This window comes from Magnetospirillum moscoviense (assembly GCF_001650635.1).
Lineage (GTDB): Bacteria > Pseudomonadota > Alphaproteobacteria > Rhodospirillales > Magnetospirillaceae > Magnetospirillum > Magnetospirillum moscoviense.
Genome location: NZ_LWQU01000141.1, coordinates 54,276 through 163,406, shown reverse-complemented (window position 1 = coordinate 163,406; position 109,131 = coordinate 54,276). Strand labels below are relative to the sequence as shown.

At 65.7% G+C, this 109,131-nt stretch carries 104 protein-coding genes, 1 tRNA gene and 1 pseudogene (1 of these 106 cut by a window edge); 48 read left to right on the top strand and 58 right to left on the bottom strand.

Features of this window, described 5'->3' with window-relative positions; translation table 11 throughout:
- A partial coding sequence (locus A6A05_RS22195) for an IS1/IS1595 family N-terminal zinc-binding domain-containing protein (protein WP_172822271.1) occupies positions 1 to 432 on the bottom strand: 432 nt, incomplete at its 3' end.
- A 311-nt stretch (positions 433 to 743) separates the two neighbouring features.
- Between A6A05_RS22195 and A6A05_RS11635 the strand changes: the two genes are divergently transcribed.
- Genes A6A05_RS11635 through A6A05_RS11615 form a run of 5 tightly spaced genes read left to right on the top strand, consistent with a single transcriptional unit; the run spans position 744 to position 3,845 of the window.
- Positions 744 to 1,535, top strand: coding sequence for a response regulator transcription factor (locus A6A05_RS11635; RefSeq protein ID WP_172822270.1), 792 nt, complete (start codon positions 744 to 746; stop codon positions 1,533 to 1,535).
- A gap of 20 nt (positions 1,536 to 1,555) precedes the next feature.
- A complete protein-coding gene (locus A6A05_RS11630) occupies positions 1,556 to 1,999 on the top strand; it encodes a nucleotidyltransferase family protein (RefSeq protein ID WP_082910889.1) in 444 nt (147 codons plus the stop codon).
- Complete coding sequence (locus A6A05_RS11625) at positions 1,996 to 2,340, top strand: HepT-like ribonuclease domain-containing protein (RefSeq protein ID WP_068500944.1); 345 nt, start codon at positions 1,996 to 1,998, stop codon at positions 2,338 to 2,340. The genes A6A05_RS11630 and A6A05_RS11625 overlap by 4 nt, the downstream gene beginning before the upstream one ends.
- Positions 2,341 to 3,096, top strand: coding sequence for an SDR family NAD(P)-dependent oxidoreductase (locus tag A6A05_RS11620; protein WP_068500940.1), 756 nt, complete (start codon positions 2,341 to 2,343; stop codon positions 3,094 to 3,096).
- A gap of 20 nt (positions 3,097 to 3,116) precedes the next feature.
- On the top strand, positions 3,117 to 3,845 hold the full coding sequence (locus A6A05_RS11615; protein WP_068500938.1) for a substrate-binding periplasmic protein: 729 nt from the start codon (positions 3,117 to 3,119) through the stop codon (positions 3,843 to 3,845).
- Here A6A05_RS11615 and A6A05_RS11610 read toward each other — a convergent pair.
- Genes A6A05_RS11610 through A6A05_RS11595 form a run of 4 tightly spaced genes read right to left on the bottom strand, consistent with a single transcriptional unit; the run spans position 3,838 to position 9,614 of the window.
- Entirely contained in the window at positions 3,838 to 5,217 is a 1,380-nt protein-coding gene (locus A6A05_RS11610; RefSeq protein ID WP_068500934.1) for a hypothetical protein, read from the bottom strand. The genes A6A05_RS11615 and A6A05_RS11610 overlap by 8 nt on opposite strands.
- Positions 5,218 to 5,221: 4 nt before the next feature.
- Positions 5,222 to 6,601 (bottom strand): cysteine--tRNA ligase, encoded by a 1,380-nt coding sequence (gene cysS, locus A6A05_RS11605; RefSeq protein ID WP_068500931.1) that lies wholly within the window; start codon positions 6,599 to 6,601, stop codon positions 5,222 to 5,224.
- A gap of 10 nt (positions 6,602 to 6,611) precedes the next feature.
- Positions 6,612 to 7,955, bottom strand: coding sequence for a glutamate--tRNA ligase (gltX, locus tag A6A05_RS11600; protein WP_216635790.1), 1,344 nt, complete (start codon positions 7,953 to 7,955; stop codon positions 6,612 to 6,614).
- Positions 7,956 to 9,614, bottom strand: coding sequence for an NAD+ synthase (locus tag A6A05_RS11595; protein WP_068500925.1), 1,659 nt, complete (start codon positions 9,612 to 9,614; stop codon positions 7,956 to 7,958). It abuts the gene before it with no gap.
- A gap of 92 nt (positions 9,615 to 9,706) precedes the next feature.
- On the opposite strand from A6A05_RS11595, the gene A6A05_RS11590 reads away from it, so the two are divergent.
- The 3 genes from A6A05_RS11590 to A6A05_RS11580 are packed head-to-tail and all read left to right on the top strand — an operon-like array spanning position 9,707 to position 12,805.
- A complete protein-coding gene (locus A6A05_RS11590) occupies positions 9,707 to 10,501 on the top strand; it encodes a hypothetical protein (protein ID WP_068500922.1) in 795 nt (264 codons plus the stop codon).
- Entirely contained in the window at positions 10,498 to 12,219 is a 1,722-nt protein-coding gene (locus A6A05_RS11585; RefSeq protein ID WP_068500918.1) for a glycosyltransferase, read from the top strand. The genes A6A05_RS11590 and A6A05_RS11585 overlap by 4 nt, the downstream gene beginning before the upstream one ends.
- A gap of 58 nt (positions 12,220 to 12,277) precedes the next feature.
- On the top strand, positions 12,278 to 12,805 hold the full coding sequence (locus tag A6A05_RS11580) for a M15 family metallopeptidase (protein WP_068500915.1): 528 nt from the start codon (positions 12,278 to 12,280) through the stop codon (positions 12,803 to 12,805).
- Positions 12,806 to 12,812: 7 nt separating this feature from the next.
- Here A6A05_RS11580 and A6A05_RS11575 read toward each other — a convergent pair whose 3' ends face one another.
- The 5 genes from A6A05_RS11575 to A6A05_RS11555 all read right to left on the bottom strand — a co-directional run bounded on the left by A6A05_RS11575 (position 12,813) and on the right by A6A05_RS11555 (position 18,208).
- Complete coding sequence (locus tag A6A05_RS11575) at positions 12,813 to 14,738, bottom strand: nitric oxide reductase activation protein NorD (RefSeq protein WP_068500911.1); 1,926 nt, start codon at positions 14,736 to 14,738, stop codon at positions 12,813 to 12,815.
- A 5-nt stretch (positions 14,739 to 14,743) separates the two neighbouring features.
- A complete protein-coding gene (locus A6A05_RS11570; protein WP_068500908.1) occupies positions 14,744 to 15,535 on the bottom strand; it encodes a CbbQ/NirQ/NorQ/GpvN family protein in 792 nt (263 codons plus the stop codon).
- 236 nt (positions 15,536 to 15,771) lie between these two features.
- Positions 15,772 to 17,115, bottom strand: coding sequence for a cbb3-type cytochrome c oxidase subunit I (locus A6A05_RS11565; protein WP_068500905.1), 1,344 nt, complete (start codon positions 17,113 to 17,115; stop codon positions 15,772 to 15,774).
- A 17-nt stretch (positions 17,116 to 17,132) separates the two neighbouring features.
- Positions 17,133 to 17,582, bottom strand: coding sequence for a c-type cytochrome (locus A6A05_RS11560; protein WP_068500901.1), 450 nt, complete (start codon positions 17,580 to 17,582; stop codon positions 17,133 to 17,135).
- Between the two features lie 197 nt (positions 17,583 to 17,779).
- Positions 17,780 to 18,208 carry a bacteriohemerythrin gene (locus A6A05_RS11555; protein ID WP_068500897.1) on the bottom strand — a complete coding sequence of 143 codons (429 nt, stop codon included), beginning with the start codon at positions 18,206 to 18,208 and terminating at the stop codon, positions 17,780 to 17,782.
- Between the two features lie 189 nt (positions 18,209 to 18,397).
- Here A6A05_RS11555 and A6A05_RS11550 point away from each other — a divergent pair, with 189 nt between their 5' ends.
- Positions 18,398 to 18,973, top strand: a complete 576-nt coding sequence (locus A6A05_RS11550) for a hypothetical protein (RefSeq protein ID WP_172822269.1) — start codon at positions 18,398 to 18,400, stop codon at positions 18,971 to 18,973.
- A 106-nt stretch (positions 18,974 to 19,079) separates the two neighbouring features.
- The gene (gene irrA, locus A6A05_RS11545) at positions 19,080 to 19,481 is read left to right on the top strand and encodes an iron response transcriptional regulator IrrA (protein WP_216635788.1); all 402 of its coding nucleotides are present in this window, start codon (positions 19,080 to 19,082) and stop codon (positions 19,479 to 19,481) included.
- 50 nt (positions 19,482 to 19,531) lie between these two features.
- Here the strand turns inward: irrA and A6A05_RS11540 are convergent, their stop codons facing one another.
- Together A6A05_RS11540 and amrS are read right to left on the bottom strand one after the other, a co-directional pair.
- Positions 19,532 to 19,936 carry a response regulator transcription factor gene (locus A6A05_RS11540; protein ID WP_068500890.1) on the bottom strand — a complete coding sequence of 135 codons (405 nt, stop codon included), beginning with the start codon at positions 19,934 to 19,936 and terminating at the stop codon, positions 19,532 to 19,534.
- A gap of 117 nt (positions 19,937 to 20,053) precedes the next feature.
- Positions 20,054 to 21,142: an AmmeMemoRadiSam system radical SAM enzyme gene (gene amrS / locus A6A05_RS11535; protein WP_068500887.1), complete on the bottom strand. Its 1,089-nt coding sequence runs from the start codon at positions 21,140 to 21,142 to the stop codon at positions 20,054 to 20,056.
- 53 nt (positions 21,143 to 21,195) lie between these two features.
- On the opposite strand from amrS, the gene amrB reads away from it, so the two are divergent.
- On the top strand, positions 21,196 to 22,569 hold the full coding sequence (gene amrB / locus A6A05_RS11530) for an AmmeMemoRadiSam system protein B (protein WP_068500884.1): 1,374 nt from the start codon (positions 21,196 to 21,198) through the stop codon (positions 22,567 to 22,569).
- On the opposite strand, the gene A6A05_RS22125 is transcribed toward amrB, so the two are convergent.
- Genes A6A05_RS22125 through A6A05_RS11515 form a run of 3 tightly spaced genes read right to left on the bottom strand, consistent with a single transcriptional unit; the run spans position 22,570 to position 26,715 of the window.
- Positions 22,570 to 24,507 (bottom strand): methyl-accepting chemotaxis protein, encoded by a 1,938-nt coding sequence (locus tag A6A05_RS22125; protein ID WP_156521019.1) that lies wholly within the window; start codon positions 24,505 to 24,507, stop codon positions 22,570 to 22,572. It lies immediately after the preceding gene.
- Positions 24,482 to 25,051: a PAS domain-containing protein gene (locus tag A6A05_RS11520; RefSeq protein WP_082910886.1), complete on the bottom strand. Its 570-nt coding sequence runs from the start codon at positions 25,049 to 25,051 to the stop codon at positions 24,482 to 24,484. The genes A6A05_RS22125 and A6A05_RS11520 overlap by 26 nt, the downstream gene beginning before the upstream one ends.
- Positions 25,052 to 25,101: 50 nt before the next feature.
- Positions 25,102 to 26,715 carry an FAD-binding oxidoreductase gene (locus A6A05_RS11515; protein ID WP_068500879.1) on the bottom strand — a complete coding sequence of 538 codons (1,614 nt, stop codon included), beginning with the start codon at positions 26,713 to 26,715 and terminating at the stop codon, positions 25,102 to 25,104.
- Between the two features lie 117 nt (positions 26,716 to 26,832).
- On the opposite strand from A6A05_RS11515, the gene A6A05_RS11510 reads away from it, so the two are divergent.
- Positions 26,833 to 27,984, top strand: a complete 1,152-nt coding sequence (locus A6A05_RS11510; protein ID WP_068500876.1) for a GNAT family N-acetyltransferase — start codon at positions 26,833 to 26,835, stop codon at positions 27,982 to 27,984.
- A gap of 304 nt (positions 27,985 to 28,288) precedes the next feature.
- Positions 28,289 to 28,750, top strand: coding sequence for a Holliday junction resolvase RuvX (ruvX, locus tag A6A05_RS11505; protein ID WP_068500873.1), 462 nt, complete (start codon positions 28,289 to 28,291; stop codon positions 28,748 to 28,750).
- Here ruvX and A6A05_RS20210 read toward each other — a convergent pair.
- A complete protein-coding gene (locus tag A6A05_RS20210) occupies positions 28,740 to 29,408 on the bottom strand; it encodes a hydrogenase maturation protease (protein WP_172822268.1) in 669 nt (222 codons plus the stop codon). The two genes, ruvX and A6A05_RS20210, sit on opposite strands and share 11 nt — an antisense overlap.
- An 18-nt stretch (positions 29,409 to 29,426) precedes the next feature.
- On the opposite strand from A6A05_RS20210, the gene A6A05_RS11495 reads away from it, so the two are divergent.
- The 4 genes from A6A05_RS11495 to A6A05_RS20205 all read left to right on the top strand — a co-directional run bounded on the left by A6A05_RS11495 (position 29,427) and on the right by A6A05_RS20205 (position 32,987).
- The gene (locus A6A05_RS11495; RefSeq protein WP_068500870.1) at positions 29,427 to 29,834 is read left to right on the top strand and encodes a bacteriohemerythrin; all 408 of its coding nucleotides are present in this window, start codon (positions 29,427 to 29,429) and stop codon (positions 29,832 to 29,834) included.
- Positions 29,835 to 29,861: 27 nt separating this feature from the next.
- Positions 29,862 to 31,034 carry an EAL domain-containing protein gene (locus tag A6A05_RS11490; RefSeq protein WP_068500867.1) on the top strand — a complete coding sequence of 391 codons (1,173 nt, stop codon included), beginning with the start codon at positions 29,862 to 29,864 and terminating at the stop codon, positions 31,032 to 31,034.
- 70 nt (positions 31,035 to 31,104) lie between these two features.
- On the top strand, positions 31,105 to 31,959 hold the full coding sequence (locus A6A05_RS11485; RefSeq protein ID WP_068500864.1) for a hypothetical protein: 855 nt from the start codon (positions 31,105 to 31,107) through the stop codon (positions 31,957 to 31,959).
- A gap of 68 nt (positions 31,960 to 32,027) precedes the next feature.
- Positions 32,028 to 32,987: a redoxin family protein gene (locus A6A05_RS20205; RefSeq protein WP_172822267.1), complete on the top strand. Its 960-nt coding sequence runs from the start codon at positions 32,028 to 32,030 to the stop codon at positions 32,985 to 32,987.
- A gap of 256 nt (positions 32,988 to 33,243) precedes the next feature.
- Here A6A05_RS20205 and A6A05_RS11475 read toward each other — a convergent pair whose 3' ends face one another.
- Genes A6A05_RS11475 through A6A05_RS11465 form a run of 3 tightly spaced genes read right to left on the bottom strand, consistent with a single transcriptional unit; the run spans position 33,244 to position 35,555 of the window.
- Positions 33,244 to 34,002: a class I SAM-dependent methyltransferase gene (locus A6A05_RS11475; RefSeq protein ID WP_245644275.1), complete on the bottom strand. Its 759-nt coding sequence runs from the start codon at positions 34,000 to 34,002 to the stop codon at positions 33,244 to 33,246.
- Positions 34,003 to 34,005: 3 nt separating this feature from the next.
- Entirely contained in the window at positions 34,006 to 34,806 is an 801-nt protein-coding gene (locus tag A6A05_RS11470; protein ID WP_068500857.1) for an ABC transporter permease, read from the bottom strand.
- Positions 34,803 to 35,555, bottom strand: a complete 753-nt coding sequence (locus tag A6A05_RS11465) for an ABC transporter ATP-binding protein (protein ID WP_068500987.1) — start codon at positions 35,553 to 35,555, stop codon at positions 34,803 to 34,805. Before A6A05_RS11465 ends, A6A05_RS11470 begins: the two co-directional genes overlap by 4 nt.
- A gap of 98 nt (positions 35,556 to 35,653) precedes the next feature.
- Between A6A05_RS11465 and A6A05_RS11460 the strand changes: the two genes are divergently transcribed.
- Positions 35,654 to 36,028 carry a hypothetical protein gene (locus A6A05_RS11460; RefSeq protein WP_068500851.1) on the top strand — a complete coding sequence of 125 codons (375 nt, stop codon included), beginning with the start codon at positions 35,654 to 35,656 and terminating at the stop codon, positions 36,026 to 36,028.
- A gap of 23 nt (positions 36,029 to 36,051) precedes the next feature.
- Here the strand turns inward: A6A05_RS11460 and A6A05_RS11455 are convergent, their stop codons facing one another.
- On the bottom strand, positions 36,052 to 37,305 hold the full coding sequence (locus A6A05_RS11455; protein ID WP_068500849.1) for an EAL domain-containing protein: 1,254 nt from the start codon (positions 37,303 to 37,305) through the stop codon (positions 36,052 to 36,054).
- Positions 37,306 to 37,314: 9 nt separating this feature from the next.
- The gene (locus A6A05_RS11450) at positions 37,315 to 38,646 is read right to left on the bottom strand and encodes a hypothetical protein (RefSeq protein WP_068500984.1); all 1,332 of its coding nucleotides are present in this window, start codon (positions 38,644 to 38,646) and stop codon (positions 37,315 to 37,317) included.
- Positions 38,647 to 38,766: 120 nt separating this feature from the next.
- On the opposite strand from A6A05_RS11450, the gene A6A05_RS11445 reads away from it, so the two are divergent.
- The 4 genes from A6A05_RS11445 to queG all read left to right on the top strand — a co-directional run bounded on the left by A6A05_RS11445 (position 38,767) and on the right by queG (position 42,481).
- Positions 38,767 to 39,516: a metallophosphoesterase family protein gene (locus tag A6A05_RS11445; RefSeq protein WP_068500846.1), complete on the top strand. Its 750-nt coding sequence runs from the start codon at positions 38,767 to 38,769 to the stop codon at positions 39,514 to 39,516.
- Positions 39,517 to 39,583: 67 nt separating this feature from the next.
- Complete coding sequence (gene rfaE1, locus A6A05_RS11440; protein ID WP_068500843.1) at positions 39,584 to 41,050, top strand: D-glycero-beta-D-manno-heptose-7-phosphate kinase; 1,467 nt, start codon at positions 39,584 to 39,586, stop codon at positions 41,048 to 41,050.
- Positions 41,047 to 41,505, top strand: a complete 459-nt coding sequence (gene queF, locus A6A05_RS11435) for a preQ(1) synthase (protein WP_068500839.1) — start codon at positions 41,047 to 41,049, stop codon at positions 41,503 to 41,505. Before rfaE1 ends, queF begins: the two co-directional genes overlap by 4 nt.
- On the top strand, positions 41,492 to 42,481 hold the full coding sequence (gene queG / locus A6A05_RS11430) for a tRNA epoxyqueuosine(34) reductase QueG (RefSeq protein WP_068500836.1): 990 nt from the start codon (positions 41,492 to 41,494) through the stop codon (positions 42,479 to 42,481). Before queF ends, queG begins: the two co-directional genes overlap by 14 nt.
- Here queG and A6A05_RS11425 read toward each other — a convergent pair.
- The 5 genes from A6A05_RS11425 to A6A05_RS11405 form a co-directional block, all read right to left on the bottom strand.
- Positions 42,422 to 42,694, bottom strand: a complete 273-nt coding sequence (locus tag A6A05_RS11425; RefSeq protein WP_068500833.1) for a hypothetical protein — start codon at positions 42,692 to 42,694, stop codon at positions 42,422 to 42,424. The two genes, queG and A6A05_RS11425, sit on opposite strands and share 60 nt — an antisense overlap.
- 3 nt (positions 42,695 to 42,697) lie before the next feature.
- Positions 42,698 to 43,210, bottom strand: coding sequence for a TIGR00645 family protein (locus A6A05_RS11420; RefSeq protein ID WP_082910884.1), 513 nt, complete (start codon positions 43,208 to 43,210; stop codon positions 42,698 to 42,700).
- Positions 43,211 to 43,267: 57 nt separating this feature from the next.
- Positions 43,268 to 44,938, bottom strand: coding sequence for a methyl-accepting chemotaxis protein (locus A6A05_RS11415; RefSeq protein ID WP_068500830.1), 1,671 nt, complete (start codon positions 44,936 to 44,938; stop codon positions 43,268 to 43,270).
- A gap of 122 nt (positions 44,939 to 45,060) precedes the next feature.
- Positions 45,061 to 46,581: a polyphosphate:AMP phosphotransferase gene (gene pap, locus A6A05_RS11410; protein ID WP_068500825.1), complete on the bottom strand. Its 1,521-nt coding sequence runs from the start codon at positions 46,579 to 46,581 to the stop codon at positions 45,061 to 45,063.
- Positions 46,582 to 46,788: 207 nt separating this feature from the next.
- Positions 46,789 to 47,415, bottom strand: a complete 627-nt coding sequence (locus A6A05_RS11405) for a hypothetical protein (RefSeq protein ID WP_156521017.1) — start codon at positions 47,413 to 47,415, stop codon at positions 46,789 to 46,791.
- 244 nt (positions 47,416 to 47,659) lie between these two features.
- Here A6A05_RS11405 and A6A05_RS11400 point away from each other — a divergent pair, with 244 nt between their 5' ends.
- Genes A6A05_RS11400 through A6A05_RS11390 form a run of 3 tightly spaced genes read left to right on the top strand, consistent with a single transcriptional unit; the run spans position 47,660 to position 50,757 of the window.
- Positions 47,660 to 49,717 (top strand): methyl-accepting chemotaxis protein, encoded by a 2,058-nt coding sequence (locus A6A05_RS11400; protein ID WP_068500978.1) that lies wholly within the window; start codon positions 47,660 to 47,662, stop codon positions 49,715 to 49,717.
- A gap of 34 nt (positions 49,718 to 49,751) precedes the next feature.
- Positions 49,752 to 50,051 carry an STAS domain-containing protein gene (locus A6A05_RS11395; protein WP_068500820.1) on the top strand — a complete coding sequence of 100 codons (300 nt, stop codon included), beginning with the start codon at positions 49,752 to 49,754 and terminating at the stop codon, positions 50,049 to 50,051.
- Positions 50,052 to 50,055: 4 nt separating this feature from the next.
- Positions 50,056 to 50,757 carry an ATP-binding protein gene (locus tag A6A05_RS11390; protein ID WP_068500815.1) on the top strand — a complete coding sequence of 234 codons (702 nt, stop codon included), beginning with the start codon at positions 50,056 to 50,058 and terminating at the stop codon, positions 50,755 to 50,757.
- 307 nt (positions 50,758 to 51,064) lie between these two features.
- Here A6A05_RS11390 and A6A05_RS11385 read toward each other — a convergent pair whose 3' ends face one another.
- Entirely contained in the window at positions 51,065 to 51,964 is a 900-nt protein-coding gene (locus tag A6A05_RS11385) for an LOG family protein (RefSeq protein ID WP_068500812.1), read from the bottom strand.
- Positions 51,965 to 52,077: 113 nt separating this feature from the next.
- Here A6A05_RS11385 and A6A05_RS11380 point away from each other — a divergent pair, with 113 nt between their 5' ends.
- The gene (locus A6A05_RS11380; RefSeq protein ID WP_068500808.1) at positions 52,078 to 52,734 is read left to right on the top strand and encodes an MBL fold metallo-hydrolase; all 657 of its coding nucleotides are present in this window, start codon (positions 52,078 to 52,080) and stop codon (positions 52,732 to 52,734) included.
- A gap of 4 nt (positions 52,735 to 52,738) precedes the next feature.
- Here A6A05_RS11380 and murI read toward each other — a convergent pair whose 3' ends face one another.
- On the bottom strand, positions 52,739 to 53,569 hold the full coding sequence (murI, locus tag A6A05_RS11375) for a glutamate racemase (RefSeq protein ID WP_068500805.1): 831 nt from the start codon (positions 53,567 to 53,569) through the stop codon (positions 52,739 to 52,741).
- 272 nt (positions 53,570 to 53,841) lie between these two features.
- On the opposite strand from murI, the gene A6A05_RS11370 reads away from it, so the two are divergent.
- The 7 genes from A6A05_RS11370 to A6A05_RS11340 all read left to right on the top strand — a co-directional run bounded on the left by A6A05_RS11370 (position 53,842) and on the right by A6A05_RS11340 (position 62,210).
- A complete protein-coding gene (locus A6A05_RS11370) occupies positions 53,842 to 54,624 on the top strand; it encodes a hypothetical protein (RefSeq protein ID WP_156521016.1) in 783 nt (260 codons plus the stop codon).
- Between the two features lie 7 nt (positions 54,625 to 54,631).
- Positions 54,632 to 56,728: an MFS transporter gene (locus tag A6A05_RS11365; protein WP_068500799.1), complete on the top strand. Its 2,097-nt coding sequence runs from the start codon at positions 54,632 to 54,634 to the stop codon at positions 56,726 to 56,728.
- The gene (locus A6A05_RS11360) at positions 56,725 to 57,756 is read left to right on the top strand and encodes an ABC transporter substrate-binding protein (RefSeq protein WP_082910883.1); all 1,032 of its coding nucleotides are present in this window, start codon (positions 56,725 to 56,727) and stop codon (positions 57,754 to 57,756) included. Before A6A05_RS11365 ends, A6A05_RS11360 begins: the two co-directional genes overlap by 4 nt.
- Positions 57,753 to 58,658, top strand: a complete 906-nt coding sequence (locus A6A05_RS11355) for a formyl transferase (protein ID WP_068500796.1) — start codon at positions 57,753 to 57,755, stop codon at positions 58,656 to 58,658. The genes A6A05_RS11360 and A6A05_RS11355 overlap by 4 nt, the downstream gene beginning before the upstream one ends.
- Positions 58,637 to 61,564, top strand: a complete 2,928-nt coding sequence (locus tag A6A05_RS11350) for a SpoIIE family protein phosphatase (RefSeq protein WP_068500793.1) — start codon at positions 58,637 to 58,639, stop codon at positions 61,562 to 61,564. Before A6A05_RS11355 ends, A6A05_RS11350 begins: the two co-directional genes overlap by 22 nt.
- A gap of 4 nt (positions 61,565 to 61,568) precedes the next feature.
- On the top strand, positions 61,569 to 61,907 hold the full coding sequence (locus A6A05_RS11345; RefSeq protein WP_068500790.1) for an STAS domain-containing protein: 339 nt from the start codon (positions 61,569 to 61,571) through the stop codon (positions 61,905 to 61,907).
- A 69-nt stretch (positions 61,908 to 61,976) separates the two neighbouring features.
- The gene (locus A6A05_RS11340) at positions 61,977 to 62,210 is read left to right on the top strand and encodes a hypothetical protein (protein WP_068500788.1); all 234 of its coding nucleotides are present in this window, start codon (positions 61,977 to 61,979) and stop codon (positions 62,208 to 62,210) included.
- 75 nt (positions 62,211 to 62,285) lie between these two features.
- Here A6A05_RS11340 and A6A05_RS11335 read toward each other — a convergent pair whose 3' ends face one another.
- Positions 62,286 to 62,717 carry a hypothetical protein gene (locus tag A6A05_RS11335; RefSeq protein ID WP_068500783.1) on the bottom strand — a complete coding sequence of 144 codons (432 nt, stop codon included), beginning with the start codon at positions 62,715 to 62,717 and terminating at the stop codon, positions 62,286 to 62,288.
- Between the two features lie 194 nt (positions 62,718 to 62,911).
- On the opposite strand from A6A05_RS11335, the gene A6A05_RS11330 reads away from it, so the two are divergent.
- Entirely contained in the window at positions 62,912 to 63,127 is a 216-nt protein-coding gene (locus tag A6A05_RS11330) for a ribbon-helix-helix domain-containing protein (protein ID WP_068500780.1), read from the top strand.
- Positions 63,128 to 63,453: 326 nt separating this feature from the next.
- Here A6A05_RS11330 and A6A05_RS11325 read toward each other — a convergent pair whose 3' ends face one another.
- The 8 genes from A6A05_RS11325 to A6A05_RS11290 form a co-directional block, all read right to left on the bottom strand.
- On the bottom strand, positions 63,454 to 64,986 hold the full coding sequence (locus A6A05_RS11325; protein ID WP_172822266.1) for a sensor domain-containing diguanylate cyclase: 1,533 nt from the start codon (positions 64,984 to 64,986) through the stop codon (positions 63,454 to 63,456).
- Positions 64,987 to 65,090: 104 nt separating this feature from the next.
- Positions 65,091 to 67,691: a nitrate reductase gene (locus A6A05_RS11320; RefSeq protein ID WP_068500775.1), complete on the bottom strand. Its 2,601-nt coding sequence runs from the start codon at positions 67,689 to 67,691 to the stop codon at positions 65,091 to 65,093.
- Positions 67,684 to 68,016, bottom strand: a complete 333-nt coding sequence (gene nirD, locus A6A05_RS11315; RefSeq protein WP_068500773.1) for a nitrite reductase small subunit NirD — start codon at positions 68,014 to 68,016, stop codon at positions 67,684 to 67,686. The genes A6A05_RS11320 and nirD overlap by 8 nt, the downstream gene beginning before the upstream one ends.
- Before the next feature lie 5 nt (positions 68,017 to 68,021).
- Positions 68,022 to 70,472 (bottom strand): nitrite reductase large subunit NirB, encoded by a 2,451-nt coding sequence (gene nirB, locus A6A05_RS11310; RefSeq protein ID WP_068500770.1) that lies wholly within the window; start codon positions 70,470 to 70,472, stop codon positions 68,022 to 68,024.
- The gene (locus A6A05_RS11305; protein WP_068500769.1) at positions 70,472 to 71,644 is read right to left on the bottom strand and encodes a CmpA/NrtA family ABC transporter substrate-binding protein; all 1,173 of its coding nucleotides are present in this window, start codon (positions 71,642 to 71,644) and stop codon (positions 70,472 to 70,474) included. The genes nirB and A6A05_RS11305 overlap by 1 nt, the downstream gene beginning before the upstream one ends.
- A 16-nt stretch (positions 71,645 to 71,660) precedes the next feature.
- Positions 71,661 to 73,319, bottom strand: coding sequence for an ABC transporter ATP-binding protein (locus A6A05_RS11300; RefSeq protein ID WP_068500766.1), 1,659 nt, complete (start codon positions 73,317 to 73,319; stop codon positions 71,661 to 71,663).
- A gap of 16 nt (positions 73,320 to 73,335) precedes the next feature.
- Positions 73,336 to 74,421 carry an ABC transporter permease gene (locus tag A6A05_RS11295; RefSeq protein ID WP_082910893.1) on the bottom strand — a complete coding sequence of 362 codons (1,086 nt, stop codon included), beginning with the start codon at positions 74,419 to 74,421 and terminating at the stop codon, positions 73,336 to 73,338.
- Between the two features lie 75 nt (positions 74,422 to 74,496).
- Positions 74,497 to 75,891, bottom strand: coding sequence for a CmpA/NrtA family ABC transporter substrate-binding protein (locus tag A6A05_RS11290; RefSeq protein WP_068500764.1), 1,395 nt, complete (start codon positions 75,889 to 75,891; stop codon positions 74,497 to 74,499).
- A gap of 376 nt (positions 75,892 to 76,267) precedes the next feature.
- Here A6A05_RS11290 and A6A05_RS11285 point away from each other — a divergent pair, with 376 nt between their 5' ends.
- Positions 76,268 to 76,861, top strand: coding sequence for a hypothetical protein (locus A6A05_RS11285; protein WP_068500761.1), 594 nt, complete (start codon positions 76,268 to 76,270; stop codon positions 76,859 to 76,861).
- On the opposite strand, the gene A6A05_RS11280 is transcribed toward A6A05_RS11285, so the two are convergent.
- Complete coding sequence (locus A6A05_RS11280) at positions 76,858 to 77,436, bottom strand: ANTAR domain-containing response regulator (RefSeq protein ID WP_068500758.1); 579 nt, start codon at positions 77,434 to 77,436, stop codon at positions 76,858 to 76,860. The two genes, A6A05_RS11285 and A6A05_RS11280, sit on opposite strands and share 4 nt — an antisense overlap.
- A 57-nt stretch (positions 77,437 to 77,493) precedes the next feature.
- The gene (gene serB / locus A6A05_RS11275) at positions 77,494 to 78,387 is read right to left on the bottom strand and encodes a phosphoserine phosphatase SerB (protein WP_068500755.1); all 894 of its coding nucleotides are present in this window, start codon (positions 78,385 to 78,387) and stop codon (positions 77,494 to 77,496) included.
- A 264-nt stretch (positions 78,388 to 78,651) separates the two neighbouring features.
- Here serB and A6A05_RS11270 point away from each other — a divergent pair, with 264 nt between their 5' ends.
- From A6A05_RS11270 to A6A05_RS11255, 4 genes and pseudogenes are all read left to right on the top strand, one after another.
- Complete coding sequence (locus A6A05_RS11270) at positions 78,652 to 80,031, top strand: M23 family metallopeptidase (RefSeq protein WP_068500751.1); 1,380 nt, start codon at positions 78,652 to 78,654, stop codon at positions 80,029 to 80,031.
- Positions 80,032 to 80,200: 169 nt separating this feature from the next.
- A pseudogene (locus tag A6A05_RS22255) lies at positions 80,201 to 80,413 on the top strand (hypothetical protein); the annotation flags it as partial.
- A gap of 379 nt (positions 80,414 to 80,792) precedes the next feature.
- Positions 80,793 to 81,680, top strand: coding sequence for a BPSL0067 family protein (locus A6A05_RS21830; protein ID WP_082910882.1), 888 nt, complete (start codon positions 80,793 to 80,795; stop codon positions 81,678 to 81,680).
- A gap of 52 nt (positions 81,681 to 81,732) precedes the next feature.
- Positions 81,733 to 82,608 (top strand): hypothetical protein, encoded by an 876-nt coding sequence (locus tag A6A05_RS11255; protein WP_068500741.1) that lies wholly within the window; start codon positions 81,733 to 81,735, stop codon positions 82,606 to 82,608.
- A gap of 22 nt (positions 82,609 to 82,630) precedes the next feature.
- Here the strand turns inward: A6A05_RS11255 and rlmN are convergent, their stop codons facing one another.
- From rlmN to A6A05_RS11235, 4 genes are read right to left on the bottom strand one after another with little or no spacing between them, the layout of a single operon-like run.
- Positions 82,631 to 83,788, bottom strand: coding sequence for a dual-specificity RNA methyltransferase RlmN (gene rlmN, locus A6A05_RS11250; RefSeq protein WP_068500738.1), 1,158 nt, complete (start codon positions 83,786 to 83,788; stop codon positions 82,631 to 82,633).
- Positions 83,789 to 83,835: 47 nt separating this feature from the next.
- Positions 83,836 to 84,339, bottom strand: coding sequence for an invasion associated locus B family protein (locus tag A6A05_RS11245; RefSeq protein ID WP_068500735.1), 504 nt, complete (start codon positions 84,337 to 84,339; stop codon positions 83,836 to 83,838).
- Between the two features lie 25 nt (positions 84,340 to 84,364).
- A complete protein-coding gene (locus A6A05_RS11240) occupies positions 84,365 to 84,934 on the bottom strand; it encodes an NUDIX hydrolase (RefSeq protein WP_068500732.1) in 570 nt (189 codons plus the stop codon).
- A 47-nt stretch (positions 84,935 to 84,981) separates the two neighbouring features.
- Positions 84,982 to 85,242, bottom strand: a complete 261-nt coding sequence (locus A6A05_RS11235) for a hypothetical protein (protein ID WP_068500730.1) — start codon at positions 85,240 to 85,242, stop codon at positions 84,982 to 84,984.
- Positions 85,243 to 85,321: 79 nt separating this feature from the next.
- On the opposite strand from A6A05_RS11235, the gene A6A05_RS11230 reads away from it, so the two are divergent.
- The 4 genes from A6A05_RS11230 to A6A05_RS11215 are packed head-to-tail and all read left to right on the top strand — an operon-like array spanning position 85,322 to position 87,517.
- Positions 85,322 to 85,717: a dienelactone hydrolase family protein gene (locus A6A05_RS11230; RefSeq protein WP_156521012.1), complete on the top strand. Its 396-nt coding sequence runs from the start codon at positions 85,322 to 85,324 to the stop codon at positions 85,715 to 85,717.
- A gap of 45 nt (positions 85,718 to 85,762) precedes the next feature.
- On the top strand, positions 85,763 to 86,344 hold the full coding sequence (locus A6A05_RS11225; protein WP_068500725.1) for a TMEM165/GDT1 family protein: 582 nt from the start codon (positions 85,763 to 85,765) through the stop codon (positions 86,342 to 86,344).
- Between the two features lie 11 nt (positions 86,345 to 86,355).
- Complete coding sequence (locus A6A05_RS11220; RefSeq protein WP_068500721.1) at positions 86,356 to 86,970, top strand: cation efflux transmembrane domain-containing protein; 615 nt, start codon at positions 86,356 to 86,358, stop codon at positions 86,968 to 86,970.
- A 58-nt stretch (positions 86,971 to 87,028) separates the two neighbouring features.
- The gene (locus A6A05_RS11215; protein ID WP_068500719.1) at positions 87,029 to 87,517 is read left to right on the top strand and encodes a YajQ family cyclic di-GMP-binding protein; all 489 of its coding nucleotides are present in this window, start codon (positions 87,029 to 87,031) and stop codon (positions 87,515 to 87,517) included.
- Between the two features lie 9 nt (positions 87,518 to 87,526).
- Here A6A05_RS11215 and A6A05_RS11210 read toward each other — a convergent pair whose 3' ends face one another.
- From A6A05_RS11210 to A6A05_RS11190, 5 genes are all read right to left on the bottom strand, one after another.
- Positions 87,527 to 87,919: a type II toxin-antitoxin system HicB family antitoxin gene (locus A6A05_RS11210; protein ID WP_068500715.1), complete on the bottom strand. Its 393-nt coding sequence runs from the start codon at positions 87,917 to 87,919 to the stop codon at positions 87,527 to 87,529.
- Complete coding sequence (locus tag A6A05_RS11205; protein WP_068500712.1) at positions 87,919 to 88,098, bottom strand: type II toxin-antitoxin system HicA family toxin; 180 nt, start codon at positions 88,096 to 88,098, stop codon at positions 87,919 to 87,921. Before A6A05_RS11205 ends, A6A05_RS11210 begins: the two co-directional genes overlap by 1 nt.
- Positions 88,099 to 88,204: 106 nt before the next feature.
- Positions 88,205 to 90,892, bottom strand: a complete 2,688-nt coding sequence (gene ppdK / locus A6A05_RS11200) for a pyruvate, phosphate dikinase (RefSeq protein ID WP_068500707.1) — start codon at positions 90,890 to 90,892, stop codon at positions 88,205 to 88,207.
- A 77-nt stretch (positions 90,893 to 90,969) separates the two neighbouring features.
- A complete protein-coding gene (gene glyS, locus A6A05_RS11195; RefSeq protein WP_068500704.1) occupies positions 90,970 to 93,042 on the bottom strand; it encodes a glycine--tRNA ligase subunit beta in 2,073 nt (690 codons plus the stop codon).
- A 3-nt stretch (positions 93,043 to 93,045) separates the two neighbouring features.
- On the bottom strand, positions 93,046 to 93,924 hold the full coding sequence (locus A6A05_RS11190; RefSeq protein WP_068500701.1) for a glycine--tRNA ligase subunit alpha: 879 nt from the start codon (positions 93,922 to 93,924) through the stop codon (positions 93,046 to 93,048).
- Positions 93,925 to 94,074: 150 nt separating this feature from the next.
- Here A6A05_RS11190 and A6A05_RS11185 point away from each other — a divergent pair, with 150 nt between their 5' ends.
- The 4 genes from A6A05_RS11185 to A6A05_RS11170 all read left to right on the top strand — a co-directional run bounded on the left by A6A05_RS11185 (position 94,075) and on the right by A6A05_RS11170 (position 99,951).
- The gene (locus A6A05_RS11185; protein ID WP_068500698.1) at positions 94,075 to 94,794 is read left to right on the top strand and encodes an ImuA family protein; all 720 of its coding nucleotides are present in this window, start codon (positions 94,075 to 94,077) and stop codon (positions 94,792 to 94,794) included.
- A complete protein-coding gene (locus tag A6A05_RS11180) occupies positions 94,715 to 96,220 on the top strand; it encodes a Y-family DNA polymerase (RefSeq protein ID WP_082910881.1) in 1,506 nt (501 codons plus the stop codon). Before A6A05_RS11185 ends, A6A05_RS11180 begins: the two co-directional genes overlap by 80 nt.
- Before the next feature lie 205 nt (positions 96,221 to 96,425).
- The gene (locus tag A6A05_RS11175; RefSeq protein WP_068500969.1) at positions 96,426 to 99,512 is read left to right on the top strand and encodes an error-prone DNA polymerase; all 3,087 of its coding nucleotides are present in this window, start codon (positions 96,426 to 96,428) and stop codon (positions 99,510 to 99,512) included.
- Between the two features lie 82 nt (positions 99,513 to 99,594).
- On the top strand, positions 99,595 to 99,951 hold the full coding sequence (locus tag A6A05_RS11170) for a hypothetical protein (protein ID WP_068500695.1): 357 nt from the start codon (positions 99,595 to 99,597) through the stop codon (positions 99,949 to 99,951).
- A 191-nt stretch (positions 99,952 to 100,142) separates the two neighbouring features.
- Here A6A05_RS11170 and pgi read toward each other — a convergent pair whose 3' ends face one another.
- The 10 genes from pgi to A6A05_RS11120 form a co-directional block, all read right to left on the bottom strand.
- Complete coding sequence (pgi, locus tag A6A05_RS11165) at positions 100,143 to 101,765, bottom strand: glucose-6-phosphate isomerase (protein ID WP_068500693.1); 1,623 nt, start codon at positions 101,763 to 101,765, stop codon at positions 100,143 to 100,145.
- Between the two features lie 60 nt (positions 101,766 to 101,825).
- Positions 101,826 to 102,656 carry a c-type cytochrome biogenesis protein CcmI gene (gene ccmI / locus A6A05_RS11160; protein ID WP_068500688.1) on the bottom strand — a complete coding sequence of 277 codons (831 nt, stop codon included), beginning with the start codon at positions 102,654 to 102,656 and terminating at the stop codon, positions 101,826 to 101,828.
- Positions 102,653 to 103,120 (bottom strand): cytochrome c-type biogenesis protein, encoded by a 468-nt coding sequence (locus A6A05_RS11155; RefSeq protein ID WP_068500684.1) that lies wholly within the window; start codon positions 103,118 to 103,120, stop codon positions 102,653 to 102,655. The genes ccmI and A6A05_RS11155 overlap by 4 nt, the downstream gene beginning before the upstream one ends.
- Positions 103,117 to 103,656 (bottom strand): DsbE family thiol:disulfide interchange protein, encoded by a 540-nt coding sequence (locus A6A05_RS11150; RefSeq protein ID WP_068500681.1) that lies wholly within the window; start codon positions 103,654 to 103,656, stop codon positions 103,117 to 103,119. The genes A6A05_RS11155 and A6A05_RS11150 overlap by 4 nt, the downstream gene beginning before the upstream one ends.
- A 9-nt stretch (positions 103,657 to 103,665) precedes the next feature.
- Positions 103,666 to 105,651: a heme lyase CcmF/NrfE family subunit gene (locus tag A6A05_RS11145; protein WP_068500678.1), complete on the bottom strand. Its 1,986-nt coding sequence runs from the start codon at positions 105,649 to 105,651 to the stop codon at positions 103,666 to 103,668.
- Positions 105,648 to 106,100 carry a cytochrome c maturation protein CcmE gene (gene ccmE / locus A6A05_RS11140; RefSeq protein ID WP_068500675.1) on the bottom strand — a complete coding sequence of 151 codons (453 nt, stop codon included), beginning with the start codon at positions 106,098 to 106,100 and terminating at the stop codon, positions 105,648 to 105,650. The genes A6A05_RS11145 and ccmE overlap by 4 nt, the downstream gene beginning before the upstream one ends.
- Positions 106,097 to 106,315: a heme exporter protein CcmD gene (gene ccmD, locus A6A05_RS11135; protein ID WP_068500673.1), complete on the bottom strand. Its 219-nt coding sequence runs from the start codon at positions 106,313 to 106,315 to the stop codon at positions 106,097 to 106,099. The genes ccmE and ccmD overlap by 4 nt, the downstream gene beginning before the upstream one ends.
- A gap of 2 nt (positions 106,316 to 106,317) precedes the next feature.
- Positions 106,318 to 107,058 carry a heme ABC transporter permease gene (locus A6A05_RS11130; RefSeq protein WP_068500671.1) on the bottom strand — a complete coding sequence of 247 codons (741 nt, stop codon included), beginning with the start codon at positions 107,056 to 107,058 and terminating at the stop codon, positions 106,318 to 106,320.
- 110 nt (positions 107,059 to 107,168) lie between these two features.
- Entirely contained in the window at positions 107,169 to 107,891 is a 723-nt protein-coding gene (locus A6A05_RS11125) for a YkgJ family cysteine cluster protein (protein WP_068500667.1), read from the bottom strand.
- Positions 107,892 to 107,969: 78 nt separating this feature from the next.
- Positions 107,970 to 108,046: transfer RNA gene (locus tag A6A05_RS11120), tRNA-Arg, on the bottom strand.
- Between the two features lie 271 nt (positions 108,047 to 108,317).
- Between A6A05_RS11120 and A6A05_RS11115 the strand changes: the two genes are divergently transcribed.
- Positions 108,318 to 109,131 carry the 5' portion of a hypothetical protein gene (locus A6A05_RS11115; RefSeq protein WP_068500665.1) on the top strand. The gene runs 287 nt beyond the window's last position, so the window shows 814 of its 1,101 coding nt (coding positions 1-814); the start codon lies at positions 108,318 to 108,320; its stop codon lies off the right edge, out of view.

The window sequence follows — 109,131 nt, the reverse complement described above, 5'->3', positions numbered from 1 at the left end:
GCCCCGCAGCTTTCCGACGCGGGTCTTGATCGCCTCAAGGAAGCGATGCCGCCAGCGGAAGGCGGTGCTCACGGCAACGCCACACCGTTCCGCCGACGCCTTCACCGTGTCGCCGTCGGCCAGACATTCGCCGAACGTCATCCACGCCTCTTTACGGTGCAGGCCGGATAACCGCGTCCCGGTCAACGCGCCGAAGGTCCGCTTGCAAGCCCGGCAAAGGTAGCGCTGCATCCCCCGGGCCTTGCCGTTGGCCACTGCCCCGGGAGTCCCGCAGTGGGGGCAGCACCGATCATCGCCGACGCCCAACTCAATGGCCGCCAACGAGGCTTCGCCAGCCGGACGACCGGAAAGGATCTCCCCGGCCTCCGCCTTCTGCGCCTCGCTCAGCGTGTCCACTGCCGACAGCCACGCCTGAAATTCCTTCCGATCCATCGCGCAAAACCTCCCGCGTTTCCGCCATTCTACACGATATCAATACGAATTGCGAATAGAGCCTAAATAAAACAATTGCTTCAGCAGAAGCCCTAAATTTCTTGTAAATATCGCAGCAAGTTTGATAACTTTTGTAAGGACATTGCCATTGTAAATGGCATTTAAACAGGTTGCGAATGGCCAGCGCTTCATCAGTAATATCCCAAGCTTCTAACAGGAATACGTCAATCACCGGTGCAAATTCACTGGCGAAAGTTCGCGTTCTTGTGTGCGAGCCCAATAGCATGATTAAACAAGGCATCAGAATTGGCTTGAATAATCTTGGCATTCGCGACATTTCCGAGGCCAATACCTTCGTCAACGCCCACAATGCGTTCGCCACCGAGCGATTCGATATGGTGGTAATGAACTCCGAGATCGACGGGACCGACACCACCTATCTGCTGCGCGAGACCCGGCTGGGTCGCCTGGGCACCGACCCCTTCATCGTCGGCGCCATGTTGCTGGCCACCACCGACGAATCGCGGGTCCATAATTGCGTCAATTCCGGCGCCGACGATTTGCTGCTGATTCCGTTCTCGCCCGACCAGATCGCCACCCGGCTGGGCGCCTTCGCCAACCGGCGCAAGCCCTTCGTGGTGACCCATGATTACATCGGCCCGGACCGGCGCAAGCAGGCGCGGCCGGGGGCGACCTCGGCGGCGGCGTTCACCGTGCCCAATCCGGTGCAGGCCCGCGCCGCCGGCGCGGCCCCCGAACGGTACGATTCCCAGAAGTCTCAGATTTTCGGGGCGCTGTCGCTGGAACGGATCAAGCGACTGGCCGCCGGCTGCGAATGGGAGTGCAAGACCTTGCTGGACAAGGCCCGCGAAGGGACTCATTCCCCCGAAATGGTCCTGCGCGGCGCCTTCAACCTGGAAAACCTGATCAGCGAGTTGATGGAGCGGGTTGCCCGCGACCTGCGCCACGGCACCGAGAACCTGGAAGCCTTGCTGGCCAAGAGCGCCGAAATCAAGAACCGACCCAGCGCCGCCACCATCGGCGAATTCGACTCGTTGCACGCCGCCGCCCGGCGCATCGCCACGACCTATACCGGCGGCTGATTTCGCTTTATCATCGGGGCATGAGCGAACGCCGCCGCCCCGCCCGGGGCCGTCCCAACGTCGTCGAGGTCATGGTCCGCGTCCCGGCCGACAAGGTCGAGGCGGTCAAGGCCTATGCCACCCGCATCGGGCGCCAGCGCGCCCCCATCACCCGCGACGAAGTGATCGAGACCTTGCGCGTCCACGCCGACCTGTTCGAACGGTTCGGCGTCAAGTCGGTGTCCCTGTTCGGATCGGTGGTCAGGGACGAGGCCAGGCCGATGTCCGACGTCGATCTGATGGTCGAGTTCAACCCCGGCCAGCCGGGCGGGCTGTTTCGCTATGTCGAATTGAAACACGCCCTGGAAGGGGTGTTGGGTCGCCCGGTCGACCTGATCACCAAGGGCAACATCAAACCCCGGCTGCAGGCGCATATCCTGGCGGAATGCGTGCCGGTGCTGGGCGAGGAGGCCTGTGAACTGTGAGCCACAAGGATTGGCGGGTCCGCATCGAGGACATGCTGGAAGCCATCGAACGGATCACCCGCTATGTCGATGGCATGAACACCGCCGCTTTCGTCGCCGACCCGCGCACCCAGGACGCAGTTTTACGCAACCTTGAAGTTCTGGGTGAGGCGGCCAAGCGCATCCCGTCGCCGATTCAGCACCGCCATCCCGACGTGCCGTGGTCGCGTATCACCGACATGCGCAACATCCTGGTCCACGAGTACCATTCGGTCGATCCCGCTATCATTCTGGACGCCGCGCGGGGCGACCTTCCGCCGCTGGTCGGCGCCTTGAAGGCCATCTTGACGGAGCACGATTAGGTGTCCCCCACGTCGATTCTGATCACCGGTGCGTCGTCGGGCATAGGGGAAGCCCTGGCCCTGGCCTATGCCAAGCCCGGCATCGCCCTGTTCCTGTCCGGACGAGACCGCGAACGCCTGTCCGACGTCACCAATCGCTGCCGGACCTTGGGCGCCGAGGCCCATTCGCGCCGTCTCGACGTGACCGACCGGGCGATGATGGATGCCTGGGTCGGCGCCTGCAACGGCAGCCGGCCGCTGGATCTGGTGGTCGCCAATGCCGGCATCTCGGCCGGTACCGGCGGCACCGGCGAGACGGCCGAGCAGGCCCGCGCCATCTTCGCCACCAATGTCGGCGGGCTCATGAACACCGTCCTGCCGGCCATCGAGGTGATGCGGCCGCGAAAGTCGGGCCAAATCGCCATCGTGTCGTCGCTGGCGGGGTATCGCGGCCTGGGCGGCGCGCCGGCCTATTGCGCCTCGAAGGCGGCGGTCAAGGCCTGGGGCGAAGGCCTGCGTGACTGGCTGGCCGATGACGGAATCAGGGTGTCGGTGATCTGTCCGGGCTTCGTCACCACCCGCCTGACCGCCACCAATCGCTTCAAGATGCCGTTTCTGATGGATTCCGACCGCGCGGCGCGTATCATCATTTCGGGGCTTGCGGCCGATCGCGGCCGGATCGCCTTTCCCTGGCCGATGGCCATGGCGGCATGGCTGGCCGGCGCCCTGCCGAACCGCCTGATGGAAGCCGTCAGCCACCGGCTTCCCAGGAAATAAGCCCCCCGAGGAGAAGCTCGATGATGCTGCGCGTCCTCGCCACCGCGTTCACCCTGTCGTGCCTGGCCGCCGCCCCGGCGCTCGCCGCCGAGCTGGAATACGTCTATCCCGACCAGTCGGTGTGGACCACCCGCGTCGATGCGAAGGGCGAGCCCGACAATCCGCTGCTGCGCCTGGCCAACGTGATGTTCACCCAGGCCGGCATCAAATGGACGGCGCGGGGCTATCCCGCAACCCGCATGTTCGAGGTGCTGAAATCGGGGACCGCGCAATTCTCGATGCTGGTCCGCGCGCCGGCCCTGGCGGAATGCTGCCTTTACGGCAAGAATCCGGTCGCCTCGACCGAGCTTCGGGCCTATCGCCAGGCCGACACAGCGGCGCTGACCGCGAAGGAAGGCCTGGCCGGCAAGCGAGTGGCGCTGATCCGGGGATATTCCTATGCCGGCCTCAAGGATTTCATCGCCGATCCGGCCAACGCGGTGCGAACCGAAGAAGTGACCAGCCACGACGCGGCTTTCGCCCTGCTGGCGCGGGACCGCGTGGATTACGTCCTGGATTATGCCGGCCCGGCCCGCGAGGTTCTGGCCGGGCACCCGATCAGCCGGGTGCAGTCCGATCTGGTGTCGCGCCTGGACGTCTATCTGGTGCTGTCCAAAACCTATCCCGACGCCGATGCGGTGATCGCGCGGCTGCAGGCCATCGCCGACCGGCTGGACAAGGAACGCATCCTGGCCGGAACCGTCAGATAGGCGGAACCGACTTACGGCGGGTGAAACGCTGATCCAGCCGGATCGCCGCCACCGAGCAGGCGAACAAGGCCAGCCACACCAGACGGTTCTGGTAGCGATCATGGGGATTGGACAAGGCCCCGCACACCACGGCATTGCCGATGATCGCCAGGATGACGGTCACCAGTAGCCCGGCCGAGATGCGGTCGCGCCGACGCCAGGCCACCACCAGCAGACCGAACAACGCCACCTGCGCCGCCTGGGCCACCGGCACCTGGATCTGGTTGATCAGGGTGAAGTCGATCCCTTCCGCACGCTGCTGCATGGCGAAGCGGAACGAGCGGAAATCGCGCGGATAGCGCTTCAGCACGGTCTTGACGAAGTGCCACGACATCGGCACCAGATCCTCGCCCGAGCCGATCAGGTCGATCTGGGTGATGGTGTTGCGGGCCATGGCGCGGGCGACGTCGGCCGGAAAGGTCTTGATCGCCCCCGAGACGATGGCCCCGGCCTCGTCGTGCATGGCCTTCCAGCCGCCCAGATCGTCGAAGGCGCTGTCGCCCCACAGGAACTCATCGGCGGTGTAGGGCAGGCCTTCCTTGTGGGCACACATCTTGAAGGTGGCGCCATTGGGACAGACCTCGTCCAGATACTTCTTGGCCAGACCGTCCTGGACGAACAGGGCCAATTGCAGCACCTGGCCCGATTGGGTGAAGAAGGCCTGGCCGGTCACCGCCCAATGCAGGCCGGGCACCGCGGCGGTGCCCAAGGCCACCGTCAGGGTCGGCAACAACAGGCGCGGACGCGGCAGCCTGAGCGACAGGCGCGACAACAGGCGCAGGCCGGTCATCGCGATGAGCAGCCCGGCCGCCACCGCCACATGGGACATATGCAGGCAGATGCCCACCGCCACCAACGGCACCAGGGCCAATCGGCGGGGCCGCGACAGATTGTCGCCGAAGGCCAGCACCGCCAGCCCCAGAATGGCGAAGCCGGCGAACATGTCGGCCAGGATCTGGCTGACCACCCACGGCAGGCCGGTGAACAGGGCGACGATCACCCCCATCAGCACATAGACCTGCGGCCGATAGCGCGCGACCCAGGCCCACACCGCCTCGTGCATGATCCAGGCACCGATCAGCGCCTGCGCCCACGCCACCGCCCACAAGGTGCCGAAGGGATGGCCGATCCAGGTGAAGGCGCCATAGGTCATGATGCGCCAGATGATCGGCTGCCAGGTGAACGACATCTCGACGTAATCTTCGGTGTCGTAATAGATCAGCGGATAGCCGTTCCACAAAGCCGGGGCCAGGAACAGGGCCGCCACCAAAAGAAGCGACAGCACGCGCCAGCCCCGCCAGTGGAACAGGTCAGGCCCCGTGCTCAGAGGCATCGGATCACACCCGTTTCCAGCTGGTGCCGGCGGGGCCGTCCTCAAGGACGACGCCCTGCTCGGCCAGATCCTTGCGGATGCGATCGGCCTCGGCCCAGTTCTTGGCCTTGCGGGCGTCCAGGCGGGCGGTGATCGCCGCCTCGATGTCGGCTTCCGACAGGCCGTTTCCGCCGCCCGCTGGCTGCCAGCGGAACCACGCTTCCGGGTCCTGCTTCAGCACGCCCAACAGATCGGCCGCCGCCAGCAGCAGCCCCTTGGCCCGGGCCTTGGCCGCTGTGTCGGCCGCCTTGTTGAGCTTGCCGGCCAGTTCGTGCAGATGGCTGATGGCCAAGGGCGTGTTCAAATCATCTTCCAGCGCCGCCATCACCTCGATGGGGGCTGCGACCTCGGCGGCCGGGATGTCCACGACACCACGAAGCGCGGTGTAAAGCCGGTCCAGGGTGGCACGCGCCTGCTTCAAGCCGTCGGCGGTCCAGTCGAACGGCTGGTGGTAATGGGTCGACAGCATGGCCAGGCGGATCGCCTCGCCGGGGGCGACCTCCAGCAATTCGCGCACGGTAAAGAAGTTGCCCAGGCTCTTGGACATCTTCTCGCCCTCGACCATCAGATAGCCGTTATGCAGCCAATAGCGGGCGAAGGGCGCGCCGTTGGCGCACACACTTTGGGCGATCTCGTTCTCGTGGTGGGGGAAGACCAGATCCTGGCCGCCGCCATGGATGTCGAAGGTGACGCCCAGATATTGGCCGCTCATGGCGCTGCATTCGATGTGCCAGCCCGGCCGGCCGCGGCCCCACGGGCTGTCCCAGCCCGGCAGATCGGGGGTGGACGGCTTCCACAGCACGAAATCGGCGGGATTGCGCTTATAGGGGGCAACCTCGACGCGGGCGCCGGCCATCATCTCGTCCATCGACCGGCGCGACAGGGCGCCGTAATCCTTCATGCTGGGCACCGAGAACAGCACATGGCCCTCGGCCTCGTAGGCGAAGCCCTTGGCGATCAGGCCCTCGATCATCGTCAGCATCTGGTTGATATGATCGGTGGCGCGCGGCTCGATGGTGGGCGGAGCCGCGTTCAGCTCCGCGATGTCGTCATGGAACATCTTGGTGGTGCGTTCGGTGATCACCGAGATCGGCTCGCCGGAATCCTTGGCGCGCTGATTGATCTTGTCATCGACGTCGGTGATGTTGCGAACATAGGTGACCTGGGGATACAGCCGGGTCAGCAGCCGGTACAGCACGTCGAACACGATCACCGGCCGGGCATTGCCGATATGAGCGCGATCATAGACGGTCGGACCGCACACATACATGCCGACGCGGTCGGGGTTCAGCGGCTCGAACACGTCCTTCTTGCGGGTCAGCGTGTTGTACAGGACCAGGGGCATGCGGGGACTCCTAGGCGGCCTTGCCGGCCAGCCGTTCCAGGGCTTTTTCGCGGCCGATCAGAGGTAGCAGGTTCTTCAGTTCCGGTCCATTCTCGTAGGCCGTCAAGGCCAGGCGCAGCGGGTGGAACAGGGCGCGGCCCTTGGCCCCGGTGGCGGCCTTGATGGCATTGGTCCAGGCACTCCAGGTCGACGCGTCCCACGGCTCGGGCGGCAGCAGACCGGCCGCCGCGTCCAGGAAGGCCTGATCCTCGACCACCGGCGTAATCGGGCCGGCCACCACCGGCCACCATTGGCGGGAATCGGCCATCTTGGCCAGGTTGCCCTTGACCGCCTCCCAGAAGGCCTGGTCGGCCTGATCCAGCCCTAACGCGGCCAAAGCCGATTCGGCCTCGGCGAAGCTCATGGCGTGCAGCAGCCGGGTGTTGAGATGGGCCAGTTCGACCGGATCGAACTTGGCGGTCGAGCGGCTGAAATGGGTGATCGAGAATTCCTCGATCAGGCTGTCCAGATTGTTGCGTTCCTCGATGGCGTCCGAGGTGCCCAGCTTGGCCAGCAACGAATTGACCGCCATCGGCAACACGCCGTCCTCGCGCATCTCGGACAGGGACAGCGAGCCCAGGCGCTTGGACAGGCCGGCCCCGGAAATGTCGGTCATCAGCGGCAGGTGGGCGAATTGCGGCGGTATGGCGCCGATGGCGCGGAACAGCTGCAATTGCGGCGCCGAATTGGTGACGTGATCCTCGCCCCGGATGATGTGGCTGATGGCGTAATCGGCATCGTCGACCACGCTGGGCAGGGTGTAAAGGAAGGTGCCGTCGGCGCGGATCAGCACCGGGTCGGACAGCGAAGCGCAATCGACATGCATCGATCCCTTGACCAGATCCTCCCATTGCTCGACGCGGTGATCCAGCTTGAAGCGCCAATGGGGCGTGCGGCCCTCGGCGATCAGACGATCAAGCTCGACCTTGGGCAGGTGCAGGTGGGCGCGGTCATAAACCGGCGGCTGGCCGCGCGCCAGCTGGCGCTTGCGCTTGTATTCCAGCTCTTCCGGCGTCTCGTAGCAGGGATAAAGCCGGCCATGGGCCTTCAGCGCCTCGGCCACCTCGCGATAGCGTTCCAGCCGGGCTGATTGGTGGAAATGGCGGTCCCATTCCAGCCCCAGCCAGCCAAGGTCGGCGGCGATGGCCTCGACATATTCGGGCTTCGAGCGCTCGGCATCGGTGTCGTCGTAGCGCAACACGAAATAGCCGCCATGCGCCTTGGCGAACAGCCAGTTGATCAGGGCGACGCGGGCATTGCCCACATGCAGCAGCCCGGTGGGGCTGGGGGCGAAACGGACGGTGACCGACACGATTCAGATGGTCCTGGTGAAGCCGTTGGTGATGGGATAGCGCCGATCGCGACCGAACGAACGGCCGGTGATCTTGACGCCGGGCGGGGCTTGGCGGCGCTTGTATTCGGCGCGGTCGAGCATGCGCCAGACCCGGCGCACCACATCTTCAAGATAGCCCTGGGCGACCGTTTCGGTGACACCCATCTCGCCCTCGATCAGGCAGGACAGGATGCCGTCGAGCTGGTCGTAGGGCGGCAGGGTGTCCTGGTCCTTCTGGTCGGGCTTCAACTCGGCCGAGGGCGGCTTGGTGATGACCCGCTCGGGCATCACCGGGCCGTTGGGGCCCAAGGCGCCGTCGGGACGGTTGAGGTTGCGCCAGCGGCACACCGCGAACACCGCGGTCTTATAGACGTCCTTCAAGACGGCATAACCGCCGCACATGTCGCCATACAGGGTGGCGTAACCGGTGCTCATCTCGCTCTTGTTGCCGGTGGACAGCACCATCGGGCCGAACTTGTTGGACAGCGCCATCAAGGTCAGCCCGCGCGAGCGCGATTGCAGGTTCTCCTCGGTGATGTCGGCCTTGTGGCCGGCGAAAGACGGCGCCAGCATCGTGCCGAAGGCGGCCATCGCCGGCTCGATGGATACACTATCCAGCCGGCAGCCCAGCAATCGGGCGACGCCTTCGGCGTCCTCCAGGCTTTCGGCGCTGGTGTAAGGCGACGGCATCATCACGCACCACACCTTGTCCGCCCCCAGGGCATCGACGGCCACCGCCGCCGCCAGGGCCGAATCGATGCCGCCCGACAGCCCCAGCACCACACCGGGAAAGCCGTTCTTGGTGACATAGTCGCGCAGGCCCAGCACCATCGCCTGATAAAGGCTTTCGTCGGCGCCGGGCTCGGGCGCCAGCGCGCCCTCCGCCTGCCAACCGGCGTCATTTCGGGTGAAGGTCAGGGTCGTCACCTCTTCCCGCCAGGCCGGCAGACGGGCGACCATCTCGCCCGAGCCCGCCAGCACGAACGAGGCGCCGTCGAACACCAATTCGTCCTGACCGCCGATCTGGTTGACATAAACCAGTGGCAGGCCGGTGGCGGCGACCCGTTCGGCGGCGCGCTCCAGCCGCACCCCGGCCTTGGCCAGCTCGAACGGCGAACCGTTGGGCACCAGCAGAATTTCGGCCCCCAGCGCCGCCAGCCCGTCGGCCACGTCGGCGTACCACATGTCCTCGCAGATCATCACGCCCAGTTGGATGCCGCGAAACAGGATCGGCGCCGGCAGCGGCCCGGCGGTGAACACCCGGGCCTCGTCGAACACACCGTAATTGGGCAGATGCGCCTTCAGCCGGGTGGCGGCGATGGCGCCCTTGTCCAGCAGCAGAACGGCGTTGTAGGTGTGGTCCTCGACCCGCCAGGGCGCGCCGATCAGCACCGCCGGCCCGCCATCGTCGGTATCGGCGGCCAGATCTTCGACGGCGCCTTCGACGGCATCCAGGAACGCCGCCTTCAGCACCAGATCCTCGGGCGGATAGCCCGAGACGGTCAATTCGGGGAACACCACCAGATCGGCGCCGTCGCGGGCGGCACGGGTGCGGGCCTCGCGGATGCGGGCGACGTTTCCGGTGACGTCACCGACCACCGGATTGATCTGGGCGAGAGCGATGGTTATTGCCTGGGACATGGCCCAGAAGCCTAGGGACCGGGACGCTGGCTGTCAATGTGCAGAGCCGGCGATTCCTGCTATCCTGGTCGGGTCAGGGGAGTTTCGCGAGCATGACCACCTTCGAACCGCCGTCCGGACCAAGCGGCCCCAAGGCCTGCGAGGCCATCGCCAACACCATGATCGGCCATTTCACCACCCGGCTGGAGGTGGAAGCGGCCCGTCGGGGTGGCGCGCTGACCGCCGCCGCCATCCGCGAACTGGCCGAATCCTTCCTGGCCGAGGAAGCCAAGCGCTTCCAGTCGGTGTTTCGCCGCTCGTTCGATGCCTGCACGGTAACGCGCGAGGCCAAGCAGTGGGAAAGTGCCAGGCGCAAGCCGTTCGACCGCATCCTGATGAAGGCCTTCGCGCCGCTGTTCCCGCCGCGTCAGGGCGACGATGGCGGCAAGGGCGTGCTTTCGCGCCGGGTGATCCCCGGCTTCAACCTGGCCATCGACAAGATGATCGGCCCGATGCTGTACGAGCAATGCCAAAGGAAAAGCCAGGCCATCCTGGACCGCCACCGCGCCAGCAGCGGCGGCTATGATTGGGACCGCATCCACGCCGACCCCGAGACCCACGCCTTGACCACCGATGTCCTGGTGGTGGTGGCCCATTATTTCAGCGCCTTCGAGCATCGCCGCGACTGGTTCCTGTCATTGGTCAACTCGCATCTGGCCCCGGCCCAGCCCGGCTCGCCCGATTCCACCTGGCAGCTGACCGAGACCAGTTTCGCCGAGATGATGCGGGCCCTGTTCGCCGACGTCCGCGCCCAGGTGGTCGCCCGCCCGGTCGAGCTGAGACGCCGCTATGGCGAACACACCGTCGATACCGTCGCCGCCTTCTTTCGCCGGCTCGACCAATTGTGACCACCGTTTTCGAGACTTGGCTGTCCGATCGCTTCCCGGCGGCGGCGCAGCCGGCCGGCCAGGCCCGGATCGAGGAATGGCGCAACGCCGGTGCGCCCGCGCCGCTGGCCTGGCGCTCGCTGGCCCATCTGGCCCGGTCCGGCGGCATGCTGGACCTCGCCATAGACACCCTGGAACGCGGCCTGACCGAGGCGCCCACCGATGACGGTCTTCTGTCCGACCGCGCCTGCCTGGCCACCCTGGTCGGCGACGATGACACCGCCCGAGGCCTTACCGCCCGCATCGCGCCGGGCAGCCCCTTCAGAATCTCGCCGCTTCTGACCGCGTTCGAGGCGGGCACCCATGACGACATCACCGAATTGGTCACGGCCCTGGGCGGCCGTCCCCAGTGGGACGACAGCCACGACCGGCTGGTCAAGGCCTGCCGCCAGGCCGGGCGCGCTGTCGAGGGCGCGGGCTTCGTCGCCCAATGGATGGGCCGCCATGGGATCGCGCCGATGGCCCTGGTCCGGGCCGGCGAGGCCCTGCTGGAGGCCGGCCAGCCCGAGGCGTCGCTCAGGATGCTGCAGCCGATCTGGCAGGCCAACGAGGATAGCTTGGCGGCGATGATCGGCCCCTGCCGTCCCCCTGCCACCCCGCCCGACGCCATCGAGGCCCGGATCGAGCGCGGGCTGACCACGCCCCCCAAACCGCCTTTCGCCCTGCCCGGGGCCGAGACTACCCCCGACAGCGCCCGCGTCTTGTTCGTCGGTGCCGCCACCAATGGCGGCCGCGAGGTCTTCCCCAACGATCTGGCCGCCCATTTGGCCGCCACCGCCGATTTGGCCGGGGGCCGATTGGATCTGTGGCTGGACGATGCCGCCGGCAAGCCCTTGGAAGTGCGCGCCCCCGACAGCGCCATCGCCCAGCGTCTGGCCGCCCTGGCCGAGCATATCGAGCGCACCCGTCCCGATATCGTGCTGCTGGATTGCAGTTGGTCGCCGACCGGGCGCGGCCTTTCCCGCGATATGGTGGCCGGGTGGAAGGCCCGGTTCGGCTTCCGGCTGGTCTGCATGTTCCGCGACGCCCTGAAGGCGGCCCAGTCGCTGATGGAATATTGGGCGGAGATTTCCGAGGGCGTCTTGGTGTTCGACCCCCACTCGCCCTCCCTGCCGGCCATGGGCGGCAAGGGCGTGGCCATTCCGGTGCCGGCCTTGCACCCGCCCTTCGCGCCAGGCGCCAATGATCGCGGCCTGCTGTTCGTCGGCGGACTGGCCCAGCCCCACCGGGTGATGCTGCTGGCGGCGCTGGCCGACCGGCCGCTGGGCCTGACCCTGTTGATCGGCGCCGAACGAAAGCAGCGCACCGCCAGCCCGGCCGATTATGCCGCCGAACTGGCCCGGGCCGGCATTGTCTTGAACCTTGCCGCCCACGACCAGGCCGAACGCCTGGTCACCGGCCGGGTGTGGGAATCCATCGCCTGCGGCGCCCTATTGCTTGAACAGGACGGCAGCGGCACCGAGGCCTTCTTCACCCCCTGGCACCATTACCTGCCCTGGTCCCATGCCGGCGACATCGAGGGCATGTGCCGGGTGCTGGACCGTCGCCCCGACCTGCGAGACGCCATCGCTGCCCGCGCCCTGGCCTTCGCCCGCGAGCATTACGGCCCCGACAAGGTGTGGCGCGCGGTGCTGGCGGCCGGGCGGGAAAGGTCCCCGTCCAACCGAAATCAATCTTGACGGATTACCACCGGCGACCATAAGTATTACCGGTTGTTTTGTTCCGGGAGGGCTGGTCATGAGGGGAACGGAAAAGCTTCATCCAGAGGTTCGCCGCCGCGCTGAAAAGCTGGTCCAGTTGGCGATGGAGCGCTTCAAACTGGAAGTGCAGATCACCGAGACCTTGCGCACCGCCGAGGAACAGGCCGCCTTGTTCGCCCAAAGCAGGAAGCCCCTGGACGAGGTCAACGCCCTGCGCAAGAAGGCCGGCATGGCCCCCATCGACGAAGCGGGCAATCGCCATGCGGTCACCTGGGCGCCGACGGCCAGCGACAGTTTCCACGGCTATGGCCTGGCCTTCGACATCGTGGTCAAGAGTGGCCGCCAGGTCGATTGGAGCAATGGTTGCGACTGGAACCAGGACGGCGTCAGCGACTGGGCCCAGGTGGGCGGCCTGGCCGCCGAATGCGGCCTTGAATGGGGCGGGAACTGGACCAGCAAGCCCGACCTGCCCCATTACCAGGCGCCGCAGGGCTGGACCATCGCCTCGCTGAAGGCCCGCGGAATGGTGGCCGGACGGACGGTGACCGAGGTGCTGACCGCCTGATCCTGCCCTACCCCACCAGATGCCGATAGATGCGCGGCAGTGCCGCCGTCAGTTGGGCCAGATGGTGGACGATGGCATAGCCGCCGCGGCCGAACAGGTGCGGGAAATAGGTCTGGGCCTTCTTGTCGATGGTGACGCCGAACACCGCCATGCCCTTGGCGCGGGCCTCGGCCACCGCCTTCCGGGTGTCCTCGATGCCGTAGCGGCCTTCGTAATGGTCGATGTCGTTGGGCTTGCCGTCGGTGATCACCAACAGCAGGCGGTGGCGGTTGGGCCGCTCCTCCAACTGCTTGGTGACGTGGCGGATGGCGGTGCCGATGCGGGTGAAATAGCCGGGCTTGACCGCGCCGATGCGGCGCATCACCGCCGGGCTTAAGGTTTCGTCGAAATCCTTGATGGTATCGACCTTGACCCAGGCCCGCTTGCGCGAGGTGAAGGTGTAGATGGCGAAGGGATCGTCGCAGGCGGCCAGGCCGTGGGAAAACACCGCCAGCGCTTCCTTGGACACATCCAGCACCCGGCGGTTTTCCACCCAGGAATCGGTGGACAGCGAGGAATCCAGCAGCACCGCCACCGCCAGGTCGCGTTCCATCGGCCGACGCTGCATATAGACCCGGTCGGAACATTGGCCCGAGGCGGCCAGGTCGGACCGGGCCCGCACCACCGCCTCGGTGTCCAGTTCCGAACCGTCGACCTGGGCACGCAGAAGCTGGGCCTTGGTGCGCAGCGCCTCGAACTGGCGCTTGACCTGACGGATGCGCCGCCGCGCCTGCTCGTCCGGGACCCAGTTCTCGCCTTCCTCGGGGGCGACCGCCACATGGACCACGCAATGATCCTTGTGATAGCAGGCGGCGCGATGATCCCATTCGGGATAGAGATGGGTGCCGGACAGCTTGGTGGTCTCGGTCGCCTCGGGCGGCAGGTCCAGGTCGAACTTCAGCTTGGTCGCCGCCTTCTTGCCATGTTGCGAGATGGTGATCTTGTCCATCTCCTCGGCGGCCTTCTTGGCTTCTTCCTCGTCGGGATCGTCGGCACCGCGGTTGACGTTGACCATGTCGGCGAAGGACAGGATCTTCTCGAAGCGGTTCAGGATCAGCGGATCCTTGCGGTCGGCATTGTCCTGCTTCTTGCGCTCGGCGTGGCGGCGCTTGTTGTCCGCACCTTCCTCTTCCTTCTTGGAATCCGGCGTCGAGATTTCATCCTCGTCCAGGCGGGATTCGGGCTCGCGGTGCAGCGCCTCGCCCCACAGCGGACAGGGCAGGAACGGCTTGTAGGTGGCGGGCGCCGACAATCCGTCGAGTATCGTGCCCGACAGGACCGGACGCAACGGGTTGGCAGGGTCGGCCGGGCCGCCCAGCAATTCCGTCACCAGCGCCTCGACCTGGGCCTCGATCCCCGAGACCGGGCGTGTGGGGCGCAGGGCGCGCAGCACCGCCGACAGCACGCCATAACGCTTGGCCAGGCCGGGAAACTGGTCGACCACCGCCCGGGTGGCCAGCGAGGCGCGGGCCAGGAAGGCCAGATCGGTCCGCAAGGGGTCGGATTCCGGCGGACCGGCCGGCGGCAGCATCGCGAAGAAGGCGGCCAGCCAGAAATAGAGATCGCGGTTGTGGCTGGCCTCGGGGAAATGGTCCAAGACATCGGGCAAGGACAGCGACACCTCGTCGCGGGCGGCGACCACCATGCGTTCGTCGTCCATGCCGATGCGCTGGCGCCAGCTTAGCCGGTGTTCCGAGGTGCGCAGCGAGGCCGAGGCGATGGCGACACCGGAATCGCCACCCAGGCCGCGAAAGAACACCGCCAGCTGGGCGCGGACCTCGTCCAGCGTGACGGCGGCCTCGGGGTGGCGCGGCCAGGAATGCTTCTCGCCGACCAAACGGTGCCAGAAGCGGCCGACGGTTTCTTCCAGTTCCAGCTTCTCGAGCCAGCTCATCGGCGTTACCCGAACACCGCGACGACCAGTTCGTCGAGCCCTTTCTTGACGTCGAAATCGTCCGTCAGCGGCTCGATCATCGCCGCCTGCACGGCCTCGCGCACCGGCAGCCCGGCATTGATCAAGGTGGCGCAATAGACCAGCAGACGGGTCGAGACGCCCTCTTCCAGATCGTGGCCCTTCATGGCGCGCAGCTTCTGGGCCAGCATCACCAGCGACACCACCTGTTCTTCAGGCAGGCCGGATTCGGTGGCGACCACCTTGCGCTCGATGTCGGCCGGCGGGAAGTCGAACTCGATGGCGACGAAGCGCTGGCGGGTCGATGGCTTCAGCTGCTTCAGGACGTTCTGATAGCCGGGATTGTAGGACACGATCAGCATGAATTCGTCCGGCGCGTCCAACAGCTCGCCGGTGCGATCCAGCGGCAGGATGCGGCGGTCGTCGGTCAAAGGGTGCAAGACCACGGTGACGTCCTTCCTGGCTTCGACCACCTCGTCCAGGTAGCACATGCCGCCGGTGCGCACCGCCTGGGTCAGCGGGCCGTCGGCCCAGATGGTGTCGCCGCCCTTCAGCAGGTAACGACCGGTCAGGTCGGCGGCGGTCAAGTCATCGTGACACGACACCGTGTGCAAGGGCCGGCCCATGCGGGCGGCCATGTGGGCGACGAAGCGGGTCTTGCCGCACCCCGTGGGCCCTTTCAACAACAGCGGCAGCTTGTGGCGGAAGGCCAGCTCGAACAGACGGCATTCGTTGCCCACGGGCATGTAGAAGGGGATGTCGGTCTGGGTGCCGCTCATTGGTATCACTCCGATTTAAGTGTCGCGTAAAAGTCCTTCGCTTCGCTCAGTGTACTTTTGCACGTTGATTCAAAATGAGAAAAATAGGCTTGGGGCGGCCCTGCGCCTATTTTTCGCGTTTGACAGCCGCCATGAGGCGAGCCGTGCTCGCCTCATGGCGGGAGACGGTTTGCTGTCCATAAAAAAGGGGCGGTCCGCTTGGTTTCAAAGCGGCCCGCCCCCCTATTAGTCGTCACTTACTCGGCGGGCTGATAGCCAGCCTTGGTCGCTTGCGCGGCCTTGCCCGGAACCACCAGGGAGTAGACGATCAGGATCACCCCAACCAGGGTGAACAGACCGGCGCCCAGACGGAACCAGTAGAACAGAGCCAGCTGTTCCTGAACTTCCATGAAGTTCATGCCCAGCACGCGCTGCAGATGGGTCTGCACCACGCCGGCGAAGGTCAACGCGAAGGTCATGAAGGTCACCGCCGAGGTGGTGATCCAGAAGCCCCACATGTTGAGCAGCTGGTTATAGGGCTCGCGCTTCAGAAGCAGCGGCATGGCATAGGTGAACATCGCGACGTTCAGCATGACATAGGCGCCGTAGAAGGCGAGGTGCCCGTGAGCCGCGGTCACCTGGGTGCCGTGGGTGTAGTAGTTGATCGGGGCCAGGGTGTGCAGGAAGCCCCACACGCCGGCGCCGAAGAAGGCGAAGGTCGAGCAGCCCAGGCACCACAGCAGCGCCGCCTTGTTCGGATGCTGACGGCCGCCCTTCCACACCATGTAGAAGGTGAACACCACCATGGCGAAGAACGGCAGGACTTCCAGGGTCGAGAAGATCGAGCCGATCCACTGCCAATAGGTCGGAGTGCCGATCCAGTAGTAGTGGTGGCCGGTGCCCAGGATGCCGGTGAACAGGGTCATCGAGATGATGATGTACAGCCACTTCTCGACGATCTCACGATCGACGCCGGTCAGCTTGATCATCAGGAAGGCCAGCACCGAAGCCATGACCAGTTCCCACACGCCTTCCACCCACAGATGGACGACCCACCACCAGAACATCTTGTCCAGGACCAGATTGTTCGGGTTGTAGAGCGAGAACAGGAAGAACACCGCGATGCCCCACAGGCCCATCAGCAAGACGTTGGTGATGGCGGTCTTGCGACCCTTCAGCACCGTCATGGTGACGTTGTAGAGGAACATCAGGGCGACCACGACGATGGCCAACTTGATCCACAGCGGCTGTTCCAGGAACTCGCGGCCTTCGTGGATCTTGAACAGGTAGCCGACCACCGCGGCGGCGGCGCCGATCAGGAACAGCCAGAACTGCAACACGGCCAGGCCGGGGCTGTGCAGTTCGGTCTCGGATTCCTCCGGGATCAGGTAGTAGGCGCAGCCGAAGAAGCCCATCAGCAGCCAGACGATCAGCGCATTGGTGTGAATCATGCGCAGGATGTTGAAGGGAACCAGGTCAGCCAGGAAATTCGGCTTGACGACCACGGTGCCCAGAAGGGTGCCAAACAACACCTGCGCGACGAACAGAGCCATCGCGCCTGCGAAGTAATACAGCGCTACCTTTTGCGATTGGTATTTCATAGTCTTTACCTCGCGCCTTAACCGCTGACCTTCGGCGGCCAATTCTGGGTGTTGATCTCGCTGGTCCACTTGAAGAACTCAACGAGGTCATCCAGTTCCTTCTCGGAGAGATTGAACTGGGGCATCTGGCGGCGGCCTTCGATGCCCGAGGGCTGGCCCTTCATCCACGCCTTCAGCGCCTCGCGGGCGCCGTTGGCGTCTTCCTTGCCGCCGAAGCGCACCCACACATTGGCCAGTTCCGGCGCGTAGTAGGCGCCCTCACCGATCAGGGTGTGGCAATTGATACAAGAATGTTTTTCCCAAACATGCTTGCCGGCCGCCACCGACGGGGTGACGGGGTTGGCTGCTGCAATGGCGTTGGCCCTGGTCACGCTATGCGCGGTCAAGGCGACAAACACCACGAAGAAAAACGCCGTACCGCCGTAAAAAATATTACGGGCAGCGGCTTTCGTCAGTGTCTCGGACATGGTCGCTCCTCGAACGATGAGGGTTTGAACTTCATCCACCGCGGTTCCCCCCGACGGTGGTCGCACCCTTTACATTTCAAGCCTCCGTGGGGACATGCCCCACCACGGGGATGAAGCTATCCGCCACGGCAAGGAGCGAGCTTTAACATTGGTCAAGACTACGGAATTTAGGTGGTTTTTTGCCCAGAACGGCAAAATCAGCTGGACGGGTCCAGCACGCGGCGCGTCACCGCCCAATTGCCCAGGCGGCGATCGCATTCGCCGACATGTTCCATCATCCAGCGGCCGACGACCTCGCTGACCACCGTGCGGTCACGGTCGGCGCAGACATTGCCCTCGCGCATGCGGCGCAACTGATGGACCAGGCGCCAATGCTCGCGCCGGTGATGGTCTTCGTAAGGGTAGTCGGCCTGCTCCATCAGCGCTTCCTGGGCCAGGAAGTTGCGGTCGACATAGCGCAACAAGGCGGAAATCCGGGTGCATTGGGTGCGGTCGCACACGCCACCGGCCCGTCGGCATTCGACCATCGGCTCGAACAGGCGGCTCATCAGGTAGCACAAGCCCTCGGTTCCGGCGTCGATTTCACGAACACCAACCGTCAGGCTCTTGTGGCCTGGAATGGGCATGGAAACGCTCCCCGATCTTCATGGCCGGTTGGCCCATTGCTTTTTCATGACGATACGGCAACGTCAAGCGCCGCCGCAACGGGAAATCCACAGCGAAAAATTGTGCATCGCAGCACCGTGCGGGCGGTTGACAGCGCATCGCCCGATCGGCTACTGATGCGAATAATTAGCACTTGCACATGGTGCCCCATGAGCCATCTCGACCGAACCTCCCTGGCAAGCATTCCGTGGACCCGGCCGATGGGCGCGGGCGATTTCATCTGGCTGGCGGCGTTGGGCTGCGCGGCGCGGCGCGCCATCGACACCGAGACGATCTGCCAGGCCATCGACACCATCTCGGCCGGCCAGTGGAGCCCTTCGGGTCAATTGGTGTGCGACTGCCTGGATGAAATGGTCCGTGGCGGCCATCTGTCGGCCGAGCCGACCCGTCCGGACCCGGTCTTCGCCATCACCGCAGCCGGCCGCGAGACCTTGTCGCTGATGCTGTCCTTGCCGCTCGACCGGCCCGGCGCGGCGTTGGGGCAGACCGGCCTGCGGCTGAAGCTGGCTTTCCTGGATCTGGTCGATGTCGCCGAACGACGCCGCCACCTGGAAACCATGATCAGCACCCTCGAGGCCGAATTGAAGGGCCGCGACCAGGCCTGCGGCGACTGCCAGGCGCTGGGTTGCTTCGGTCGGATGTGGCGCAACCACGACCTCGAGCACCTGCACCGCGACCTCGCCATGCTGCGCAAACTGGCCGGATTCATTGCCGACGGCACCTGAACGATACAAGGCGAATCGGGGAGATGATTCAATTCATCATTTGGTTGCTCATTTTTTGTATCGCCCCTAATATGCAGCCCGTATTTTCGTAAGTCGGGAGGATGTCGTGCCTGCAATCGACGAGTCAGCCCTGAGGGCCGTGGGTATTCGCCCCACACGTCAGCGCCTGACCATCGCCCGAATCATCCATGATGGCGGCCGCCGCCATCTGACGCCCGACAGCCTGCACCAAGAGGCGAAGTCGGCCGGGATTCGCCTGTCGCTGGCGACCGTCTACAACACCTTGCACGAATTCGCCGCCGCCGGCCTGGTCAAGCGGGTGCCGGTGGGTGAGCGCAGCTGGTTTTGCACCAACGTCTCGGAACACCACCATTATTACCACGAGGCCTCCGGCCGCATCGAGGACATCCCCGGCACGCAGCCGCGCGTCCTTGACCTGCCGACCGCGCCTCCGGGCATGGAAATGGTGGGCGTCGATGTGATCATCCGCGTCCGCAAGGCGTCCTGAGCCAACCTGCACCACAAAGCCCCGGACGACCATCCGGGGCTTTTTCGTGCTCACATGTCCTTGGCCCGAAGCCGGCTCAGGCTGTCCATCAACGTGGCCCGCGCGAAGGGCTTGACGATATAGCCATCGACCTTCAGGGCGGCGGCGGTGCGGACATCGTCGGGTTCCTTCTTCGAGGTCACCATGACGAAGCGAACGTCGGGATGCCGCGGCTTGACCACCGACAACAGGGTCAGCCCGTCCATTCCCGGCATCATCCAATCGCAGAAGATGATGTCGGGCACGCCCTTGGTCTCGATCAGACGCAAAGCGTCCTCGCCGTTGGTGGCGGTGCGCACCTTGGTCGCCCCGATACTGCGCAGCAGCCCCGCCAGCACCATCCGCGACGAGTTTTCGTCCTCGACGACGATGATGGATTTGTCGGCCACCCAGTCCAACAGTTCGTTCTCGCTCATGATCTTGGCCTTACTCCGTCCAGGCGTTCGGTCATGGGCGCCCCGTCGCCCGTCAATGCTCAATAGCATAGAGCATTAGTTTGGTGCGCCCCTTGTCGCTGGTCAAGACAGGCTCGGCTAACCAGACCCGAACCGCACCGGCACGCGCTTGCGGCCCCAGGTGCCGGGGCTGGCCTCGAAATGGCCGGCAATCGCGGTTCCACAATCCGGGCAGGTGCCGTCGGGCCGCAGGTGCCAGCGGGTGATCTGGTACCAGTCGCGGCCGATCAGCTTGGTGCCGCAGCCGGGGCAATAGGTGCTGCCGCCGGCTTCGTCATGGACATTTCCGGTATAGACGTAATGCAATCCAGCCCGTCTGGCGATCTCGCGGGCGCGGGCCAGGGTGGACAGCGGCGTGTCGGGCAGGTCGGTCATCTTGTAATCGGGATGGAAGGCCGAGAAATGCAAAGGCACGTCCGGCCCCAGCTCGGTCGCCACCCAGGCCGCCAGCGCCGCCAGTTCGTCATCGCCGTCATTCTGGCCGGGGATCAGCAAGGTGGTGATCTCGAACCACACGTCGGTTTCATGCTTCAGGTACTTCAAGGTCTCCAGCACGGCGTCGAGATGGCCGCCGCACAGCGTGTGATAGAACTCCTCGGTGAAGGCCTTGAGGTCGATATTGGCGGCGTCCATGTGGGCATAGAATTCGGCCCTGGCGTCGGGCGCGATATAGCCGGCCGACACCGCCACATTCTTGATCCCCGCCGCCCGGCAGGCCTTGGCGGTGTCGATGGCGTATTCCAGGAAGATCACCGGGTCGTTGTAGGTGAAGGCCACCGCGCGCGACCCGGTCTGCAGCGCCGCCCGGGCGATGTCTTCGGGGCCGACCAATTGGTTCAGGCGGTCGATCTCGCGCGCCTTCGAGATGTCCCAGTTCTGGCAGAACTTGCAGGTCAGATTGCAGCCGGCGGTGCCGAACGACAGGATTCCGCTGCCCGGCAGGAAATGGTTCAGGGGCTTCTTCTCGATCGGATCGACGCAGAATCCCGACGAGCGGCCATAGGTGGTCAGCACCATGGTCTGGCCCATGCGGGCGCGCACGAAGCACAAGCCGCGCTGGCCATCGTTCAGCTTGCAATAACGCGGGCAGACATCGCACTGGATGCGGCCGTCCTTCAGGGCGTGCCAGTGGCGGGCGGGAAAGTGCGATCCTTGGACATCGGTCATGGACGGCTACCCGTGTCTGTTTTCAGACCCGATTATAGCGTAAAATACCGACCATGACCGCCATTCGCCCCACTGCCGTCGCCGGTCAGTTCTATCCGGCCGACGCCGCCCAATTGGCCCAGCAGGTCGATTCCTATCTGGGCCAGGCCGGCGCGCGCGCGCAAGCCCGCGCACAGGTGCCCAAGGCGCTGATCGCGCCACACGCCGGCTATGTCTATTCCGGGCCGGTGGCCGCCAGCGCCTATGCCCTGCTGGAAGGCGGGCGCGACACCATCACCCGAATCGTCCTGTTGGGGCCGTCACACCGCGTGGCCTTTCGCGGCATGGCGGTCAGCGGGGCCGATTTCTGGGCCTCGCCCTTAGGCCCCGTGCCCATCGACCGCGCCTTCATCGACGGCCTGCAGGGCGTGCCGATGCTGGGCAGCCTGGACGCCGCCCATGCGCAGGAACATTCGCTGGAAGTCCACATCCCCTTCCTGCAACGGTGCCTGACCCGCTTCACCCTGGTCCCGGTGGTGATCGGCGACGCCCGACCGGAAGAGGTGGCTGCCCTGCTGGACGCCGCCTGGGGCGGGCCCGAGACCTTGATCGTCATCTCGACCGACCTGTCGCATTACCTGGATTATCCGTCCTGCCAGAAGCTCGATTCCGCCTCGGTCGCCGCCATCGAGCGGCTGGACCCGAACGGCCTGGGCCGCGACCAGGCCTGCGGCCGCATTCCCGTCGGCGGCCTGTTGCTGGCGGCCAAGCGCCGCGGCCTGGAGATCGTCACCCTGGACGTGCGCAATTCCGGCGACACCGCCGGACCGAAGGACCGGGTGGTCGGCTATGGCGCCTGGGCGCTGTACCCGGCCGAACCATCGGCCGAGGACCCGATCCGCGCCATGGGTGAATTGCTGAAACAGTTGGCCTGGGCCTCGATCCGGGTCGGGCTGCAAACCGGCCACCCAGCGCGCGAGGCGATGACCCCCGACATGCCGGCGGCCATGGGCCAGCCCGGCGCGGTGTTCGTCACCCTGAAGCGGGCCGGTCAGTTGCGCGGCTGCATCGGTTCGGCCATCGCCTGGCGGCCGCTGTTGGAAGACGTCACCGACAACGCCTTCAAGGCCGCCTTCAAGGACCCGCGCTTTCCCCCGCTTCGACCCGACGAGGTGCAAGGCCTGGACCTGTCGGTGTCGGTGCTGACCCCGCCCGAGCCGATGACTTTCGTCGACCAGGCCGACCTTCTGGCGCAGCTTCGCCCGCGCATCGACGGGCTGATCATCGAGGATGGTGGAAAGCGCGCCCTGTTCCTGCCGTCGGTGTGGGAACAACTGCCCGACAAGGGGCAGTTCCTGGCCCACCTCAAGCAAAAGGCCGGCATGCCCTTGAACCATTGGTCCACGGGCTTCAAGGCCAGCCGCTTCCAGGCGGTGGAAATCAAGTAATCAGGCGGCGAACTGCCGGCCCAACTGGTCCAAGGTAGCGATCACCCGCTTGGACATCTCCTCCAGTTCGTCCATCCCGGCCAAGGCCTGGGACTGGTCGCCGGAATTGAGCGCCACCAAGATGTCGCGACCCTTGGTATGGACCGGACGGTGATGGTCCAGCAATTCGCGGAACGCCGGCAGCGACATCATGCGGTCGTCGGTGACGTTGTCGTACCACTTGCCCAACCGGCAGGTATGGTGCGTCGACAGGTCAGCCGGCAGCAGCCTGAGCTTACCGGCCACCGCCTCGGCCACCCGTCCGACAAAGGCGCGGTGGTCGTCCTTGGTCAGGTCCATCAGCTTGGAGATCGACGATTTCGACAAGGAATCGACCCGAGCGCTCTCCAACTTGCCCGCGACGAAATGCATGTGCAGGAAGCCCTCGGTGCAGGCCGTGATCTCGGCCTCGAGCTTGACGTTCTCGGAGGCAATGGTCATGGTCATGCGCGAGCCGCGGGTACATTGCTCACCCTGGACCGTGGTGGCCATCGCCCCGTCTTCCGACAAATCGTGGATGATCACCTTGGCCGACCGGCCGTCCCTGGACAGCTCGGCCTCCAGCATGGTGGCGCGGCGGCGGCCCTTGCGGCGGTTGGCGAAGTCCGACGAGGTGCGCACCGCCTTGATCAGCAGCTTGCGCATGCTGACCAGCGATTCGTCCATGCGCACGGCGCTTTCGCTGACCGCGTGCGAGGCGCCGTCGGCGTTCTTGACGCTTTCCTCGACCGAATGCATGCGGCTTTTGACCGCTTCGGCCTGTTCGGCGGTCAAGGACACGTTGCGGGCGATCTCGCTGGTGGCGGCGGTCTGCTCCTCGACGGCGGCCGAGATGCCGGCCGCAACCTGTTCCATGCCCTGAATGGCGGTCGAGACGTCGTCGATCATGCCGACGGTGTCACGCGACACCCGCTGGATGGTCGAGACCCGACTGGTGATCTCGTCGGTGGCCTTGGCGGTCTGGTTGGCCAGATGCTTGACCTCGTTGGCGACCACCGCGAAGCCCTTGCCGGCTTCGCCCGCTCGCGCGGCTTCGATGGTGGCGTTCAGGGCCAACAGATTGGTCTGGGCGGCGATGGTGCCGATCAATTCGACCACCTGGCCGATTTCGTTGGCGGCGATGCCCAGTCGATCGACCACATGGCGGGCGTCGCCCATCCGGGTCACCGCATCCTGGGCGGCGCCGGTCGAGCGGCCGACCTGAGAGGCGATTTCCGCGATCGAGGCATGCAATTCCTCGGCGGCGGCGGCCACCGCTTGTGCCGAGGTGAAGGCGTCGCCGGCGGCATCCGAGGCGGCGTGGGTGTCATGCTTGACCGAACTGGTCACCCCCGACATGGTCTGGGCGCTATCGACCAGATCGGCAGTCAGGCCCGACACGCTTTCGATGGTGTCGGCGACCTGCTTGTCGATGCGCTCGATCATGGCGCCGACGCTTTTCTCGCCTTCTTCCATGCGGGCGCAGGCGACGTTGATGGCCTGGACATAGCCCATATAGTCGCCGCTCATGCCTTCGGGGCGGATGGTGCGCTTGAAGCGCCCGTGCGACGCGGCTTCCAAAGCGCCCCGGACCTCGCGGGTGAAGGCTTCGACCTTGTCGGCCGAGGCGTTGAAGGCTTCCATCAGGCGATAGACCTCGCCGCCATCGCCGACGCGGATCAGACGGTCGTCCAAACGGCCGCCGGCCATGCCCTCGAGCGCGTTGACGACGCGGGTCACCGCGGCGGTGCCCATGCGGTTCCACAGGGCCGACAGGCAGGCCAAGGCCAGGATGGCGGCGGCCAGGCCGATCTGCAGGGCGCTGCCCGACGCGATCGCCGTCACCGCCAGCACCAACGCCAAGATCGCCGTCGCCAGGGAGGCGCCGAACGACTTAAAGAGAGAAGACCAAGTCTTCATAACTGCCCCCAACGCCAATGAATTTACGAACCAGCAGATCAACCCCGGCCGCCGCGGCCTCCTTGGGATTGGCATGCTTGGCCTCTTCGGCCAGCAACTCGGCATAGACCGGCTTAATGGCGGCGATGGCGGCCGGCGTCGGCGCCCTGCGGCTGGAATGGTACCCCTTGATGGCACCGGAAGCGTCGAAGGTGGGCGTGACGTGGGCGAACACCCAATAATGGTCGCCGTTCTTGGACCGATTCACCACGTAGGCAAAGATTTCATTGCCAGAGTTTATGGTGTCCCACAGTAACTTGAACACGCAACGCGGCATGTCGGGGTGACGGACCAGATTGTGCGGCTTGCCCAGCACCTCGGCCGCGGTGTAACCGGCAATTTCCAGGAATGTTTGATTGGCATAGATAATCCGCCCTTGCGGATCGGTCTTGCTGACGATGATGGCATCCGGCCCCAGGTGCCGCTCCACCCCCGTCACGAACAAATCTGCGCGTTTCAAATATTGGCCCTCCGCTTGGGCGGCAAGCGCCCCCGCCGGAACCATACAGATTTCACCTTGGCAACGGAAGATTCAATAATAGCAAGCCATATGTCTTATGTCTGTGCGCACTTCATCTCGTCGGGCGCTCGAAAGTTGAAGTTTGTCGGCGCGGAAGAAACCGCGGCACGAGCACGCCCCATGCGGCGCCGCAATTCTTCGGGCATGCGACCTTCGCCGCCGGCGGCACGGGCGATTTCCACCAGCGACGGAGCCCCCTTCTCGCCGCCAGTGACGCGACCGCCGCCGCGCTCGGCGGCGTGCAGCAGGTCGCGAATCAACGTGCGCTTGTCGGCCAGCACCGCCTGGCGGGCGGCGGCCAGGGCGGTTTCCAGGCCTTCATCGGCGAAGATGGTGACGCGGTGATGCGGGTCGATGCCGTGCGGCGACAGATGGCCGTAGGCCGACAATTCGATATCGACGCCGCTGCCGGCCAGTTCGCGGGCCAGCGTGCGCACCGCCTGACGATAATCGGCATAGGCGGCCATGACATCGGCGATGGCGCCGGCGTCGGCCGGCACCGAGACGTTGACGTCGGTCGAGGTGGTCCACGGCTTCATCCGCCCTTCCGGCCGGACGCGGGCCCGGGTGCGGGCCAGGTCGGGGGCGCCTTCGCGGATGGCCCGGAAGGTGTCCATCTCGGCGCCCGACGAGAAGCCGACGCCATATTCGATCATCACGCCGCCGATGGTCTCGGTCTCGGGGTCGAGCAGGCTGAACAGGACATCATCGACCGAATTCTCGGACCAGCCGGTGATGCAGGCCAGCCAGTCGGCGCCGGCATACTCGCACGATTGCAGCAAACCCTGGGCCTTGGACCGGGCCGGGTCCTGGGCATGTTCGACGAAGACTTCCAGCGAATCGCGGCTGACCAGCTCGACGCCGTTCAACACGGTGTCGCCGTTGCCAAGGCGGCCGCCGGCGCCCGGCAGGTGCACCTGGGTCCAGGGCTCGAGATAGGCCAACAGGCCGGCCACGGCGTCGATGTCGCTGCCCTGCACCGGCAGGACCAGGCCGAATTCCGAGGGCGGCACGTCGTAGAAACGGAAGCGGGCGGCGGCGACCATGCCGGTCCAGCCCTGCAATCCCTCGACCAGGTCCAGATCGTCGCCGGCCATCACCCGGGCCTCGCCGCCATCGGCCAGGACCACCGCATCCAGCGTCATGCTGGGCCGCATGCGCAGCGGTCCCATGGCGCCGGTGGCGACGACGCCGCCGACGAAGGCCGAGCCGATGCTGGTCAAATCCACCAGCACCCGGGCGTTGGGTCCGACCTGTTCGGCCAGCACGGCGTTGATCTGAGTAAAGGTCAGGCCGGCCCCGGCCGACACCAGCCCATTTTCGCGATCAAGGGCCACCTCGTGGGTCCGCAAGTGCTCGATCGGGGTGGCGGCATCGACGATGTCGGCGGTAACGGCCCCCTTGGGCCGGATGGCGACGATCCCGGCGAAGTCAGCGACGCTTTCCTTCTTGTAATCGAACGAGCCGATGGCGCTGGTCAGGCCGCCGGTCGGCATCACCGCATAGCCAGCCGCCACCGCCTGGCGGGTGGCATCGACGATGTCGGCGCTCACCAGCAGCAAGGCGTCCAGCGCGCGGCCACCATCGTCGGCCAGCTCGGCGCGGCCAAGGGCGGCAAAGTCGATGGGTGGCGGGCTGGCCGTCGTCATGATCCGGTTATTGGGGCGCGGGGTCCGGGAATAAGGCGCGGGTTATATCATATCGGCGCTTGGAATCCATCAAAACCGCAGCCATATCAAGCGGGAAGCAAAAAGATCGGAGACCCGATGCCCGAAGGCGACACGGCCGTCAACGTCACCGCCGTCCATTCGATCGCCCGGATCGACCGGGCGGCGTGGGACGCCTGCGCCGCCAGCTCCAACCCGTTCGTCAGCCACGCCTTCCTGGATTGCCTGGAACAATCGGGATCGGCCTCGGCCAACACCGGCTGGAGCCCGTGCCACCTGACGGTCCAAGACAGCGACGGCACCCTGGCCGCCTGCGCGCCCCTTTACCTGAAAAGCCATTCCTATGGCGAATACGTCTTCGACTGGGCGTGGGCCGAGGCCTATGGCCGGGCCGGGGGACAATATTATCCCAAGCTGCAATGCGCGGTGCCCTTCACGCCGGTCGCCGGCCCCCGCCTGATGGTCCGCCCCGGCCGCTCGGGCCGTGCGACCCTGGCCGCCGCCATGGTGCAATTGGCCAGCGACAACAAGCTGTCCTCGGCCCACGTCACCTTCACCGATGATGGCGACATCGCTGAGTTGGAAGCGGCCGGCTTCATGACCCGGCTGGGCTATCAATATCATTGGACCAACCGCGGCTATGGCCGGTTCGACGATTTCCTGGCCGACCTGGCATCCCGGCGCCGCAAGCAGATTCGCAAGGAACGCGACGCGGTGGCACGCTCGGGCCTGACCATCCGCACCCTGGTCGGGGCCGACATCCAGCCCTTCCATTGGGACCATTTCCTGCGCCTGGTCCACGCCACGGCGCGGCGCAAATGGGGCCAGCCCTATCTGACCCGCGCCTTCTTCGAGGCGCTGTCGGCCTCGACCCTGGGCGCGCAGGTGGTGCTGGTGTGGGCGGAACAAGACGGCCGCCCGGTCGCCGCCGCCTTCAACATGATCGGCGGCGACACCCTTTATGGCCGCACCTGGGGCGCCGACACCGACACGGCCTTCCTGCATTTCGAGGCCTGCTACTATCGCGCCATCGACTTCGCCCTGGCCCACGGCCTGGCCCGGGTCGAAGCCGGCGCCCAGGGCGAGCACAAACTGGGCCGGGGCTATTTGCCGGTTCCGACCCGCTCGGCCCACTGGATCGCCGACCGGCGCCTGGCCGAGCCGGTCGCCCGCTTCCTGGCCCACGAAACCCCGCTGGTGGCCGCCGACATGGCCCTGCAGGAAGCGGCCGGGCCGTACCGCCAGACCTGATCCTGACCTCTTGCAAAATCGGGCGGGCACGCCCAATTCCAGAGTCTGCCCGAGGGCACCCGGTTTCCAAGGAGGTCGCCTTGGCCATCGTCATTCCACCCCCGCTGTCGGGTCGATATCGCCACCGAGGGCCGCCCCGGCTTCGAACCGCTGGAACGACGAACCGCGCCGCTGGCCTGACCAGGCATCCGCGGTGACAACGACCCTTCTTCGACCGGTCAACCGGGGGTATTCGCCGTCATCTCCCCCCCGGCCCGGTCGAAGGAGGGTCGCGCTTTTTCCGGCGCCGTCCTATGATGGGGCCATGGCCCTTTGCCCGATCACCGAAATCCGCCCCCTGCTGGGCCGCGACGCCCGCCTGATGGGCCTGGACCTTGGCACCAAGACCATCGGTCTGGCCCTGTCCGACGTGCGCCTGACCATCGCCTCGCCCTTCGACACCATCCGCCGCGAGAAATTCACCAAGGATGTCGAAGCGCTGTTCGCCTTGATGGACAAGCAAGGCGTCGGCGGCCTGGTGCTGGGCCTGCCGGTCGAGATGGACGGCACCGAGGGGCCGCGTTGCCAGTCCACCCGCGCCTTCGTACGCAATCTTTTGCGCCTGCGCGACGTTCCGGTCGCGCTGTGGGACGAGCGCCTGTCCACCGCCGCCGTCACCCGAACCTTGCTGGAGGCCGACACCTCGCGGGCCCGCCGCGCCGAAGTGATCGACAAGATGGCCGCCGCCTATATCCTGCAGGGCGCCCTGGATTCCCTTAACCGTTAGAGGCGAATTCCCGCATCAGCATCGCCGCCACCGTGCCCACCGCTGCCGACAGCAACGGCGACAGGCCCGGCCGAAACGGCATGCAGGCGACCGCCACCGCGCCGATCACCTCGATCTCGGGAAGCGGATCGATGGTCCGGCGCACCGTCGCCAGGATGCCTGCACCGCCGCCGGCCGCCGCCCCTTGCGGATCGTCCGGGTAATCGGTCAGCCGCAGAACCTGCCCGGGCAGCCCCGCCCCCGGCGGCAATACATCGATCATCACCGCGCGAGAGCACCCCTGAAACAACGGCACCGCCCCACCTTCGGCGTTGGCGTCGAACAGCCGCACATCGGGCGGCCAGGCGACCTGGCTTAAACGCTCGAACACCGCGCCCCCGAAGCCATCGTCTCCGTGGCAAGGGTTTCCCAGACAGATCAAATGAATCACGCGCGTACCCCGATCTCGATCATCTCCGACGATATTGCATACAAAATCAACACCATCAACCAATAAGGGATTTTGCCGGGAGATCGCGAACTCATTTGTCGATTTCCGCCACGCCGCCGGACCCGAGGAATGAGCTTGATTCGCAGTCGGGCAAAGAGTTAATGTTTTTCCCGAGCTGTCCGCCGCATCAGGCGTGACGGCTTTTTTTGTCAGCATTGTCTTGGCCAAAGATGAGGAGAGACCTCCATGCTTGCGTGGGAAAACGGATACAAGATTGGCCACGACGACATGGATGCCCAGCATCTGATCTTGTTTGCGCTGCTCAATCAACTGGACGTTAATATCAATGCCGACTTGGCCGACGAGTGCGTCCAAGACGTTTTGGGCGCGCTGAGTGCCTATATCGAGTATCATTTCGCCCACGAAGAAGCGCTGATGAACGCGGTCGGCTATCCCGGGCTGGAAGGCCACTCCGCCTTGCACCGCGAATTCGTCGCCAAGGTCGAGGAATTGCGCACCCAGGTCGAGGCCGGAGACAAACAGCGCGCGGCATTGAAGATTCGCGGCTTCGTCCTGGATTGGCTGCTGGGTCATATCCTGGAGGTCGATAACGAATATTCCCGCTATATCGCCGCCAAGCACAGCAAGGCCTAAGGTTCAGGGACAGGGGGAGGGTCGATCATGCGGGCTACAGACGCGGAACGCGCGTTCCTGCACGAATTGCACGCCATCAAACGCGATCCGCTGGGGAAGCGGATCATTCATTTCGCGGTATCCCTGGCCCCGGCCGGCGAGGATTTGAAACTGCGCATGGATGGCGCGACCCGTTTCATCCAGAAATCGTTCGAGAAGGCGCAGAACTTCAAGCTGTTCACCGCCGGCAACCGCGACCTGTTCGTGACCTACGCCAACCTGCCGCTGGCCGAGGTGGTGCTGATCTGCAACAAGGTCGAAAAGCTGTTCATGGGCGATGCCGTGCTGTCGGTGCGCAACGCCTATAACGAATTCGGCTTCTTCAAGATTTGCGACGCCGTCAAGGAACTCGACCGTGTCGTCGCCGCCGTCAAGGCCATCACCGGGCGCGGCGGCGCCCAGGACGATGAAGGCGGTCAACAGCCGATGAAGCCGGAATTGCTGGCGGTGCTGATCGAGCGGCTGCGCAATGCCGACATGCGCAACTGCATCGAAAGCCAATCGATCTATCTGGCCGGCGATTCCAGCCACAGCGTCGAGTTCGTCGAATTCACCCTGTCGGCCGACAAGATCCAGCGCAACTTCCTGCCGGGCATCCAGATCACCAGCAATCCCTGGCTGTTCCACGCGCTGCGCGAGGAATTGGACCGCGCCGCCCTGAAGGCGATGGTCCGCGAGGTTCAGGAATACAGCCATAAATCCTTCAGTGCCAACCTGGGCATCAATACCATCCTGTCCAAGGATTTCGCCGAGTTCCTGGTCCGCGCCCCCGAAGGGCTGGCGTCGCGTTTCGTCATCGAGGTCCACAAGACCGACCTGATCCAGAACAGCGCGCTGATTCCCGCCGTGCGCAAGGTGACCGGCGAGGCCAAGATAAAATTGTGCATCGACGGCGTCGAGTGGCGCGATTTCGAGCTCTTGAACTTCGAAAAATTGCGGCCCGATTACGTCAAGATCATCTGGAACAACGATCTGCTCGAGGCCACGCCCGCCGAACTGTCCAGCTTCGTCAAGGCGGTGCAGGGCTTCGGCGCCGGCACCAAGGCGATCTTGTCCCATTGCGACAATCCCAAGGCCTTTCCCCTGATCCGCCCGATGGGCATCCGGTTGGTGCAGGGCCGCCTGGCCGACCAGTTCTACAAGAGCGGGGTCGCCTTGTAGGCCTAAGCCCTTGCGGGTTGCCCCGATGGAGCGATCCGCGTAAGGTTCGCCGGGGAGTAGACGTACAGACATGCGCCTTACCTGGACCTTCGTCGCCGGCTTGTTCTTCGCCGGGTTTGTGTTGCTTGCGACGTCGCCGATCTTGGCCATCGGCGTCGGCATTGGCCTGTGGGCGAAGCGTGCCGAGATGTTCAACGTCCTGGGCGGGGAATCGCTGTTCGGCCTGCGCGGTGTCGATGGGCAGATGCAGGGCCGGATGGTCAACGTCAATTTCCACACCGCCCTGGTACCGATGCCGGGCGAGCCCAGGCCGCGCCGTCTGTTGCTGCGCCTGGATGTCATCAATGTCGATGTCTTCTCGACCAGCCGCGCCGAGGGCTTGATCCGCCTGGACGCCTGGCCGCTGGAAGCCCCCGAAGACGTCAAAAGGCCGCCGCTTTACACCATCGTTGCCGCCGGCCGCACCGCCTCCATCGAGGATGACACCACCCTGGTGGTCGAACGCCAGACCAAGCGCTCGGTCTATTCCCTGGGCGACGGAAACTGGCTTTACGACACCGATTCGCCGGTCGCCCACTTCACCCTGGAAGGCGACCGCAAGCGCCTGGTCGCCCTGTCGGGCATGGAAGACGACATGCCGGCCAATACCGTGGCGATCTTGACCTATGCGACGGCGCAATCGGTGATCAAACGGGTGTTGGTGACGGCGCAGGACCCGACGCGCGCCCGCCTGCTGCGCAGTTCGGTGCCGCTGATCCGTCCGCTGGTCCGGCTGGAGAACGCCACGCAACGAACCGTCGATCTGCCGTTGACCGCCGGAATCGTCCGCATCCCGGTCACCGACGACACGCTGGATCTGGCCAATGCCCAGGTGCCGATGGGGTTGAACCTGGTGCCGCTTTCGCCCTGGAATCTCAGGCGATAACCCGTCGCGCCGGGCCAATGGCCCGGTTTATACTCGCCACGGTCGGAATATACCCGCAGGGGACCCGGATGTTTCTACGTTTTCTCAGCGCACCCCAGCGTCACACCTTGCTGTTGATGGCCTACCGCATGGTTGCCGCCGACGGGGTGGTCCGCAAGGAAGAATCCAGCTTGCTGGATGCGTTGCGCCATGAATTGTCGATCCCGGCGCCCCGGCGCGAGCATTATGTCGCCGGCCCCGACCTTACCACCCTGGCCAACCGCCGCGCCCAGATGGCGGCGATGCTGAAATTGTCGGCCATCGCCTATTCCGACCGCGACTTCCACCCCGAGGAAGTGCGGACCATGGTCCGCTTCGGCAAGTCCTTGAACCTGTCGAGCGAGGACATGAAGGCGATTGATTCCTGGGGGCGGCGCCACGAAGCGCTGGTGCGCGAGGCCACCGAACTGATCGGCGAGTTGGACGATCCCAGCCAGGTGCTGGCCGACGCCCTGTCGGGTTCGACCGATGACGGGGCGGCCGACGGGTTGGCCGGCAAGCCGGTTCCGTCCCTGCGCCTGCCCATCGCCACCGGTGGCGACAAGGATCTGTCGCAGGCGCGCGACACCCGCCTGGTGGTGGCGTGCTATTCGGTGACCGCCGGCTTCTCGCAGAAGCTGCCGCCGGAATGGCGGACCATCCCCGACGCCCAGGACAGTTCCGAGGAACTGGTCGGCCTGCGCAACAAGCACGAGGCGATCCGCAACGCCGGGGCGGAATTGTACGCCTTGTCGGCCCAGACCCCGGATTTCCAGAAGGAACTGGCGCTACGCCTGGGGTTGAAATTCCCGCTTCTAAGCGATTCCCAATTCAGCTTCGCCAAGGCCATGGGGCTGCCGACCATCGATGTCGGGCCGATGACCATGCTGCGCCGCCTGACCCTGGTGATCAGCCACGGCATCGTCGAGCACGTCTTCTATCCGGTGTTCCCGCCCGACAGCCACGCCGAGCAGGTGCTGGACTGGCTTACCGCCAATCCTGCCGCTTGACGCCGACCCGCCCGGATCACCCGTGGAAAAGTCCCTCGGCTTCGCCTCGGTGTACTTTCCCCCGATTCTGCGGGGGAAACCCCGTGCTCAAGCAAGCTTTCCGCGCGGGGTTAATTTATTTTCCCGCATTGAGGCGAGCACGGCTCGACTCATTGCGGCTTTCAAACGCGAGAAATAGGCGCAGGGCCGCCCCAAGCCTATTTTTCTCCTTTTGAATCACCGTGGAAAAGTACACTGAGCGAAGCGAAGGACTTTTCTACGAACACCGCCCGAATCCCTGCGCCACCGGCAGATAGCCGCGCCGCCGGCCGCGCGCCTCGCGCACCAGGCCGCCGGCATAGATCTGCTTGGTCGCCTCGATGATGTTGACGCCGGAAAAGCCCTCGAACCACCGCCGCCCCAGCTGCTCGATGGCCGGGGCGAAACGCAGCAGCAGCCGTGACGATACCGGCGGCAGGATCAACGCGCCGGTATGGGCCATTGGGGTGAACATGTTGTCGCGCAGCAGCCGGGCCAACTGGCCGGTGGTGAAGGGCCGCCCTTGGCCGAACGGCGTGACCTCGAGCCGGGCCCAGATGCCGCGCCGGTTGGGGACGACGATCACCAGTCGGCCGCCATCGGCCATCACCCGCCAGATCTCGCGCATCAGCCCGCGCACGTTCTCGGTCGCTTCAAGGGCGTGGACCATCAAGATGCGGTCCATGCAACGGTCCGGGAACGGCAATTCGGTTTCGTCGGCCAGCAAGGTCTTGCCCGGCCCGTCCGCCGGCCACGGCAGCACGCCCTGGCTGGCCGGCATCACCGCCGCCACCCGCTCGGCCTCGACCTGGAACGAACGCAGATAGGGGGTGGCGAAACCCAGACCCAGCACCCGCTGGCCGGTGACGTCGGGCCACATCTGGCGCAAATGACCGCGAATCAGCCGGCAGGCCATCTGGCCCAGGCTGGATTCATAGAAGTCGCGCAGATCGACGACGTCGCTCCACATGCCCGGATAGCCCGAAGGATCTGTCACGATCTATTCCCCCACATTCAAGAGCAGGCCGCGTTGGCGCGCGACATGGTGGGTGCGCAGGAACAAGGCGGCGGCCGCCGCCACGTACAACAGGTTCAACCCGACCGCCTGCAACAGGCGGCTCCAGTCGAACAGGCCGGTTTGCATCAAGGTGCGCATGCCGTCGAACACGTGGGCCGGCGGCAAGGCCCAGGCGACAGGCTGCAGCCAGACCGGCAAGGTCTCGATCGGGTAATAGATGCCGGCCAGCGGGGCGACGGCGAACACCATCACCCAGGCCAGGCTTTCCACCCCCAGCCCGAAGCGCAGCACCATCGCCGACACCGCCAGGCCGATGGCCCAGCCCGATACCATCAGGTTGGCCCAGAAGGTGATCAGGGCCGGCCCCAGCTCGAAGATCGAATATTGGTACAGCGGAATGGCCAAGGCCATCGCCGGCAACACGCCGATCAGGGTGCGGATCAGGCTCATCGCCACCAGGCCGGCCACCAGCTCGATCGGGCGCAGCGGGCTGACCGACAGGTGCCCCAGGTTGCGCGACCACATTTCCTCCATGAAGGACAGCGCCACCCCCAGATTGCCGCGAAACATGACGTCCCACAGCAAGACCGCGCCGATCAGGATGCCGCCGGCCTTGGCGACCCAATCGGAATGGCCGGCGAAGAACTGGCTGGTGAAGCCCCACACCACCATGTTGACCGCCGGCCAATAGGCCATTTCCAGCAGCCTGGGCCACGAGCCGCGCATGATGTAGAGGTGGCGAAGCAGAAGCGCGCCGACGCGCCGGAAGGATAGTTGGGTCATTGCGCCGCCTCGGCCGGTTTGTTGCGGTCGCGGGCGATGTCCAGGAACACCTCTTCCAGGGTCGAGCGGCCGAACCGCTCGATCAGCGCCGCCGGGCTGCCCTGATCGACGATGCGGCCCTGCTTCATCATCAGCACCGCGTCGCACATGCGCTCGACCTCGGTCATGTTGTGCGAGGCCAGCAAGATGGTCGCCCCGCATTGGCGCTGATACTCGGTCAGGAAGCTTCGCACCCAGTCGGCGGTGTCGGGATCGAGCGAGGCGGTCGGCTCGTCCAGCAGCAGCAGCTCGGGCCGGTTCAGCATCGCCTTGGCCAGGGCGACACGGGCCTTTTGCCCGGCCGACAGCTTGCCGACCGGGCGATCGATGACCTCGCCCAGGTCAAGATCGGCGGTCAGCTCGGCGATGCGCCCCGCCAGCTTGGCGATGCCATACAGATGACCATAGACCGTCAGGTTCTCGCGCACGGTCAGGCGATGGGGCAGGTCCACATAGGGACTGGAGAAGTTCAGCCTGGGCAGCACGCGGTAGCGGTGGCGCACCATGTCTTCCCCCAACACCCGGATGGCGCCCGAACTGGGCAGCAGCAGGCCCAGCAGCATGGATAGCGTGGTGGTCTTGCCGGCACCGTTGCCGCCCAGCATGGCGGTGGTCGAGCCGGTGGCGACGGCGAACGACACGTCATCGACGGCCCGGATCGGCCCGAAGGATTTGACCAAATGCTCGACGGTGATGGCGAACGCGTCCATTCCCTGAATATTGGCCCGCCGGACCGGCTTGATCAAGCTCAACGCCATTCATCCGCCCGACGGCGCAGATGGGCCGAGCAATTGCCGGAGCCCAAGTCATGACCGCCCTGCCCGCTTTTCTGGATCTGGTCCACAACGCCGCCGCCGCCCACGCGTCCGAGGTCAACCTGCGCATCGAGGATGGCCGGACCCAGGTGGTGGCGATGGTTCGCGGCGATTCCATCTTGATGGCCGAGACCGGGGCCGAGCAGGCCCAGACCTTCCTGGCCGACGCCTTCTCGCGCTGCGACGGTGCCGACAGCTTCACGCTGGGAAGTGCCCGGATGATGCGCATGACCGGCGAACGCGCGCCATTGCCGGACGGGATCGCCACCGCCTTGGTGCAGTTCCTGCCCTTGCGCGAAGGCGGCCGCGCCCTGGTGGTACGCCTGTCCTATGAAGGCGACGTGTGCTGCGGCACCTGCGGGGGTTGATCGCGGGCGGGCCAGGCCCGCCACTACCTTCTTGCGCCGCGCGCGCCGCCCTTGCGGCGCATTTCGTTCATCAGGGTCTGCTCGACGTGGCGACCCTGGAACAGGCTGATTCCGACCGATTGACCGTATTCGATGGCCGACGGCGTGTCGCAGCGGGCCAGGATGATACGGGTGGTGCCGATGCTGCGCAGCGCCGCCGTCTTTTGGTCCCGTTCCTCGGTCAGCGAGGGGTCCCAGATCAGCTTGATCAGGTCGGCGCCCAGGCGTTCGCGATCGACAAACGGCAGCATCGAATAGGCCAGCCCATCGACGCAGATGCGGTAGCCGCGGTCATGGGCGAAATCGCGGGCGAACAAATAGGCGCCCAGGTCGGCCATGATATCGACCTTCTGCAGCTCCAGCACGATGGTCCCGCGCATGCCGGCCTTGATGTTGTCGTCGAACACCAGGAACTCGGGCGACAGGATGGTCGAAACGTTGAGGTTGATCGAGATGTCGCCTTCCAGCGTGCGGTCGTCGTGCTTGTTCAGCATCGACAGCACACGGCGATCCAGCGTCTCGGTCAATTGCTGGAACAGCCACGGGCTGGAATTCATGTTGACGTTGGGCATCAAGGTCGCGCGCAGATCGGCGATCGAGATGAACAATTCATGGAACACCGGCTGGGGCGGCGCGTTGCCCACCACCGCGCATACCGCTTGGCGGCGGATCAGGTTGGCCAGGTCGGCCTGGCCCAGGGCGGCCTCGACCCGGACCAGCAATTCCGGGGTGAAGGGCGCGCCCTTGGGCTTTTCCGCGAAGCGGGCCTCGCGGCTGGCTTGTTCCTGCTCGGCCTTGCGCTTGGCCTGCTCGTCGGCCAGGGCCTTCTGGGCGAAGGTGACCAGGGCGTCGTATTCGCGATCCAGGTCGTACCACACGCACAGCGTGCCCCGCGCGCCGTCATCGTCGTCGATGATCAGCGGATCGTCCGAGAACAGGAAGCGCAACTTGACGATGGCCGCCTCGATCTCGTCCTGGGCCTGCGACTTGTAGACCACCATCAAGTCGCCGCCGGTGATGGTGAAGACCTGAGCCTGCAGCATCTTGACCAGACCATCGAAGGTGCTGGTGGCCATGCGCATATGCTGCTCGCGACGATTATGAGTCTGCAGGCGGGACAGCATCAGATGGACGGCGCGGCGATCCGAACGGTGGCGCTCTAGCCGGTTCAGATAATCGAGCAGCAGGCTTTCCTGGCTGGCGGGGCGGGTGTAGCCCGTCGGAGGTGATCCCAACATGCCGCCCCCCTATTTCGAAATCTTGAGGGGAGGGAACAGGTCCAGCATGTCGTTGTTTCCGCACTCGACCCGCGGCCGGCCGGAAATCACCGCATGACGGCTGTTGCATTGCTGAAGCGTGCAGGCGCTGGCCTTGTCGCACTGGGCCATGGTGATGGCCGCGACCATGGTGTCGAGAAAGCGGCCCTGGAAATGGCGGATGCCCTGCTGCAGGCCCCATTCGATCGACGCTTCGGTGTCGCAGCGCGACAAGATGACGTGATCCATGCCGACCGGCCCCAGCGAACGCTGAATATCCGAGGTCACCACGTCGTCGGCCATGTCGCCCGACCACGCGACCTTGACGAAATCGACATCGTAAAGCTCGGCATCCATGAATTGCAGGGTGATCGGGCTCATGCCATCCAGCACGGTCTTGTGCCCGGCCCGGCGCAGGCGGTCGCGCACCCGGAAGAACAGGTCGAGGTTGTTGAAGATATCCATCAGCTGGAATTCGACATAGATGCCGGCCTTGCCGTGCACCGCGCGCTCGAATTGCTGGAACACCGGCGTCTCGACCGTCGAGACGTTGAGGTTGACCGAAAAGGCCGCCGGCGTCTTCCTGAAACCGGCATCTTGCAGCACCGACAGCACGCGCAGGTCCAGGACCTGCGACAAATGCTGGAACAGCCAGCGGTTGGCCAGGATGTTGACGTCGGGGGCCAGCACCTTCTGCAGGTCGCCGATCGACATGTAGAATTCCTGGAACGCCACTTCCGCCTTGGTCTTGTCGACGAAGCGGATGCACGGCTGGCGACGCACCACGCCGCCGATATCGGTGGCGCCGATCCGTTCGAGAACCTGGGCGAGGTTGCGCGAGTCCAGCGGCTGGACCGGCGGCGCCGTCCTTTGGTCGGCGACCCGTTTCTTGGCCAGGTTGACAAGGTCGGCGCAGACCGAGAAGAAGGTGTCGTACTCGGTCTCGAGGTCGTAGAAGGTGACGAAGCGATCTTCGCCGTCTTCCGACTCGGAATAGGTCAACGGGTCCTTCGAGAACAGGGCGCGCAGCTTATAGACGATGGCGTCCAGGTCGGCCAGGCGGGCGTCCTTGCAGATCAACACGATATCGTTGTTGGTCAGCAGGAACATCTGGCCGCGGAACATGTCGACCATGGATTCGAACATGCGGAACGCGATGCGAATCTTCGCATCCTCGCGGTTCTGCGGCAAAAGCTTCGACAGATGCAGGTGGAGCGCCTGGCGCCCTTCGCGGATTCGACCGACACGCTCGGCGGCGTCGAAGAGCAAGCTCTCCGACGTGACGATTTCCTGCGGTTTTCCTCCGAACGCTGTCGCGTTCATTCCGTCCCCATTCTGGTGGCGGCCCATGTCCGAGTAGCTGTTGTCCTGCCCCTCGGAAACGGGCAATGTTTTTCCCTGGCATTTAAAATACAACGCACACGATGGTGAGCCTAGAGCGAAATGCGCTCGGACCCCGCTTCCTGCTTTCCTTCTGTTCCTTCGGGATGTCGCGTCTATGCGATTGGCGACGTGCACGGTCGCGCCGACCTGCTCGACCAGTTGCTGGCGCGCATCGCCGAGGACGCCCAGGCCAATGCGCACAAGGCGCTGAGTTTGGTGTTTCTCGGCGATTTCGTCGATCGCGGCCTGCACTCCAAGGCGGTGGTCGATCGGCTGATCGCCGGCCCGCCCTCGACCGGGCCGCTGGCCAAGGCCGCCTGGGTGTGCCTGCGCGGCAACCACGAGGATTATCTGGTCCGCTTCTTCACCGACCAGGGCTCGGGCCGGGCGTGGTGCGCCAATGGTGGGGTGGCGACGGTGGAATCCTATGCCGGCCCGCTGACCGACGAGCAGCGCACCGACCTGGCCGCGCTGCAATTGGCCTTCATCCGGGCCTTGCCGCGCAATCATCTGCGTTTTCTGTCGCGGCTGCCCTTGTGGCACCTGATCGGCGACTATCTGTTCGTCCATGCCGGCATCCGGCCGGGCATCCGTCTGGAAGACCAGGACCCCGGCGACATGCTGTGGATCAGGGACGAGTTTCTGTTCGACCCCACCCCCCATCCGTGGGTGGTGGTGCATGGCCACTCGCAACGGCCGCTGCCGGAAGTGCGCGCCAACCGGATCGGCATCGACACCGGGGCCTATCGCTCGGGTGTGCTGACCGCCCTGGTCCTGGACGGAAGCACGCAGCACTTCCTGTCCACCTGACCATTTGTCTTGCAAGCCGGCTGTGCTTGGGTTAGCTGACCGACAGGGAAAAACTGGGGCGACGGCCATGACGGAACTTTCGGCGTTGGTAGAGCGGTTGGACACCATGCGCGGGACCCCGGTGCTGTGCATCGGCGACGCCATGCTGGACCGCTTCATCTATGGCAACGCCGACCGCATCTCGCCCGAGGCGCCGATCCCGGTCCTATGCATCGAGCGCGAGAACGCCATGCTGGGCGGCGCCGGCAACGTCGTGCGCAATCTGGTGGCGCTGGGGGCCAAGCCTGCGTTCCTGGCGGTGGTCGGCGACGACGATGCCGGCCGCGAGGTCGGCCGCCTGCTGGGCGCCCATGCCGATGTCGATCCCTGCCTGGTGGTCGAGACCGGCCGTCAGACCACCATCAAGACCCGCTTCTTCGCCTCGAACCAGCAATTGCTGCGCGCCGACCGCGAGACCCGCACCCCGCTGTCGGCCACCAGCCGGGCCCAGTTGAAAAGCCGGGCCCAGGCCCGCATCGCCGAGGCGGCCTGCGTGGTCCTGTCCGATTACGGCAAGGGGGTTCTGGCCGAACCCGCCGCCGCCGAGCTGATCGCCATGGCCCGGGCGGCCGGCAAGCCGGTGATCGTCGATCCCAAGGGCACCGATTACACCAAGTACAAGGGCGCCACCTTGCTGACGCCCAACCGCAAGGAACTGCACGAAGCGACCGGCATGGCGGTGGATAGCGACCAGGCCATCGTCGCCGCCGCCCGCAAGCTGATCGACACCTGCGCCGTCGAGGCGGTGCTGGCCACCCGCAGCCAGGACGGCATGAGCCTGGTCACCGCCGACGGCGATGTGCACCACCTGCCGGCCCAGGCGCAGGAAGTGTTCGACGTCTCGGGCGCCGGCGACACCGTGGTCGCCACCCTGGCCGCCGCCATCGCCTCGGGGGCCTCGCTGCTGGAGGGGGCCAAGCTGGCCAACGTCGCCGCCGGCATCGTGGTGGCCAAGGTCGGCACCGCCGTCGCCTATGCCGACGAGGTGGCCAGCGCCCTGCACCACGACGATCTGGCCGCCGGCGAATCCAAGCTGCTGGGCTGGGACGCGGCGGCCGAGATGGTCGATCGCTGGCGCCGCAAGGGCGTCAAGGTCGGCTTCACCAACGGCTGTTTCGACCTGTTGCATCCCGGCCATGTCTCGCTGCTGGCCCAGGCCCGCGCCGCCTGCGACCGCTTGGTGGTCGGCCTGAATTCCGACGCCTCGGTGGCGCGCCTGAAGGGGCCGACCCGGCCGGTCCAGTCGGAGGCGGCCAGGGCCACCGTGCTGGGCTCGCTGGCCACCGTCGATCTGGTGGTGATCTTCGGCGAGGAAACGCCGCTGGACCTGATCCGCACCTTGAAGCCCGACGTGCTGGTCAAAGGCGCCGACTACACCGTCGCCACCGTGGTCGGCGCCGAAGACGTCATCGGCTGGGGCGGCCGGGTGGTTCTGGCCAATCTGGTGGACGGCCAAAGCACCACCAACACCATCAAGAAGATGAGCGCGTCATGACCCAGCCCACCCACCTGACCCAGCTGGGACAAAGCGTCACCGCCGCCGCCGATCCCGACCAGGCGGTGATCGAGGTGGTGGACAACCCCCATCCGGGCACGACCTATCTGGTCCGCTTCGCCGCGCCGGAATTCACCTCGCTGTGCCCGATCACCGGCCAGCCCGATTTCGCCCATCTGGTCATCGACTATGTCCCCGATGCCAGCCTGGTCGAATCGAAGTCGCTGAAACTGTTCCTGGCCTCGTTTCGCAATCACGGCGCCTTCCACGAGGCCTGCACAATCGGCATCGCCAAGCGGCTGGTGGAAGCCTGCCGCCCCCATTGGCTGCGCATCGGCGGCTATTGGTATCCGCGCGGCGGCATTCCCATCGACGTGTTCTGGCAGACCGGCACCCCGCCCGAGGGCCTGTGGCTGCCCGACCAGGGCGTGGCGCCGTACCGTGGGCGGGGTTGACGCCAAATCCGAAATCCGCGCCAAGGCGCTGGAGCTGGGGTTCGATGCCGTCGGGTTCGCCTCGGCCCACACCGACCCGGCCTGGCGCGACGCGCTGAACCGGTTCGTCGCCGATGGCCGTCACGGCACCATGGGCTGGATGGCCGAGCGGATGGACCAGCGGGCCAGCCCACAGGCCTTGTGGCCCGATGTCCGCTCGGTGATCGTGCTGGGCACCAATTACGCCCCGGCCGACGGCGCTGGCCTGGCGCCCGCCGATCGCGCCACCATCAGCGTCTATGCCCGCGGGCGCGACTATCACGACACCGTCAAGAAGCGCCTGAAGGCGCTGGGCCGCTGGCTGGCCGAGCGCACCGGCCAGCCCCTGAAAGTGTTCGTCGATACCGCCCCGGTGATGGAAAAGCCGCTGGCCGCCCGGTCGGGGATCGGCTGGCAGGGCCGGCACACCAACATCGTCTCGCGCCGCTTCGGCTCTTGGCTGTTCCTGGCCGAGATCTATACCCCGCTGGAGCTGGAGCCCGACCCGCCCGAGCCCGACCATTGCGGATCGTGCCGGGCCTGCGAGACCGCCTGCCCGACCGGGGCGCTGGAAGGCGGCAAAATCGAGCCCCGGCGCTGCATTTCCTATCTGACCATCGAGCATCAAGGCGACATCGCGCCCGAACTGGCGGGCTTGATGGGCAATCGCGTCTATGGCTGTGACGATTGCATGGCCGCCTGTCCGTGGAACAAGTTCGCCCCGCCCACGCGCGAGGCCGATTTCAGCCCGCGAATCGAACTGACCATGCCGCGCCTGACCGACCTGGCCGAGCTTGACGATTCGTCGTTCCGCGAGGTGTTCTCGGGCTCGCCGGTCAAGCGTATCGGCATCGCCCGGATGGCCCGCAACGTGCGCATCGCCCTGGACAACCAAATCTCAGTCGGGGGCCTGGACCTTCGAGATGCGCCAGGCGGCGACGACCGCCAGGACGACTGACACCCACGCCAGCGGCAATTCGGGAACGCCCGCCTTCTTCTGAATCGACACCACGATGCCGGCCACCGCCAGGCCGGCCACCGCCAGCGTCAGGGTGCCGAACAATGTCTTGGCCCAGCCGAAGCCGGCCTTGCGAAAGGCCAGCGAGCCACAGACCAGACCCAGCAGAAAGGCGGCCGGCGCGGCCAGGAAATTGATGCTTTCGCCGTCCATGATTCAGTGCTCCCGATGCGCGGCGAAGGCCAGCTTGTCGACATAAGCCAGCAGCAATGCCGACACCACGAAGGTCATGTGGATGACCACCAGCATCACCAGCTTGTCGTTGGCGATCTTTTCGGCGTTGACGAAGGCCTTCAGCAGATGGATCGAGGAAATGGCCACGATCGCGGCGGCGACCTTGATCTTCAAGGTGCCGGCATCGACCTTGCCCATCCACGACAATTGGTCGCCCTCGCGGGCGGCCTCGATGCGCGAGACGAAGCTTTCATAGCCGGCCAGGATCACCATCACCACCAGATTGCCAACCAAGGCCAAGTCGATCAGGCCCAGGGCCACCAGCACCAGATCGGCCTCGGCCAAGTCGGGCAGGCGCGGCACCAGATGGACCAGTTCCTGAAAGAATTTGAAGGCGAACGCCAGCAGCAGCAGCGTCAGGCCGACATAAAGCGGGGTCAGCAGCCAGCGACCCCAGAACAGGAAGCGTTCGATCACGTTTTCGATAAAGGCCATGGCAGTCCCCATTCATCCGGGGACTGACATAGCGGACATGGCGCGGATGTCAACCGCTCAGGCGGCCCTGACGTCCTTCAGGAAGGTCTCGACCTCGAACCGCAGCAATTCGGCCTGGCTCGACAATTCCCCGGCTGCCGTCAGCACCTCGCCCGCGGTGGCACCGGCGGTCTCGGCGGCCTGGCTGACCTCGACGATGTTCGACGACACCTGCTGGGTGCCGACCGCAGCCTCTTCGATCGAGCGGGCGATTTCGTTGGTCGCGGCGGTCTGCTGCTCGACGGCGGCGGCCACCTCGCTGGACGCGCGGTTGATGGCGTCGATGGTGCCGGAAATCGAGCCGATGGCGTCGGCCGCCTCGCGGGCCGAAGCCTGCAGCGCGGCGATCTGCGCCGAGATTTCGTCGGTGGCCTTGGCGGTCTGGTTGGCCAGGTTTTTCACCTCGTTGGCGACCACGGCGAAGCCCTTGCCGGCCTCGCCGGCGCGCGCGGCCTCGATGGTGGCGTTCAGGGCCAACAGATTGGTCTGGCTGGCGATGTTGTTGATCAGGCTGACCACCTCGCCGATCCGTCCGGCGGCATCGGTCAGGCCGGCGACGATGCGGCCCGAGCGCTTGGCCTGGTCGGCGGCGGCGTCGGCGATCGCGGTCGAGGTCTCGACCTGGCGGACGATTTCGCCTTCCGATGCCGACAATTCCTCGGTGGCGGCGGCCACCGTCTGAACGTTCATCGCGGCGTTGCCCGCCGCTTCCGCCACTGCCGAGGATTGGCGGCTGGTCTGTTCGGCGATGGCCGACATCGACTGGCTGGCCGCCTGCATCTGGGTGGCCGCCGCCGACACCGACTTGATCACCGTGGCCACCGAACTGTCGAAGGTGGTGGCCAGTTCCTCGATCCGGCGCTGGCGGGCCAACTGCGCCTCTTGCACGGCCATGCGCTCGGCGTTGGCGGCTTCCGCCGCTTCCAGTTGATTGCGGAACACCACCAGGCCGCGGGCCAGTTCGCCCACTTCGTCGGGCCGCTCGGTGTGCTTGATCTCGAAACCGTGTTCATCGTTGGTCAGCCGGCCGATGGCGACGGTGATGTTGCCCAGCGGAACGGTGATGGTGCGCCCGATCCACCAGGCGATCAGGCTGACCGCCAGGATGATGCCGACGCCCCACAGGGCGAAGACCAGCGCGCTGGCCCGGAAGGCGGCATCGACATCGTCGATATAGATGCCCGAGCCGATCACCCAGCCCCATGGGGCGAAACCGGCGACATAGGACAGTTTGGCGATCGGCTTGGACTGGCCGGGCTTGGGCCACATATAATTGACGAAACCGGCCCGGGCGGTATCGACGGTGTCGTTCATCTCGCGAAACAGATAGCGCCCCGAAGGGTCCTGCATCGAATCCACCGAGCTGCCGATCAGCTTGGCATTGGGATGCGACAGCATCACCGAACCGTCGCGGCGGTGAATCCACAGATATTCGGTGGTCTCGTAACGAGCGGCGCCGATGGCGGCCAGGGCGCGCGCCTGCGCTTCCTCGCGGCTCAGCCGTCCGGCGGCCTCCTCGGCCTGGAAATGGGCCAGCAGGGATTGTCCGACCTCGACGATATGGCGGGTCTTGACCTCGCGGTCGGCCATCAGGTCGGCCCGGGTCCGCATCAGGCTGACCACCGAAACGGCCAGCAGCCCCACCAATGCCGTGACGACGATCAGTCCCAGCCGAACACCAATACGCATCCTTCAACCCCCCGGTTAGCTGTGCGTAACTATCAGTTGCTAACCCGGGGAGTATCCAAACGCTGCAGTGCGATGTCAACCTTCGTTTAGAGAGTTTCCAAGTGGCCTATACTTTTAGGTAGTCAGCCTCTTTTCTTCCTCAGCGCGGCTTCAAGGCTGTCGCACACGGTGCGCAGTACCTTGACGCGGGCGAGGGACTTGGAATTGGCCTCGACCAGGGTCCACGGCGCCAATCCGGTCGAGGTCTTCTCGACCATGTCGTTGACCGCCGCTTCATAGACGTCCCACTTCTCGCGGTTACGCCAGTCCTCGTCGGTCAGCTTCCACTTCTTGTATTCGATCTCGCTGCGCTGGTTGAAGCGGGCCAACTGCTCTTCCGCGGTGATGTGCAGCCAGAACTTGCACAGCACATGGCCGGCTTCGACGATCTGCTCCTCGAAATCGTTGATCTCGCCATAGGCGCGGCGCCAAGCCTCCTCGGTACAGAAGCCCTCGACCCGCTCGACCAGGACGCGGCCGTACCACGAGCGATCGAAGATGGTGACGCGGCCGGCCCGCGACAGATGGCGCCAGAAGCGCCACAGGTAATGCTGGGCGCGCTCTTCCTCGGTGGGGGCGGCGATGGGAATGACCTGATAGTCGCGCGCGTTCAGCGCGTTGGTCATGCGGCGAATGGTGCCGCCCTTGCCGGCGGCGTCCCAGCCTTCGAACACCAGAACCGTCGAGACGCCCCGCTCCTTGGCCTTGCGGTACAATTGCGACAGTCGGCCGCGCTGCTCCTGGATCTGTCGGTTGTATTCCTCGCCCTCGACGGTCTGGGTCATGTCCAGCGACGACAGGATCGACGGCTGGCTGGCCAGCGCCTTGGGCTTTTCGATCTTCTTCGACTTGGCGGGCTTTTTCAGCTCGGCGGCGACCTTCTTGACCGCTTCGCGCTCGTCGAAATGCTTGAGGATCGCTTCCTTGAGGGTGTTGAGCACCACCGCCGAGCGATAGCGCGGATCGGCCCCCTCGACCAGGTGCCACTGGGCGTGGCCCTTCGAGGTGTGGCGGATCAAGCGCTCGGCCGTGCCGACGAACTTGTCGTACATCTTGAAATGCTGCCAATCGACCTCGGTGACCTGCCAGGCGGTCAGCGGATCGTCCTCCAGCTTCTTCAGGCGCTTCTTCTGCGCCTTTTCCGACAGATGCATCCAGAACTTGATGATCAAGGCGCCCTCGTCGGCCAGCGCCTTCTCGAAATGGACGATGCGTTCCAGCATTTCGTCCATCTCGGGCACCGAGATCACCCCGTGCACGCGGTCCAGCAGCGGCCGGTGATACCACGACGACAGGAACATGCCGATCTTGCCCTTGGGCGGCAGGTCACGCCAGTAGCGCCAATATTCGGGACGATCGGCCTCCTCGTCCGAGGGGCGACCATAGGCGCGGGTGACGATCCAGCGCGGATCCATCCACTCGTTCAAAAGGTTGGCCGTTTCGTTCTTGCCGGCGCCATCGACGCCGCCGAAGACGATGATGACGGGAAAATCGGCCTCGCGCAGGCGCTGCTGCAGGTCCAAAAGCTCGGTCCGCAGAACCGGAGCCATGGCGTCGAATTCCTCCCGGCTGATCTTGCGACCGAGTTCCGCTGCCTCGAACATAGGATTCCCCCCCTTTGCCCCGCACACCTTAGGTACAGAAAGGCTATGCCTGTTTCACCTCACCGACAAGGCGCTAGATCAAGTCGCGATCGTATCGCGGCATGATCTCGTCCTTTTCAGCCCCTCGCCGGGCGCCGCCTTCCGGCGGCTTGGCCGCGGCCGCAATGGCCGCCGAGCGGAGCGTGATTCAACCGAATCACGCTCCGCTTAATGCGCCGGAACATCCCCGGCCGACAGGTGCGGGCGAACCATCTCGGCCAGTCCGTGCTGCAAGAATTCGCCGCCGCCATTGACCAGGATGTCGATGGGGGCCACCGAGAAGGCCGGATGCGGCTGGCGCAGCCAGTCGCGGCGGCGCTGATGGTCTGGCTCCAAGGTCGCCAGGGTGCGCTGGATGGCGATGATCTGCTTGAGCGGCTCGAGTTGCTGGGCGGTCAAGACCTGCGGCGGCGCCCGATGCCACCCGGCGGCCTCCTCGCCCATCACCGCCAGTTCTTCCTCGGGGCTCAAGCCAAGGTCGGCGCAAGCCGCCTGAGCGTAGGCCACCACCTGCTGCAACCCGACCCGCTGCCACAAGGCGTTTCGTTCCTGGTCGGACAGCGCCGCCATCAGCGGTGATTGCGCCCGCAGCAGCCCGCCTTGCGGGCTGGCCTCAAGCACCGCTTCGGCCAGGCGTTCGAATGGACCGTCCAGCAGCTCGCGCCATGCCTCGTCACCGGCAGGCCGCAACCGCGCCCGCGCCCGCTCGATCAAGCCGGGCGTCGCCATCACCTGCTCGATCAGCACACGATGGAAAAACAGCCGCCGAGCTTCTGAAACGGTAAAGCGATCCATCACGGCCTCCATTAATTAGACAGCCTTAATGTACACCGAACCCGACATCACGGTCATTGCGGATATTGCTGTATTCCCTTGATCCTCTCCTACCTCTTTGGAACCATGGGTCGAAACCGAATCCCTTATCGACACCGAATTCGATCGGTGATTAATCAAGGTCAAGGATGCGATCCTTTTGTCCGCTATCTTGTGGTTTAGGCACCGTACCATTCCCGCCCCGTCGAGTTTCATGGAGCTGACAATGTTGAGCCTGCTGCACAAACTCCGGATCGGCCCTCGGATTGGTCTGGCCATGCTGGTCCCGATTCTCGGGATGCTGTGGTATGCCGGCGCGGCGGTTGTCGAGAAGGCAGCCTTCGCCTCGCGGATGAACCAGCTCGAGGAAGTGGCGGCCATCGGCCCGGTCATCGGCGCGGTGGTGCATGAACTGCAAAAGGAACGCGGCACCTCGGCCGGCTTCATCGGCAGCAAGGGCGAGAAGTTCCGCGACCGCCTGCCCGAGGTGCGCAAGGCCACCGACGCCCGCGCAGAAGGCCTGAACGACGCCGTCAAGAAGGTGGCGGCGGGCCCGGCCGGGGCGCAATTGGCCGACGGCATCGCCGCCCTGAACTCCGCCCTGGCCCAGTTGCGCGACAAACGCGCCGCCGTCGACGGGCTGTCGATCACCGCCGTCGAGGCGGCCGACTATTATTCCGGTCTGATCGCCCGCATGCTGGCCCTGATCGAGCGGATGGCCGCCATCAGCACCGATGCCGAGGTGACCAAGGCGTCGATCGCCTATGCCCAGATGCTGCACGGCAAGGAACGAGCCGGCCAGGAACGCGCCACCGGTTCGGCCGGCTTCGGCGCCAAGAAATTCGAAGGAGTGATCCTGCGTCGCTTCACCCAATTGATCGCCCGCCAGGAAACCTTCTTCGCCAATTTCGCCGCCTATGCCACCGCCGACCAGAAAGCGATGCTGGACAAGGTGTTGGTCGACCCGATCACGAAAGAGGTCGATCGCATGCGCCTGGTCGCCATGGAAAGCGCGTTCAGCGGCGACACCGGCGGCATCGAGGGGCCGGTATGGTTCGACACCATCACCAAGAAGATCGACCTGATGAAGGCGGTCGAGGACAAGGTCGCCGCCGACCTGGCCGAACTGGCCGGGTCCGTCCATGATCGGGCCGAGAGCAGCCTTTACGCCACCTTGATCAGCACCTTGGTCCTGATGGTGGCGGGTCTGGGCATCGCGTGGTTCATCGCCACCGACATCACCCGTCCGCTGGCCAAGGTCATCACCGCCATGAACCTGCTGTCCAAGGGCGGCCGTGAGCCGGTGGACAGCGACGGCAACCGCTCGGACGAGATCGGCGACATGGCCCGCGCCGTCGAGGTGTTCCGCCAGGGACTGATCCGCGCCGACGATCTGCAACGACAGCAAGAGGCCGAGCAGCAGGTCAAGGATCGGCGCGCCCGTGTCATCGACGGCATCCTGGAACGCTTCAACCAGGAAGTCGCCGAGGTGCTGGAGACCATGTCGTCGTCGGCCACCGAACTGGACGCCACCGCCCAGGCGATGAGCGCCACCGCCGAGGAGACCTCGAACCAGGCCACCGTGGTCGCCGCCGCGGTCGAGGAGACCGCCGTCAACATGCGCACCGTCGCCGGCGCCGCCGAGCAATTGGCCGGCTCGGTCGAGGACATCAAGCGGCGCGTGGGCGAATCGGTGACCATCGCCGACACCGCCAAGTCCCGCGTGCAGGCGACCAACCATTCGGTCCAGGCGCTGTCGACGACGGTCAGCAAGATCGGCGAGGTGATCGAGCTGATCAACGCCATCGCCAGCCAGACCAACCTGTTGGCCCTGAACGCCACCATCGAGGCGGCCCGGGCCGGCGACGCCGGCAAGGGCTTCGCCGTCGTCGCCAACGAAGTCAAAAGCCTGGCCAACCAGACGGCGCGCGCCACCGAGGAAATCGCCACGCAGATCCGCGCCGTCCAGCAAGAGACCCGCAGCGCCGTCGGCGCCATCGGCGAGATCACCGGGATCATCGAGGAAATGAGCACGATCTCGTCCGGCATCGCCGAATCGGTCCACCTGCAAGACACCGCCACCGCGGAAATCGCCACCAACGCCCAGCAGGTGGCCCAAGCCACCGCCGAGGTCAGCTCGAACGTCATGGGGGTCAACCAGGCGGCCGACGAAACCGGCAAGGCGGCGTCGGACGTTCTGGAAACGGCCCGGTCGGTGTCGAACCGGGCGACGTCGCTGCGTGACCAGGTCAACGTCTTCCTGACCACCATTCGGTCGGCGTAACGCCGAGCCACCGTGTAAAAAGCGAGAGCGGGCCATGAAATATACCGTCAACCGCAACGGCGCCGCCGTCACTGCCGGCATTACCGGGCGCCTGACCTTCGCCGACGCGCCGCATTTCCCGCAATTCCTGCGCGAGGTGATGCAAGAAACCCAGTCGTGCACCATCGACCTGTCCGGCCTGGAATTCATCGATTCCACCGGCATGAGCCTGTTCATCCATGTTTATGACCAGTCCCGCGCCGCCAACGTGACCGTCACCCTGAAAGGGGCCACCGGTCCCGTGCACGAGGTCCTGAGCCGCGCCGGCTTCAAGGATCTGTTCCCGTTCGCGTGACTTCATGGCCTCGCCACCCTCCATCGAACTGATCGCCTGCGGCGTTCCCGCCGCCGCGTGCGAGGTGGCGCGGCAATCCTTGTCCAGGCTGACCTCGGCGCGGCGCGGCGCCCTCAGGGTCGCCTTGTTCGACGGCGACAACGCCGACTTCGACGCGCTTCTGGCAAACCCGATATCAGCGGCGCTGGACGTCGCCTGCCTGTCGGCGCGGCACGCCATGCCCATGCGCCCCGACGTGCTGGTGTGGCGGCTTTCCACCCGCACCGCCTTGAAGATCGACGGCGCCAGCGCCTTCACCAAGGCGGTGATCTGCCGTCAGCCTGGCCTGGCCCCGGTCGAGGGCAAGATCGCCATGGCCCTGCAGGAAGCCATCGGCAACGCCGTCCTGCACGGCAACCTGGACCTGAAGACCGCCCAGCGCGGTAACCTGGAGGGGTTGGTCGAGTTCGCCGCCGAGATGGAACGCCGAACCGCCGATCCGGCCTACGCGTTCCGCCCGGTGACGGTCGGAGCCGTGACCTGCGGCGGCCGGATGGTGATCTGGGTCGATGATTGCGGACGCGGCTTCACCCCGGTCGCGCCCCGCGACATCGTCTTGTCGGCCGGCGGCGGCAATGGCTTGGCGATGATTCGCGCCTGCTGCCAGGATCTGGCGATCCGCCGGGGCGGCCGGAGAACCGTCATGGCCTTCGCCCTGCCGGAATAGGTCGAACTGCTGGATTGGGCGTTGCGGCGGGGAACCCCGGCGCCCGGTCCGTCGCACATGTGCGAGACCGAGGCGCCGTCCCCCCTCCCCCCCCGGGGAAGTCTTTCGCGGGATGCGGGACCGCCCAAGGGCGGCCCCACCCGTAAGAGTCCGTTCCGATCGGGCCAAGCCCCCCTTGCCCCGGACCGGCTTACCGGTCTCTCGAAACGCTCCCGCTACGCCTGTTACGATAAAAGAGAACGCTCGCCAGTGCTATCGGGTATCTACCTTAGGATAGTTCGTAACTACCCCCCATCGAACCGAAGGGTCAGTGCGGCAGGCGATAGAACTCGGCGATGATGTTCCAGGCCTCCTCGGCGGTCTCGACGAAGCTCAACAGATCCTTGTCCTCGGGGCCGATCATCCCTTCCATCGCCATGGCGTCGAAATTGATCACCCGTTCCCAATATTCGCGGCCGAACATGATGACCGGGATCGGCTCGATCTTGCCGGTCTGGATCAGGGTCAGCGCCTCGAACAACTCGTCGAACGTGCCGAATCCGCCGGGGAAGGCGACCAGCGCCCGCACCCTGATCATGAAATGCATCTTGCGGATGGCGAAATAGTGGAAGCGGAAACACAGTTCCGGGGTGATGTACTGATTGGGGGCCTGTTCCATCGGCAGCACGATGTTGAGACCGATCGACTTGCCGCCGGCCTCGAAGGCGCCGCGGTTGGCGGCCTCCATGATGCCGGGGCCGCCGCCGGTCTTGACCACGAAGTCGCAGACATGCTCGCCGACACAGGTGTTGGTGACAATGCGGGCCAGGCGCCGCGCTTCTTCGTAATAACGGCTGTTGGCCAGCATGCGCCGGGCAATGGTCAGCTTGCGGGCCAGGTCCTTGTCGCGCGGCTTGTCGCGAGCGGCCTTTTCAGCCTCGGCCAGGTGGCGGGCCGCCGTCTCGGGATCGGGGATACGGGCCGAACCGAACATCGCCACCGTCGAGCGGATGCCCATTTCCTGCTGCAGCAATTCCGGCTTCAACAATTCAAGCTGCAGCCTGACCGCGCGCAGATCGGGGCGCAGCAGGAAGTCGTCGTCGGCGAAAGCCAGCCGATAGGCCGGCGATTCGGTCTGCGGGGTTTGCACTTGCGGTTCGGGCGCGAAGGTGTCGGCTTCGTCACGCGCGGTTGGGAAGGGACCTGCTTCGGCGCTTTCGGTCATCATGCTCTCGGTTCGACGCTTGCTCTGTCCTATTGTTGTGGGTCTTCGTTAGCGGCGGGTAAAGAGCCGTGCTATACGGGACCGAAGAAGTGCATTTTGACGAGGATTGTAGGCCCATGACCGCGCAACAGTTCGATTCCTTCGGCGAATTCGCGTTGACCGTGGTGGTCACCAGCCCGCCCTGGTACGAGAACTGCTATGTCGTCCGCCACAAGGACAGCGGCGAGATCGTCATCGTCGATCCCGGCGGCGACGCCGACCGCATCCTGGAAGTGGTGCGGGCGATGAACGGCACACCCAAGGCGATCTGGCTGACCCATGGCCATCCCGACCATCTGGGCGCCGCCCGCGCCCTCGAGCTGGAACTGGGGATACCGACCGTGGCCCACGCCGACGAGGCGTCGGTCATCGCCCGTTCGAGCGACCTCAACAAAAGCTTCACCGGCCAGGCCCAGGAAGGTCCCGGCAACGTCACCTACTTCAGCGGCGAGGCGAACCTGGAACTGGGCGGCAAGGCGATCCGCGTGGTCCACACCCCCGGCCACACCCCCGGCGGCATCTGCTTCGATTTCGGGGATTTCGCCCTGACCGGCGACACCTTGTTCCGCCACGGCGTCGGCCGCACCGACCTGCCGGGCGGCAGCGAACAGAAGCTGTGGGAATCGATCCCGCGCTTCCTGGGTCTGCTGCCCGACGATTGCCAGCTGTTTTCCGGCCATGGCCCGGAATGGCCGGCCGGCGAGGCCCGGCGCTGGTGGCGGATGATGTCCTAGGCCTTTATAGATCCACCATCTCGACCGCCGGATCCGGCCCCAGTTCGGGGAAGAAGCGCGCCGCCATTTTGGCGAAACGGTGCGGCCCGTCGGTGGTGACCAGACGCACCCTCGCGTCGCCCCCCGTGGCGGTCAGGTCCCGCGCCGCCAGCACGCGGGCGACTTCCTCGGCGACGGCGTCGGCACAATCGACGAAGACCGGCCCATCGCCCAGCGCCGCCCGCATGGCCGGGCGCAGCAGCGGAAAGTGGGTACATCCCAGCACCAGGCAATCGGCCGCTTGGTCGCCGGTAAACAAGGCGCCGAGATAGGACTTGGCCATCTCTTCGGCGATCGGCCCGGTTTCCATGCCTTCCTCGGCCAGGGCGACGAACATCGGACAGGCCACTTGCGCCACCCGGGCGTCGGGCCGATGGGCCAGGATCGCCTTGGGAAAGGCGCCCGACGCACAGGTTCCCTCGGTGGCGGCAACGACGATCCGGCCGGATCGCGATGCCTTGGCCGCCAGGGCTGCGCCGTCTTCCACCACGCCGATCACCGGCAGGTCGGGGAAACGGTCGCGAACCGCGACCAGGGCGTGGGCCGAGGCGGTGTTGCAGGCCAGAACCAGCATCTTCACCCCTTGCCCCCGCAAATAGTCGGCGCCTTGCAGGGCATAGCGAATAACCGTCTCGGGGGACTTGGTTCCATAGGGCAGACGAGCCACATCACCCAAATACAGCAGTGATTCGCCGGGCAGCCGGCGACGCAGCGCGGCGGCGACGGTCAAACCGCCGATTCCTGAGTCGAAAATTCCAACAGGCAGGGCGTTTTGTTGGCTTTTTAGGGTGATCACTGGATAGTCAGCCGGCTTTTGCGCGTGGCAAGAAAGGGTCGCCGGTTGAATAGCGGATTTTTCCGCCAAGTGGGACTAATTTCGAACACTACCAAGGCTTGCTTGGCGCCTGCGCCCAAATAGCCTATAAAGCTAGGTGGGGATTGTCGGGAATATGTACCTTCTCGGTCGGCGTGCCATTGGGTTCGGGGAATAGAATGCGGCTCACCTTCAGGCCTCGCGCGAAGGCAGGACTTGCCCTTACGCTCGCTTCGGCAGCAAAGGACTAGGCGATGTCGTGGTCTCTCGCCCGGAAGGTTTCGGCGGCATTGGTGGCCATCCTGTTATGCACAGGGCTGCTGACCGCGGTGTTCGGCTATTACAAATTCGAGGATGTGTTGTCCTCGCTGGTCCGGTCGCGCTACAGCTTCGTCGTCTTCACCATCAAGAAGAACATCGAGGACCGCCTGAACCTGGGCCTGGCCCTGCGCCAATTGCGCCAAATCCAGGAAACCATCGAACTCGAGAAGGTCCGCGACGACCAGATCCTGGGCATCGAGATTTACGACGCGCGGGGCGAGGTGCTGTTCAACACCGATCGCGGCGGCATCGGCGTCAGCGTGCCGGCCAAGTGGCTGGAGCCGCTGGCCCAGCCATCCAGCCAGCCCTTCTCGCTGATGGATGACGACATGCAGTTGGTCGGACTGCCGCTGGTCAACAATCTGGGCAAGGTCGAAGGCGCCGTGGTGCTGCGCTTCCCGTCGGCCTTCATCGACCGCGAACTGGGCCCGCTGCTCAGCCGCGTCGCCGTCGAGCTGCTGGCCGCCCTGGGCCTGTTCTCGGTGATCGCCCTGGTTGCGTCCTATGTCGTGCTGGGATCGGTCGGCCGACGCCTTCGCGCGATGGAGCGCACCTTGGCCACGGTGCTGGCCGAAGGCGGCGACGCCGAGCCCGACCCGACCGACGAGGGCGGCTTCGAAAGCCGCTATGCCGAATTCGTCGCCAAGACGCGCGAGGCCGTGGAACACATCGCCGAATCGACCCAAGAGGTCGAACGGCTGGATCGATTGGCGTGAGGCCCCGATGAGACTCGACCGCTCACGACCCCTGCTGGTCCGCCTGTTCGTCCTGGCGATCCTGATCCTGGTGCCTCCGGTGGCGATGATCACCTTCCGCGCGCTGGGCGAGTTCGAACGCGGCATGGTCCCGGAACTGGACAAGAAGGCCGCCGCCATCGGGCGCGACATCACCGCCCAGGTCGAACGCGCCGTCGAGCTGGGGATTCCGATCGACCATCTGGTGGGGGTCGATGAATTCTTCCGCCCGGTGCTGATGGCCAATCCGGAACTGCGCTACCTGGCGATCTCGGCCCCCGACGGAAGGGTGCTGTTCGTCACCGGCGCCCCGTCGGCCGACCTTGAACCCCATTACCGCGAGGCCGGGCAGGCCACCAACCTGACCATCGGCGACTTCCTGGACCTGGCGCTGCCGGTCCAGTCGAAGGGCGAGCGGGTCGCCGCCGTCCATGTCGGCTTCGACCAGGGCTATATCGCCAGCCGGCTGTCCGATATCTTCTACGACATCGCCGTGGTCTTGGTGGCCTCGCTGATCGTCGCCTTCGAGATCTTGCTGTTCGTGGTGTTCTTCAACGTCACCGGCCCGATGAAGCTGGTCGGACTGGTGGTCGATCGCGCGCGGCGCGGCGATTTCTCGCATGTGGCCGGGGGCCTGTCGGGCGACGAGGTCGGACATTTCGTCCGCACCTTATCGACCACCATCCGCCGCGCCGACGACCAGTACCGCAGCTTGATGGCCTATATCGACGAGGTGCGTGCCGCCCATTTCGACAAAAGCGTGGTCGAGCGGGTGGCCGAGATCGCCGACCGCGTCAAGTTCCTCTATCGCTTCGCCGAATCCGGCCGACCGGCGGTATTGCGCGAACGCCTGGCCACCGACATCCGCCTGCCGCTGTTCCTGTTCGTCTTCGCAGAAGAGATGGGCCGCGCCTTCATGCCGCTCTATGCCCGCGAATTCGGCCAGAGCACCGGCCTGTTCACCACGGAAATGCTGATGGCCCTGCCCATCACCATGTTCATGGTCGGCATCACCGTGGCCTCGCCCTGGGCCGGCTCGGTGATCGCCCGGCTGGGGACTCGCCGGGTGTTCCTGACCGGTCTGATCCCGGCGGCGGGCGGCTATTTCCTGACCGCCTTCGCCGATTCGGTGGTTCAGCTGATCGTGTTGCGTATCGTCTCGGGCCTGGGTTACGCCCTGGTCACCGTCGCCTGCCAGACCTACATCTCGCGCGCCACCTTGGAAGGCAAGCGGGCCCAGGGCCTGGGCATCTATGTCGGCGCCGTGCTGACCGCGTCGATCTGCGGCACCGCCATGGGCGGCGTGCTGGCCGAACGGGTCGGCTTCGACGCCACCTTCGTCGTTTCGGCGGTGCTGGCGGCGATTTCCGGCTGGCTGGTCCACCGCCTGCTCGATCCCGGCGCCGAGGGCGGTAAGGCCGCCGACGACGGCGACGGCTCGGCCAGCGACAAGTCGTTGTTCAGCCTGTTCGCCAACTGGCGCTTCACCGCGCTTTTGCTGTTCGCGGCGGTGCCGGCCAAGATGGCCTTGACCGGCTTTTTGTTCTTCCTGGTTCCGGTGATCTTGTGGCGCGCCGAGATGTCGCTGCCCGAGATCGGCCGGACCATCGTCTTGTATCCGCTGATCATGGCCATCTTGTCGGCGGTGTCGGCGCGGATCTCGGACCTGACCGGCTGGCGTACCGGGCTGGTGGCCATCGGCGGCCTGATCGGCGGCCTGGGCCTTTTGCTGCCGCTGCCGCAACTGGGCCTGGAACCGTCGATGGCGGTCGCCCTGGCCATCATCGCCCTGGGGGTGTCGCACGGCCTGTCGGCCTCGCCGCAATTGGCGCTGGTGCCCGACCTGTGCTGGATCGAATGCCACACCTTCGGGCGCACCCGGGTCCTGGCCCTGGTCCGCACCGTGGAACGCCTGGGCTCGATCGTCGGGCCGGTTTTAGCGGCGGCCTTCATTCCGATCTGGGGCCTGACCGGGGCGGTGGTCGCGCTGGGCGGGGTGGTGCTGGTGTTGTCGGTGATCTTCGTGGTGTGCTCGTTCGCCTTCGGCAGCGGCCTGCATCTCGTTGCCGAGGAGGATGGCGAATGATCCGCCGCGATTTTCTGGCCGGACTGGGGGGATTGGGGGCCGTGGCGGCCTGGCCTTCGGGGCTGGCCGCGCAGCCGGCCAAGCCGCCCCGGCCCTACCGCATCTACATGGCGCTGTTCCGTGGCTGGGAAGAGGCCGCGCAAGGCTTCAAGGACTATTTCACCAACCAGGGCATCCCGGTCGAGCTGATCATCCGCGACTGCGCCCAGGACAAGAGCAAGTTGCCCGGCTTCGTCGCCGAGGCAAAGGAGATGAAGGTCGACCTGGTGTTCACCTGGGGCACCACCGTCACCCAGGAGATGCTGGGGACCTTCGACAAGGTCGATCCGGCCAAGCACATCACCGACATCCCGGCGGTGTTCGCCATCGTCTCGCAGCCGGTCGGCGCCAAGGTGGTGCCCAACCTGCTTTCGTCGGGCCGCAACATCACCGGCACCTCGTACCTGGTGCCGATGGAAACCCAGGTGAACCTGCTCAGGTCGTACCTGCCGGTCAAGCGCCTGGGCATGGTCTACAACCCGCTGGAGCGCAACTCGCTGGTGGCGATCGACGAATTGCGCGAGCTGGGCACCGCCCAGGATTTCGAGGTCATCGTCGCCCCGGTCGATGTGGTCGAGGGCAAGCCGGTGGCGGCCAGCATCCCCGGCAAGGTCGCCAGCCTGAAGGAATCCGGCGTGGGGTTCCTGTACATCCCGCCGGACACCTTCTTGAACGTCAACCGCGACATCCTGACCCAGGCGGCGCTGGACCAGCAATTGCCGACCTTCGCGGCGGCCGAGAATCCGGTGGTGACCTCGAAGGCGCTGATCGGCGGGGTCTATCGCTATTACACCGTCGGCCAGCTGACCGCCTACAAGGCCGAGCAGATCCTGGTTCACAACAAGCCGCCCCAGGACATCGCCATCGACGCGCCCAAGCGGCTGTCGATCATCTTGAACATGCCGGTGGTGCGGGCGCTGGGGGTCTATCCGCCGATGAACCTGCTGAGCCTGGCCGAGGTGATCGACGGGCCGGGGGGCAAGCCATGACCGCGCCGCCCAAGAAGGCATTGCGCATCCTGGTGTGCACCAAACGCGACTTGGCCGGGGCCATGGTGCTGAACCAGGTCCTGTCGCATCTGGTCGGCGACCAGGTGATGGTGCTGCTGTCCGACAAGACCCGCCCGGTCGAGAACGCCGTTCCCGAGCTGGCCGAGATCAAGTTCCTCGAACGCGACCTGCCGATCGACACCATCTTCCCGCTGATCGACGCCACCGGTGACGATACGTGCCACCACGCCACCTTCGACGGACTGGCCCGGCGCTACGGAATCCCGATCCAGGTGGTCGCCGATATCAACGGCGAGGACGGCGAGTCGCTGGTGCGCGCCTTCGCCCCCGACATCATCTTGTCGGCGCGGTTCTCGTTGATCTTCAAGCCGAACATCTTCGAAATCCCACCGCTCGGCACCTATAACGTCCACCCCGGCGCGCTTCCGCGCTATGCCGGACTGTTCGCGCCGTTCCGCTGCATGTTGGAAGGGGGCAAGCGCATCGGCTGCACCTTGCACCAGGTCGATCGCGGCATCGACACCGGCCCGATCGCCGGCATCGGCTGGATCGACATCAATCCGGCGCGTTCGTTGTTGTGGCATGTGACCCAGACCTACCGACCCGGCCTCGAGCTGTTCTTCCAGGTGCTGGATGGCCTGCGTGAGGGGCGCCAGCCGGCCCTGACCGAGCAGGATCGCAGCCAGCGGGTCTATGGGTCGCTGCCGGGCGCCGACTCGTTCAAGGACTTCGCCGCCAAGGGCTTTCGTATCTACGATCCTGCGGACTACCTAGAGGAGCTGCGCAGCTTCGTCCCCGAGGCGCTGCACGCCCGCATCGACCATCTCGCCCATACCGCGGCCAAAGGAGTGGGGGCGTCATGCTGCTGCGGACACGCGTAACCCTGATCGTCACGGTCAGCTTTTCGCTGCTGGTGGCCGGCCTGACCTTCGCCGCCATCAAGAGCGAGGAACTGGCCGACGAACGCTATGCCCAGGCGACGCTGAACGGACAGGACATCTTCTGGCGCAAGCTGGTGGAAAACACCGTGCAGCGGCTGGAAACCGATGCCCGCGCCGTCGCCACCGACGAATCCCTGGTCCAGGCGGTGGAAAAGCGCGACCCCACGCAAATCCTGGCCCTGGCGGTGCCGATCGCCGACGGCATGCGGGCCCGCGGCCAGGTCAGCCGCTTCGAAGTGATGAACCGCGACGGCGAGCTTTTGTACAATTCGCGCGGTTCGCTGCTGGAACCGCCGACGGTCGATGCCGGCACCGTCCGGACCATCGTCGATTCCAACAAATCGGTGCGCGGTGTGCTGCAAGACGCGTCGCGCACCTTCACAGCCACCCTGGCCTTCCCGATCGAGCACAAGGGCGAGGTGATCGGCGTCGCCGTGCTGGCCGCCGACATGCAACCGCCCCTGGCCGAATTCAAGATTTCGACCGGCTCTGAAATCTTCCTGGTCGACCGTATCGGCCAATTGTCACTGGGGACCGACGATTCCATCTGGAAAATCTTCGAAGGCAAGATTTCCGTCCGTAAATCACGGCTGGAAACCTGGCAGCAGGGCGAAATCTTCTATTCGGTCGCCGTATTGCCGGTCTATGACGGCGCATCCCGGGTGATCGGCGCCCTGGTCACCGCCCGCGACGTCACCGCCACCCAAACCCGCCAGCGCCAGATCCGCCAGATCGCCATCGGCTCGGTCGGCGGCTTCCTGGTGGTGCTGCTGGCGCTGTTCACCGTCTATCTGCGCCGTTCCTTCCACCCGCTGGACGAGGCCATCGCCGTGCTGAACGCGCTGTCGCGCGGCGACACCTCGGTCACGCTTGAGGTCAAGAACGACCAGGACGAGATCGGCCGCATCGCCGGCACCGTCGGCGTGTTCCGCGACAATGTCGTCAAGCTGGAACTGATGCAGCAGCGCCGCGAACGTCAGCGCCGCCGCCAGGAACTGTATATCCGCCTGCAGATGCTGAAGATGAGCGAAATGCTGGAGGAAGAGGCCCGCGCCGCCGTGCTGGCCGACCTCAAGCAGATCGAGGCCATGGCCGAGCGCGGCCCCGAAGAATCCGGCGACACCGATTCCGGCAAGGGCGAACTGGAAGTGCTGGGCGTGGCCTTCCAGACCATGTCGGACCGCATCCGCGAACAGCATTTGTCGTTGCAAGAACTGATCACCCAACGGACCCGCGAGGCCGAAGTGCTGCGCGAAGCCTTGCGGACCCGCGAACAGTTGGACGCGCTGCGCCAGGAACTGGATTTCGCCCGCGAACTGCAATTGTCGTCGCTGCCCCAGGTGTTCCCGCCCTTCCCCGACCGCGACGAGTTCCGCATTCATGCCGGCATGGTCCCGGCCAAGGAGGTCGGCGGCGACTTCTACGATTTCTTCCTGATCGACCGCTATCATTTGGGCTTCGTCATCGGCGACGCCTCGGGCAAAGGCGTCCCGGCGGCGATGTTCATCTCGATCGCGCGCTCGCTGATCAAGGCGGTGGCGCCGTTGTCGTCCAGCCCCGGCGAGTGCCTGGCCTTCGTCAACACCATGTTGTCGGCCGACAACCCGCACACCTTGTTCGCCACCTGCTTCTATGCGGTGCTCGACACCCGTGACGGCCAGGTGGCCTATTGCAATGCCGGCCATCCGCCGTCCTTGATCCTGCGCACCAGCGGCGAGGTCGATGCCATCCGCGATGTCTCGGGCGTCGCCTTGGGCGTGATGGAAGGGCTGGATTACGAAACCGGTACCTTCCAATTGAACCCCGGCGACACCATCTTGCTTTATACCGATGGCGTCACCGAAGCCCAGGACGTCGTCTCGGCCCTTTACGACGAACCTCGCCTGATCGAGAAGCTGGGAACCCTGGGGGGATATGCCCCGCAGGACATCATCGCCGAGGTGCACCGCGCGGTCGAAGCCTTCGTCGGCGAAGCGCCGCAATTCGACGATATCACCATGCTGTCCTTGAGCTTCGATCGGGTCAGCACCGACCTGGAAGCGTTCGATGAACCGGATCGCCGGTTGATGCTGACAGGATTCAAGGCCACCCCGTCGGTCGAGGTCATGAATATGGATGCCGCCCCGCCGCCCGTCGCGCCGCCCCCCGCGCCCACTCCGGCCCCGCCCCCGGCTTCGCAGCCGGCCGCCGCAGCCGCCCCGGCGGTGAAGGTGATCCGGCCGACGATCGTGGCCAAACCCAAACCCCCGGTAACGGTCGCCATCAAGAAGCCCGAGCCGGCGCCCCAACCCGCGGCCAAGCCGGCCATCCGCATCATCAACAAGCCGAAGATCGTCGCGGCCGCGCCGCCGCCGCCCGCCCCGGCCCCGGCCCCGGCCCCGGCACCTGTTGCCGCGACGCCCCTGCAACACCACGATCACAATGTCTTGAAGGTGGCCATCAGCAACGATCTGGCCGAGTTGGAACGCCTGGCCGGGCTGGTCGATTCCTTCGTCGAGCGGCACGGGATGCCCGAACGGATCGCCTTCAACCTGAATCTTTGCCTGGATGAACTGATCACCAATATCATATCCTATGGGTATTCAGATGATCAGCATCACGACATTCATGTCCGGTTCGTGCTAGTCAACGGGACGCTGATGACCGAAATCATCGATGACGGGGCTGAATACAATCCCTTCACCGAAGCCCCCGAGCCGGACCTGGCCCTGGAGGTGGACGACCGCCCGATCGGCGGGCTGGGGGTCTTCCTGGTGAAGGAGTTTATGGATAAAACCGAGTATCGCCGCGAAGACGGGCGCAACGTCGTGACCCTGTGGAAGGGTACCGCGGAACAGGAGAGTTGAGATTATGGAAATCAGGGAAGAAGTGAGCGAAGGCCTGACGGTGCTGGTTCCCATCGCCCGTGTCGACAGCGCCACGGCCAAGGCCTTCGAAGCCAAGGTGGTGGCGGTGGTCAATTCCGGCGCACCGCGCATCCTGATCGATTTCGCCGAAATGGATTACATTTCCAGCGCCGGCCTGCGCGTCGTGCTGGTGGGCGCCAAGATGACCCGCGCACCGCGCAAGTTCGCCCTGTGCTCGATGAAGCCGCATATCCGCGAAATCTTCGATGTCTCGGGCTTCGCCAAGATCTTGCAGATTCATCCCGACCGCGCGACCGCCGTCGCCGCCATGCCCCCGGCCTAGGGGGGCGGGCTGGTCGGGGCCGGTATCCTCTGATACAATGGTCCGACCCAATATAGCGGGAGGAAAGCCATGCCAGATCCAATGAAGGACTTGAACGCGTTCCAGGCGGCATGGTTCCAGGCGTGGACCACGGCCTCCCGTCAAAGCCTGGAGATGTGGAAACACCTGTTCGAGGCGCAACATCGCATGCTGCATCAGGTGTCGAAATATCACCGAGACCATGTCGAGATCGCCACCGGGGCGTCCTTCACCGACAAATACGGCAAGCGCGCCCACGACATCGATCCCGAGCGCGACGTCTAAGGCGGATTTCGAGCTGACCGGATCAGTACAAAATCCGCGACAAGCCCGAGCGGCGATTAAGCAGGGCCACCGGCATTAGTGCGCCTGCGCCTTGCGTTCCATCTCGGCGATCAGCCAGCGATCCAGCGACAATCCGCGACCCTTGCCGCCCTCTTGCCAGGCCAAATGGGCGCGGAGCCGGATCGCACCGAGATCACGCCCGTTGGCCAAGCGCGACGAAAGGTCACGGTTGATCCCGATCAGCGTTTCCACGTCGTCGTCGCGCACGCCCTTGCCGGCCTTGCAGGTGGTGGTCATCACGAAATCGGCCAGCCTGCGTTCGAACACCTTCCAGGCCGACCGCCGGGCGACATCCGACAGCGCCATCCACACCCGATGATTGGTGTCCAAGGCGGCGACAAAGCGTTCCGCATCGTGTGCGGTGGACAATTCCTCGGCGGCTTCCAGCAGGGCGACGGCGCTGCTTTCCTCGAGGGAAAGGCGGACGGGAATGGCTGCGAACGACATGAGATCCTCCCCTGCGAGAGCACTTTTTCGCCCACCCCAACCGCAGGCGAGTTTAAGAATTTTCGTCCCTGACGGCAATCAGGTAGAACGCTTAGTCACCTTGGATGTATGGCTGGCCCGGCCTGGACTCGCAAGCCCGCAACGGTTACCGTTCGGTGAAATAACCGTTTGAAAACAAGGGAGTTCCCCTGCTCATGCTGAAGAAGCGATCGCTGGTCGTCGCCGGCCATTCGACCAGCGTCACGCTGGAGGAGGAGTTCTGGGTTGAACTGAAGCGGATCGCCGCCCTTCGCGGTCAGTCGATCAACCAGATGGCGGCGGAAATCGACAGCGACCGGGCCGGCAACCTGTCGTCGGCGCTTCGGGTCTTCGTCCTCGAGCATCTGCGGAACGAAGCCGGGAAGGATTAGCCGTCGAACACCGTGTCCGGAACTCCAGACACACCAAAGCGCCGGGCTTCACAATGGAAGCTCGACACCCGGCCAACCGCCAGGGGTACCCTGGCGGCGGCAAACGAGAGCAAATCTATTGGCGCGGCGCCGATCAGCGGTTCATGCGGCCAACCACGAACACCAGCAGGCCGGCCGTCACCACGATCGTGGCAACCAGGAATCCCAGAGCGATGTAAGCTTCAGTATCGAGAACCATACGTTCCTCCCCCTCGAAGGTACTTTGTACGGACCGCCACCATAAGCTGATCGGCAAGCGCTTGCCTTGACATAGATCAGAAGCTGGATCAAACAGCGGCGGGGGCCACCAGCTCGACGCAATTGCGCCCGCGCTCCTTGGCGCGGTAGAGGGCTTGGTCGGCGCGGGCCAGCACGGAATCGATCCCCTCGCCCTCGGCCGACAGGTCGGCGCCGCCAATACTGATGGTCGGCCGGACCGAGCCGCCTGGGACCGTCAGGTCGATTTCGGCGACGGCCGCGCGCAGGCGCTCCGCCAATTCGCGCGCCCCCACAGGGTCGGTCTCGGGCAGCAGCACGCCGAATTCCTCGCCGCCCAGGCGCCCCAGCAGGTCGGCGTCGCGCAGGCAGGTCGCCGCCACCCGGGCGATGGCCTTCAGGGCCTCGTCACCGACGGCGTGACCGTAGCGATCATTGATGGACTTGAAGTGGTCGGCATCCATGATCAGCACCGACAAGGGCCGCCCATAGCGCCGGGTTCGCTGGATCTCGCGATCGGCAATATCCAGGAAATGGCGGCGATTGGCGATTCCGGTCAAGGAATCGGTGGTCGCCCACACCCGCAATTCCTCTTCGATCTTCAGACGGTGGCCGATTTCCGTCTGCGTCAGGGCCAGTTCCACTTCGAGCCGGCCGGTAATCTGGCGCTGCACCACCACCGCCAGCCACGAAAAGCCGACCAGGGCGATGCCGACCAGCAGGGCGTTGCGCATCCAGTCGGCCCGCCATCCGGCGACGATTTCCCGACGCAGGACGCCGACCACCACCACCAGCGGCCATTCATCCAGCGAGCGATAGGCCAACATCCGCTCGGTGTCGTCGACGATGCTGCCTTCCGGCCGGGTCCAGGCGACGCCGAACGGCGCCTGCGGCAGGGACTGGGTGAACAAGGCGGTGCGCGACAAGTCCTGGCCAAGCTGGCCAGGCAGCGGCGGGACGCGAAAAAGGTTGATGCCGTCGCGGCGATGGATGGCGATGGCGCTGCCGGACGGCAGGTTGGGCATGCCGCCCAGCAGGTCGAAGGCGTCGGGCGAAATGGTCATCACCACCAGCCCGGCGAAGGCGCCATTGGAACGATAAATGCCGTGCACCAGGGCCAGCGCCGTTTCCGCCGAGACCCGGGTGGTGAAGGGCGGCGAGATGAACAGCGAACGCTGGACGCCGCCTTCGGCGAAGAACTTGAAATAGGCGCGGTCGGCCACCTTGATGGACGGCAATTGGTCGCGATAGTCGGTATGACTGACGAGGCGGCCGGACTGATCGACCAGCCCGATGGTCCGCAGATGCTCGACCGACTGGGTGGTGTGGATCATGCGTTCCCACACGTCCGGACTTTTCATGCTGGCCGGCCCCGCCGCCTCGATGCGGCCGACCAGGTCGGACAGTTCGCGGTCGAATTGGCGAAAGCGTTCGGATACCGAGCGGGCCAGGAACCAGGTGGTGTCATGGCCCTGGCGCGCCGCTGCCGTGATGCGGCCGTCGAAATCCTTCCAGGCCAGGAAGGAAAACACCGCCAGGATCGCCGCGGTCAGCGCGCCCAGCAACACCCAGCCATAGAAACGATGCAACGTCGGACGATTCATCAGCCCGCCCCCCAGCGGCATCACGTGGTTTAGGGTGTCACCCCACACCTGTCAATTCGGCATGGGTGGGCGGGCGAACAACCATACGGTGGTTGGGGGGGCGACTATTCCGCCGCGACCTTGCGGGCCAACAGGCCTTTCAGTTCGGGAATGCACGAGCCGCAGCCGGTGCCGGCCTTCAAGGCGGCTCCGATCTGGGCGACATCGGTCAGATGCTGATCGCGGATCGCCGCCTCGATGGTCGCCAGTCCGACCGAGAAGCAGGCACAGACGATCGCCCCCTGGTCGGTCTGCCCGGCCGGGGCCTTGCCGGCCAGCACGGCGGCGCGTTCCGACGCCGAGGCGACGGCGCGGCCGACCAGGCGGGCCACCCAGGCCCGCACCACGTCGGGCCGGTCGCGACCGACGAACAGGGCCGCCGCCAGATGTTCGCCGTCCATCCAGGCATAGCGGGCGATGCCGCGGGCCGGATCCATCACTTCCAGCCGATTCCGCCCGAACCGGGCGTCAAGAGCCGCGACCAACCCTTGGACCTGGGCCGGGGAATCGCCGGCCAGCTCGGTGATCTGGGCACCGTCGGCGGCGTGGCGCACCCACCACGGCAGATCGGGCAGGTCGAGCGGGGCGGCGGCCACCAGCACCGCGCTCCAATCGGCGGTGAAGGGCTCGATCTTGACCGGCATATGCTTGGATTCAGGCTGGCCCGACACCGGATCGACATGGCCGGCCAACAGCCGGCCGACGATGGCCCGCGCCGCGAAGCGGTCGGTCCAGTGCATCGGCAGGAACACGTCGCCCGGGCGCTGGTCGGTGGTGGCGCGCAGGCGGGCGACATAATCGCCCAGCCGGCTTTTCACCCGGACCAGGGCGCCGTCCAACAGGTTCAGCCGGCCGACGTCAATGGGGTTGATGTCCAGCAACGGCTCCGAGCGGTGGCCGGACAGCCGGGCCGACAGGCCGGTGCGGGTCATGGTGTGCCATTGGTCGCGGTAACGCCCGGTATTCAGCCGAAGCGGCCAATCGACATTGGGCATCTCACGCGGGGGCCTGGCAGTCACCGCCACCAGTCGGGCCTTGCCATCGGCGGTGAAGAACCGGCCGTCGGCGAACATGCGCTTGCCGCCCCATTGGGTCGGCACCATCGCGTCGTAATCGCCGCCGATCCAATCGGTCAGGTCAAGGTCACGGCTGCCGCCATTCTCGAAGGCGGTCAGGCGGGCATATTCGGCGAAGATGGCGGCGGAATCCTTCCAGGCGAAGGCGGACCCGAAACCCAGATGGCCCGCCACGGCGGAAATCGCCTGCCAGTCGGACCGGGCCTCGCCCACCGGGGACAGGAACGGACGCTGGCGGCTGATGGTGCGGTCGGAATTGGTCACCGTGCCGTTCTTCTCGCCCCAGCCGTGGGCCGGCAGCTTGATGTGGGCGAAGCGCATGGTGTCGGTATCGGCGACACAATCCGACACGATCACCACCGGGCACTTGGCCAAGGCCCGGCGCACCAGATCGGCTTCCGGCAGGCTGACCGCCGGATTGGTACCCATGATCCAGATGGCCTTGACCTTGCCGGCATCGACGGCACGGAACAGCTCGACCGCCTTCAAGCCCTCGGACGACGCCATGCGGGCGGCGTTCCAGAAACGGCCGACCCGGTCGACCGAAGCCTGATCGAAGCCCATATGGGCGGCCAGTTGGTTGGCCAGGCCGCCGACCTCGCGCCCGCCCATGGCGTTGGGCTGGCCGGTCACCGAGAACGGGCCACAACCCGGCTTGCCGATGCGGGCCGTCGCCAGATGGACGTTCAAGATGGCATTGACCTTGTCGGTCCCCGAAGCCGACTGGTTGACGCCCTGGCTGAAGATTGTGACCACCTTGGGGGTGGCGGCGAACCATTGGAAGAAGGTGGCGATATCGGCGGGCGCCAGCCCGGTCTGGCAGGTATCGGCGGCGCGGGCGGCGCTCAGCGCCTCGGTGAAGCCTTCGGTGTGGGCATCGACGAAGGGGAAATCGATCAGGCCGGCCGCCTCGCAATGGGCCAGCAATCCATTCCACAAGGCGACGTCGGAACCGGGCGCGAGGGCCAGATGCAGGTCGGCGATGTCGCAGCAATCGGTGCGGCGGGGGTCGATCACCACCACCCGCGTCCCGTGGTCTTCCCGTGCCTTCTTCAGGCGCTGGAACAGCACCGGATGGCACCAGGCCAGGTTCGAGCCGGCCAGCACCACCAGATCGGCCAGTTCCAGATCGTCATAGCATTGCGGCACGCTGTCGGACCCGAAGGCGCGGCGATGGCCGGCGACGGTGGACGCCATGCACAGGCGCGAATTGGTATCGACATTGGCGGTCCCTAAGAACCCCTTGGCCAGCTTGTTGGCGGCGTAATAATCCTCGGTCAGCAACTGGCCGGACAGATAGAAGGCGAAGGAATCGGGGCCGTGCAACTCGATCACCGAGCGGATACGCCCGGCGGCTTCCGCCGTCGCATGGGTCCAATCGACGGCGCGGCCATCCACTTCGGGCCGAAGCAGGCGGCTGTCGGGGGCCAGGGTGTCGGCCAAGGCCGTTCCCTTCGAGCACAGCCGGCCGAAATTGGCCGGATGCTGGGGATCGCCCGCCACCTTCCAGCCGTCGGCCTCGGGGGTGACGACCAGGCCGCAGCCGGTGCCGCAATAGGGACAGGTGGTCCTGACCCCGCCGTCAGCCATGGGCCACCTTCCGGGCCGCTTCCAGGCCCAGGAAGATGGCGCCGCCATCCTGGCGGACCGGAACGGTGGTGGTGCAGCCTTCGTCGGGGGCGTCGGCGGCGCCGCTGTTCAGGTCGATCACCCAATTGTGCAGCGGACAGGCGACCTTGCGCCCCGAGACGATGCCCTCCGACAGCGGACCGCCCTTGTGGGGGCAGCGGTTGATCAGGGCGAACACCTCGTCGGTGGCGGTGCGAAACACCGCCACTTCGCCCAGGCTGGTCTCGACGGTCCTGGCCCCCAGGGCCGGGATGTCCGACAGCGTGCCGATATTGATCCAGTCCATCGCTCTTACTCCACCACGGCCAGGGGTTGGAATTCGTGGGCGTCGATGCCGCCCTCGGCCCGTTCGGCCCACGGGTCGATCTGCGCGTATTGCTGCGAGAACAGGAAGCGGGCTTCCAGGGCCTTGCGGCCCGCCCCGTCGTCCAGGACCCGGGCCTTGATATGGGCCATCCCCACCCGCTCGACCCACGGCGCGGTGCGTTCCAGATAGAAGCCCTCTTCCCGATAGAGCTGCATCAGGGCGGCGATGATCTCGAGGACCTCGTCCTCGGTGGCGACCCGGGTGAATTGGTCGGTGACCCGCACCTCGATGCCGCCATTGCCGCCGATCAGGATGTCATAGCCGGCATCGACGCAGACGATACCGAAATCCTTGATGGTCGCCTCGGCGCAATTGCGCGGGCAGCCCGACACCGCCAGCTTGACCTTGTGCGGGGTCCAACTTCCCCACAGCAGCTTTTCCAGCTTGACCCCCAGACCGGTCGAATCCTGGGTGCCGAAGCGGCACCATTCCGAGCCGACGCAGGTCTTGACCGTGCGCAGCCCCTTGGCATAGGCATGCCCCGACACCAGCCCGGCCTTGTTGAGATCGCCCCACACCGCCGGCAGGTCTTCCTTCTTGATGCCGAACAGGTCGATGCGCTGGCCGCCGGTGACCTTGACCATCGGCACCTTGAACTTGTCGGCGACGTCGGCGATGGCGCGCAATTCGTCGGGCGTGGTCAGCCCGCCCCACATGCGCGGCACCACCGAATAGGTGCCGTCCTTCTGGATGTTGGCGTGGACCCGCTCGTTGATGAAGCGCGAGCGGGCATCGTCGAGATACTCGCCCGGCCAGGCGCACAGCAGGTAATAATTCAGGGCCGGCCGGCACTTGGCGCAGCCGTCGTCAGTCTTCCAGCCCAAGGCCCGACGGACCTGACCTTGCGTCTTCAGACCCTGCTCGACGATGGCCTGGCGAACGTGGGCATGGCCGTGCTCGGTGCATTTGCACATCGCTTCCGAGATTGCGGCGTCGGCGCCGGTGACATGGGCCAGGATGGCCTGGACCACGCCGGAACATTGCCCGCACGAGGCCGATGCCTTGGTGTGGGCCCGGACCTCGTCCAGACTGGTCAGGCCCTTGGCATTGATGGCCTTGACGATCGTTCCCTTCGAGACGCCGTTGCAGCCGCAGACCTGGGTGTCGTCGGACATGGCGGCGACATCCATGGCCCCCTTGGCGCCGCCGCAGCAGGCATCGGCGAATTGCTGGCCGAAGATCAGCCGGTCGCGCAGCGGCCCGACATCGCTTTCCTGGCGCAGCAGTTGGAAGTACCAATTGGCGTCGGCGACGTCGCCATACATCACCGCGCCGACCAGCCGGTCCTCGCGGATCACCAGCTTGCGATAGACCCCCTTGGCGGCGTCGCGGAAGACGATTTCCGAATCGGCCTCGTCTTGGGCGGTCAGCTGGCCGGCCGAGAAGACGTCGATGCCGGTGATCTTCAGCCGGGTGGACAGGGCCGGGGTGACATAGGACGCGGCGCGATCGCCGGCCAATTGGGCGGCACAGACCTTGGCCTGTTCCCACAAAGGCGCCACCAGGCCGAACACCTGGCCGTTATGTTCGACGCATTCGCCGACCGAGTAGATGTCGGCGTCCGAGGTCGCCATGTCGTCGCCGACCTCGATGCCGCGATTGATGGCCAGGCCGGCGGCCTTGGCCAGATCGACATTGGGGCGGATGCCGATGGCCACCACCACCAACTCGCCCGGCACGAAGCGGCCGTCGGCCAGCTTGACGCCCTGGGCGTGGGTGGTGCCGGTGATTTCCTCGGTCTGGCCCGAGGTGAAGAAATGCAGGCCGCGATCGGTCAGGTCGCGCTGCAGCATGCTTCCAGCCTCGACATCGAGCTGGCGCTCCATCAGGGTCGGCATCAGATGGACCAGCGCCACCGGCATGCCCTGGCGCTTCAGTCCCCAGGCCGCTTCCAGACCCAGCAGGCCGCCGCCGATCACCACGGCGCGGCTGCCAGCCTTGGCGGCGGCCAGCATCTTATCAACGTCATGGATGTCGCGGAAGGCGACCACGCCCGGCAGTTCCAGGCCCGGCAGCGGCGGCATCAACGGCTTCGAGCCGGTGGCGATCAGCAGCTTGTCATAGGCCACCACCAGGCCCGAGGCGGCGGTCACGGTCTTGGCGGCGCGGTCGATGGCCACCACCGGGTCGCCGGTATGAAGGGTGATCTGGTTGTCGGCGTACCACTGGCGGGGATTGATGACGATGTCGTCGACGCCCTTCTCGCCGGCCAGGACCGACGACAGCATGATGCGGTTGTAGTTGGGATGCGGCTCGGCGCCGAACACGGTGATGTCATAGCGCACCGGGGCGATGGCCAGCAGCTCCTCGACGGTGCGCATGCCGGCCATGCCGTTGCCGATGACCACCAGTCGGCTGCGGGGTTGAGCGTTCATCACTTGGTCTCCTTCAGCGCCTGCGCGTCAGCTTTCGGCGCGGCCAGGGGGTCGAAGCGGGCACCGTCCAGGAAGGTGTCGGCGCCCATGGCGATGGGGGCGGTGGCCTTGTCCAGGACCCACGGTCCGGCATGGCTGCCCTCGGTCTTGTGATCGACCAGCGGCACCGGCAGCCCCAGTTCCAGGGCGGCCAGTCGATAAAGGTCGGGGCGGTAGACGTCTTCGGCGACGCGGCGGGTATCGACGCCTGAGCCCAATTGGTTCCAGCGCTGCATCTGGCTCAGGAACCACAGGGCCTGGCTGCGCCATGGGAAGTTGGCGGCATGGGCGTGGAAGATCGGGCGGCTGGGCGCTTCCAGCGAGCGCCGGGCTACATCCAGCGGCACGTTGACATAGGCCGGCTGCGACAGGATTTCCGCCAGTTCGGACGGGTTGTCGTCGCACCACCGGGCGGCGGCCACCACCGCCTTGATCATGGCGGTGACGGTCTCGGGATTGGCGTCGGCGAAGGCGCGGGTGACGCCCAGCACCTTTTCGATCCGGTTGGCGAAGATGTCGTCGCTGGAGGCGACGACGCGGCCCAGTTCCATGCCGGCGGCCAAGGTGCCCCAGGGTTCACCCACGCAGAAGCCGGAAATGTTGCCGGCCGACAGATGGCCGACCATCTGCGGCGGCGGCACCACCGTCAGGCGGATATGGCGGTCGGGGTCGATGCCGGCGGCGGCCAGCCAATAGCGCAGTTCGTAATGGTGGGTCGAGAACGGATAGACCATGGCAAAGGCCATCGGTTGCACCCCGGCGGCCTGGTCGGCATCGATCACCCGCTTCAGCGCAGGCCCGTCGAAGCCGCCGTGATCTTCCATCCGCTTGGCCAGGCCGGCCGACAGGGCGATGGTGTTGCCGCCCAGATTCAGGCCGGCCACCGCCAGGACCGGGGCGCGGATGGCGCCCAGACCCAGGCTCATCGACAGCGGCATGGTCGCCAGCATCTGGGCGCCGTCCAGGGCGCCGACCGCCAGCTTGTCGCGGATGTTGGCCCAACTGGGTTCGCGGCTGATCTCGACCTCCAGGCCGGCTTCGGCGAAGAAGCCGCGTTCCTTGGCGACCACGATCGGCGCGCAGTCGATCAGGGGGACGATGCCCAGCTTCAGACGGTTGCGTTCGACAGCCATGATGTTTCCCCTTTCCTCAGCCGGCCTTGGCGTGGGCGCCGTGTTCGTATTCGTCGAGGAAGCTTAGGACCTGCTCGCGATATTCGTAGTAGCGAGGGTGTTCCAGCAGGGCACGCCGGGTGCGCGGCCGCGGGATGTCGATGTCCAGCACCTTGCCGATGCGGGCGTTGGGGCCGTTGGTCATCATCACCACGCGGTCGGCCAGCAAGATCGCCTCGTCGACGTCGTGGGTGACGCAGACGGCGGTCACTTGCGTCCTGGCCCACACTTCCATCAACACTTCCTGCAATTCCCAGCGGGTCAGGCTGTCGAGCATGCCGAACGGCTCGTCCAGCAGCAAAAGCTTGGGCGACAGGGCGAAGGCCCGGGCGATGCCGACCCGCTGCTTCATGCCGTTCGACAGTTCGGACGCCTTCTTGTTCATGGCATCGCCCAAACCGACCCGTTCCAGGTAATAGGCGACGATGTCGAAGCGTTCGGCTGTGCTGGCGTGCGGATAGACGCGATCGACGCCCAGCGCCACGTTCTGGATGGCGGTCAGCCAGGGGAACAGGCTGGGGGCCTGGAACACCACGGCGCGATCGGGACCGGCCACCGAGACCTCGCGGCCATCGAGGATGATGCCGCCTTCCGACACCTCGGTCAGGCCGGCGGTCATGGTCAGCACGGTGGACTTGCCGCAGCCGGAATGGCCGATCAGCGAAATGAACTCGCCCTTGGCCATCTTGAGGTCGAAGCCATCGACCACGGTCAGCGGCCCCTTGGGCGTCGGATAGATCTTCTTGAGCTGCGAGAATTCCAGGTAGCGGTCGGGGTTGTTCACCTGGGCCGCCGCCTGCTGATAGACCTTGGGCGGCATCTGGGTAATGGGGGTGACGTTGGGCAGATCGCGGGTTTCAAGCCCGGCGCTGCGTTCAAGGCCGACGCCCATCAGATATTCGGTGATCTCGGCCCGCAGGCGCTTGAATTCTGGATCGTGATTGATGGCGGCGCGGTCGCGCGGACGCGGCAGCGTCACCTTGAAGGCCGGCCCCAGGGTCGCCCCCGGGCCGGGGTTCAGCGGGATGATGCGGTCGGCCAGCAGCAGGGCTTCATCGACATCGTTGGTGATCAGCACCACCGTCTTCTTGTCGCCCGACCAGATCGCCTCGATCTCGTCTTGCAGCTTGGCGCGGGTCAGGGCGTCCAGCGCGCTCAAGGGCTCGTCCAGCAACAGGATTTCCGGGCGCATCGCCAGCGCGCGGGCCACCGCCACCCGCTGGCGCATGCCGCCCGACAGCTCGGCCGGGCGGCGATCGACGGCGTGCGACAGGCCGACCATGGCGATGTACTTCTTCAGGGCCTCGGCCCGCTCGGCCTTGGATGCCCCCTTCATGGTGGCGTCGACCGCCAGGGCGACATTGCCCTCGACCGTCAGCCACGGCATCAGCGAATAGGACTGGAACACCACGCCGCGATCGGCGCCCGGCCCGGTCACCGGCTTGCCACGCAAGGTGATGGTGCCGTGGTCGGGCGTGGTCAGCCCGGCCATCAGCGAAACCAGGGTGGTCTTGCCCGAGCCCGAGAACCCGACGATGGCGATGAACTCGCCATCCTCGATGGCCAGGTCGATATGCTTGAGCACCGAGGTCGGGCCGTAGGACTTCGAGACGCCGGACAGTTCGAGGATGGCCATGGCGGGGGCTCCGATCTTAGCGGGTGGCGGAGAACGAGAAGGTGACCTGCAGCGCCTGCATCAGACGGTCGAGCAGGAAGCCGATCAGACCGATGGTCAGCACCGCCACCATGATCTTGGCCAGCGACTGCGACGAACCGTTCTGGAACTCGTCCCACACGAACTTGCCCAGGCCGGGATTCTGCGCCAGCATCTCGGCGGCGATCAGCACCATCCAGCCCACGCCCAGGGACAGGCGCAGTCCGGTGAAGATGAAGGGCAGCGCGGAAGGCAGCACCAGCTTGCGGATGGTGGTGGTGGTCGACAGGTTCAGCACGCGGCCGACATTGACCAGATCCTTGTCGATCGAGGCGACGCCGATGGCGGTGTTGATCAGGGTCGGCCACAGCGAGCACAAGGTCACGGTGATGGCCGAGTTCAGGAAGCTCTTGTCGAACATCGGGTCGTCGCTGACATAAAGGGCGCTGACCACCATGGTCACGATCGGCAGCCAGGCCAGCGGCGACACCGGCTTGAACAGCTGGATCAAGGGGTTCAGCGCGGCGCTGACGGTCTTGGACAGGCCGCACATCACGCCCAGCGGCACCGCGAACACGCAGGCCAGCAGGAAGCCCATGAACACCGTCTTCAGGCTGGTGGCGATCTGGTCGATGTAGGTGGGCTTGCCGGTATATTTGCGGACCTTGGTGTCGGCCGAGGAATCGGCGGCCTTGGCCTCGGCGTTGCGCTTGGCCTGGCGTTCGTAGAAGGCGGCTTCCTTGGCCCGCTCGGCGACATGGTCGTTGGCCAGCACCGTCACCTGTTCCCACACCTGGGCCGGGCCGGGCACCGCGCCCAGCGAGGTCTGCACCTTGGGCGCCAAGGTCCCCCAGGCGACAAGGAACAAAAGGATGGCGGCCAGCGGCACCCCCAACTGGCGCCACAGCTCGCCCATCTGCTGGCGCGGATTGTCGCCGGCCAGGATGCGGACCAGCGGCGTGATCCAGCCCAGGCCGGCCACCGTCAGGATATGGGCGGCGCGGGTGAAAGCGGGGCTGCGCGTGAACGGCACCTTGGTCGGCTGAGCGGGCGCGGGGCCGGCGGTTTGGCTGATGCTGGTCATGGGAGCGTCCTTCATGTCTGGGCTCTTCTTTGGCGCCCCCGGGCCGAAGCCCGGGGGGAGGTGCTTGGGTTGGGCTTACTTGCCGGCGACCTTGTTGCCGGTCACGGTCTGGCCACCCTTCAGGCCGATGGCCAGGCTTTCCAGGTAGGCGTTGGGCTTCTTGCCGTCATAGGCGACGCCGTCGATGAAGTCGGCGGTGGCCGGACGATAGCCGTCGGTGGCGGCGGGGAACTCGTCGGCCTTGGCCTTGCCCTCGGCCACCAGCGCCTTGGCGGCCTGGTTGTAGACGTCAGGCAGATAGACCTTCTTGGCGATGTCGGCATACCAGGCATCCGGCTTGCCCTCGGTGATCTGGCCCCAACGGCGCATCTGGGTCAGGTACCACACCGCATCCGAGTAATAGGGAAAGGTGGCGTAGTAGCGGAAGAACACGTTGAAGTCGGGCACCGGGCGCTTGTCGCCCTTCTCGTACTCGAAGGTGCCGGTCATCGAGTTGGCGATCACCTGCGGGTCGGCGCCGACATATTCCGGCTTGGCCAGAATCTTGACCGCCTCGGCGCGGTTGGCGTTGTTGTTCTCGTCCAGCCACTTGCCGGCGCGGATCAGCGCCTTGACCAGGGCGACGTGGGTGTTGGCGTTCTTGGCGGCCCAGTCCTTGGTGACGCCGAACACCTTTTCCGGGTTGTTCTTCCAGATCTCGTAATCGGTGATCACCGGCACGCCGATGCCCTTGGCCACCGCCTGCTGGTTCCACGGCTCGCCGACCGAATAGCCCGAGATGGTGCCGGCTTCCAGGGTGGCCGGCATCTGCGGCGGCGGCGTCACGCTCAGCAGCGCGTCGGCGCCGATCTGGCCGGTGATGTTTTCCGGCGAGTAGAAGCCGGGATGGATGCCGCCCGAGGCCAGCCAATAACGCAGTTCGTAATTGTGGGTCGAGACCGGGAAGACCATGCCCATGTTGAAGGACTTGCCTTCGGACTTCAGCTTGTCGATCACCTTCTTCAGGGCGTCGGCCTTGATGGGGTGGGCGACCTTGCCGTCCTTGTCCTTGGGCAGATGCGGCTTCATCGCTGCCCACACGTCGTTGGAGACGGTGATGCCGTTGCCGTTCAGATCCATCGAGAAGGCGGTGACCACGTCGGCCTTGGTGCCGAAGCCGATGGTGGCGCCCAGCGGTTGGCCGGCCAGCATATGGGCGCCGTCCAGTTCGCCGGAAATGACCCGGTCCAGCAGCACCTTCCAGTTGGCCTGCGGCTCGAGGGTCACGAACAGGCCTTCATCCTCGAAGAAGCCCTTTTCCTTGGCGATGGCCAAGGGCGCCATGTCGGTGAGCTTGATGAAGCCCAGCTTCAACTCGTCCTTTTCCAGCTTCGGGCCGGCCTGGGCGACCATCGGAACCAGGAAGGCGGCGGCCGCCAGACCCAGGCCGATCTTTCGGCTGCACTTCAGAAACGCTGCTTTGGCTGTCATGTCCGTTACCCTTCGTCGTGTCGTCCGGTGTGGCGAAAGCACAAAAAAACGGCGTCCCCGCGGGTCTGGTCGGGCCATATGGCCTGACCGATCCACGGGAACGCCGTTGTTCCCTTCGGGCCCCAAGGGGCCGTCTATCTGCTTGGGCAACCCCCTCGCCGTTGAGGCGGTGCCGCTCGCCTTCCTATAGGCAAACAGCGTGCCAAACCGGGATTGGCGGAATTCTGCCGCATGTGCGAAGGCCGACTTTAGCCGAATGTCTATTTTTTAGGCTGCTTGTTTTGTGTGGACTATTTTTTGGGCATATTTCATACCCTCTGGACAAACACTCTTTTTGCGGGCTTATTGCGACAATAAACATTCCATAAGGTGTATCATGCGTGCCTTGACCGCCCTTGCCATCCTGTTGTTGGTCTCTGCCTGCGCCACGCCCGATGCCGGCCCGCCCTGGCGTTCGGCCATCGAGGTGCTGGCTCCGTCCGATCCGGCCTATGGCACGGTGCCGCTGGATCAGTTCAAGAAGGCGCCCGGCCAGGGCGGGGTATCCGAGGCCCAGGTGGTCCGCCTGACCCGCGACCTGCCGGTCTATCGTTTGTGGAGCGGGCCTGCCAAGGTCAATGCCAGCGGCCAGACCAACCGGCTGGGCTCGTGGTGGTCGTTCGACCCGCCCAAGGGCGCGGTCAGCAGCTACCGCAACGATTACGAAATCTGCCTGAGCTGGAACGACCTGACCTGGGTGGCGACCTGCACGCTCAAGGTCGGCGCGGTGGTGGCGATCGGGCCGGGGCAGTCGGTGTCGGTTGATTTGTGCAAGAACCCGGCCGGGCCGGAACAATACGGTGCCAACCCCAAGGGCTGGCAGGTCTTCGTCAACCAGCCATGGGCGCAGCCGGCCAGCACCTTCGAATGCCCGCCCGTTTCGGCCGACTATCCGGCCGATCCCGCCGACATCGCCCGGCGGCAGAACTAACCCAGCAATTCCGCCGCCTCGATGATCTTGTTGGCGATGTCGATCAGGCGCAGCTTCTGGTTCATCGCCATGCCACGCATTTGGGCATAGGCGGCTTCCTCGTCGATGCCGCGACGCTTCATCAAGATGCCCTTGGCCCGCTCGACCAGCTTGCGCTCGGCCAGGGTGGCGCGGGCCTTGTCCAACTCGCCGCGCAATTCCTGGAACTGGGCGAAGCGGGCGATGGCGACATCGACCACCGGGCGGACCCGCTCGGGCTTCAGGCCATCGACCACATAGGCGGCCAGGCCAGCCTCGATCGCCGCTTTGATGGTTTCCGGCTTGCCGTCCTGGGCGAACATGATCACCGGGCGGTGCTGGTCCAGGCTGACCCGCCCCATATCCTCCAGAGTGTCGCGGTCGGGGGCGTCGATGTCGCAGATGATGATGTCGGCGGCCAGGGCGCGCACCTGGGCTTCCAGCCCCGATCCGGTGGCGACGACGGCCACCACCTGGAAGCCGTTGGCATCCAGCGCGGTGCGGACGGATTCTGCCCGTTCGCGTTCGTCGTCAACCAGGATGACCCGCAGGCCCATCGTCACTCCGCACCCTGTCTATCGGTGGATGCGATGCAAGCTCCACGCCAGATCGTATCAGGAAACGAACTCGTCCCGACGCCAACCTTGCGCGAACAACAGCGCTGTCAGGTCGCCATGGTCGATCCGCACCCGGGCCTCGGCCGCCACCACCGGCTTGGCATGATAGGCGACGCCCAGGCCGGCGGCCTTGATCATGTCCAAGTCGTTGGCACCATCGCCCACCGCCAGGGTGGCCGACAGCGGGATGCGCATCTCGCCGGCCTTGCCGATCAGGGTGGCCAGCTTGGCCTCGCGGCCCAGGATCGGCTCTTCCACGCCGGCCAGCTTGCCCTTCTTGAAGATGAAGCGATTGGCGCGGTCCTCGTCGAAGCCGCACAAGGTCCGGACCCGCGAGGTGAAGAAGGTGAAACCGCCCGACACCAGCACGGCGGCCGCCCCGTCCGCTTTCATGGTGCGCACCAATGCTTGAGCGCCGGGCATCAGCTCGACCTTGGCCCAGCACTTTTCCAGCGCCGATTCCTTCAATTCCGACAACAGGCCGATCCGTTCCTTCAGCGCCGCTTCGAAGCCCAGCTCGCCATTCATCGCCCGGGCGGTGATGGCGGCGATGCGGTCCTTGATGCCGGCGAATTCGGCCAGTTCGTCCAGGGTCTCGCCCTGGACCATGGTGGCGTCCATGTCGGCCACCAGCAGCTTCTTCTTGCGCCCCTCGGTCCCTTGCGCCACCACGTCGACCGGGCTGCCGGCCAGAATCTTGCGGGCGGCGCCGTCGGCCTGCTCGGCGGCCAGATGGCCGAAGGCGATATCGACGGCCCGGCCCGGAGCCAGCCAGTCGGGTTGGCCGACATCGGCGCCCAACCCGTGCAACTGGCGGCGCAGGTCGGCGATCAGGCTGTCGGAAAGCGGCTCCGCCTGGGTGCCGGCGATGAGGGTAAGGATGTGATCCATGGAAGCATGACCTTCGTGGGCAGCGGCGAAAGCGGACAAGCTTTAAGGTGCCGCGCGCGGCGTGGCAAGTGCCGGTTTTGCGACGCTATCTGCCTGGAAAGATTCGCGATCTCGGCCCCAGACTAATTTGGAACATTGCCAATCACCATAAGCAGCTCCGACCCACGCCACAGTCAAACCACGGAAGCAGGCGGAAATTCTTGCCTTTGCCCCCGGCAAGCTGGCATAAACCGGAATCGCTTGCACTCCAGGGGGAGCCGGCCATTGGGCTGTCTGGTCACCGGCAAGATTAAACGATCCTTGAAGGCCTTCGGTGTCGTCGCTGTGCTTGGCGTCGTCGCGATGTTCGCGGCCAAACCCTTGGTCCGCTTCGTCGAAGGCAATCAGCCCCTGGATCCGGTGCGGCCGATCTATATCGATTACGAGGCCGAGGGCCAGGCCCTGGCCGATGGCCTGGCCTCGGACAGCGAGCTCGAGGACCGCGCCGGCCGCCCGGTCGAACGCAACGTCCAGGTCGCGTCGGGCGACACGCTGGGCGACGTGCTGATCCGCGCCGGCGTCGATAGCGCCGAGGCCAACCAAGCCATCGACGCCCTGCGGGCGGTGTTCAACCCGCGCGCCCTGAAGGCCGGCCAGAAGGTCCAGGTGACCTTCGACAGCTCGCCGCACGGCTTCGGCCACGGCGATTTCCAGAAAGTGTCGCTGAACGCCGACCCGATCCGCGAAGTCTTCGCCCTGCGCAGTGGCGGCGGCACCTTCATGGGCAAGGAAAGCCGGCGCCAGGTCAGCCGCGAGGTCGCCCATTATGTCGGCCAGATCCGCTCCAGCCTGTTCGAAAGCGCCCAATCGACCGGCGTGCCGATCCCGATCGTGATGGCGATGATCAAGGCGCTGTCCTACGACGTCGATTTCCAGCGCGACATTCAGTCGGGCGACGGCTTCGAGGTGATGTTCGAGGGCTATTACGACACCAAGGGCAAGCTGGTGCGCACCGGCGAGATGCTGTTCGCCTCGGTCAGCCTGTCGGGCAAGCCGATCGCCATGTACCGGTTCGAGACCGATGGCGGCACCGTGGAATATTTCAACGAGAAGGGCGAAAGCATCAAGAAGGCCCTGCTGAAGACCCCGGTCGACGGCGCCAAGATCAGTTCCGGCTTCGGCATGCGCAACCATCCGATCCTGGGCTTCACCAAGATGCACAAGGGCGTTGATTTCGCGGTGCCGGTGGGAACGCCGATCCAGGCCGCCGGCGACGGCACCATCGAGATGGCCGGCTTCAACGGCGCCTATGGCAATTACGTCCGCATCCGCCACGGCTCGGGCTTCGCCACCGCCTACGCCCACATGAGCCGCATCGCCCAGGGCATCCATAACGGACGCCGCGTTTCGCAAGGTCAGATCGTCGGCTTCGTCGGCTCGACCGGCCGTTCGACCGGCCCGCACCTGCATTACGAGGTGCTGCAGGGCCACGCCCAGATCAACCCGCTGTCGGTCAAGATGCCGACCAACACCAAGCTGGCCGGCCGCGAACTGGACCGCTTCAAGGGCATCAAGAAGGACACCGAGACGCTGATGGCGAAGATTCCGCCCTCGTCCCGCATGGCCATGGCCAGCGGGACCAAGCCGGGGTCACTGACCAACTAGGCGTGATGCCGCCAAAGGCCCGGCCCGGTCCGGCAGCGCGGCAAGCCATCGCATCCTATGTGATAGGCTATGTTTCCTTTGACTTCCCCAATTAACTGAGTAACGTGGCAATCATGCACGGGCGATCTTTCGGAATCGCCCTTTCTTCGGCCCACAAAGGGAACAAAACATGACCGCCACGCCCCTCGACCCCGAATCCAGACCGCGCACCCCGCTCTATCCCGACGACGACTTCTTCACCCTGGGCGCCCCGGTCGGCCCCGACCAGCCCAATCGGCGCGAAGACGTCGTCAAGGTCGAGACCATCCTGGGCAATACAGGCCTCCACGATCTGGCCGCCACCAACGGCCCGCTGGGCTATTGGGGCGAACGGCAGGAAAAGTCGGTCAGGGACTGGCAAACCCAGAACGGGCTGAAGGTCGATGGTGTGCTCAATCCCGACGGCCCGACCATCACCAGCCTGGGCAAGAAAGCCGGCCCGCTGCTGAACGGCTTCAAGCCGCCGACGCTGGCCGAGATCGACGACCACCACCAGCGCCTGTATCAGGGCGAGCCCGGCACCTTGAACCTGCGCCCGGCCCGGTTGTCGCTGCCTGCGCCCGACCACAAGCTGGATTTGGACGAGCAGACCCTGGCCTTCAACGCCGACAGCGCCCGGGCGCTGACCCGCAGCACCAATGATGGCGACATTCCGCGCATCTATGGCGATTTCGCCAAACAGGCCGGGCCGGACTCGCACGCCACCTTGATGGACCTGGCCGATGCAGATGGCGCTGGCAGAAGGCGCCACGTCCGGCGATGGCGCGCCGGTGCCGACACCAGCGCCCGCGCCCATGCCGGTCCCGACAACCCCGGCGCCGACCTTGGTCCCAACGCCCGAGCCGACACCGGCCCCGCCGCCCGGACCTGTGCCCGAAGCGACACCAGCGCCGACTCTTGCCCCCGTTTCGGAAAGTCCAACGACCGAGCCGCCTCGTCCTGTGCCGCCCGCGTCGCCCGACGATGCGCACACTGCCGTTCAACGCGACGCCGAAGTGCTGAAGGATCCCGGCAACATTCCCGGCTATACCGACTGGCTGAAGAGCGGCGCCAAGGTGGACCCGCAAGGCACCGAACAGCATGCCAAAGAGGTCAGCCGCGAACTCTACAAGACCAATCCACAGGCCGCCGAGGAACTGGTCCGTCAGGGGGAAAAGGCCGGTGTTAAGGTCGGGCTGTATGCCGACGGGCATCAGGCGAGCAAGAGCATCAAGGAACTGAAGGAAGAGGCGAAGGGTGGATATCTCTCATCGGGTCCCGACCAGGGGAGCGAGGAATGCGTCGCCCTGGTCAAGCACGCCACCCCCGAGCTTCAGGGTCTTCGCGCCAGCGACTGGAAGGAGGGCGAAAAGATCAAGGGGGCGGGCGACCCGCCGCTGAAGCCAGGGACCGCCCTGGCCACCTTCGAGGGCGGGAAATACCAGAACAAGTCCACCGGCAATCATGCGGTGGTTTTCGATCGGTACGGGGAAGAGAATGGGAAGAAAGGGATGTACGTTCTTGAACAGGCGCACAATTTTCCTGCGCGGGAAAAATTCATCCCGTTCGGCGATCCGAAGGGCAAACCGATTTACCAAGCAGAGAAATATTCGGTGATCCGCAAACCCTAAGTGGATATCCTCCCCCGACGGAGTGCGTCACCTCGTTGGGGGAGGGATCTCTATGCGCCTGCTGGTCTTGATCACGCTTTTCGGCTTCTTGCCTCTCGCCACCGCTCATGCAGATTCCGTGGTCGCCGCATGCCCGTCTGAATGGACCTTCGGCACCCAGAAGCAGCGCCTGCTGTGGGCAAATACCTGGGCGGACGACGGGGCTATCGACAATAGCCACGGCGACGACCCTGTGGAAAGCCCCGGACGAGCAATTATCCGTATCGATATGGCCAAGGTCACTCAGCGCCCCCTCTTCCTGTATTGCCGTTACAAGGAAATGCGGGGGTTTAACTTGGCCGTTTCGATTCCCGAAGGGGTTAAGACCTGCCTGGTCGAATGGCAGGGGACCGAGTGGGACGCCCGGGAGAAGGTCAACCGCCATTACGTGCGCACCCTTCGCGCCGAATGCCGCGGCACGGCCCACGGGGAGCCGTCGCGGGTCTATCCCGCGGAAATTCCCGCGCCGACCAGTGATATCGAAGGGTTGCGCCTGCGCCGATCTGCCGAAGAGTTGAAGGCGTTGGTGCTGTCCCGAGGCGGCACCTGGACCCAATGGGCCGAGGGAGCGCCGGCAGATATCTCATTCGGCGAGATCAAATTGCGGGTGGGATTTTCACTGTCCACCGGCCTGTCACGCAAGATTATTCTCTACGGCCCGCCCTGGCCGCCGCGTGACCCTGGGTTCTATGCGTCGATCATTCAACGCTTCGGCTTCCCCGATACCCCCTATGGCGATCGCTGTTCACGGATTTGGAATGCCATTGGCGCAAGAAAACACATCCAGGTGGAATGGTATCGCCCCTGCAACACCGACAGCGCCAGCGCGCCGCAGGAAATGAGGCTGGTGGACATGGCCGATCCGCAATCGATGAAAGATCGGAAATAGGCTGAGCAGAAGACTGGCGCCGTCAGACCAGCCCATCATGCGCCATCTTGGGCGCGTGATCGTCGGGAATGCCCGCCGCGATGCGGGCGGCCATGCGTGACTGGCGCTGGCGCTGGCTTTCCGAGCGCAACTGGCCGCAGGCGGCCAGGATGTCCTGGCCCCGGGACTTCCGGATCGGCGCCGAATAGCCGTTATCTTGCAGGAAGTCCGAGAAGGCCCGCACCGTCTTCATGTCCGAGCATTCGAATTCCGAGCCCGGCCACGGATTGAACGGGATCAGGTTGAACTTGGCCGGCAGGCCCTTGACCAGCTTCAGCAATTGGCGGGCATCGACCAGGGAATCGTTGATGCCCTTCAGCATGATGTATTCGAAGGTGATGCGCCGGGCGTTCGAGGCGCCGGGATAATCGCGGCAGGCCTGCATCAGCTCCTTCAGCGGGTACTTCTTGTTGATCGGCATGATGCGGTCGCGCACCTCGTCGGTCACCGCATGCAGGGAAATCGCCAGGTTGACGCCCAGCTCCTCGCCGCAGCGTTTCATCATCGGCACCACGCCCGAGGTCGAAAGGGTGACGCGCCGCTTCGAGATGCCGACACCGTCGCCATCCATCAAGATCTTCAAGGCGGTGGCGACATTGTCGAAATTATAAAGCGGCTCGCCCATGCCCATCATGACGATGTTGGACAACAGCCGGGTGCTGTCGTCGGGCGTCGGCCACTCGCCATAGGAATCGCGCGCCACCAGGAACTGGCCGACGATCTCGGCGCTGGTCAGGTTGCGGACCAGCAGCTGGGTGCCGGTATGGCAGAACTTGCAGGTCAGCGTGCAGCCCACCTGCGACGAGATGCACACCGCGCCGCGCGCCTCGCCCTCGTCGGGGATGTAGACCGTTTCCGCCTCGTTGCCGTCGGGGAATTTCAGCAGCCATTTGCGGGTGGTATCGACGCTGATCAGGTCGCGCTCGACCACTGGCCGGCCGACCGTGTAGCGCTCGGCCAGGGCGGCTTGCATGGTCTTCGAGATCGAGCTCATCTTGAAGAAGTCGGTCTCGCCGCGATTATACAGCCAGTGCCACAGCTGCTTGGCGCGGAACGGCTTCTCGCCGATGGCGGCCATTTCGGCGGCAAGCTGCTCGCGCGACAGGCCGATCAGGTCGATCTTGGAGGTGCTATCGGTCATGGAATGGACAGATAAGCATTCCCCGCCCGGAAATCAACGAAATGCGCTCAGCGTTTGACGCCGCAGGCCTTGTCGATGGCGGCCAGGGCCTCGGGGAAACCGCGCAGCGGGACGGTGTCGGTGATCGGCTGGCCCTTGGCCGGCACCGCCTTCACCGTCACCTCGCGGCCCTTCAGCATCTGGGCCAGGATGGCCGGATCGGCCTTGGCGTCCTTGGCCCAGGCCACCGTGCCCTTGGGCACGAAGCTGTGCTTCATGGCGCCCAGTTGCAGCTCGGCGTCGGAATCCTTTTTCAGGCCGTAGGGGGCCATGATGCTAACCTCGCCCGGGCTTTTCGGGCGATGGCTGACCGCCACCGCGGTGCCCTGACGCTCGCGCTCGCCGCCCACCGTGCGATCGGCCCTGGCCGCGGCATAGCACACCTTGCCGGTCTGGTCGGTATAGGCATAGGCCTCCCACGCGCCGACGGCGACCAGACGCTTGGTGTCGTCGGCCACAGCCGGGGTCGCGACGGAAACGGCCAGCATGGCGGCAAGGAACGCGGTACGCATCAGAGCCCTTCCAAGGTGTGAAACATCACGGCTGTATCAACACCGCAGGGCTTTCCTTGTCAACCTTTTGCGTCGCAACATGATGGTCGGGCCGGCCGCGTGGGGCGAAGCCCACCCGCCCCTTCATCTCGCGTTCGTATTCCAGCGACCAGCGCACGTTGGGATAGGCCAGTTCGTCCCACGGGATCTCGTCCCAGGTGAACAGCCCGACCTCCAGGCTTTCGGGGCCGGCGGCGAAATCGGGGCTGGTCATCCGGCCGCGATAGATCATGTGGACCTGGCTGATTTCCGGAATGGCGTAAAGGCCCAGCAGTGCATCGACCTCGATGGTGGCGCGGGCTTCTTCCCACACTTCGCGAATGGCGCCCTGTTCGGTGGTCTCGTGCAATTCCATGTATCCGACCGGCATGGTCCAGAAGCCGATGCGCGGCGCGATGGCCCGCCGGCACAGCAGATAGCGGTCTTCCCAGGTGCAGACGGCACCGACGATGACCTTGGGGTTCTCATAAAGCACGAAGCCGCAATCGCGGCAGACCAGACGTTCGCGGTCGTCGCCTTCGGGAACCAGACGGGAGGTGGGGCCTTGGAACTGCATGGCCGTCAGTGTGACCAAGCCCCGCCCATCAGGCAAGGCGTATCGGTCTAAACAAGGATATCCAGATAGGTGCCGCGGGCGGCGCGGCGATCCAACTGATCCAAAGGAAAATCGGCCGGCAGGATGCGGTTGCCGCGCGGCCCGCCAATGGCGCCGGGATCGACCCGGCCGCCGATGGCGGTCACATCCATTTTACGCCCGCCGGCGGCCGGAGCCTGCGCGACCGGCGTGCCCAGACCCAACGACTGGCGGATCGATTCCAGACCCGAACCGGTGGACGAGCCACCGACACGGTTGATTTCAGCCATGAAAAACCCCAATCAAAGGCGTGTTGACGTTCGTTTCGCCGGTTTATAGCACACAGCCCCTTAACCTTGGGTGAACCGCATGCGCATTCTGGCCCTGACCATGGCGACCCTGCTGGCCTGCTGGCCGGCGCTGGCCGCCGAGACCGTCCGCTTCGCCTCGGGCACCTATGATACGCTCGGCAAGATCGTAGCCCGGCAGCCAAGCGCGGACATCGAAGCAATCGGCACGCTGTCCCTGCCCGAGGGCGACGGCAAGGTGCCGGCGGTGGTGATCTTGCACACCATCGGCGGCCTGGATCCGCAAAACGAGCCATGGTTCGCCGAGCGCCTGGCCCAGGCCGGCTTCGCCACCTTGCTGGTCGATACCTACGCCCCGCGCGGCTGGACTGTGGAGATGTCCACCAAGGGCGGCGCACAAGGATCGGCCTCGCAGACCGCCATCGCCTTCTTGCGCAAAGGCATGGACGGGCGGTAGTCTCCGCCCGCCCCTTCTCGCGGGGATCAATCAGGGACCTGCCCCGTGGAAGCCTTTCTCGTCTCGACCTCCATCGTCGCCATCGCCGAAATCGGCGACAAGACCCAGTTGCTGGCCCTGCTGCTGGCGGCGCGGTTCCGTCGCCCCATCCCGATCATCGCCGGCATCTTTGTCGCCACCATCGCCAATCACGCCTTGGCCGCCCTGGTCGGGCAAGTGGTGTCGATGGCGGTGGGGCCCGAGATCATGCGGTGGGTGCTGGGCCTGTCCTTCATCGCCATGGGCCTGTGGATGCTGGTGCCCGACAGCGTCGATGACGAGGACGACCCGGTCAAACGCTCGCATGCGTCGGTGTTCCTGGCCACCACCATCGCCTTCTTCACCCTGGAAATGGGCGACAAGACCCAGATCGCCACCGTCGCCCTGGCGGCACGCTATCTTGATGTGGTGGTGGTGGCGATGGGTACCACGTTGGGCATGATGATCGCCAACGTTCCGGCCGTGCTGCTGGGCAACGCCGCCGCCGAGAAGCTGCCCTTGAAGCTGGTCCATGCCGTCGCGGCCTCGATCTTCGTTCTGCTGGGAATCTTGACCCTGATGGGATTCATGCCAAGCTTCGGCCAATAGCGGAGGCTGCCATGGGATCTTGTTGCGGCGATCAATGCTGTAGCCCGCCCCCGACCGGATCGGGGTGGTTCCGCCGCGCCCTGTGGGTGGCCCTGGCGGTCAACGCCCTGATGTTTCTGGTGGAAATCGGCGCGGGCATCGCCTCGGAATCCTCGTCGCTGCAGGCCGACGCCCTGGACTTCCTGGGCGACGCAGCCAATTACGGCGTCAGCCTGTTCGTGCTGGGCATGAGCCTGCGCCGCCGGGCGGCGGCCTCGATGCTGAAGGGCGCCACCATGGCGGCCTTCGGTCTGTGGGTGGCCGGCAATACCCTTATGCACGCCATGGCCGGCACCGTGCCCGAGGCCCCGGTCATGGGGGCGATCGGCGTGCTGGCCTTCATGGCCAATGTCGGCGTGGCGGTGATGCTGTACGCCTTCCGCGAAGGCGACAGCAACATGCGGTCGGTGTGGATCTGTTCGCGCAACGACGCATTGGGCAACGTCGCGGTGATGGCGGCGGCCGGCGGCGTCCTGGCCTCGCAATCGGGTTGGCCCGACTTCGCGGTCGCGGCCATCATGGCGGCGCTGGCGCTTTCGGGGGCATTCCAGGTGCTGGGCCACGCCTGGCGCGAATGGCGGACTTGATCAAGCCGCCTGCTTCGCCCATCGTGCTGAAAACTTGCCAGAGAGGAAGGCCAGATCCATGCCGTCGTTCGACATCGTTTCCAAGACCGAAATGGCCGAGGTGGACAACGCCCTGGCCGGCATCGTCCGTGAAGTCGCCACCCGCTTCGACTTCAAGGGCTCGAAATGCACCATCGAGCGCAAGGAACAGCTGATCACCATCATCGCCGACGACGATCTGAAGCTGAAGCAGATGCACGAGTTGGTGAAGGTCTATTTCACCCGGCGCAACGTCGATCCCAAGTCGCTGGATTTCACCAAGGCGCCGGAAAAGGCCTCGGGCAACACCCTTCGGCACGAGATCGCCATCAAGGAAGGCATCGACAAGGACCTGGCCAAGAACCTGGTCAAGCTGATCAAGGACAGCAAGATCAAGGTCCAGGCCGCCATCCAGGGCGACGAATTGCGGATCACTGGCAAGAAGCGCGACGAACTGCAGGAAGTGATCGCCCTGCTGCGCAAGGACGAGCACGACCGCCCGCTGCAATTCGTCAATTTCCGGGATTGAGGGGGCGACTTAGCGCTTGTGCATGGTCAATTCGGCGATGAAGGCGCCCCGGCTTTGGTGGCGCGCGGCCGCCAGATCGTCCAGCCGACGCAAGACCCGCTTGGGCAAGGTGATGTTGACCCGTTCGATACTGTCATCGAACAAGGCGGGATCGAGCTCGATGATGCCGACGCTCCACCCCTCGTAACCGGGCAGGGAGCGCGCGTCGGCCAGCCGCGACGGCGCGGGGATGTCCACCCCGGCATCCAGGGCCGCGTCGATCCATGCCGCCGCCGCTTCCCTTGCCGCCTCCATCGCCTCGTCCAGGGTGTCGCCGGCCGAGAAGCAGCCCGGCAGGTCGGGAACGACCACGCCAAACGCCGCATTGTCCGAGCCTTCCTCGATCAGGATGGGATAGCGCATCAAACACCTGCCTGTTTGCGAATCGCCGCGACCAGCCCGGTCCCGAGATCCTTCTTGGGATGTGGAACGACCACGATGCCGGGCTTGGTCGGATGCCGGAACACATGATGCGAGCCTCGAACCCGGTCCAGGACCCATCCATCGCCTTCCAGAAGGCGGATCAGCTCGGCGCTTTTCATGACCCCTGACGCTACACGGCGCCGCCGCCAGTGTCAACGTTACACACCGAACGAAAAAGCCCCGACCTTTCCGGCCGGGGCTTCTTCGTATCCACGCGACAGCGCCTTACTTGGTGCCGCTGCCGCCTTCCTTGCCCAGCACCGCCTGGGCGGCGGCAAGCCTTGCGATTGGCACGCGGTAGGGCGAGCACGACACGTAATCCAGCCCGACCTTCTGGCAGAAACCGACCGAGCTGGGGTCGCCGCCATGCTCGCCGCAGATGCCGAGCTTCAGGCCGGGCCGGGTGGCACGGCCGCGCTCGGCGGCGATCTTGATCAGCTCGCCCACACCTTCCTGGTCCAACTGGGCGAAGGGATCGTGCTCGTAGATGCCCTTGGCGCGATAGACTTCCAGGAACGGGCCGGAATCGTCACGGCTCATGCCGAAGGTGGTCTGGGTCAGGTCGTTGGTGCCGAACGAAAAGAACTCGGCGGTCTGGGCGATGTCGCCAGCCAGCAGGGCTGCGCGGGGCAGCTCGATCATGGTGCCGACATGGTACTTGACGCTTTGGCCCATGGCGGCGAACACCTCGGCGGCGATCTTGTCGACCGCGTCCTTCATCAGGTCCAGTTCCTTCTTGGCGCCGACCAGCGGGATCATCACCTCGGGCGTCACCGTGCGGCCGGTTTCCTGCGAGACCGAGACGGCGGCCTCGAAAATGGCCCGGGCCTGCATCTCGTAGATTTCCGGATAGGTGATGCCCAGACGGCAACCGCGATGGCCCAGCATCGGGTTGGATTCGTGCAAGGACGCGTTGCGCGCCTTCACCGCCGCCACATCGACATTGGCCGCCTTGGCGATCTCGGCGATGTCGGCATCGGTGTGGGGCAGGAACTCGTGCAGCGGCGGGTCGAGCAGGCGGATGGTCACCGGCAAGCCCTGCATGATGGTGAACAGATCGATGAAGTCCTGGCGCTGGAACGGCAAAAGCTTGGCCAGGGCAGCGCGGCGGCCCTTTTCATCCGAAGCCAGGATCATCTCGCGCACCGCCAGGATGCGCTCGGGGGCGAAGAACATATGCTCGGTGCGACACAGGCCGATCCCCTCGGCGCCGAACTTGCGGGCGGTGGCCGCGTCCAGCGGAGTCTCGGCGTTGGTGCGCACCTTCATGGTGCGGATGGTATCGACCCATTCCATAAGCGTGGCGAAATCGCCGGTCAGTTCCGGCTGGATGGTCGGCACCGCGCCCAGGAACACCTCGCCGGTGCCGCCGTCCAGGGTGATGACATCGCCTTCCGCAATCACCTTGCCGGCGACCTTGAAGGTCTTGGCGGCGTAATCGACGCGGATCTCGCCGGCGCCGGCGACGCAAGGCGTGCCCATGCCGCGCGCCACCACGGCGGCGTGGCTGGTCATGCCGCCCCGGGTGGTCAGGATGCCTTCCGACACATGCATGCCGCCGATATCTTCCGGGCTGGTCTCGATGCGGACCAGGATGACTTTTTCCTTACGTTCCTTGACCCACTTCTCGGCGTCCTCGGCCGAAAAGACGACCTTGCCCGAAGCCGCGCCCGGGCTGGCCGGCAGGCCGCGCGCCAGCATGGTGCGCGACGCCTTGGGGTCCAGGGTCGGGTGCAGCAACTGGTCCAACGCCGCCGGATCGATGCGGCCGATGGCGTCCTTACGGGTGATCAGGCCTTCGCGGGCCATGTCCACGGCGATCTTCAAGGCCGCCTTGGTGGTGCGCTTGCCGGTGCGGGTCTGCAGCATCCACAGACGGCCCTGCTGGACCGTGAACTCCATGTCCTGCATGTCCTTGTAGTGGGCTTCCAGCTTGTGGCGGATGGCGTTCAGTTCCTTGAACACCACCGGCATCGCCTCTTCCATGCTGGGCAGGTCGGAACGCTGCAACTCGCGGCCGTGGATGGTCAGCTGCTGCGGCGTGCGGATGCCGGCGACCACGTCCTCGCCCTGGGCGTTGATCAGGAACTCGCCATAGAAATCGTTGTCGCCGGTCGAGGGGTCGCGGGTGAAGCACACGCCGGTACAGCAATCCTCGCCCATATTGCCGAACACCATGGCCTGGACGTTGACGGCGGTGCCCCAGCTTTCGGGAATGTCGTGCAGGCGACGATAGGTGATGGCGCGCTGGTTCATCCAGCTGCCGAACACCGCGCCGACGGCGCCCCACAATTGTTCACGGACGTCTTGCGGGAACGGCCGGCCCATGGCGGCCTTGACCTTGTCCTTGTACTTGGCGACCACCTTCTTCCAGTCGTCGGCGGACAATTCGGTGTCCAGCTTGACGTTCCGGTCGTCCTTGGCCTCTTCCAGGATTTCCTCGAAATGGTGGTGGTCGACGCCCAACACCACGTCGGAATACATCTGGATGAAGCGGCGATAGGAATCATAGGCGAAGCGGGCATCGCCCGAGCGCTTGGCCAGGCCTTCGACCGACACATCGTTCAGGCCGAGATTGAGGATGGTGTCCATCATGCCGGGCATCGAGGCCCGGGCGCCCGAGCGCACCGACACCAGCAGCGGATTGGTCTGGTCGCCGAACTTGGCGCCCATGATCTGCTCGACGGTGGCCAGCGCGACCATCACCTGATCCTGCAATCCCTCGGGATAGGTGTTGCCGTTCTGGTAGTAAAAGGTGCAAGCCTCGGTGGGAATGGTGAAGCCCGGCGGCACCGGAATGCCCAGATTGGCCATCTCGGCCAGATTGGCCCCCTTGCCCCCCAGCAGGTTCTTCATGTCCGAGCGCCCCTCGGCGCGGCCACCACCAAAGCTGTAGACCCACTTACTGCTCATGGTACGTCCCTTCCTTAAGCGTTATCCGGCGTCCCAAGGGGTGGCGGGGGTTGGTTCCCCCGCATCCGATATTTTGATCAGCCTTCGACCTTCGAGAAATCGGCCACCTCGCCCAGCGCGGCACCGATCTCGGCCAGAAGCTTCAGACGGTTGACGCGCAATGCCGGTTCGTCGGCATTGACCGTCACGCTTTCAAAGAAAGCATCCACCGGACGGCGCAACCTTGCAAGAGCCGCCATCGCCGTCGAGAAATCTTCCGCCTTCAAGGCCAGGGCCGCCGCCTGGCGAACCTCGGCCAGGGCCGCCGCCAGGGCGGTTTCCTCGGGCTGCTTCAGGGCCTTGGCGTCGGCCGAGCCGGCATAGGACACGCCGTCCTTCTTTTCCTCGATCCGCACGATGTTGGCGGCGCGGCGATAGGCGACCAGAAGGTTCGAGCCGTCATCCGAGGCCAGGAAATCCGACAAGGCCTGGACCCGGGCCAGCAGGCGGACCAGATCGTCCTCGTCGCCCAGGCTGAACACCGCGTTGACCAGATCGTGGCGCACGCCCTTTTCCTTCAGGTGCACCTTCAGGCGGTCGGCGAAGAAGTCCAACAGGTCGTTGGCGACCATCTTGGCCTCGCCGTTCAGCTGGCCCGGGGCGTACTGGGCGTGGGCGAACTGGAACAGCTGGAACAGGGGCAGGCGCAGGCCGTTTTCCACCACCAGGCGGATGATGCCGAGTGCGGCGCGGCGCAGCGCGAACGGGTCCTTCGAGCCGGTCGGCTTTTCGTCGATGCCGAAGAAGCCGACCAGGCTGTCGATCTTGTCGGCCAGGGCGACACACACCGACAGCGGCGCAGTCGGCACGCCGTCGCTTGGGCCTTGCGGCGAGTAATGGGCGGCGATGGCGTCGGCGATGTCCGGCTTCTCGCCGTCATGCAGGGCGTAATAGCGGCCCATGATGCCCTGCAGTTCGGGGAACTCGCCGACCATTTCGGTCGACAGGTCGGCCTTGGCCAAAAGGGCTGCGCGCGCCGCGTCGTTGGCATGGGCATCGGCGACGAAGGCGGTCAGGTGGCGGGCCAGTTCGACCATGCGGGCGACCTTGTCGGCCATGGTGCCCAGCTTGGCATAGAACAATCGCTCGGCCAGCTTGGGCAGGCGCGCATCCAGCCGGGCCTTGCGGTCGGTGTCCCAGAAGAAGGCGGCGTCGGACAGACGGGCGCGCAGGACGCGCTGGTTGCCGGCCACCACCTGGACGCCGCCGTCGGCGGTCACCATGTTCGAGGTGACCAGGAAGCGCGGCGCCAGGCTGCCGTCGACCTTCAGGGCCGAGAAGTACTTCTGGTGCGCCCGCATCGAGGTGATCAGCACCTCGGCCGGCACGCCCATGAACTTGGAATCGATGGTGCCGACCAGGATGGTGGGCCATTCGACCAGTCCGGTGACCTCGGCCAGCAAGCCGTCATCGACCTTCAGGGTCAGGCCTTCCTTGGCCACCGCCGCCTCGGCCTGGCGCAAGATGTCGTGGCGGCGCTCGAACGGGTCCAGCATCACCTTGGCGTTGGCCAGCCGGGCGGCGTAATCGGCGAAATCCTTGACCGAGAAGCGGGCCGGGGCCAGGAAGCGATGGCCCTCGGTCGAGTCGCCGGCCGAAATCGGACCGAACGAGACCGGCACCACGCTGCCTTCGAACAGGCACAGGATCGACTGGATCGGACGGACCCAGCGCACCGCGTTGGCGCCCCAGCGCATGGATTTCGGCCACGGGAACTCGGCCATGGCCGTCTCGACCGTTTCCTTGATCACCAAGGCGGTGGCGCGGCCCTTCTTCTCGATATTGGCGAACCAGAACTCGCCCTTGCCGGTGTCGCGCTTTTCCAGCTGCTCCAGCGTCAGGCCGGTCGAAGCCAGGAAGCCGGCCATCGCCTGCTCGGGGGCGCCGACGCGCGGGCCGCGCCGTTCTTCCCTCACGTCGGGGCCGGCCAGCGGCAGGCCCTCGACCACCAGCACCAGGCGGCGCGGGGTGACGAAGCTTTTGGCTGCGTCGAAGGTCAGGCCGTTCTTGGTCAGCCCGTCGGTCACCAGCTTGTGCAAGGACAAGGCGGCGCCGGCCTGCATGCGGGCGGGGATTTCCTCGGAAAAGATTTCCAGCAGCAATTCAGCCATCGGTCAGGCCCCCTTCGCCTGGGTGGCGAGCCAGCCTTCGCAGCAAGCCTTGGCCAGCGCGCGAACCCGGCCGATATAGCTTTGCCGCTCGGTCACCGAGATGACGCCGCGCGCGTCCAGCAGATTGAAACGATGCGACGCCTTGATGCACTGGTCATAGGCCGGCAGCGCCAGATTGGCCCTGAGCAGCGCCTGGCATTCCTTTTCGGCATCGACGAAGTGCTGGTACAGCATGTCGGTGTCGGCATGCTCGAAATTATGGGCGGAATATTCCTGCTCGGCCTGCAAAAAGACGTCGCCATAGGAAACGCCGTCGCCGTTGAAATCCAGGTCATAGACGTTCTCGACGCCCTGGATGTACATGGCCAGGCGCTCCAGCCCATAGGTCAGCTCGACGGCGACCGGGTCGCACTCGATGCCGCCCACTTGCTGGAAATAGGTGAACTGCGTCACCTCCATGCCGTCGCACCACACTTCCCAGCCCAGGCCCCAGGCGCCGAGCGTCGGGCTTTCCCAATCGTCCTCGACGAAGCGGATGTCGTGCGACAACGGGTCGATGCCCAGGCGCTTCAGGCTTTCCAGGTACAGCTCCTGCGAATTCTGCGGGCTGGGCTTCAGCAGGACCTGATACTGATAGTAATGCTGCAGACGGTTGGGATTCTCGCCATAGCGGCCATCCTTGGGCCGGCGCGACGGCTGGACATAGGCGCACTTCCAGGGTTTAGGCCCCAAGGCCCGCAGGGTCGTCGCCGGATGGAAGGTCCCGGCGCCCACTTCCATGTCATAGGGCTGCAGGATCAGGCAGCCCTGCTCGGCCCAGAAATTCTGAAGGGTCAGGATGAGTTGCTGGAAGCTGGGCTTCTTCGTGCCGCTGTGACCCATGAGAATCGCCGTCTTTCGGAAGGTGGATGAAAGGACTGGCAAACCCTAACCAGCCCCCCGGTTCCGGTCAAGGGCGCCCGTGTCGAGCCCCCTTGACTCGAGAGGCAAAATGTTCGAAGAATGTTCCGTGAACAAAATGCGTGAGCCGCCATGTCGAGTACCGATTTCGCCCAATTGCGCGCCCGTTTCGCGCCCCAGGACCGGGGCGGCGATCACAAGGCCCTGCCCTTGGGTCTGCCCGACATCGACCGCGCCCTGCCGTGGGGCGGGCTGGCGCTGGGGGGGCTGCACGACGTCGTCGATCCGGGCGATGCGTGCGCGCCGGGCTTTTGCGCCTGGCTGGCGGGCCGGGCCGCCCAGGCGCTGCGCCGTCCGGTCCTGTGGCTGGCGGCCGGGTCCTTGCCCTATGCCCCGGCCCTGGCCGCCCTGGGCTTGCCGCCGCGCCGACTGGTGACGGTTCAGGCCCGACGCCCCGCCGACGCCCTGTGGGCGGCCGAGGAAGCGGCGCGCTGCCCCGGCCTGGCCGCCATCATCGCCGAGCTGGCGGTGCCCGACCTGATCGCGGCGCGGCGCCTGCATCTGGCCGCCCAGGCCGGCGGCACCATGCTGGTGTTGCTCAATCGCGGCGAACCGGTGCCCAACGCCCTGACCCGCTGGCGGGTCGATCCGCGACCGACCGACGCCCATGCCCCGGCGCCGGGCCGGGCGGTGTGGCGGCTGGCCCTGACCCGCTGCCGGGGCACCGCCCTGGCCGCCGATTCCGCCTTGTCCTGGGATGTGGAGTGGTTTGATGCGACGGGTAATCTTCGTCTGGCTGCCGGATCTGGCGACCGAGCGGTTGCGCCGCACTGGCTGCGCGCCGCCGGATAGGCCGCTGGCCCTGACGATGGCCGCCGGCCAGGTCCAGCGCGTCGTGGCGGTGGACCCGCTGGCCCGCCAGGCCGGCCTGCGCCCGGGCGCCACCTTGGCCGATTCCCTGGCCCAGGCCCCCGACCTGATCAGCCGCCCGGCCCAGCCGATGGCCGACCAGCGCCTGCTGGAGGGATTGTCGGACTGGTGCACCCGCTATAGCCCGCTGGCAGCCCCGGCCGACCACGGCCTGTGGCTGGACATCACCGGCTGCGCCCATCTGTGGGACGGTGAGGCTGGCCTGCTGGCCGACCTGACCGCCCGGCTGACGCGCCAGGGTTTTAGCGTGCGGGCCGCCATCGCCGACACTCCCGGGGCGGCCTGGGCCTGGGCCCATCACGGCCGGGGTAATTCCCCGATCCTGCCGCCCGGCCGACCGCGCGACGCCCTGGCGCCGCTGCCGCTGGCCGCCCTGCGGCTGAACGGCGCCACCATCGCCGGGCTGGAGGCGGTGGGCCTGCGGGTGATCGGCGACCTGTTGGGCATGGCCCGCGCGCCGCTGGCGGCCCGCTTCGGCCCCGAACCGGGCCGCCGCCTGGACCAGGCGTTGGGCGACCTGCCCGAGCCGATCTCGCCCCTGGCCCCGGTCGCCCCCCACCGGGTCCAGCGCGCCTTCGCCGAACCGATCGGCCGCACCGAGGCGGTGGAAGCGGCGCTGGAAGGCCTGCTGGCCGAATTGTGCCGCCGCCTGGATGGCGAGGAGATGGGCCTTAGGCGGATCGAGGTCAGCCTGTTCCGCGTCGATGCGGCGGTGCTGCGTCTGAGCGTCGGCACCGGGCGGCCCAGCCGCGACGCGCCCCATCTGCTGAAGCTGCTGCGCCCCCAGCTCGACAGCCTGGATGCCGGCTTCGGCATCGAGACCATCGCCGTGGCGGCATTGGGCCTGGCCGCCTTGGCCCCGGAACAGGCCCGGCTGGGCGCCGCCAGCGCCGCCGCCGCCGACGGCCAGGCCCGGTGCGCCCGCCTGTTCGACGCCCTGACCGCCCGGCTGGGCGATGGCCGGGTGGCGCGGCTGTTGCCCCATTCCAGCCATGTGCCGGAACAGGCGGTGCTGCGCTGTCCGCCGTTGGCCCGCTTCGACCCGCAGGCAAGTTGGCCGGTGGGCCGACGCCCGATCCGCCTGTTCGACCCGCCCGAGCCGGTCGAGGCCGTCGCCCCCATCCCCGACAACCCGCCGGTGCTGTTTCGCTGGCGCCGTACCACCCACCGCATCCGCCTTGCCGACGGCCCCGAGCGCATCGCCGATGCCTGGTGGAAGGAGCATACGCCGACCCGCGACTATTACTGCGTCGAGGACGAGACCGGCCAGCGCTTCTGGCTGTACCGCGAAGGCTGGTTCGGCGCCGACCCGCCGCCTCGCTGGTTCCTGCATGGGTTGGTGTCTTGATGCCGGCGCGCGCAATATTCAATGCACCCGACTTGCGCGCCGGCATCCTGCGGCCATTGCGGCCGCGGCCGTGCCGCCCCTCAGGGGCGAAACAACGCCCAACAGGGCGGCCCGAGGCTTGCCGAGGGTGGGCTTCGCCCACAAGGGCGCGGATGCGCCCGCCCGGCGAGGGCAATCCGACGAACCGACTTATCGGTTCGTCAACATGACCCAGTATTGCGAGCTGCAGGTCACCAGCAATTACAGCTTCCTGCACGGCGCCTCGCATCCCGACGAATTGGCCAGTGCCGCCGCCGCCCTGGGGCTGTCGGCGCTGGCGGTCACCGACCGCAATTCGGTGGCCGGCATCGTGCGCGCCCACGGGGCGGCCCGCCAAGCCGGCATCCGCCTTCTGCCCGGTGCCCGGCTTGAACCCACCGACGGCATGGCCATGCTGTGCCTGCCCACCGACCGCGCCGCCTGGGGCCGGCTGACCCGGCTGTTGACCCTGGGGCGCAGGCGCGCCGACAAGGGGTCTTGCGCCTTCACCCGCGCCGAGTTGGCCGACCATGCCGACGGCCAGGTTTTGATCGCCCTGCCGCCCCCCGATCCCGATGCTGATTTCGCCGCCGAACTGGCGGCCTGGGGCCGCGACCGGCCCGGCCGGGTGTTCCTGGCCGCCAGCCGCCGCTTCGACGATCGCGACCGCGCCCGCCTGGCTGACCTTGATGAACTGGCCGGCCAATGCGCCACGCCCTTGGTCGCCACCAACGATGTGCTGATGCATGTCCCCGAACGCCGGCCGCTGCTCGACGTGCTGACCTGTATCCGCCTGGGCACCACCATCACTGCCGCCGGCTGGGCCCTGGCCGCCCATGCCGAGCGCCATCTGAAGCCGCCCGAGGAAATGGCCCGCCTGTTCGCCCGCCACCCCGACGCCATCACCCGGACCGCCGACATCGCCCTTCTGTGCCGTTTCTCGCTGGACCAGTTGCGCTATGAATATCCCGACGAGGAGGAAGGCGACGGCCAGACCCCGCACCAGCGCTTGGCGCGCCTGGTCGCGGCGGGGGCGGCACAGCGTTATCCGACCGGCATCCCGGCCAAGGTCCAGGCCGCCCTGGCCCACGAGATGGCGCTGATCGGCCAGTTGGGCTTCGCCCCCTATTTCCTGACCGTCGAGGGCATCGTCCGCTTCGCCCGCCAGCAGGGCATCCTGTGCCAGGGCCGGGGCTCGGCGGCCAATTCGGCGGTGTGTTTCTGCCTGGGCATCACCAATGTCGATCCGGCCGTCTTCGACCTCTTGTTCGAGCGTTTCATCTCGGCCGAGCGGGGCGAGCCGCCCGACATCGATGTCGATTTCGAGCATGAACGCCGGGAAGAGGTGATCCAGCACATCTATGCCCGTCACGGCCGCGACCGCGCCGGCCTGACCGCGACGGTGATCCATTACCGCGCCCGCTCGGCGGTGCGCGAGGTCGGCCGCGCCCTGGGCCTGTCCGACGACAGTGTCGCCGCCCTGGCCAAGACCAGTTCGGGCTATTCCTCGAAACCGATCGACCCGGCCCGCGTGCGCGAGCTGGGGCTGGACCCGGACTCGCCCGCCCTGGCCCGGGTGCTGGACCTGGCCGCCCAGCTGACCGGCTTTCCCCGCCATCTGTCGCAGCATGTCGGCGGCTTCGTGGTGTCGCGCCACCGCCTGGACGAGCTGGTTCCCATCGAGAACGCCCGCATGGACGGGCGCACCGTGATCGAATGGGACAAGGACGATCTGGACACCCTGGGCATGGTCAAGGTCGATGTGCTGGCCCTTGGCATGCTGACCTGCATCCGCAAGGCCTTCGCCCTGCTGGCCGACCATTGCGGCATCGAGATCGACCTCGCCACCGTGCCGCGCGAAGACCCCGCCGTTTACGACATGCTGGGCAGGGCCGATTCCATCGGGGTGTTCCAGGTGGAAAGCCGGGCTCAGATGACCATGCTGCCGCGTCTGAAACCCCGCTGTTTCTATGATCTGGTCATCGAGGTGGCGATCGTGCGGCCCGGCCCGATCCAGGGCGACATGGTCCACCCCTATCTGCGCCGCCGTCAGGGCTTGGAAAAGGTCGAGTACCCCTCGCCCGAGCTGGAACGGGTGCTGGGCAAGACCCTGGGGGTGCCTTTGTTCCAGGAACAGGTGATGCAGATCGCCATCGTCGCCGCCGGCTTCACCCCGGCCGAGGCCGACCAATTGCGCCGCTCGATGGCCGCCTTCTGTCGCACCGGCCAGGTCGGGCGCTTCCGTGACAAGCTGATCACCGGCATGCGGGAACGCGGCTATACCGACGAATTCGCCGAGCGGGTGTTTCGCCAGATCGAGGGCTTCGCCGAATACGGCTTCCCGGAATCCCACGCCGCCAGCTTCGCCCATCTGGTCTATGTCTCGGCCTGGCTGAAATGCCATCACCCGGCGGCGTTCGCCTGCGCCCTGCTCAACAGCCAGCCGATGGGGTTCTACGCCCCGGCCCAGATCGTGCGCGACGCCCAGGATCACGGCATCGAGGTCCGCTCGGTCGATGTCTCGGCCAGCGACTGGGACAATCGCCTGGAAGAACGGAAGGGCGGTGGCCTGGCCCTGCGGCTGGGCCTTCGCCAGATCGACGGATTGCCCCAGGCCGGCGGCCGGCGCCTGGCGGCAAGGCGGCCCTATGGCTCGTTTGCCGATCTGGTCGCCCGCACCGGCCTGACCCGGCCCGAACTGGAACGCCTGGCCCGCGCCGACGCCTTCGGCTCGCTGAAGCTGTCGCGCCGCGACGCCCTGTGGCAGGCCAAGGCCCTGACCGCGCCGCCGCCGCCGCTGCTGGCGGCACTGGCGGCGGCACCGTCCCGTGAGCCGGCGGTCAGCCTGCCGACCATGGGATTGGGCGAAGAGGTGGTGCACGATTACGCCAGCCTGCGCCTGTCGCTGAAGGCGCATCCGTTGGCCCTGCTGCGCCCCAACCTGGATAGTGCCGGCGTCAGGCCGGCGGCCGATCTGGCCCGGCGTCAGGGTGGGCGCATCGCCGTGGCCGGCCTGGTGCTGGTGCGCCAGCGCCCCGGCACCGCCAGCGGCGTGATCTTCCTGACGCTGGAAGATGAAAGCGGCATCGCCAACATCGTGGTGTGGCCGACAATGTTCGAGGCGGCGCGCAAGGCGGTGCTGACCGGGCGATTGCTGCGCATCGACGGCACCATCCAGCGCGAAGGCCCGGTGGTCCACGTCGTCGCCAAGACCATCCTGGACATGACCGGGGCGCTGGGCCTGCTGGTGCCGCGCTCGCGCGACTTCTGTTAGGCTAAACTTGCGAAAATCGCCAAAAAACGGCATAATGACGACCTGGAGAGAAACTCCGATTGTCAGCAGAAGGCTTGGCAACGTGACCCACCGCATCCATCCACTGGAACGCCTCCATCACCGCTTGCGCCTTTTGGGCCAGGTGCTGGCGATCTTGTGCTGTGCGTGGATCGGCGTGGTCGGCCAGGCCATGCTGTCGGAACTAAGCCCCAACGCGCTGGAACATCACCGCTCGCCGGCGGTCAAGGAACGCCTGGCCAGTTGCGAGGGCGAGTTCTCGCAGCGCTTCGCCTGCGCCGACACCATCTTGCTATCGGGCGAACGCAACGGCGCCAGCGCCGTCTTTGCCCGCCTGGGCCTGACCCTGATGCTACCCTCGATCGCCTGGCTGATGTGGCGCCGGGTCATGGACAAGGCCGAGACCCTGGTCCATCACTGACCCCGTTGTCCGTGAAAAAGTCCCTCGGCTTCGCCTCGGTGTACTTTTCCCCGATTTTTGTTGGGTGAACCCGTGCTCAAGCAAGCTTTCCGCGCGGGTTCCGGTCGTTTCCCCGCGCTGCGGCGAGCCCTGCTCGCCTTATAGCGGACGCCAAACAAGAAAAGGCACCCCGATCGAAGCGAAGGACTTCTTTACGAGCGCATCGCCCGCACCGCCTCGATCAGGCCGGCGGTCGAGCTGTCGTGGGCGCCGGGCGTCGGGCCGTTCTTCAGCTCGGGCAGGATGGTCTTGGCCAGTTGCTTGCCCAGTTCCACCCCCCATTGGTCGAAGGAATTGATCGCCCACACCACGCCCTGGACGAACACCTTGTGTTCGTAAAGGGCGATCAGCATGCCCAGCGTGCGCGGGTCCAGCCGCTTGTAGAGAAGCGTGTTGCTGGGCCGGTTGCCGGAAAACACCCGGTGCGCCGCCTGCTCGTCCGACAATGTGGGATCGGCCGCCTTCACTTCCGCCAGGGTGCGGCCCTTCATCAGCGCTTCCGGCTGGGCCAACACGTTGGACAGCAGTAGGTCATGGTGCTCGCCCAGCGGGTTGTGGCTATTGGCGGCGACCAGGAAGTCGCAGGGGATCAGCTTGGTGCCCTGGTGGATCAGTTGATAGAAGGCGTGCTGGCCGTTGGTGCCCGGCTCGCCGAACAGGATCGGGCCGGTCTGCCAGGTGACCGGCGTCCCGTCCAGCGCCACCCCCTTGCCGTTGCTTTCCATGTCCAGCTGCTGCAGATAGGCGGCCAGCCGGTGCAGATACTGGTCATAGGGCAGCACGGCATAGGCGGCGGCGCCCAGGAAGTTGTTGTACCACACCCCCAGCATGGCCAGGATCACCGGCATATTGACGTCCAAGGGCGCGGTCAGGAAATGCTGGTCCATGCGGGCGGCCCCTTCCAGCAATTCCTCGAACCGCTCGAAGCCGATGGCCACCGCGATCGACAAGCCGATGGCCGACCACAGCGAATAGCGCCCGCCGACCCAGTCCCAGAACTCGAACATGTTGGCCGGGTCGATGCCGAAGGCGGTCACCGCCGCCTCGTTGGTCGATAGCGCCACGAAATGCCGGGGCACCGCCGACGCCCCCAGATGACCGATCAGCCAGTCCCGCGCACTGGTGGCATTGGCGATGGTTTCCTGGGTGGTGAAGGTCTTGGACGCCACGATGAACAAGGTGGTTTCCGGGTCGCACAGCTTCAGCGTCTCGGCCATGTGGGTGCCGTCGACGTTCGAGACGAAGCGCACCGCCAGGCCGGGCTGGTGATAAGGCTTCAGCGCCTCGGTCACCATCACCGGGCCAAGGTCCGAGCCGCCGATGCCGATATTGACCACGCTGGTCATCGGCTTGCCGGTCGCACCCGTCCAGGCGCCCGAGCGCACGGCGACGGAAAAATCCTTCATCTTGGCCAGCACCGCCCGCACCGGCCCCATGACGTCGGCGCCATCGACGCGGATGGCCGAATGGTCGCGGTGGCGCAAGGCGACATGCAGCACGGCGCGCCGTTCGGTGGCGTTGATCTTCTCGCCGGCAAACATCGCGGCGCGGGCATGTTCGACGCCGGACTGGCGGGCCAGGTCCATCAGCAACGTCATGGTCTGATGGCTGACGCGATTCTTGGAATAATCCAGCAGCAAATCGTCAAGCCGGGCGGAGAAGCCAGCGAAGCGCCCGGGATCGCGGGCGAACATCTCGCGCATGGTTTCCGGCGCCATCGCCTGGGCATGGGCCTCGAGCGCCCGCCAGGCGGCCCGTTCGGTCGGATGCGTCATCGCTGTTCCCCCTGCTTCGTTTGCGACGAAGACCATTCTTCGGGGGATTCTAGCGCAGCCCTATTCCAGTGTCTCGACCTGCTTGAGGATATCTTGGCGATCCTGGCTGCCCTCGGGCAGCAGGGCGGCGGCCTTTCGCCACAAATCCTTGGCCTTGGCCTTGTCGCCGGCTTGCGCGGCGGCGATGCCCAGGAAGTAAAGGGCGTCGACATTGGTGGGATCGATGGCCGCGACCTGGCGCATCAGGCCAACCAACTCGGCCGGCAGGGCCGAGCCTTGCGGCACCTGATCCAGCAGCAGGGCGGCGAATTCCATCCGCACCTGGCTATCGCCGGGCAGCAGCTTGACCGCCTTGCGATAGGCCTCGGCGGCATCGTCGGCCTGGCCCATCACCCGAAGCGAGCGACCCAGCATGTTCCAGCCCTTGCCGTCGGACGGGTTCTTTTCCAGCTTGGCGGTCAGTTGGGCGACCATGCCGCGGATCATCTCGGTCTGGTCCTGGGCCTGGCGCACCTGGGCGGCGCGGCCCGCGAACGGGCGATCGGGCAAATCGGGCGAGCCCAGCGTCACATAGAAGCCCGCCCCGATCATCGGCACCGCCAGCGCCAGGCCGATGATCAGCCCCAGCGGCCGACCGGCCTTGGTCACCGACTTGCCGCGCTGCTCGGCGGCACCCAGGATGCGGCGGCTGATCTCGGTCCTGGCCGCCTCGGCCTGGTCGGGCTTCAAGGTGCCGCGTTCCAGCTCGCGCTCGATCTCGGCCAACTGGTCCTTATAGACGGTCAGGTCGTATTCGGCCCGATCCGGCCCGGCCGCCTTGGGCCGCAGCAGCGGCACCAGCAAGATAGCCAGGGTGGCCAGAACCAACGCAGCGAAAACCAGCCAGATCATTTGCCGTCCTTCAACAGGGCTTCCAGGCGACGCTTCTCGGCATCGGACAGGGGGGCCGATCCGGCCGGCGCCTGGCCCTTGGCGCGACGGCGAAAGAACGCCCAGGCCGCCACCAACGATACCGCCAACAGGCCGAACGGCCCCAGCCACAGCACCAGGGTCGCCCCCTTGAAGGGCGGGTTCAGCAGAACGTAATCGCCATAGCGGTCGACCACGAACTTCTTGACCTGCTCGTCGCTGGCGCCCTTGCCGATCTGCTCGCGCACGATAATGCGCAGATCCTTGGCCAGGTCGGCGTTGGAATCCTCGATGGATTCGCTTTGGCAGACCAGGCAGCGCAATTCCTTGCCCAGGGTGTGGGCACGCTTTTCCAGCGCCGGGTCCTTCAACATCTCGGACGGGTCGGCGGCGAGCGCCGGGGCGGCCAGCCACAAGACCGACAAAAGCACGGCCAGACGGATCATTTGTTCAGCTCCCGGATGATCGGCAGCAAGGTCTTGTCCCACACCCGCATGTCGACCGGGCCGATATGCTTGTAGCGGATGATGCCGTTCTTATCGACGACGAAGGTCTCGGGGGCGCCGGTGACGCCGAAATCGATGGCGGTGCGCCCGGGCGCCGGGTCCGAGCCCACCCGGGCATAGGGATCGCCGTGCTTCTTCAGCCACTTGGCGCCCTCGACCGGATCGTCGCGCCAGTCGATGCCGTGGATCGGCACCACCCCCAGCTCCTTGATCTTTTGCAGATAGGGATGTTCCTGGATGCAGGCGATGCACCACGAGCCGTAGATGTTGACCAGCGACACCCTTCCCTTCAGATCGGCGCTGGCCAGCCCGGTATCGGCACCGCGCCCGGGCAGCGGCGGCAGGTTCATCTCGGGCACCGGGCGGTCGATCAGCATCGACGGCAGCTCACGCGGATTGAGCGTCAGCCCCTTCAGGAAGAACAGGGCCAGCCCGGCGAACACCAGCACCGGCAGCAGATAAAGAACACGGCGCATCGATCCCCCCTAGGCCTTGGCCGCTTGCACGGCGGCGCGCGCCCGGGTCGGCGCGCCGATCCGGTGACGACGGTCGGACAGCGACATCAGGCCGCCCAGCACCATGACCAGGCAGCCGGCCCACATCCACGGCACCAGCGGGTTGAAGTAAAGCCGGGTCACCCAGCCGCCTTCGGGAACCGCATCACCGATCACCGCATAGACGTCGCCCAGGATGGTCGAGACGATGGCCGCCTCGGTGGTCGGGCGCGGCGGTTGGCGATAGACCCGCTTTTCCGGCTGCAGGATGGCGAAGTCCTGTCCATCCTTGGTCACCTTGAAGGTGCCCTGGGTCGCCAGGTAATTGGCGCCGTTGATATCCTCGACCTGGGTCAGGGTGAAGGCATAGCCGGCGACGGTGATGGTCTCGCCCAGCTTCTGGGTCTGCACCGATTCCAGCTTCCACGCCGACGAGGCGGTCATGCCGATGATCAGCAGGGCCAGACCGGAATGGGTGATGGTCATGCCCCAACTGGACCGCGGCAGCTTGCCCATGCGCTCCAGCGATTCGGCCAAGGGGGCGCGGAACAGGCGGATGCGTTCGGCCCACTCGACGATGGTGCCGCCCAGCAGCCACACCGCCAGGGCCATGCCGCCGGCCGCCCACCACGGCCCGGCCGAGCCGCCCTGCCACAGCCAGGTGGCCAAGGCCACCGCCAGCGCCGCGACGGCGGCCACCGACAGGCGCGACAGCACGCCGGCCAGATCGCCGCGCTTCCACGACAGCAAGGGCCCCGCGGCCATGGCCAGCACCATCGGCACCATCAAGGGCAGGAACACCGAATTGAAGAAGGGCGGCCCCACCGAGACCTTGCCCAAATCCAAGGCGTCGGCGAACAGCGGATACAGCGTGCCCAGCAGCACGGTACCGGCGCCGGTGGCCATCAGCACGTTGTTCAGCAGCAGCGCGCCCTCGCGGCTGACCGGGGCGAACAGGCCGCCGGTCTTCAAGGAAGGTGCGCGCACCGCATAAAGAGTGAACGAGCCGCCGACGGCGAAGATCAGCAGGCCCAGGATGAACACGCCGCGCGCCGGGTCGGTGGCGAAGGCATGAACCGAGGTGATGACGCCCGAGCGGACCAGGAAGGTGCCCAGCAGCGACAGGCCGAAGGCGACGATGGCCAAAAGGATGGTCCAGCTTTTCAAGGAATCGCGCTTTTCCACCACGACGGCCGAATGCAGCAAAGCGGTGCCGGCCAGCCACGGCATGAACGAGGCGTTTTCCACCGGGTCCCAGTACCACCAGCCGCCCCAGCCCAATTCGTAATAGGCCCACCACGAGCCCAAGGCGATGCCCAGCGTCAGGAATATCCAGGCGGCCAGGGTCCAGGGGCGGACCCACCGGGCCCAGGCGGCATCGACCTTGCCCTCGATCAGGGCGGCGATGGCGAACGAGAATGCCATCGAGAAGCCGACATAACCCAGATAAAGAAACGGCGGATGGAAGGCCAGGCCCGGATCCTGCAGCAGGGGATTGAGCCCCGATCCGTTCATCGGCGGCGGGTCCAGCCGCTCGAACGGATTAGACGTCAGCAAGATGAACAGCAAGAAGCCCACGGTGATCATCGCCTGCACCGCCAGCGCGCGCGCCTTCAGGCCGGGCGGCAGGTTGGCGCCGAACAGGGTCACCGCCAGGCCGAACAGGGCCAGGATGGTGATCCACAGCAACAGCGAACCCTCGTGGTTGCCCCACACGCCGGTCACCTTATAAAGCATAGGCTTGTCGGTGTGGCTGTTCTGGGCGACGTTCAGGACCGAGAAGTCCGAAGTCATATAGGCATGGGTCAGGGCGGCGAAGGCGATGCCGACCAGCAGCATCTGCGCCACCGAGGCGGGACCTGCCAGCCCCATCCAGGTGGCGTTGCCGCGGCTGGCGCCCACCAGCGGGATCACCGCCTGGATCAGCGCGACGGCCAGGGCCAGGATCAGAGCGAAATGGCCGATCTCGGCGATCATGGCTTGTCCACCTTCTTTTCGTCCTGCCAATGGCCGGACTTCTTCAAGGAATCGGCGACTTCCTTCGGCATGTAATTCTCGTCGTGCTTGGCCAGCACCTCGGCGGCCTGGAACACGCCATCCTTGCCCAGCTTGCCCTCGGTCACCACGCCTTGGCCCTCGCGGAACAAATCGGGCAGCAGGCCGGCATAGACCACCGGCACCACATGGGCGCCGTCGGTGACGCGGAATTTGACGCTGGCGCCGTCCTTGACCACCGAGCCTTGTTCCACCAAACCGCCCAGGCGGATGCGGCGGCCCTCGGTCGGCACCTTGGCCTCGACGATTTCCGACGGGCTGAAGAAGAACACGATGTCCTGGCGCAGCGCCGACAGGACCAGCGCCGCGGCGGTGCCCACCGCCAGCAGGCCGAGGACGACGAAATACAGGCGACGACGCTTACGGGTCATGTCTCGGGAACCTCGGTCACGGATGCGGCTTGCTGGGCGCGGCGGCGCCGGCCCGGTCGCAGGCTTTGCATTTGCTCGAGCTCGCGCTCGGCAGTCTTGACGCCGCGAGCCGAGGTCACCAGCACGGCCACCATCAGCACGAAGGCCAGGCCATAGGACGGCCAGACATAGCCGGCATAGCCCCCCATGGCGAAAAAGGACGACAGGCTTTCCATGGTCACGCTTGCTCCACCTGGCCGGCGGCATGAATCTGGGCCATGCGCAGGGTCCGCACCTTGGCCGCGGCGATCTCGGCCCGGGTCCTCAAGATCAGCACCAGCACCCAATAGGCCTTGAAACCCACCGCCATCAGGATCAACGGCACCATCATGGTGGAATCGATGGACGGCCCGCCCATCTTCACCACGCTGGCCGGCTGGTGCAGGGTGTTCCACCAATCCACCGACCACTTGATGATGGGGACGTTGACGACGCCGACAAGGGCCAGGATGGCGGCAGCCTTCTGGCCGCGCTCGGGATCGTCGAAGGCGTCGGCCAGGGCCATATAGCCGAGATAAAGGAACAGCAGGATCAGCATGCTGGTGAGGCGCGCATCCCACACCCACCAGGTGCCCCACATCGGCTTGCCCCACAGGGCGCCGGTGACCAGGCAGATGAAGGTGAAGGCGGCGCCGACCGGAGCCGAGGCCCGGGCCATCAGATCGGCCAGCGGATGCTTCCAGATCAAGGCCATGGCCGAAAACACCGCCATGGCGGTATAGCAGAACAGCCCCATCCACGCCGAGGGCACATGGATATACATGATGCGCACCGTCTCGCCCTGCTGGTAATCGGCCGGCGAGGCGAAAAGGGCGAAGTAAAGCCCGCCAGCCAGGCAGGCCACGGCGATGGCGGCGGCCCAGGGCTGGATCAGGGCGGACAGGCGAAGAAAACGGGCGGGGTTGGCGAAGCGATGCATGGTCCATTCTCTTAACGCCGATGCGCATTGGAATCCATATTAAGAATCCGTAAGGCACGGGCGACAGGGCGAAGGATTCCACGAGCCGGCCAGAATGGGTTTGACGAAGGTCAGGCGCGCGACTGGATCGATCGATCGGGACGGCCGCCGGCCAGCCATCGTGCCGCCAGACGAGGATCGGCCAGAAGGGCGGCGACGGCCGCGGTCAGTTCCAGGGAAACCGCCGCCCATTTCAATCGACCGGAGGCCTTGAGTACCCCCGAAAGCGCCGATCCGAAGATGAATTCGGGCAGCGACAGATAGACCGGCCGCAACAGCCCGCTTTCCAGCTTCGCCCGCATTCCCGCCGGGTCTTCCAGCGAAGCGATGCAGAACTCTACATCCACCGAATAAAGCCCGCGGCAGCGGAGCGGCCGAACCGGATAGATCCGACAATTGCCGTCCACCCCCAGAAAGACGCACGGCACCCGCGCCGCGACCCGCTGGGCCGGATTCATCTTGGCGGTCGTAAGGCTGCCGTCGCGAATGGCGGCAGCCATCTGTTCCTTCTGGTCGGCGGGAAGGTCCTTCACATAGCAGGCGACCCGAATCGCCTCGACCGGCGTGACCCCGACCTGCTGGTGGCAACACCAGCCACAGCCCGCCTTACAGGCTGGCGGCGGAGCCGAACGGATGTAATCCAGGCAGGTCCGCCGAACCTGCCAACTTTGCTCGGCCAGGGCGAACACCCGATCCAGGGCAGCGCAAGCGGCTTCGACGGAGGGCTTCGGCCCCAAAGCCGCCAACTCGGCAGCACAGGCATGGGACAGGAAATCGTCGGTCGGCGTAAACATGGCCAGATACCCGCGCTGCCTGAAGGACCCCCAAAAGAACAAAAGCCCCGCGACAGGCGGGGCTTCGATCTTGGGAAATGGCGCGCCCGGAAGGACTCGAACCTCCAGCCCCCAGATTCGTAGTCTGGTGCTCTATCCAATTGAGCTACGGGCGCTTCGCACTTCCCTCCGAACCGTTGCCGGCTGGAGAGGCGCGGACCATACACAAAGCCCCAGGGGGATGCAAGCCCCCTTTTGCATCACCAAATATGGGGCGAAAAACTGCACATAACCCAAGTCTGTGGTACGAATACGGCTTGTAGGGGCGTTGCTGTTTGCGTAAAATCCGCGACGATTGCGGGGGGCAAGTCTTTTCCCTATTTCAAACACTTGTCTGTGGACCCGTCGGGTTTATCCGAACTGGCGACTAAAAGGTAAGCAGTCCAAATGGCCCTGAAGACGACCCATGCCGCTGCCTTGTGCGCGGTTCTCCTTGCCGGCGGATGTTCGTTCGCCGAGGATACTCTGTTCCCGACGAGCGCTCCGGCCCCGCAGGCCGAGGTGGGCGCCCCGCCGATGCTGGGATCCTCGAGCTTCGAAGCACCGGGCGTCACCAATGGCGTCGCCACCGGCACCTTCGTCGGACACAAGGTCACCGGACTGCGGAGCGACCTGACCCAGCTGCAAGGCATGCTGAGCCGGCATAACCAGTCGCTGCAGGCCATCCGCACCGACACCGTCCAGGACTCGCAGCGCTTCCACGGCACCATCGCCGCCATCAACGCGCGCCTGCAGGTCGGCACCACCCCGGGCAACCCGATCCTGAACCAGCAATGGAACGCCTCGCAGGGCGAGCTGGACCGCATCAACGAAGACGTCCTGAAGATGACCCGCCTGGCCAATGAGGTCACCAACTCGTCGGCCCTGGCCGCCTATCTGCTGGAATCGGTGCGGGCCGCCCGCCAGCTGTCCGGCGCCGTCGACGAAGACCATCGCCAGCTGCGCATCCTGGAAGACGAGACCAACCGCACCGTCGTTCTGGTCGAGCGTCTGCTGACCGAACTGTCGGACGACATCAACCGCCAGCAGGCCTATGTCGCCAACGAGCGCCAGAACCTCAACATGCTGGCGGTGGCCATCAAGAACGGCCAGCTTTACAGCTCGGCTCTGTCGGGTCGCGGCCCGTCCGCCATGGCTCCGATGTCCTATGACGCCCCGATGGCCGCGCCCCGTGCCGCTGTCGGCTCGGATGCGCCGCTGG

Bases quoted from the DNA above. Each gene is read 5' to 3' on its own strand.
- A6A05_RS11630 (WP_082910889.1), top strand. From the start codon at position 1,556: ATGAGCGAACGCCGCCGCCCCGCCCGGGGCCGTCCCAACGTCGTCGAG.
- A6A05_RS11615 (WP_068500938.1), top strand. From the start codon at position 3,117: ATGATGCTGCGCGTCCTCGCCACCGCGTTCACCCTGTCGTGCCTGGCC.
- A6A05_RS11610 (WP_068500934.1), bottom strand. From the start codon at position 5,217: ATGCCTCTGAGCACGGGGCCTGACCTGTTCCACTGGCGGGGCTGGCGC.
- cysS (WP_068500931.1), bottom strand. From the start codon at position 6,601: ATGCCCCTGGTCCTGTACAACACGCTGACCCGCAAGAAGGACGTGTTC.
- A6A05_RS11595 (WP_068500925.1), bottom strand. From the start codon at position 9,614: ATGTCCCAGGCAATAACCATCGCTCTCGCCCAGATCAATCCGGTGGTC.
- A6A05_RS11590 (WP_068500922.1), top strand. From the start codon at position 9,707: ATGACCACCTTCGAACCGCCGTCCGGACCAAGCGGCCCCAAGGCCTGC.
- A6A05_RS11580 (WP_068500915.1), top strand. From the start codon at position 12,278: ATGAGGGGAACGGAAAAGCTTCATCCAGAGGTTCGCCGCCGCGCTGAA.
- A6A05_RS11575 (WP_068500911.1), bottom strand. From the start codon at position 14,738: ATGAGCTGGCTCGAGAAGCTGGAACTGGAAGAAACCGTCGGCCGCTTC.
- A6A05_RS11570 (WP_068500908.1), bottom strand. From the start codon at position 15,535: ATGAGCGGCACCCAGACCGACATCCCCTTCTACATGCCCGTGGGCAAC.
- A6A05_RS11565 (WP_068500905.1), bottom strand. From the start codon at position 17,115: ATGAAATACCAATCGCAAAAGGTAGCGCTGTATTACTTCGCAGGCGCG.
- A6A05_RS11560 (WP_068500901.1), bottom strand. From the start codon at position 17,582: ATGTCCGAGACACTGACGAAAGCCGCTGCCCGTAATATTTTTTACGGC.
- A6A05_RS11555 (WP_068500897.1), bottom strand. From the start codon at position 18,208: ATGCCCATTCCAGGCCACAAGAGCCTGACGGTTGGTGTTCGTGAAATC.
- A6A05_RS11550 (WP_172822269.1), top strand. From the start codon at position 18,398: ATGAGCCATCTCGACCGAACCTCCCTGGCAAGCATTCCGTGGACCCGG.
- A6A05_RS11540 (WP_068500890.1), bottom strand. From the start codon at position 19,936: ATGAGCGAGAACGAACTGTTGGACTGGGTGGCCGACAAATCCATCATC.
- amrS (WP_068500887.1), bottom strand. From the start codon at position 21,142: ATGACCGATGTCCAAGGATCGCACTTTCCCGCCCGCCACTGGCACGCC.
- amrB (WP_068500884.1), top strand. From the start codon at position 21,196: ATGACCGCCATTCGCCCCACTGCCGTCGCCGGTCAGTTCTATCCGGCC.
- A6A05_RS22125 (WP_156521019.1), bottom strand. From the start codon at position 24,507: ATGAAGACTTGGTCTTCTCTCTTTAAGTCGTTCGGCGCCTCCCTGGCG.
- A6A05_RS11520 (WP_082910886.1), bottom strand. From the start codon at position 25,051: ATGGTTCCGGCGGGGGCGCTTGCCGCCCAAGCGGAGGGCCAATATTTG.
- A6A05_RS11515 (WP_068500879.1), bottom strand. From the start codon at position 26,715: ATGACGACGGCCAGCCCGCCACCCATCGACTTTGCCGCCCTTGGCCGC.
- A6A05_RS11510 (WP_068500876.1), top strand. From the start codon at position 26,833: ATGCCCGAAGGCGACACGGCCGTCAACGTCACCGCCGTCCATTCGATC.
- ruvX (WP_068500873.1), top strand. From the start codon at position 28,289: ATGGCCCTTTGCCCGATCACCGAAATCCGCCCCCTGCTGGGCCGCGAC.
- A6A05_RS11495 (WP_068500870.1), top strand. From the start codon at position 29,427: ATGCTTGCGTGGGAAAACGGATACAAGATTGGCCACGACGACATGGAT.
- A6A05_RS11490 (WP_068500867.1), top strand. From the start codon at position 29,862: ATGCGGGCTACAGACGCGGAACGCGCGTTCCTGCACGAATTGCACGCC.
- A6A05_RS11485 (WP_068500864.1), top strand. From the start codon at position 31,105: ATGCGCCTTACCTGGACCTTCGTCGCCGGCTTGTTCTTCGCCGGGTTT.
- A6A05_RS20205 (WP_172822267.1), top strand. From the start codon at position 32,028: ATGTTTCTACGTTTTCTCAGCGCACCCCAGCGTCACACCTTGCTGTTG.
- A6A05_RS11470 (WP_068500857.1), bottom strand. From the start codon at position 34,806: ATGACCCAACTATCCTTCCGGCGCGTCGGCGCGCTTCTGCTTCGCCAC.
- A6A05_RS11465 (WP_068500987.1), bottom strand. From the start codon at position 35,555: ATGGACGCGTTCGCCATCACCGTCGAGCATTTGGTCAAATCCTTCGGG.
- A6A05_RS11460 (WP_068500851.1), top strand. From the start codon at position 35,654: ATGACCGCCCTGCCCGCTTTTCTGGATCTGGTCCACAACGCCGCCGCC.
- A6A05_RS11455 (WP_068500849.1), bottom strand. From the start codon at position 37,305: ATGTTGGGATCACCTCCGACGGGCTACACCCGCCCCGCCAGCCAGGAA.
- A6A05_RS11450 (WP_068500984.1), bottom strand. From the start codon at position 38,646: ATGAACGCGACAGCGTTCGGAGGAAAACCGCAGGAAATCGTCACGTCG.
- A6A05_RS11445 (WP_068500846.1), top strand. From the start codon at position 38,767: ATGCGCTCGGACCCCGCTTCCTGCTTTCCTTCTGTTCCTTCGGGATGT.
- rfaE1 (WP_068500843.1), top strand. From the start codon at position 39,584: ATGACGGAACTTTCGGCGTTGGTAGAGCGGTTGGACACCATGCGCGGG.
- queF (WP_068500839.1), top strand. From the start codon at position 41,047: ATGACCCAGCCCACCCACCTGACCCAGCTGGGACAAAGCGTCACCGCC.
- A6A05_RS11425 (WP_068500833.1), bottom strand. From the start codon at position 42,694: ATGGACGGCGAAAGCATCAATTTCCTGGCCGCGCCGGCCGCCTTTCTG.
- A6A05_RS11420 (WP_082910884.1), bottom strand. From the start codon at position 43,210: ATGGCCTTTATCGAAAACGTGATCGAACGCTTCCTGTTCTGGGGTCGC.
- A6A05_RS11415 (WP_068500830.1), bottom strand. From the start codon at position 44,938: ATGCGTATTGGTGTTCGGCTGGGACTGATCGTCGTCACGGCATTGGTG.
- pap (WP_068500825.1), bottom strand. From the start codon at position 46,581: ATGTTCGAGGCAGCGGAACTCGGTCGCAAGATCAGCCGGGAGGAATTC.
- A6A05_RS11405 (WP_156521017.1), bottom strand. From the start codon at position 47,415: ATGGATCGCTTTACCGTTTCAGAAGCTCGGCGGCTGTTTTTCCATCGT.
- A6A05_RS11400 (WP_068500978.1), top strand. From the start codon at position 47,660: ATGTTGAGCCTGCTGCACAAACTCCGGATCGGCCCTCGGATTGGTCTG.
- A6A05_RS11395 (WP_068500820.1), top strand. From the start codon at position 49,752: ATGAAATATACCGTCAACCGCAACGGCGCCGCCGTCACTGCCGGCATT.
- A6A05_RS11390 (WP_068500815.1), top strand. From the start codon at position 50,056: ATGGCCTCGCCACCCTCCATCGAACTGATCGCCTGCGGCGTTCCCGCC.
- A6A05_RS11385 (WP_068500812.1), bottom strand. From the start codon at position 51,964: ATGATGACCGAAAGCGCCGAAGCAGGTCCCTTCCCAACCGCGCGTGAC.
- A6A05_RS11380 (WP_068500808.1), top strand. From the start codon at position 52,078: ATGACCGCGCAACAGTTCGATTCCTTCGGCGAATTCGCGTTGACCGTG.
- A6A05_RS11370 (WP_156521016.1), top strand. From the start codon at position 53,842: ATGTCGTGGTCTCTCGCCCGGAAGGTTTCGGCGGCATTGGTGGCCATC.
- A6A05_RS11365 (WP_068500799.1), top strand. From the start codon at position 54,632: ATGAGACTCGACCGCTCACGACCCCTGCTGGTCCGCCTGTTCGTCCTG.
- A6A05_RS11360 (WP_082910883.1), top strand. From the start codon at position 56,725: ATGATCCGCCGCGATTTTCTGGCCGGACTGGGGGGATTGGGGGCCGTG.
- A6A05_RS11355 (WP_068500796.1), top strand. From the start codon at position 57,753: ATGACCGCGCCGCCCAAGAAGGCATTGCGCATCCTGGTGTGCACCAAA.
- A6A05_RS11350 (WP_068500793.1), top strand. From the start codon at position 58,637: ATGCTGCTGCGGACACGCGTAACCCTGATCGTCACGGTCAGCTTTTCG.
- A6A05_RS11345 (WP_068500790.1), top strand. From the start codon at position 61,569: ATGGAAATCAGGGAAGAAGTGAGCGAAGGCCTGACGGTGCTGGTTCCC.
- A6A05_RS11340 (WP_068500788.1), top strand. From the start codon at position 61,977: ATGCCAGATCCAATGAAGGACTTGAACGCGTTCCAGGCGGCATGGTTC.
- A6A05_RS11335 (WP_068500783.1), bottom strand. From the start codon at position 62,717: ATGTCGTTCGCAGCCATTCCCGTCCGCCTTTCCCTCGAGGAAAGCAGC.
- A6A05_RS11330 (WP_068500780.1), top strand. From the start codon at position 62,912: ATGCTGAAGAAGCGATCGCTGGTCGTCGCCGGCCATTCGACCAGCGTC.
- A6A05_RS11325 (WP_172822266.1), bottom strand. From the start codon at position 64,986: ATGAATCGTCCGACGTTGCATCGTTTCTATGGCTGGGTGTTGCTGGGC.
- A6A05_RS11320 (WP_068500775.1), bottom strand. From the start codon at position 67,691: ATGGCTGACGGCGGGGTCAGGACCACCTGTCCCTATTGCGGCACCGGC.
- nirD (WP_068500773.1), bottom strand. From the start codon at position 68,016: ATGGACTGGATCAATATCGGCACGCTGTCGGACATCCCGGCCCTGGGG.
- nirB (WP_068500770.1), bottom strand. From the start codon at position 70,472: ATGAACGCTCAACCCCGCAGCCGACTGGTGGTCATCGGCAACGGCATG.
- A6A05_RS11305 (WP_068500769.1), bottom strand. From the start codon at position 71,644: ATGGCTGTCGAACGCAACCGTCTGAAGCTGGGCATCGTCCCCCTGATC.
- A6A05_RS11300 (WP_068500766.1), bottom strand. From the start codon at position 73,319: ATGGCCATCCTCGAACTGTCCGGCGTCTCGAAGTCCTACGGCCCGACC.
- A6A05_RS11295 (WP_082910893.1), bottom strand. From the start codon at position 74,421: ATGACCAGCATCAGCCAAACCGCCGGCCCCGCGCCCGCTCAGCCGACC.
- A6A05_RS11290 (WP_068500764.1), bottom strand. From the start codon at position 75,891: ATGACAGCCAAAGCAGCGTTTCTGAAGTGCAGCCGAAAGATCGGCCTG.
- A6A05_RS11285 (WP_068500761.1), top strand. From the start codon at position 76,268: ATGCGTGCCTTGACCGCCCTTGCCATCCTGTTGTTGGTCTCTGCCTGC.
- A6A05_RS11280 (WP_068500758.1), bottom strand. From the start codon at position 77,436: ATGGGCCTGCGGGTCATCCTGGTTGACGACGAACGCGAACGGGCAGAA.
- serB (WP_068500755.1), bottom strand. From the start codon at position 78,387: ATGGATCACATCCTTACCCTCATCGCCGGCACCCAGGCGGAGCCGCTT.
- A6A05_RS21830 (WP_082910882.1), top strand. From the start codon at position 80,793: ATGCAGATGGCGCTGGCAGAAGGCGCCACGTCCGGCGATGGCGCGCCG.
- A6A05_RS11255 (WP_068500741.1), top strand. From the start codon at position 81,733: ATGCGCCTGCTGGTCTTGATCACGCTTTTCGGCTTCTTGCCTCTCGCC.
- rlmN (WP_068500738.1), bottom strand. From the start codon at position 83,788: ATGACCGATAGCACCTCCAAGATCGACCTGATCGGCCTGTCGCGCGAG.
- A6A05_RS11245 (WP_068500735.1), bottom strand. From the start codon at position 84,339: ATGCGTACCGCGTTCCTTGCCGCCATGCTGGCCGTTTCCGTCGCGACC.
- A6A05_RS11240 (WP_068500732.1), bottom strand. From the start codon at position 84,934: ATGCAGTTCCAAGGCCCCACCTCCCGTCTGGTTCCCGAAGGCGACGAC.
- A6A05_RS11235 (WP_068500730.1), bottom strand. From the start codon at position 85,242: ATGGCTGAAATCAACCGTGTCGGTGGCTCGTCCACCGGTTCGGGTCTG.
- A6A05_RS11230 (WP_156521012.1), top strand. From the start codon at position 85,322: ATGCGCATTCTGGCCCTGACCATGGCGACCCTGCTGGCCTGCTGGCCG.
- A6A05_RS11220 (WP_068500721.1), top strand. From the start codon at position 86,356: ATGGGATCTTGTTGCGGCGATCAATGCTGTAGCCCGCCCCCGACCGGA.
- A6A05_RS11215 (WP_068500719.1), top strand. From the start codon at position 87,029: ATGCCGTCGTTCGACATCGTTTCCAAGACCGAAATGGCCGAGGTGGAC.
- A6A05_RS11210 (WP_068500715.1), bottom strand. From the start codon at position 87,919: ATGCGCTATCCCATCCTGATCGAGGAAGGCTCGGACAATGCGGCGTTT.
- A6A05_RS11205 (WP_068500712.1), bottom strand. From the start codon at position 88,098: ATGAAAAGCGCCGAGCTGATCCGCCTTCTGGAAGGCGATGGATGGGTC.
- ppdK (WP_068500707.1), bottom strand. From the start codon at position 90,892: ATGAGCAGTAAGTGGGTCTACAGCTTTGGTGGTGGCCGCGCCGAGGGG.
- glyS (WP_068500704.1), bottom strand. From the start codon at position 93,042: ATGGCTGAATTGCTGCTGGAAATCTTTTCCGAGGAAATCCCCGCCCGC.
- A6A05_RS11190 (WP_068500701.1), bottom strand. From the start codon at position 93,924: ATGGGTCACAGCGGCACGAAGAAGCCCAGCTTCCAGCAACTCATCCTG.
- A6A05_RS11185 (WP_068500698.1), top strand. From the start codon at position 94,075: ATGTCGAGTACCGATTTCGCCCAATTGCGCGCCCGTTTCGCGCCCCAG.
- A6A05_RS11180 (WP_082910881.1), top strand. From the start codon at position 94,715: ATGCGACGGGTAATCTTCGTCTGGCTGCCGGATCTGGCGACCGAGCGG.
- A6A05_RS11175 (WP_068500969.1), top strand. From the start codon at position 96,426: ATGACCCAGTATTGCGAGCTGCAGGTCACCAGCAATTACAGCTTCCTG.
- pgi (WP_068500693.1), bottom strand. From the start codon at position 101,765: ATGACGCATCCGACCGAACGGGCCGCCTGGCGGGCGCTCGAGGCCCAT.
- ccmI (WP_068500688.1), bottom strand. From the start codon at position 102,656: ATGATCTGGCTGGTTTTCGCTGCGTTGGTTCTGGCCACCCTGGCTATC.
- A6A05_RS11155 (WP_068500684.1), bottom strand. From the start codon at position 103,120: ATGATCCGTCTGGCCGTGCTTTTGTCGGTCTTGTGGCTGGCCGCCCCG.
- A6A05_RS11150 (WP_068500681.1), bottom strand. From the start codon at position 103,656: ATGCGCCGTGTTCTTTATCTGCTGCCGGTGCTGGTGTTCGCCGGGCTG.
- A6A05_RS11145 (WP_068500678.1), bottom strand. From the start codon at position 105,651: ATGATCGCCGAGATCGGCCATTTCGCTCTGATCCTGGCCCTGGCCGTC.
- ccmE (WP_068500675.1), bottom strand. From the start codon at position 106,100: ATGACCCGTAAGCGTCGTCGCCTGTATTTCGTCGTCCTCGGCCTGCTG.
- ccmD (WP_068500673.1), bottom strand. From the start codon at position 106,315: ATGGAAAGCCTGTCGTCCTTTTTCGCCATGGGGGGCTATGCCGGCTAT.
- A6A05_RS11130 (WP_068500671.1), bottom strand. From the start codon at position 107,058: ATGCATCGCTTCGCCAACCCCGCCCGTTTTCTTCGCCTGTCCGCCCTG.
- A6A05_RS11125 (WP_068500667.1), bottom strand. From the start codon at position 107,891: ATGTTTACGCCGACCGACGATTTCCTGTCCCATGCCTGTGCTGCCGAG.